This is a genomic window from Streptomyces sp. NPDC001922, from assembly GCF_042891165.1.
Taxonomy (GTDB): Bacteria; Actinomycetota; Actinomycetes; order Streptomycetales; family Streptomycetaceae; genus Streptomyces.
Genome location: NZ_JBIASV010000007.1, coordinates 185,254 through 297,740 on the forward strand (window position 1 = coordinate 185,254; position 112,487 = coordinate 297,740).

Genomic DNA, 112,487 nt, shown 5'->3' on the forward strand with positions numbered 1-112,487 from the left:
CCGTGCCTCTCCTTTGTTTTGGGCCCCCCCCCCCCCAAAAAAAAAACCCCCCCCCCCCCCCCCCCCCCCCCCCCCCCACCCCCGAAACCCACCACACACCCGCACCCAACAAAGCCGGCACCCGCACCAGGGCACCGGCCGGAAACCCACCCCCGAAACCCACCCCACACCCGATACTGGTCATGTGGACGTCTCCGTGCCCCGCGTCGGCGACCTGCGGCAACGGATCGGCAGCAGCCTCTTCGCCCGCGTGGCGGGCCCTGCCGGTCCGGAGAACCGTGCCCGCATCCACGGCAGCCCCGGGCCGCGCTGGTTCGCACCGGACCGGCCCATCCGCACCGTGCACAGCGACGCGTCGATGTTCATCGGTGGCCTGACCGCCCTCCTCCTGCAGTCCCTGCACCCGCTGGCCATGGCCGCCGTCGCGGCCCACTCGGGCTACCGCGGCGACCCCTGGGGACGGCTCCAGCGCACCAGCACCTTTCTCGCCGTCACGACCTTCGGCACGGCCGAGGACGCACAGCACGCGGTCGACCGGGTGCGGGCCGTGCACGACCGCGTGCGGGGCACGACAGCCGCCGGGGAGCCGTACCACGCGGCCGATCCGCATCTGCTGGGCTGGGTGCACGTCGCCGAGGTCGACAGCTTCCTGCGCGCCCATCAGCTCTACGGCGCGCACCCGCTGGACGCCGCGGGCTGCGACGGCTACGTCGCCGACACCGCACGCGTCGCGGAGGCCCTCGGCGTCCTCGATCCGCCGCGCAACCGGGCCGAACTGGCCCGGCGCCTCGACGCCTACCGTCCGGAGCTGCGCGCCACACGGGAGGCCCGGGAGGCCGCCCGCTTCATCCTGCTGCACCCGCCGCTGCCCCCGATCGCCCGTGCCCCCTACGCGCTGCTGGCCGCGACATCGGTGTCCGCCCTCCCGCGCTGGGCCCGCGGCCCGCTCCGGCTCCCGTATCTGCCCGGCATCGAGGAGACCTGCGTCCGGCTTACCGGGCACGCGCTCACCCGCACCATCCGCTGGGCCATGACGCCGCCCCCGGCGGGGACCGGCTGAGCGCACGGCCGCGCCTGCCGCGGCGCACCGGGAAGCCGGGGTCGAGGAACATCCATGCAGATGGTGCTCAGTGCTGCTGGGGCGGGTTGCCGCCCGGCGGCGGTGGCCGGTGCGGGCCGCCGTCGCACCCGGGCCGCAGCCATCGAGGAGACGCACGAACGGGAACGCGCCTGACGCCGCCGGCCGGTGAGCAGCATCGGACGGCGGCGGCTTCCTGCATCCCGCACAACGCGCCGCGTGGGCCGCAGCGACATGCGGCCCGGCCGGTGCCACCATCGGGGGATGTCCCCACCAAGAACGCGGGGGACCGCTCGATCGTCAACAGGCTGCTGCATCAAGAGACTTGAGACATGACACAACATCGGTTCATACGTCTCCTGTCGGTGCCGGCCCTGCTGGCCGCACTCGCCACAGCCGCACCTGCCACAGCCGCCCCCGCGGCGGCCCGGTCCCGGCCGGATGCGGCCTTACGCGCCCTGGACCGGGCCGCCGTCCCGCTCCGCTCCACCGGACCGTCCGGGGCCATGCACGATCTGCGCCCGCTCGGCCGGATGATCGGCGACGCGCGGATCGTGGGGCTGGGGGAGGCCACGCACAGCTCCCACGAGTTCTTCACCATGAAGCACCGCGTCTTCCGCTACCTGGTCCGGGAGAAGGGCTTCCGGACGTTCGCCCTGGAGGCCCCCTGGAGCACCGGACAGCGGCTCGACGCCTATGTGCTGCGCGGCGAGGGCGATCCGCGGCAGATCATGCGGGAGGAGTTCCAAGAGTCCTACCGCCTCTGGAACAACCGCGAATACCTCTCCCTGATCCATTGGATGCGCGACTACAACAAGGACCACCCCGGGGACCCCGTCCGGTTCATGGGCAACGACTTCGGCTACTCCGGCCCGGCCCTCTACGACACGGTGACCGACTGGCCGCGCGACCACGAGCCCGAACTGCTGCCCGAGTTGACCGCGTTGTACCGCGGGCTGCGCCCCACGACGGACGTGGAAACCTACATCAAGGACTATCTGGCCAAGCCGCTCGCCGAGCGGAAGGAGATGGCCTCCAGGACCGCGCGGGCCCGTCGGCTCCTGGCGAACCTGCGACCGGAATCCGGCGCGGAGCGGGACCGGTTCGACTGGATCCTCCAGGACGCGACCGCGATCGACCGGACCGCCGAGGGGTACGCGTTCGACTTCGACGACCCCGAGCAGCGCCGGGCGGCGATGAGCTACCGCGACCGCGTCATGGCCGAGAACACGGTGTGGTGGCAGCGGAAGACGGGGGACCGGACCCTGCTGTCCGCGCACAACGCCCATGTCGCCTATCGGACCTACGACCCGGAGCACTACCCCCGGATGCAGGGCGATGTCATCCGTGAACTCGTCGGACGGGACTACCTGAGCGTCGGATTCACCTTCGACCGCGGATCGTTCAACGCGGACGGCGGCGACGGGACGTACCGGCGGTTCACCGTGGGCCCTGCGGCCCCGGGCAGTAACGAGCACACCCTGGACCGGGTGCGCCACCGTGACTACCTGCTGGACCAGCGGACCGCCGCTCCGGCGGCCCGGGACTGGCTCGCCACCGCCCGCCCGACCCTGAGCATCGGCACCGTCTACCCGGAGCTGTCGAAGTTCGACATCCCGCTGCTGCCCAGCCACGACGTCCTGATCCATCTGCACCGGGTCACGGCCGCGGGGCTGCTCCCCGAGTGAACCGCGGGGATTCCCGCACGCGGCTTCACGCGGGCTCACGCGGCCTTGCGTGACCAGCGGATTCCCGTCCGTCACCCCAGGGTGTCCGCCAGTTTTCTCCTGCGCTCGCCGGGCAGTCGCACCGGTGGATGCCTGCCATCCTCATCAGCCACCGACCGCATCCCGGCTCCAGGACGGAGGACTGCCGTGCCGACAACAACCGCAGACGGGTTCCGCACCGCCGGTGGCGCCGTCGCCGCTCCTCGTCGTCCGCCGTGCCAGGTCGCGGCGCGCCGCGACGCCGTAGCCGCGGTCGCTGCCCACGGGCGGCGCCACGCCGGCCGCCTGTGACGCACCGTTGTCGGGTGACGCTCCACTGTCACTGAAAAGCTGCCCGGGTCCGGAGAGCGCCGGACCCGGGCGGACACCCCCGGACCAGGTGACCTGGCCCGGGCAGACATCCCCGGGACCAGGTGAGGAGACCGCATGACGCTGCAACATCCCGCTCATCGCGGCGGCAGTACACAGGGGCGGTTCGCCCGCCTCGCCGAGAAGGCGTCGAACTTCACCAGCTCACCGGTCTTCTTCGGGCTGTGCCTGGCCCTGGTGGCGGCCGTCGTCGGCGCTCACCTGGTGCATGTGCCGCTGAAGTGGCTGCTGCTGCTCGGGGACGCCATGACGGCGGTCACCCTGTTGCTGCTGGCTCTGCTGAAGAACTCCGAGCGGCGGGCCGAACACGCCATCCAGCGCAAGCTGGATGCCATCGCCACCGCGTTGCTCGACGCCCAGGAGGGCAGATCGGGGCAGTCCGCTCAGGACCTCCGGGACGCCATCCGCATGGAGGACGAGACCTGACGGCCCCGTCGCCTACCGCCCGTTGCCCTTCCTGACGACCTCGGCCCGCCGGGCGGGGCCGGCCGAGCGGATCCGCTCGTCAGCCCCGCCCGTCGGCGTGCCGGGGCGGAACCGGCGCGTGGAGGGCGCCGGGCCCGGCCGGGCCCCGAACCTCCAGGACGACCGCCGTCCCGGCCGGCGGCCGGCCCTCGTGCAGGGTGATCGCCCGGCCGGGCCGGAGGTGCTGCCACCGCGCGGGGGTGAACGGAGCGAGACGCGCCGTGGCGCGCCCGCCGGGCTCCAGGAAGGGAGTGACCTCCACCCAGAGCGCGGCGATGGCCAGGTCCGGTTCGCCGGCCGGCGTGCGATGGCCGATGTCCCACATCGGCCGCAGCGTGCCGGCGCCGGGAAGCGGTGTCCGACGTCGCGTCTCGGAGGCCGGCCGGAGGGTGAGATCGGCTCGGATGACGCCGTACCGGGTCTCGTGGCAGCGCCAGTGGCACCAGGCCGCGCTGCGCTTCATCCGTAGCTGTTCGGCGGCGTCGGCCATCCTCTCCCAGAAGCCGAGCGGCAGGTGCCGGGCGCCGCCGAGGTCCTCCAGCAGCCCGAAGGCCACCTCCCAGGCGTCCTCGGTGAGGTACTCCCAGACGTCGCCCACGGTGAGGTCGTTCTCGGTGGCGATCTCCTCGGGGACCAGGAGAGAGGCGGCTTCCAGCAGCTCGGGGACGTCCATCCGTCGATTCTGGACCAGGCGCGGGGGATGAGCGGCCGGCTCTGCCGGGACGGACGAGGATCACGGCGCGGGTGTGGCCGGTCGTGCCTCCGCCATCCGGTGGAGGCGGCCGGCGGTGTGTCCGACCCCAGGGCGATACGGGCGGACGGCCGGGACCGGCACCGTGGTGACAGGCCGGGAAGCCGTTCCCGGCCAACGGGGGTGAGGACACGGCGCGTCCGGTCGTACGCCCTCCCCATGGCCCTATACCAAGAGGAGTTGCCATGACCCGTGCCAAGAAGGCCTTCGCCCTGGTGGCCGTAGCGGCCGCCCTGGCGGGTGGCGCCGCCGCTCCGGCACTGGCCGGACCCGTGGTTCCGGAGGGTGTCCACGCGAAGACGTCCCGGCCGGCCGCGCACGCCGACGCCGAGCCCGGGAAGCAGGCCCTGCACCGCACCGATGCCGGGTCCTTCTCGCCCGCCCGGGTCTCGTACTGCAGGGACTTCGTCAACAGCGGAAAGCGCTGGAAGGCCAACTGCCGTGTGTCGTCCGGACGTTCGGGTGCCTACACGCTGTGCACGGACGGTACGTCGATCCGGGGTCCGCTGGTCGGCGTCGGCTACTGGAAGTTCGGCGGCGACTGCTCCGGCCACGGAAAGGTGAAGCGCTGGGCCGTCTACAACGGCTGAGCAGCAACGGGGCGGCGGGCGGTCGGCAGCAACGGGCCGGCCGCCGCCCCGGCGTTCGGCGGGCTGTCCAGGTGCGTCGGATGGGCGCTCAGCCCGCGTGCGCGACCCACTGCATCCACAGCGGGAGCAGCGCCAGGGCGACCGCCGAGCTCTTGACGACGAGGGCGGCGGACAGGTCCACGCTCACCTTGTAGCGCTGGGCGAAGACGAACAGGTTCTGCGGGGCGGGCATCGCGGCGATCACCACGAGGTGGTGCAGCCAGTCGCCGCCCACCCCGAAGCCGAAGCGGCAGACCGCGTAGGTCAGCAGCGGGAAGGCCACGCACTTGAAGGAGATGAGCCACATCTCCTCGCGCGTGGTGCCCCGTAGCGTCAGGCCCGCGCCGCCCAGGTGCAGACCGAGGGCGAACAGGGCCACGGGGGAGGCGCTGTCGCCGACGAAGGCGAAGCTGTCCAGCACCGTTCGCGGCAGGTGCAGGGACAGCAGATTGACCACGATTCCGGCGTTGCAGGCGACCACCACGGGGGTCAGCAGCGAGGCGACGAGCGCGGTGCGGAGCTTGCGCGCCGGGCTGCCGGAGCTGCCCGGGCGGCCCAGTTCCATGATCGAGACGATCACCAGGGACAGCACACAGACCTGGAAGAGCAGTACCGGGAAGACCGGGGCTGCGTTCCCGAACAGCATGATGAACACGGGCACCGCGAAGATGGCCGTGTTGACCTGGACGGCCGCCATGATGCGCAGCGCCACCTCGCGCGGCCCACGCACCCCCAGCATCCGGGCGAACACACCGATCAGGACGACGGCGAGGGCCGCCGCGGCGGCGTAGCCGGTGAGCGCGCGCCAGTCGAAGAGCCGGGAGAGGTCGCTGGTGGAGATGTTCCCGAACAAGTAGCAGGGCACCGCGAAGAGGAACGCGTAGTCCGCGAAGACCTTGGAGCTCTCGGCCGGCACCACCTTCCGGCGGGCGAGGACGATCCCGCCCCCGAAGGCCAGGAGGACCGGTACGAGTTTCTCCAGCGCTTCCATGAACCACCCTTTCGTGAACCACCCTTCGTGAAACACCCGTTGAGCCGCGACGTTCTCCCCAGGCGCGGCCGTCAGCAGGTGTTCCCGCCGTCGACTCCGAAGTGTTCATGATCCTGAGCGGCAGCGCCGGATGTCCGGGCCGTGGGACGCCGGGGCCCTCGCCCGGCCCCGAGCCGACTGCGGCCCCGGACAGCGAAGGACGACAGGGCGTCTATCCCGGGATACACGGCGGCTTCGTCCCGAGGGGGGACGTAAACCCTGGTCAGTGGCCCATAGTCTCGTCATGTCATGAAGAACTTCCCGGATCGGACGTTGCCGATCGTCCTGATGTGCGCTCAGGTGCTCGGCTGGCCCGGACTCGCGCTGCTGCGTGCGGAACGGGTACCGGGCCCGGCGCTGCTCACCGCTGCTCTGGTGATCGCACCGGTCGGCGCGGCGCTGGCGTGGCGGCGCCGGAGGCCGGTCCTGGCCCTCCTGGCGGTCGTGTCGGCCTGCGCGCTCGGCTCCACCGGCGTTCCCCCCGGCGGCTTCGCCGTGCTGGGAACCGCCGGTGCAGGCCTGGCGCTCCACGCCGTGGCCGCGCGCTGCGACGCCCGGACCACGGTGCTCGTCGCCGCCGCGCTGGTGGGCTGGCAGACGCTGTGGGGCATGTCCCTGCACGGGATCGGCCGCGCCCAGGGCCTGGACATCCTGCTCACCGTCGGCACGTACGCGCTCGCCCTCGGCATCGGCATGCCGGCCCGGCGCCGGTCCCGGGACCGGGCGGCCGCCGCACGCCGGCTGGCCCGCGCCGAAGAGGAGAGGCGGCGGCTGCCCGAGGTGGAACGCGGCCGGCTGGCGAGAGAGCTGCACGATGTCAGCGCCCATCACCTGACCGGGGTCGTCGTCACCGCCGAGGCCGCCCTCAGACTGGGGGACAGCAGGCCCGCGATGACCCGGGAGGCGCTGGATTTCGTCACCCGTACCGGCTACGAGGTGCTGGGCACGCTGGTGAAGGCCCGTTCCGGACTGGGCGGGCCCGTCGAGGAGTCGGGGAGCGTCGTCCGGCAGATCGAGGAGCTCGCGGCCGGCCTGCGGAGGCTCGGGCAGCCGATCCTCCTCGACCTGCCGTCCGACCTGCCGGGAACGCGGGGCGAGGCAGTGCACGGCATCGTGCGGGAGGCGCTGACCAATGCGCTGCGGCACGCTCCGGACGCCCAAGTGCGGGTCCGCTGCACCGCCGTGGGCGACGCCGTGGAGCTCGAGGTCCGGAACGCCGCGCCCGCCCGCGCGGCCGACGGCTCGTCCGAACTGGGCGGCGGCCGGGGCGTTGCGGGTATGCGCGAGCGGGCCCGCGCCGCCGGCGGGCGGCTCACCGCCGGCCCCGAGCGGGACGGCGGATGGTGTGTACGGGCCGAGCTGCCCGGCAGCCGCCCGGGCGCGGGCGGCCCGGCCCGGCGGGTGGACCGGTTCCGGCTCGCTCAAGGTGTGGCAGCCGTGGGCCTGGTGACGAATCCGCTGCTTCCTGCCCTCGCCTCACCGGCGACGTCCGACGCTCCCGGCTCCGGACTCGGGCCGGGCGCGCTGACCGCTCTGCTGGCGGGCACGCAGTGCCTGCCCCTGCTCGGGATACGGCGTGCGCCGTGGACGGTGTTCTGCGCGGTGCTGGTCCTGTCCGGCCTCTGGCCGTTGGCAGTGGCACTCGGCGCCCCGGACGGGCCGTACGCGGTTCCCCTCCTGGCCAGTGCGGCTGTGACGGCCGTGACGGTGTTCGGCGTCGCCGTGCACCGCCGCGGGACTCCGCCGCCCTGGGCGGCCGTGCCGCTCGCCGGCTGCGGGCAGCTGGCGACCGTCACGCTCCTGGCAGCGGGGCGGGGCGCCGCGGCCGACGGGGCCACCGTGGCCTGGGCGGGGGGAGCGGCCCTGGCGGCCACCGGGCTGTTCACCGGCGCCTGGTGGGCCGGGCGGGCCCGGCGCGCCCGACGGGACCGCACGCTGGCGTCCGAGGGCGACGCGTTCGCCGCCGCCGTGTCGGCGGCGGTCGCCGAAGCGAGCGCGGAGCGGCAGCGCATGGTCCGCGGACTGCGCGAGAGCGTGCTGAGCCGGACCGGACGCATGGTCGGCCGGGCGGAACGCGGCGAGCTGGCGGAGGCGGCAGCGGACGCCAGGGAGGCGTTGGCCGCCATGCGGGAGCTGCTGAGTCACCTCCACACCGCCCCGCCGGACGCGGAGCGCGCCCCGCAGCCCACCGTCGACGACCTCGATCTGCTCTGCCGTCAGTACCGGGCGCTGGGGCGGCAGGTGACGCTGCACGAGCCGGAGGCCGCGGCGGGGCCGCTGCCCACGAGCGTGGGCCTGGCCGCCTTCCGGATCGTGGAGCGGGCCCTGGGCGCGGGCGACGGTGACCCGGCGGACGTATTGCTGGTGCACGCAGCGGAGCGGCTGGACCTCGTCGTGTCCGGCGTGCCACGGGCCACCGCGGAGCCCGTCATGACCCTGCTGAGAGCACAGGCGGATGTGCTCGGTGGCGAGGTCACCGCGGATTCCCCGGGCACGCTGCGGGTGCGGCTGCCCGCCGGTTACGGACAGGTTCAGCAGAAGGAGGGATCACCATCGCCATCGACGTGATGGTCGTCGACGACCAGCTGGTCGTCCGGTCCGGGTTCGTCGCCGTCATCGGCGCCGAACCCGACATGGAGGTCGTCGGCGAGGCCGGTGACGGTGCTGCGGCCGTCGAGCTCGCCGAACGGCTCCGCCCCGACATCGTCGTGATGGACGTACGGATGCCCGGCGTCGACGGACTCACCGCGACCAGGCTGATCACGGCCCTCGACGACGCTCCGCGGATCCTGATCCTCACCACCTTCGACCTGGACGCCTATGTCTACGAAGCGCTGCGCTCGGGCGCCTCGGGGTTCCTCCTCAAGGACGCCCGCGCCGAGGACCTGCTCGGCGCGATCCGTGTGGTGGCGGCCGGGGACGGCATGCTCGCCCCGTCCGTCACCGGGAGGCTCATCCACTCCTTCGCGCAAGGGCCGCCCGCCGCCGCGGACACCTCCGGAGTCCTGAGCCGGATCACCCCGCGCGAACGGCAGATCCTCCGGCTCGTGGCATCGGGGATGACCAACGCCGAGATCTCCGACGACCTCGACGTCGCCGTGGGAACCGTGAAGACCCACGTCAACAGAATCCTGACCAAGCTGGAGCTCCGGGACCGGGTCCAGGCGACCATCCTCGCCTACGACATCGGCCTGGTACGGCCGAGCGACTTCCGGGCGCCATGACGGCCGCGCACTCCTGCCGGCAACCGTCACCGAGGAAATGAGAGAAGCGGACCATGAGCAACACCAGCCGGATACAGCGCGTCCTCGCGCTGGCCTTCGTCAACTGGTACGCCCGGGGATATCTCGCGGTGTGCTGCGCGCTGCTCATCTGGACCTGGGTGGACAGCACGTTCGTCGAGCACCCCGACGCCAGCCTGTTCGGCGTCATCCCGCTGCTCGTCACCGCCCCCGTCAGCATGGTCCTCGTCGCACTCCCGGGCCCGTCGGCCCTCCTGTACCCGGCCGTGATCGCCGGCGCGCTGATCAACGCCACTCTGATCGGCTGGTGCACCCGGACCCTCCAGCAGCGCGGCGCCGCACGCCACTGAGCCCGGGACCGGCTCCCACCCCGGCCCGGTGCCGTCCGGCGCGGTGGGCGGTCGAATCCGGGTGGCGGTCGATCCGGGCGTGCTCCGGTCGGCGGCCCGGCCGTGCCGCCCCCGGTCAGCGGCCGGCCGCGCCGAGAGCGTCCGCGACGAGGCGGCGCGCATAGGCGCCGTCCAGGCCGTGGGGGCGGAAGAGGACGCGGTACATCAACGGTGCGACGAGGCGGTCGATGACGGTCTCGGTGCCGGGCGCCCGCTCCCCGCGGTCGGCCGCGCGGCGGAGCATGATGTCGATCTGCTCCGCCGCGTAGTCCGAACACTGGCCGGCGTTCCCGCCGTCCGGGTCTCCCAGCAGCGCGTCGCGGACGTAGGCCCGGCCCGGGGGAGAGGCCATCTCGTCGAGGAACTGTTCGGCCCAGGCCGTCAGGTCGGACGCCAGATCGCCGAGGTCCTCCGGCGCCGCCTCGGGGCGCAGCCGCTCCACCGCCACATCCGACAGCAGCTCCTGGAGGTCACCCCAACGACGGTAGATCGTCGACGGGGTGACCCCGGCCCGCTGGGCGACCAGCGGAATCGTCAGAGAGCCCCGGCCCGCTTCCGACTCGAGGTCCCGCACCGCGGCGTGGACCGCGGCCTGGACCCGGGCGCTGCGCCCACCGGGACGCACCATCTGCCGTCCACTCATGGCTCCACTTTAAATCGCATGTGTCGCGGCCGGAGCCGGCCCGGAGCCCGCCCGCCGGGGAGGAGCCGGAGCCTGCTCCCGCCGCCCGCCCGCCCGGCCGGGCTCACAGAGGCGTTCGGCCCGCTCGTACGCGCAGCCGACCCGCAGGAGCACTGCCTCGGCCAGGGGACGCCCGAGCAGTTGCATCCCGATCGGCATCCCCTCCCGGTCGTGCCCGACCGGGAGAGTCAGCGAGGGGACCCCGGTGATGTTGGCGGGTGCGGAGAGGCGCACATAGGCGTCCGGGACGCTCTCGACGGTGCCGTCGGGCCAGGTGATCGTCTCCAGGCCGGCCGGCACCGCAGTCGTCGGGACCGTCGGGGCGGCGATCACGTCGACGTCCTCCAGCATGCGCGCCCATTCCCGGCGCATCAGCATCCGGGAGCGCTGGGCGCGCAGGTAGTCCCCGGCGGTCATGAGTTCGCCGGCCTCGAGCAGGGCGCGGACGTCGGCCCCGTACAGGTCGGGGACGGCCCGCAGGGTCCGTTCGTGGTAGGCCGTGGCCTCGGGGACCATCAGCCCCCACTGGGTGGCCCGGATGTAGCGCGCCATCGGGATGTCGACCTCGACGAGCCGTGCGCCGAGGGCCGCCAGCCGGTCGACGGCACGCCGGACCGCGGCCTCCACCTGTGGGTCGACGTGGTCGAAGTAGTAGGTGCGCGGCACGCCGACGCGCAGCCCCGTCAGATCCGTTCCGGTGTGCGGCCGGTAGCCGGCGACGGGGGCGGCGAGGGAGGCCGGATCGCGGGGATCGTGTCCGACGAGAGCGGTCAGGACCAGCGCCGCGTCCTCGACGGTCCGGGTGATGGGGCCGACGTGGTCCAGCGACCAGGACAGGCTCGTCACACCGTGACGGGGCACGAGTCCGTAGGTCGGCTTGAGGCCCACGACGCCGTTCAGTGCGGACGGGACGCGGATCGAGCCGCCGGTGTCGGTGCCCAGAGCGAACGTGGCGGTGCCCGCCGCGACGGCGACGGCCGATCCGCCGCTGGATCCGCCGGCGACCCGCCCCGCGTCCCGGGCGTTGTGCGTCCGGGGCGTGATCAGGCCGTACGCGAACTCGTGCGTATGGGTCTTGCCGACCAGCACCGCACCGGCAGCCGCCAGGCGTGCGGTGACCGTACTGTCGGTCTCCGCACGGTGCCCGGACCGGACCCGGGAGCCGGCCGCGGTGGCCATGCCCGCGACATCGATCAGGTCCTTGAGGCCCATGGGAATGCCGTGCAGCGGACCACGGAAGCGGCCCGCCACGGCTTCCTGCTCGGCCTCGCGCGCAGCGCGACGGGCCCGTTCGGCCGTCACGGCGCTGTAGGCGCTCAGGCGGGGTTCGACGTGCTCGATGCGGTCGAGCACCGAATCCACCAGTTCGACGGGGGACAGCCGCCGTTGCCGTATCGCCTCCGCGGCGTCGGCGAGCGACCGTTCATACGGCTGCATCGAGCTCCTCCTCTCCGGGCTCTCCGGCGCGGTACGCGAACGCGGGCGGGGTGTCGCCGAAGTCGAGCTCTCGCAGCACCGACACGACGGCATGGATGTGACGGGCCGTGGCCGCCACCCCGTCGTGGCGCGCTTCCTCCAGCGGCAGCCCGGCCCGGGCGGCCCAGCGGGCCGCCTCAGCGGCGGTGAGTTCGTCGGTGGACATGGGGGCGTCTCCTCGGGCGGGCGGGAATGGCCGGTCGGGCCCTCGCGTAAAGCTAAGTGTTTGCGTTTAGTGACCGTAGGCCCTACGGTCACTAAACGCAAACACTTAGCTTTAAAGGTGCCCGCCTGTCGCCGGGCGCACTTGCTCGCGCACCGAGGCCGTCCGGCCGGCACGATCGCCCCCGATGGCCCCTGGGGCGCGCTGCGAGCCGCGCCGGCGCCGCGGCGTGCGGCCGCACGGCGGACCGCCCGGCACCCGAGTCGCCACCGACTCCGGACCCGCTCTCACGAAAGGAACCGTCAGCACATGTACACGGCACCGGCCCACGACACCGACACTCCCGCCCCCTCCTGGGCCGTGGGCGACATCGCCGTCCACCGCATCGACGAGGTTCCCCTGCCGCCCGCGACCGGACGCTGGTTGCTGCCCGACGCCACCGAGGAGGTGGTTTCGCAACAGGCCTGGCTGCGACCGGACTTCGCGGACGGCGACGGCCTTCCGCGCATCGACAGTCACAGCTTCGCCTTCGAGGTGGACGGGCTCCGCGTCCTGGTCGACACCGGCATCGGCAACGGCAAGACACGGGCCGACCCGGCGTGGCACAACCTCGAAACCGGCTACCTCGACCGTCTCACCGCCGCCGGTTTCGCCCCGGCCTCCGTCGACCTGGTGCTCCTGACCCATCTGCACACCGATCACGTCGGCTGGAACACCCGTGAGGAGAACGGCGCGTGGGTGCCCACCTTCCCCAACGCCCGCTACGTCACCTCCCGTACGGAGTGGGAGTTCTGGGCCGGGTACGACATGGACGAACCGCGGCGGCAGATGTTCCGGGACTCCGTGTTCCCGGTCGAGAAGGCCGGACTGCTCGATGCGGTCGACGTGCCGGCCGAAGGCGCCCGACTCGCCCCCGGCCTGCGCCTGCTGCCCACCCCGGGCCATACACCGGGACACATCGCCGTCGAGCTCATCAGCGGTAACGCGTCAGCGCTGATCACCGGCGACTGCATCCACCACCCCGTCCAGCTCGCCCACCCGGCCATCGGCAGTTGCGTCGACATCGACCCGCAGCAGTCCGAGGCGACGCGCCGTGAGCTGCTCGCCTCGCTGGCCGGTACGGGCACCCTCCTCTTGGGCACCCACTTCCCGCCGCCCACCGCCGGCCACGTGACCGCACACGAGGACGCCTTCCGGCTGCTGCCCGTCCCGCCGACTCAAGGGACCGCGGCCGCGCTGCGCTGACCCGAGGCGGCGAAGCCCTGCCCGTCACAGGGCGGAAGGTGCTGCGGTGACAACCGCAGACGGGTACTGCGTGCTGTCAGGCCCGTCGGCCCTGAACGGTCCGCACGTCGGGAAGGGGCCGCCCTCCCGGGGCCGGGCCCGGAGCCGTCTGGGCTACAGTGGGCGGCGGTGGCGCCGTTCCGGTGCCGCCCCGGACGAGAGCGTTGCCGTACCCGGCCCAGCAAAGACGGCTCGCAGCGTACCCATGCATCGCATCGATCTCGTCGAAATCACCGGTTCCCTCCTCATCCTGGTCGCCTACGTCGCCGGCCGGACCGGCCACCTGCGCTGGGACTCCCGTACCGCCCTGTCGCTGAACCTCCTCGGCTCGGCGGCCCTCGCGGCGATCGCCTTCACCCAGGAGTCCTGGGGCTTCCTGTTGCTGGAGGGTTCCTGGGCCCTGGTGTCCGCCTTTTCCCTGGCCGCCGCGTGCCTGCGCACGCCGGCCCCTACCGACCGGCCCGATCCCTGAGGAGAACCCCCGTGGCAGGAGAGAAAGACCTCCGCAAGCTGCTCGCCGGAATGAGCCCGCAGCTCAACACGGGCGAGTACGTGTTCACCGTCGCCTCCGACGGCCGCGTTCCCGCCGGAGCCCGCCCCGTCGTCACCGTCGCCGAAGAGGAGGGCCTGACCCTCGTCCTGAGCAAGGAGGACGCCGACCGGGCGGGCCTCGCCTATGAGTACGTCGCCGGCTGGATCACCCTGCGCGTGCACTCCGCACTCGACGCGGTCGGCCTCACGGCGGCTGTGGCCGAGGCCCTGGCCGGGGCCGGCCTGAGCTGCAACGTGGTCGCCGGCTACCACCACGACCACCTCTTCGTCCCCCACGCCGACGCCGCCCGGGCCCTGGCCGCCCTGGAACGACTCGGCGACTGAGGGAGCCGGCCCCGTAGTCGGGTGCACCGGCCGCGGCAGCGCTCACCGAACGGGTGCCGCATGCCCGCCGGCGCTCCGGGCACCTTGCGGAACCCGGCGGAGGGGGCATCCCTCAGGAGCCCTCCTCCGCCGTCGGGACGCAGAGCACCGGGACGGTCGACAGGTGGAGGAGCTTGTGCGGGGTGGAGCCGAGGAGCGCGCCGCGCATGGGGCTCTCGCCCCAGCTGCCGACCACGATCACCCGCGCGCCGTGCCGGGACGCGGCGTCCATCAGCGCCTGTTCCGGCTTCTCGTCGATGATCTCGACGGTGCTCGGCACGCCCGCCTCGTCGGCGGCCCGGACGGCCCGGTCCAGTCCGGAACGGCCGGCCTGACGGACCGCGTCGTGGTGCGCCTGGTACTCCTCCCCGGTGATGCCCGGGGCGGCGGCGCCGTAGACGAGTACGAGGCGCTCGTCGAACGCGGCCGCGACCTCGATCGCGACGCGCAGGGCGCGTGCCGCGCCCGGCGACTGGTCGTATCCGAGGACAACGGACATCTCAGGCCTCCTTGGCGTGCACGAGGTCGGGGTCGGCGACGCCCGGGCGCTCCGACCAGAAGACGGGGGAGAGGAGCCGCCACACGACCATGATCACCACGCCGGCGACGGAGATCGCGATGCCGATGACCAGCGGCGGGCCGAGACCGAACCAGGAGACTCCGCTGTAGGAGTTCGCGGGATCGGCCATGTCGCCGACGGACTCCACCAGCAGCCATGCCAGCAGCCCGGCCCCGATGAGCGGGCCGGCGCCGATGAGGAGGAAGTTGTGGAGGCTCTCGGTGAGGTGGCGGCGGTAGTAGACCGCGCAGGCCAGCCCCGTGAGCGCGTAGTAGAAGGCGATGAGCAGGGACAGCGCGGTGAGGGAGTCGAAGAGCGCGTTCTCACTGATCTGGCGGACCACCAGGTACCAGGCGATGGCGATGCCCGCGACCCACCAGGTGCTCACGTCCGGGGTACGGAACCGGGGGTGGATGCGGCCGAACCAGCCGGGCAGCGCATGGCGCCGGGCCATGGACAGCGCGGTGCGCGAGGCCGGGATGATCGTGGTCTGGGTGGAGGCGAGCGCGGAGGTGGACACCGCCAGCAGGACGATCCAGTCCCAGCCGCCCATCACCTCGCCGGCGAGCAGCGCGAAGATGAACTCCTCCTCGTCGGCGTTGTCGGTCAGGAAGGTCGTGCCGGCGTAGGCCACGACGGCGAAGGCGACCGACAGATAGGTCACCAGCAGCACGATCGTCGACCAGACCGCGGCCTTGCCGGGCGCGCTGGCGGAGTTCTCGGTCTCCTCGTTCAGGTTGACCGCGGACTCCCAGCCCCAGTAGATGAACACGCCCAGCAGCAGCCCGCTGGTCAGCGAGGCGCCTCCGGCCCCGAAGGGGTTCAGCCAGCCGAACTTCGGTTCGATGGAATCGAAGGCACTCGTTCCGTTGTAGACCTTGTAGAGCGCCACCGCCACGAAGATCAGCAGGAAGACGACCTGAAGGAGGATCAGCACGTTCTGCACCCTGGCCGACAGCTCGGTGCCGATGACGCACATGGCGGTCATGACGAGGATCAGCGCCACGGTGAGAATCTGGCGTACGACCTCGTTGTCGACCCAGCTGTCGAGGCCGAAGGCGAGCAGCGCGAAGCTCACGGCGACATCGGCCAGCGATCCGACGACGAGCACCCCGGTCATGGCGATGGCCCAGCCGCCGAGCCACCCCGCCCACGGGCCCATGGCCCGGGTGACCCACGAGAACGTCGTGCCGCAGTCCTGGTCGACCCTGTTGAGGTAGTAGAACGCGGACGCGATGAGCAGCATCGGGACGAACGAAGCGAGCATCACCCCGGGGGCGTAGATCGCCACGAGTGCCACGACCGGACCGATGACCGCGGCCAGTGAGTATGCCGGGGAGGTGGCGTTGAGTCCGATGACGAGCGCGTCGAGAAAGCTGATCGCATCGGCTTTCAGCTCTTGGGGAGGTCTCGCGTCAACGGTGTCGTCGGCCATGTTCCCTCGCTTCGTCGTGCGTGGATCCAGAAAATCGCGCCATAGGGTGATTTGGTGTCATTGGATCACTCCTGCCGACGCATGTCAGGTAGGAGCGGGGGGAGGGGCCGTGGCGACCGGGCGGGGGTGCTGCTGCGCCGCAAGCCCGGCGGGCGATGTGCGGGCCGGGCTTCTCCCGGGGCTTCCCCGGCGCGCCCTTCCGCCGACGCCGTACACGCTCGGGGGCCGCAGGCGCGCAGGACCGGTTCGCTCGGTCGGACCAACGGGTGGAGCCGGAGGAGCCGGGCCCCGAGGGGGCGCCGTCCCCGGTGTCGGCAACCGCGACACGCCACGGCGGCGGGAGGCGGCCAACTGGTGTGTGGGGCCGGGCCTCCCCGGTCGGTGGTGTGCGGCCCCGATGCACGGCCCCCCGCCTCACGGCAGAGGGAGGCCGAAGGAACGGGAGCGGTCCGGGCGCCGTCAGGGCAGATCAGAGGGGTGTGACAACCGCTGCGAGCGTGTGGAACCGCCGGACGGCGAACAGGGATGGTCGGGGAGCAGCACACTCTGGCGCCTCGTCAGCGGTATGGCCGGAGCGGGGCCGCGAGGCCGGCATCCGGGAGCCCGTTCACACGTCACGGTTGTGTAATACGGCGAATCGGGCAGGAACGCGCCAAACGTCACCGGCATCTCACCCGGCAGCAACGACGTTAGGAGTCGAAGATGCTGCACAAGCACTCTCGTCTGATCGCCGCGCCGGTCGCGGCCGCTGCCCTGATCCTTACCGCTGCCGGGTACCAGGCCAACGCGGCAGAGGCGCACGCCTTACAGCGTTCCGGCAAGCCCGCCGCGACGACGGGCCCGTGCCTGGCCGACGCCACGACGCTGGTCGGCGATCTCGACGGTGACCGCCGCCCGGACAAGATCGTGAACCCTGGGCACACCGGCACCAGGATGACGGTCCAGTGGGGAACCGCGACCGGTACGTTCGGCGCGAAGCACGCCGTCAGCGAGCTTCTCGGCGCGAAGCGGGGGGAGATCGCCTCCGCCGCGGTCGCCGACTTCCAGAAGGACGGCACCCTGGACATGGTCGTCAACATCGTCAAGCCGGCCGGCGGGGACGACCCCGCGACGGCGCGCCTCGCGGAATACCGCCCGGGCCCGCTCAAGCGGTCGAACCTCAAGTCCGCCCACCCCCGGCACTCCGACATCGGCGACCACGGCGAGGCCAAGCAACTCCGGATCGCCAACTACGGCGACGATGCGTACCCGGACCTCGCGATCCTCAACAACGCCGGCGACGGAACGCTGGACCGGGATGTGCGCCTCACGAAGCCGGGCAGCGGCCCGGGGCAGTACAGCTACGAACTGCAGGTCAAGTACGGCGAGTTCGCGACCACGGGTGAGCCGCCGTCCATGCCCGGCGACGGCTGGAAGCACTTCTACAAGCCCTGCTCCTGACCACCCGCGGCGCCGCCGGTCCTCCTGCGGACCGGCGGCGCCCGCCGTCGCGAGGCGGGTCTCAGGTGCGGGCCGGGCCGAACCCGGCGATCTCGTCGGGGCCGGGTGCGGAGAGCAGGTGCTCGGCACCGCCGTCGAGCATCCGGGCCGCATCGGCCGAGCGCGGGAGCATCGACTGCTCGTAGCGCTGGACGGCGCGGCCGATGGTGGGGGAGTGGGCGAGTGCGAGCGCGAGTTCGCAGGCGTCGAGCATGGCGAGGTTGACGCCGACGCCGAGCGGCGGCATGAGGTGTGCGGCGTCTCCCAGGAGCGTCACACTGGGCGAGTGCTCCCAGGTGTGCGGTACCGGCAGGGCGAAGAGCGGACGGTCGACATAGGCGCCGTCGTTGTCGGTGATCATTCGGAGTGTCCGCGGTGACCAGGCCGCGTACTCGCGGAGCAGATGCGCACGGATGCCCCCGGTGTCCTCGGGGCGGAGCCCGTTCGCCGCGATCCAGTCCGCGGGGACCCGCTGCATGAGGTAGACGCGCATGTGGCCGCCGCTGTTGCGCTGTGCGAACAGCCCCCGCTCGCCGTCGGCGATGTGGGCACTGCCCTTCCCGACCAGTCGGGACAGCTCGGGGTGCGCCCGCTCCATGGCATCGAACCGTGCCTCGAGGAAGCTGACCCCGGTGTAGCGCGGAGTCGCGGGTGATACGGCGGCGCGGACGCGGGAGAAGGCGCCGTCCGCACCGATCACCAGGTCCGCCTCGACGGCCGTCCCGTCGGTGAATGTGAGGGTTCGCGGCCCGTTGGCCGGTCCGCTCACCGATGTGAGAGCGCGCCCCCACTGAACCGTTCCCGCAGCGAGTGAACGCAGCAGGAGATTGCGCAGTTGTCCGCGGTCGATCTCGGGGCTGCCGGTTTCGCCCTCGTCCGGCAGATGGTGGGCGAGGACGCGCCCCGCCGGGTCCATCCGGCGCATTTCCTGCCCTTCGAGCCGGGCGAGCCCGAAGAACTCCTCCAGCAGGCCCGCTTCGCGGAGGGCGAGCTGGCCGTCCTCCGGGTGCAGGTCGAGCGAGCCTCCCTGGTTGCGGGAGTTCACGTGCGGATCGCGGTCGTACACGGTCACCGTGATGCCGTGCCGCTGCAGGATGCGCGCGCACGTGAGGCCTCCCGGGCCGGCGCCGATGATGCTGATCCGCACGCCTGCGGGCGTCGGAGAGTCCACGGCGGACTCCTTTCGTCGGTGGGGTTCCCGATGGCGCCGTGGCGCGGCGACGATCGGTGCCGCGACCCCCACGGGGCGGCACCCCATGGCGACCAGAAAAACAGAAATCAGTCCGAAAGTGCAACGGTTCCAGTTTCTGTCTCGTTCCAGTCGTGGGGTACGGTGACGCCATGCCCGACTCTCCGACCGTTGGTCGTCGCGAGCGCAAGAAGGCCGCGACCAGGCAGGCCATCGCCGACGCCGCCCTGGAGCTCTTCCTGGAGCACGGTTTCGAGCGAGTGAGCGTCCGTGACGTCGCCGAACGGGCCGACGTGTCGACGACGACCCTCTTCGCGCACTTCCCGAGCAAGGAGGCGCTGGTCTTCGACCGCGAGGAAGAAGTCGAGGCAGGGCTGATCACCGCCGTCCGTGAGCGGCCCGAGGGCCGGAGTGTGGTCGAGGCGCTTCGTGCCCACGCACTGAAGTCCTGGGTGCCCGTCGCGTCGGACCCTCGTCTGCGTCGGTTCGCTGCGCTGGTGGACCGGACGCCTGCGCTCCGCGAGTACGCGGAGCGCATGTGGATGCGCCATGCGAGCGCCCTCGGTGCCGCCATCGCGGAGGAACTCGGCCGGGAGGCGGACGATCTCGCGTGCTCGGCGCTCGCGCGGTTCGTGCTGGAGGTCCCGACCCTGATCAAGGGCCGACACGACCCGAGCGCTGCTGTGGAGACGGCGTTCGACCTGTTGGTCCACGGCTGGCGGTCACAGCACGAATCCGAGGGTGCCGTGAAGGGCTCCGGCAAGGGCTGAGGTGTCGAGCCGGGCCGGCCGCGCGGCTCATAGGGGCGCTGCCCCTGGTGAGGTGATGAGGCGCCAGGGACGGATGGCGAGACGGCTGAGCCGTTCTCGGGCCGCCCTCCCCCTCACCTGCGCGGCGGCCGAGCGCCCTTCGTTCCTTCGGCCGCACCTGCGCCCGGTGGGGCGGAGGTGAGCGCGGCCACGCCGGAGGTGACCGCGACGTGGGCGCCTCCCCGGCAGCCTCCCCGGCCCACCAGGGGCCGACCGAGCCGGTCCGGCACACAGGAGGTCAGGTGGCGGGTGCGTGGTCCGGGCTGAGGCCGTCGAAGGCGACCAGCAGGTGTTCCGGACCGCGCAGAATGGCGTTCTCCCGGTACGGCGGCGGGTCGGTGACCAGGCGCGGTGCCCGGAGCCTGCGGGCGAGCGCGGTGAAGGCGATCTGTGCTTCCGCGCGGGCGAGGGTGGCGCCGATGCAGTAGTGGAGGCCGCCGCCGAAGCCGAGGTGCGCGTTGTCGGCGCGGTCGGGGACGAACCGGTCGGGGTCGTCGAAGCGCGTGGCGTCCCGGTTCCCCGCGGCCAGCATGAGGCGGATGCGGGAGCCCTGGGGAATGGTGGTGCCGCCGATGTCGATGTCGGCCAGGGCGCTGCGGGCGGACATCTGGACGGGCGGGTCGTAGCGCAGCACCTCTTCCACCAGCGGTGTGGCCAGGTCCGGATCGGTGCGCAGCCGGGCGAGGACGCCGGGGTAGCGCAGCAGGGCGAGGGTGCCGTTGGCGATGAGGTTGACCGTGGTCTCATGTCCGGCGATCAGTAGCAGGCCGAGGGTGACGCGCAGTTGTACCGGGTTCATCACCTCGTCCGGATCCGGGTGGAACATCAGGCCGGACAGCAGGTCGTCGCCGGGGCGGGTGCGGCGCTCGGCGATGAGTCCTTCCAGGTACCCGACCAACTCACCGCGGGCTTCGTCGAGTGCGCGGAGCTCGTCCTCGGTCTGGGTGTCGACGGGGTCCAGGCCCCGGGTGAGCCGCCGGGCGAGGCTGCCGAAGAGGGGCTCGTCCTCGGGAGGCACGCCCAGGAGCTCGCAGATCACCGTGACCGGCAGCGGGTAGGCCAGGTCGGCGACGACGTCGAGCCGGCCGGGGCCGTCGCTGATGTGGGCGTCGAGCAGCCGGGCGACCAGCTCGCCGAGGTGGTCGCGCATGCCCATGATCCGGGGGATGAACTCCTCGGTGACCACACGGCGCAGCTGGTCGTGCAGGGGCGGGTCCTGCATGAGCAGGCTCCTCGCCGCTTTGGGGATCTTGTTCTGCGGGTCGAGGCGGTCGGCGCTGCTGCGCGGGTCGTGCAGCAGTTGCCGGATCTCCCGGTAGCCGCTGACCAGCCAGGAGCCGTCGTCCAGCCGGGCGACCGGCTGCCGGCGCATCCGGGCGTAGGAGGGGTAGGGGTCGGCGCGCCGGTCCTGCCGCAGGACCTGCGCGAACAGGTCGCCGGCCGAGGGTGCCGTGGATGTGGTCATGGGAGCTCTCCGTTCACCGGTGGGAGGTCGGGGCGGGGACGGTGGCCGGCGGTGTGTGCATGTCGTGGTCCCGGGTGCGGTGGGCGTCACGGCCGGGAAACCCGGCGTCGACGGGGTCGAGGTGGTCCGGGCCATCGGTGGCGCCCAGCAGGGGCGGGAACGGTGCGCGGGCTTCGGTGAGCGCGGCGTAACCGTCCAGCACGCGGGGGGAGTCGACCGCCACGGCGCCCACCATCCTGCCCTTGAGGCCGTAGGCCGCGACGAACCGCCGCTGGTCGAGGGAGCCCTGGGTGACGACGACCTGATCAGCGAGGGCCGGCACGCCGACGGACTTGAGGTAGCGGCCGAACTGCTGGGACCAGAAGGCGGGCAGCGGTTGGTGGATGCGCTGGTCGCCCCGGTCGTGGGTGATGTTGTGGGCGACGGTGCGCGCCTGGGCGACGGCGTTGTCCCAGTGGTCCAGGCGCAGCAGTTGCCCGGGGTACAGGGGGTGCGGCCGACGGGCGACGTCACCGGAGACGAAGACATCCTCGACCGGCCGCCCGTCGGCGGCCACGGCCCGGCAGCCACCGTCGCTCACCACGCCGCGGCTGTCGGCGGCGAGCCCGGAGCCGGCCAGCCACTCGGTGTTGGCCAGGGGGCCGGTGGCGACCACCGCCACCTCGGCGTCCACCACCGTGCCGTCGGACAGCACGGCCCGGCGCAGCCGGCCGGACGGGTCGCCTTCCAGGGCGTGGACCGTGGTGTTCAGCCGCAGGTCCACGCCGGCCTCGCGGTACCAGCCGGCGGCGGCCCGGCCGATCGCCCCGCCCAGCGCCCCGGCCATCGGCGCCGCGCCGCGCTGGGTCACCGTCACCTCGAGCCCCGACTCGCGGCAGCCGGAGGCCACTTCGCCACCGGTGAAGCCGGCGCCGACGACCAGCACCCGGGACGGCCCGGCCGTCAGCGCGGCGCGCAGCCGCTCGGCGTCCTCACGGGTGCGCAGCACCTGCACACCCTCCAGGCCACCCCCGGCCTCGGCGGGCCAGCGGCGTGCCCGGGTGCCGGTGGCGATCAGCAGCCGGTCGTACTCCACCCGCCGGCCGTCGGCCAGTTCCACCCGGCGACCCGGCACATCCAGCCCGGCGGCGGGCGTGCCCAGCAGCCAGCGGGCGTCGATGTCGCGGACCCGGGGCAGCACGATGCGGTCGCAGCTCAGCCGCCCGGACAGCACCGCCTTCGACAGCGGCGGCCGGTCGTACGGCTCGTGGGGCTCGTCCCCGATCAAGGTGAGCTCCCCGGTGAACCCTTCGTCCCGCAGGGCTTCGGCCGCGCGCAGCCCGGCCAGCGAGGCGCCGACCACCACGACCCGACCGGTACGCGGCCCCGCCGCGCCCGACGCGTTCACCGGACGTCCCCGTTCGTGCTCGGTGCGGGCTCGGTGGCGCCGCCGATCGTGATCGCCTGGACCGGGCAGGCGGCAGCGGCCCGCGCCACCTCGCGGCGGACGCCGTCCCCGGGGGCGTAGTCGTACTCCAGCGATTCCTCGCCGTGGAACCGGAAGACCGTCGGGGCGGCGTAGACGCACTGTCCGTAGCTCTGGCAGCGGTTCAGGTCCACCACGAGCCGCAGGGGCTGCGGCGGGGACTGCGTGATCATCTCTCTTTCCCTTCCTCGCAGGTCGAGGGGCGACGCGGCGGTCGCGTGCGCCGTACGCGACGGGGCAGCGACCATCCACCGTGCGATAGCAATGGGTATTCGCATAGTGATCGCTATGCGGACTGTACACGCCATCCGAGCATTGACATAGCGATCACTATGTGAATAGCCTCCTCGATGTGAACACTGAGAGTGATGAACCTGTCCGTCGGCGACTGAGCCGGGCGGAGGCCAAAGCGCGTACCCGTGCGCTCCTGCTGGAGGCGGCGGCGCGGGTGTTCGCCCGCAAGGGCTTCACCGGCGCCTCCGTGGAGGAGATCGCCGAGGCGGCGGGCTTCTCCATCGGTGCGCTGTACTCCAACTTCAGTGGCAAGGAGGCGCTGTTCCTCGAGCTGCTCTCCCACCGCCAGACCGGTCGCATCGCCGAAGCCGCCCAGGCGCTGGAGCGGCATCCGGCGGGTACCGGGGAGGCCGCCGCCGAAGTCGGCCGACTCCTGATCGACGTTGCCGACAAGGACATGGACTTCGCCCCGCTACAGGCCGAGTTCTGGCTCTACGCCGTCCGCAATCCGCACGTCCTGGACACCATGGCAGCCAACCTGAGCGCACCTCGCCAGGCACTGCAACAAGTGATCAGTACGTCCCTCACCCAGCACGGCGCGCCCGCCGAGGTCTCCGCCGAGGCCGTGGCCACCGTGGTGACGGCCCTGTTCGACGGCCTGGTGCGCCAGCGGCGCATCGACCCGTCCGGCGTGCCCGAAGATCTCTTCCCCAACGCCCTGCAGTGGCTGTTCGCCGGTATCACCGCCGGTACGGCCACCGACGCCGACTGACCGGAACACCGGCGGCCCGCCACCCGGCCGAACCGAACCGCCCCGACAGCGGCCGCGGTCCGCTGCCGGGCCGTCGGCGGGGCATCGGCCCGCGTGCCGATGCCCCGCACCGTCCGATGCCGCGCACCGTCCGATGCCCCGCACCGTCCGATGCCGCGCACGTCCGACGCTCCGTACCGTCCGCGCCCCGCACCGTCCGGTGCTCACCTGATTCCTGCGAAGGAGCCACCTTCATGAAGGCTCACCGCACGACCGCCCGCACCCACGACACGGCAGCCCCCGGCGCCCTCGGACTGCGCCTCTCCTATGCGGGCATCGGCATCTTCATGGCGTTCACCTGGATCGGGGAAGGCGACGCACCGGCGTGGGATCACGCCCTGCGCACCCTCGCCATCCTGCTGCTCCTCCCGCCCGTGCTCCTGCGGACCAACCGCCGCCTCCTGCACAACCTCTACGAGGCCGCCCGCCCCGCACCGGTCATCGCCCAACTGATCACGGCCCGGCTCGTCATCATCACGGCCGCCTTCGGCGCCAGTAACCTGCTCGGCCACCTGCTGGACCCGCACGCCGCCCGGTCCCCGGTCATGCCGGCCGTCGGACTCCTGATCCTCCTCCTCAGCATCCCCGTACAGATCCGCCGGGCCCACCGACTGCGGGCCCGCGACATCCACCCCTCCGCGCGGCCCGACCTCTCCGCACCACGCGTGATGCTCGCGAAACTGGCCTTGGTCGCCGCCGCGCTCCTGACCCAACTGCTCCTGGGCGCGTACGTGGACGGCGCCACCTTCGTCGCCGCGGCGGCCATCGCGATCACAACAGCCGCCCTGGGCCCCAGGGTTCACCATCGCCTGCTGGTCAGCGGGAACCCCACGGTGACGCGGGAGCCGGTCGGGGACGGAGTCTGACCGCCTGCGGCTGCGGATCGTGCGTACCGCCGGCACCGGAAGCGGGCTCCTCGGGCCGCCGCCCCCGGCACCGGTGTTCCGGGTGGGCGGGGTCAGGGCCTGCGGTGCCGGATCGCGACCGCCGCGACGTCGTCGCCGATATGCCCCTCGACGTGACGTGTGAGGTCGTCGCGCAGCTGTCGCACCAGCGTTCGGGGCGATTGGGCGCTCCACCCGGCCGCCCGCTCGGCCAGCGGGTAGAAGCGGCCTGCCGGGTCACGCGCCTCCAGCACCCCATCGGTGTAGAGGAGCAGCAGGTCCCCGGGGCGGAAGGTGAAGGTCTCGATGCTGTACTCGGGTGCGCCGGGCAGGCCTCCCAGCCCCAGGGGCGGGGCGGGCCGGCTGACGGGGAGAGGGGTGGCGTGGCCGTCGCGGAGGATCATGGGCGCCGGGTGGCCGCAGCTGACGGTGTGGACCACGGGGTCGTCGTCGGGGATGTCGAGCAGGGTCGCCGTGGCGAAGGACTCCTCGGTGTCCGGTGCCGGATCGGTCCGCCATTGGCCGGAGTCCCAGCGCATGGCACCGTCGAGGTGGATGGCGAGGTTCGTCAGCGTTGCCTGCCGGTGGGCTGCGGCGCGGAAGGCGCCGAGCAGCAGAGCCGCGTGGCTGATCGCCGGCAGACCCTTGCCCCGGACGTCGCCGATCAGCAGGCGCGTACTGGTGGTGGTGCGGGCGGCTGCGAAGAGGTCGCCGCCGATGACGGCCTGGTCCTCAGCGGCGAGGTAGAGGGAGTCGATCTCCAGTGGCCCGCTGCGCTCGGGGAGCGGGCGGAGCAGCACATCCTGGGCCGTTCGGGCGATGGAGCGGCTCTGGTTCAGCTGGTCCGCGTGCCGGTCTCTGATCAGGCAGAACACCACGACCATGACCGATACGAGGCTCAGGGCGGCGATCTGGGCGTGCAGGTTCTCGGTCGTCAGCACGCCGCGGGCCGCACCGATCACGACCTGGGCCGTGATGGCCAGCAGCCCGATCAGCGCCGCCAGGCGGGGGCCGGCGAAGGCCGCCGTGATCGCGGGCGCCACCACCAGAAGGGGGCCCAGGTGGATGTCGGGGGGAGCGAGGATGTCGATCGTGCAGACCGCGATGATCAGCCCGAGCGGGATGAGCACCAGTGCACGCCCTGGTCTCCATGAACGCTGGATGTCCATCAGCTGCCGAAAAGACACCTTCCATGATCTCACCTCCGCCTGCCCCGGCACGTGCACGCGGCCCCTCGGTCACCCCTGGGGCCGGTCGGGGGTGTCACCGGCACTCGCTCGTCGGCTCCGGCCGTGGCAGCGGGGAACCTCCGGCCAGGCGGGACTTTCGACACACCCCCTAGGGTGGCCGCTATGAGCGATCACTCCGGGCTGCAGGCCTCGCCGTCCGCGCTGCTCGGCACAGGTGGCGACTGGCTGCCAGTCACCGCGGGCGAGTCGGGGGCCTCCGTCTTCCGCAGCGCCGACGCCACCCGGTACGCCAAGTGCGTACCCGCTGCTGATGCAGCCGACCTGGCGGGCGAGCGGGACCGGATCACCTGGCTGAGCGGTCAGGGCGTACCGGGCCCCCACGTACTCGACTGGCACTCCGATGACGCCGGGGCCTGCCTGGTCACCAGTGCCGTCTCCGGCACACCCGCAGATCAGGTGGCCGCTGAGGACCTGCGAGGCGCTTGGGAACGGATCGCGGACGCGGTCCGTCGGATGCACGAGGTGCCCGTGCCGGAGTGCCCGTTCGGCCGGGGCCTGGACACCATGGTCGCCGTGGCACACGACGTCGTGGCCCGTAACGCCGTGAACCCGGCCTTCCTCCCCGTGGCACAGCAGCACACGCCGCCCCCGGACCTGCTGACCCGCCTCACCCGGCAGGTTCCTCGGCGACGAGACCAGGAGGCCGTCGACACGGTCGTCTGCCACGGGGATCTGTGCCTGCCCAACATCATCCTCGATCCCGAGACCCTGGACGTGTCGGGCTTCATCGACCTGGGCCGCCTCGGGACGGCCGACCGCTACGCCGACTTGGCCCTGCTCTTCGCCAGTGCGCGAGAGACATGGGCGGACGAGGAGCAGGCACGGGCCGCGGACGGAGCGTTCGCCGAACGGTACGGCATCTCCCCGGACCGCGACCGCCTGCGCTTCTACCTCCATCTCGACCCGCTCACCTGGGGCTGAGCGTTCTGTACAGATCACCAGGACGTGGCTGCCAGGGCCCTGTCCGGCTCGTCCGGGACAGCCCACAGCCGCCCTGCCGACTGTCGAACTCCTCCGGCGAGTGCACCGGATCACAGCTCAGGGCAACGGCAGTGCCGTGGATATGTGCACTTCCTCCAAGATCCTCACTGCGCTGCCGTCGGTACCGGTGATCGCGCGGGTCCTCACCCGGACGTGAAGATCATTTGCGTGGCCCGGAGCGGGCTCACACGAGTTCAGGGGGAGGAGACCCAGGTGACCACCGGGTATTCGATATTTGCTGAAACGATGGCCGACCTCACGTATCCGGAAGTCGAGGCGGCGGTCGATCGAGGAGCACATGTGCTCCTGCCGACCGGTGTCATAGAGCAGCACGGTCCCCACCTGCCGCTGGGCACCGATGCCTACGGCGCTTATCAACTGTGCCGGCTCGTCAAGGCGGAGTTGGAGCGGCGCGGGGTGGAGACGCTGATCGCTCCGCCGGTTTTCTGGGGCATCAATCAGGTCTGTGCGAGCTTCGCCGGGACCTTCCGAACCCGCCCCGAGACAGCAGTCGCACTGCACACCGACATCCTGGACTCCCTGGCCACGGACGGCTTCGAGCGCATCTTCGTCATCAACCACCAGGGGGACATCGCCCACAACCAGATGCTGTTGGACGTCGTGCGGCGCCAACATGAGAAAGGGCATACCGGTGTCGTGCTGGTGGAACCCGACTTCATCGCCGACCGGCTCGGCGATGCCGCGCAGCCACCTGTCCTGGGTGTCTTTGCCATGCAGCCCTTGTTCGAAGGGCTGGAGCTGACCGGCGAATTGGGTGTGCACGCGGAAGAGATCGAAAGCGCACTGATGATGCGCTGGTTCCCCGAGATCGTCGACTACGACGCCATGGAACGACTGCAGCCGACCGGCCTGGGCCGGGAGGACCTGACGGAATGGCGGAAGGGCGGCGAGCACGCCCGACGGGTGACGCCGCAAGGCTTCTTCGGCGCGCCCAGCCCCAAGGACCCCTTCCTGTGGAAATTCCATCAGCGCATGGCTCGCGCCATGGCGGACGTCGTGATCGACGCGTCGCGGACTCCTGGCGGCTGAGCCGACGTGTGGTGACGTGAGCCTGGCTGACCGGACGGCGAGGCTCGTGGACGACGGGCCGGTGAGACCGGGTGAGCCGTACGGACGGGCTCCCGCCGTCGAGTGACTGCCCGGCGCATCCAGGAGTGAAGTGGGGGGGGGGGCGGCGGGGGGGGGGGCCCCCCCCCCCCCCCGGCGGGGGGCGGGCGGGGGCCGCCCCCCCCCCCCCGCCCGCCGCCCCGGGGGGCCCGGGGGGGGGGGGGCCCCCCCCCCGCCCCCCGCCCCCCCCACTCGCAGCTGACCGGGTGGCCCTCGGCTTCCATCCCACGAGCCCCGCATCGGGCCGACCGTCGAGCGACTGCCCTGGCCGGCCGGGACGTGATGGACGGCAGGCGCAGGAGAGCTGGACGTCATCGCCTACCCCACCAAACGGACCCGTTGGCGAGGGAAGCCGTCAAGAGGTCCTGCCCGTCCTATCGTTCAGTTCTGCGCGGTCCCGGTCAGGCCTTCGAGCTCCAGGACGTTGCCCTTATAGGCCAAGGCGTTGAAGTTGATGCGCCGGTTCTCCTTCAGCTCCCCGGAGAATTCGCAAGCCGTCCAGCCCACGCCGCTGCCCTTGAAATCCCTGCAGTCGAAGACGGTCTGCGGGTTGCCCGCGTACATGGCGCGCATGTAGATGCTCATTCCGTCGGCCCGCATGTCCTTGACGTAGAACTTGTCGCCGCTCGGATCGAAGCACACCTTGCCGTGGGTCTTCCTGCCGCCCTCCGAGTAGACGAAAGTGCAGCGAACCGTCCTGCTCGGATTCGGTACACCGGAGTCGGCGACGTTCCTGGCGTTCTTCACATGGGTGGCCCATCCAGGACTGTCGGCGTCTCCGGCGTGCACCGTGGCCGGAGAGGTGGAGACGGTGGGGGTGGCGAATGCCGGTGCGGCCAGCAGGCCGAGGGTGAGGCCGCCGGCAGCGACGAGGGCTGCCGCTGATGTGAGCGTACGCATGGATTCCTCCCATGGAAATCGCGAATCACCGTATGGCTGACCGTGTCAGGGCGGTTGCTGTCGCCACGGGCCCCGGTCCGTCGCCGGCGGAGAACTCCTGGTCTCTGCACCTGGGTTACTCGCCCGCCGGAACGCCGGTTCGCCCGAGGCTGTCAGCGCTGTACGGGCCGACCGCCCCGCGTCGGACTCGCTTCACGATGCAGGAGTGCGGCCAGTGGGGCGTGAGCACAGCGTGCACAACTGTGTTGGCACTGAGTTCACTCGTGGCCGCGGATCCTGAGGGTCCGGAACGGGCGACAACACCGTGCGACGGTTCGCCATGTCAACGTCGGTCAACGTCGCGTCAGAATGCGAGCCGGCGCATCAAGCATGTGTCATGACGGGGACCATGTCCCGTCCTCCGGGGATAGCGTCACTGCAGCGTCCGCGGCCCTCCGTGTGGCGGGGCGCAGTCGATGTCTTCGTGGAGGAATTCGTCACCGCTGCCGCGGCCGTCGTCTCGTGTATCGACCTGCTGATCGGCTGAAGGAAGAGCGTCATGACCATCTCACTCTCACCGGACCCGGTCGGCCCGGTCCCGCGGCGGGACGACGCCGAGGAGTTCGCCATCTGGCCGGCCTCCGCCCGGTCCGCTGCCGACGGCGATGTGACCGTCGGCGGGGTATCCCTGGCCGAAGCCGCCGACCGGTTCGGCACGCCGGTGTACCTCCTCGACGAGGACGAGGTCCGGGAACGCTGCCGCACATACCGCACGGCATTCCCCGACGCGGACATCGTCTACGCGGCCAAGGCGTTCCTGAGCCGCGCCGTCGCCCGCTGGGTCAGGGAGGAGGGCCTGGGCCTGGACGTCTGCTCGGCGGGGGAGCTCGGGCTCGCGGTGGCCACCGGATTCCCACCGGAGCGGATCGTGATGCACGGCAACGCCAAGAGCCCGGACGACCTCCGGGCCGCCGTACGCCTCGGCGTCGGGCGCATCGTCGTCGACAGCGCTTCGGAGATCGCACGGCTCGCGGCGATCGTCTCCCCGGGCAGCCGGCAGCAGATCATGGTGCGCGTGGTGCCGGGCATCGCGGCCGGCGGCCACGCTGCGGTACGCACCGGCACCGACGACCAGAAGTTCGGCCTGTCGATCGCCGACGGATCGGCCCAGCACGCCGTGGCCAGGATCCTGGGACAACCCCGCCTGGAACTGGTCGGCGTCCACTGCCACATCGGCTCCCAGATCACCACGGTCAAGCCGTACGTGGCGGCCGTACGGCGCATGGTCGGCCTGCTGGCCCGGGTGCGCGACCAGCACGGCGTCGAACTCCCCCAGTTGGACATCGGCGGCGGGCACGCCATCGCCTACCGGCCCGGCGAGCGCCCTCTCCCGGTGGCCGTCCTGGCCGCGCGTGTCCGGGCCGAACTCGAGGACGGCTGCACTCGGGCGCGATTGCCCGTGCCCCGGCTCACCCTGGAGCCGGGCCGCGCCGTGATCGGGCCCGCCGGGGTCGCCGTGTACCGGGTGCTCGCCGTCAAGCGCACGGGGGAGCGCACCTTCGTCGCCGTCGACGGCGGGATGAGCGACAACCCCAGGCCCGCGCTGTACGGGGTCCGGTACACCCCCCGGCTCATCGGCCGGCGATCCGCGGCGGCGCTCCGTCCCGTCACGGTGGTGGGCCGGCACTGCGAGGCGGGTGATGTGCTGGCGGACGGTGTGACGCTGCCCGGAGACGTCCGTCCCGGGGACCTGCTCGCGGTCCCTGCCGCCGGCGCCTATCACCTGTCCATGGCCTCCGGGTACAACCTGGTCGGCCGGCCGCCCGTGATCGCCGTGGCCCAGGGGAGGGCGCGCGTCCTCATCCGCCGTGAATCGCTGGACGACATGGGCCGGCGCGACATCGGCCTGTAGGGCTGAGCGGCCACGCGCTCCGAGCCTCCGCCCGCTTCTCCGGCGGAGGCTCTCCGCGCCGGGCCGCCGTCAAGGATGTGTCAAGATCCGCTCCCGCCCGGGTGTGCGGCTGGGATCTGCGTACGCTGACCCAGCCGTCCTTTTGACGGTTGACCTTTGCCGTATGACAGGAGAGCCGCGCAATGGCCACCCCCACCCGCTCCGGCCGCCTCCGGGAGTGGCTGCTGGAAGGGCTGACCGCCGACACCCGGAACCGCCCGGCACAGGAGGCCGAGCAGGAAGCCCACAGCGGGGCGCCGTGGTGGCGGGTCATGTGTCTGACCGGGCTGGACTACTTCTCGACACTCGGTTACCAGCCGGGGATCGCGGCCCTCGCGGCGGGACTGCTGTCGCCGCTGGCCACGATTGTGCTGGTGGTACTGACCCTGGTGGGGGCCCTGCCGGTCTACCGCAGGGTCGCCGAGGAGAGCCCGCACGGCGAGGGCTCCATCGCCATGCTGGAACGGCTGCTGTCGTTCTGGAAGGGCAAGCTGTTCGTCCTGACGCTGCTGGGCTTCGCCGCGACGGACTTCCTCATCACCATCACCTTGTCGGCGGCCGACGCCACGGCGCACCTGGTGGAGAACCCGAACTTCACCCACACGCTGGAGGGCCACGAGGTCCTCATCACGCTGCTGCTGGTCGCCCTGCTGGGTGCGGTGTTCCTCAAGGGCTTCGGGGAGGCCATCGGGCTGGCGGTGGTCCTCGTCGCTTCCTACCTGGCGCTGAACGCCGTGGTCGTGGTGGTCGGACTGTGGCAGGTGATCACGGCCCCGCAGGTGATCAGTGACTGGTCGCACGCGCTGACCGCGCAGCACGGCAGTCCGCTGCTGATGGTGGGCATCGCGCTGGTGGTGTTCCCGAAACTCGCGCTGGGACTGTCCGGTTTCGAGACGGGTGTCGCCGTCATGCCCCATGTCCAGGGCGCACCCGGGGACACCGAGGAGAAGCCCGCCGGGCGGATCCGCGGAACGAAGAAGCTGCTCACCACGGCCGCCGTGATCATGAGCGTTTTCCTGATCACCAGCAGTTTCATCACGACGCTGCTGATTCCGGAGAAGGAGTTCGACGCCGGCGGGGCAGCCAACGGGCGGGCCCTGGCCTACCTGGCCCACGAGTACCTGGGATCCGCGTTCGGCTCGGTCTACGATGCCTCGACCATCCTCATTCTCTGGTTCGCCGGAGCCTCCGCGATGGCCGGTCTGCTGAACCTGATGCCGCGTTACCTGCCCCGCTACGGCATGGCCCCCCACTGGGCCCGGGCCGTCCGCCCCATGGTCATCGTCTTCACCCTCGTCGCATTCCTGGTGACCTGGATCTTCGACGCCGATGTCGACGCGCAGGGCGGCGCCTACGCCACGGGTGTCCTGGTCCTGATCACCTCCGCGGCGGTCGCGGTGACCATCGCCGCGCGCCGGGCCCGGCAGCGTGGCTGGACCATCGGATTCGGCGTCATCTCGGCGGTCTTCCTCTACACGACGGCGGTGAACATCGTCGAGCGGCCCGACGGTGTGAAGATCGGCGCCTGCTTCATCGCGGGCATCATGGGCCTGTCGCTGCTGTCGCGCCTGGCCCGGGTCTTCGAACTGCGGGTGACCGACGTGGAGGTCGACGACATGGCGGCCCGGTTCGTCCGGGACACGGCCAGCAGGACCATCCGGTTCATCGCGAACGAGCCCGACAGCCGGGACGCGGCCGAGTACCGCGACAAGGTGGAACAGATCCGCTCGGACAACGACCTCCCGTCGGGGGAGGACCTCCTGTTCGTGGAGGTGACCGTCCTGGACGCCTCCGAGTTCGAGTCGAAACTGCGGGTGCGCGGAGAGGTCCTGCACGGCCGCTACCGCGTGCTGACCCTGGAGAGCTCCAGTGTCCCCAACGCGCTCGCCGCGCTGCTGCTCCACGTTCGGGACGAGACCGGCCAGCGCCCGCACATCTACTTCGAATGGACCGAGGGCAGCCCGTTCACCAACTTCCTGCGGTTCTTCCTCTTCGGCCAGGGCGAGGTCGCGCCGGTCACCCGTGAGGTGCTGCGCGAGGCCGAACCGGACCGTGCCCGGCGGCCCCGCGTCCATGTCGGCTGATCTCCCCTCCGACCGCGAGGTCCACAAGCAGCGCAACACCGCCGAACGGTGCCTCAGCCGCCTCGAGCAGTGGCGAGTCATCGCCACCCGCTACGGCAGAACGCGCGGCGCCCGGACATGGTGTCGCACCAACACCCAACCCGCGGCGGCCCTGATGACGTCACGTCCTTCTCCTGTCGGCTTGCATGGAAGGGTCGTTAATGTGATCGCATGATGTCCGACTCCACCTCACCGCACACAGACCTCACCTCGATGCCCAGAGCGGAGTTCGCTTTCCCCGGCCCACTGCGAGACCGGCTCGTCGCAGCGGTCCTCGACGGTTCCAAGACCGCCACGACAGGGCTCGTCATCGACTACGAGCATGCGGGGGAGTCCTTGCCGGAAGTCGGGAGCCGTTCGATGGTCATCGACTCGGACGACCGCCCGGTCGCGGTCATCGAGGTGACCGGCGTACGCGTTGTCCCGCTGGCGCAGGTGAGCCTTCCTCACGTCGTGGACGAGGGGGAGGGGCACACCAGCGTGGCCGAATGGCGGGCGGATCACGAGCGGTTCTGGCACAGCGAAGAGATGCGTGCGGCCTTGGAGGACCCCGAGTTCACCGTGGATGATGCGACGCCGGCAGTTCTGGAGCGCTTCCGCCTCATCACCACCCTTCGTCCCGCCGATTGACCGTCTCCTGCGCTCCCTGCGGCGCAAGGGTGTGAAGTCGGCGCAGGTCGGAGACGTGTGACAAGCTTCTGCGGCGCAGGCCCCCGTTGGTGCCGATGACGATGAAGCCTGGCAGCTCAGCGAACAGATAATCGGTTGCCTGTCGGCGATGGTGGTTGGTCCAATGGCCGGCATGATCACCCGGGTGCGCCTGCCGCGGCGAGACGTGACGAGTACGAACCGTCGGCCCCGGCCGGCGCGCGATCCGGGCGGACCGCGACCGCATCGTCCCGAGGGGCACGCCACCGGATGCACCCGATGAACACGCCGCCGGCATCGCCTTCCGGAGCGGAACGCACAGACGGGTCGTTCGTCCGCCTGGGCGCTCTCGTCCCGCTGACGCGGCCCGGCTGGGTCGAGGCGGGCCGACACCTGCTCGCCGGACTCGACCTGGCCGTTCGCGAGGTCAACGAAGCCGGCGGGATCGACGGCAGACCACTGGAGCTGGTGGTCCGGGACACCGCGGCCGATCCGGAGCGGGCCGTGGCGGCCGTGGACGAACTGGCCGGCCTGGGCGTGGCCGCCGTTGCGGGCGAGTACCACAGCGTCGTCGCCCGCGCCGCCGCCGCCCGGGCGGACGCCCTCGGCGTGCCGTTCCTCTGCTCGTCCGCGGTGCTCGACGCGCTCACCGAGGAGCCGACGGAGTGGGTCGCGCGCCTGGCCCCGGCCCAGTCCCATGGCTGGCGGATCTACGCGGACTTTCTCCTCGGCGCGGGCCGGCGTCGGATCGCCGTGGCGACCCAGCCGAGCGTCTACTGGGCGTCCGGGACCCGCGTCCTGCGGGACCACCTCGCTCCCCGCGGCGGCACCGTCGTCGAACTGGACACCAACGCGCTCACCCCCGAGGCCCTGTGCGACGCGCTCGTCGACCACGGCGCGACGGCGCTCCTCCTGCTGGTCGGCCATCCGGAGCCGGCGGTGCCGATCGTCAGGGCCGTCCGGGGCGACCGGCGGCTCGCTCAGATTCTGATCGGCGCTCCGGCCGGACAACCGGAGTGCGCCGAATGGGCCGCGGCGCTGGGCGAGGACGGCGCCGGGATCCCGTTCCTGCGCTACCTGCCCGAGCGCCTCGGCCCGCTCGGGGAACGCGTCGGGAAGGAGCTCCGCGAGCGGCTGGGTGAAGCGCCCTCCTTCGTCGCCTTCGAGGGCTGGGACACCGTCGCCGTCCTCGCCGCGGTGCTGCGTTCCCACGGCACGGACCGGGCTGCCATCGCCGAGTCATGGCCGCGCGTGGGGGTCGAGGGCACACGCGGGCCCATCCAGTTCTCCCGTACGCCGGGCATCAGTGTTTGGCAATGGGCTTGGCCACCAGTCCAAGTCGTCGATCGGGACCCGGTGGAACCCGATCGCGTTCGGATCCTCCACGCCGGCTCCAGTCGGTGATCGGCGTGTCCATGGCGTCCATGATGTCGGGCGGGCCGTGCAGGTGTCATAGCCATGCGTCGATTACGGCGACGAGGACAGGCGCCTCGCAGCGGACAGCGAGTCAGCCGTAGCGGGTGGCGACCGCCCGGTGCCGCTCGAGTCGATGGATCCCGCACTCGACCGCGTGCCGAGCTTCGTAGTCCTCGTGATCGAAACTTCGTGGCGGGCCGCCGGCGGGGCCTCGTCCTCACGAGCTGTGGCAGCACTGATGGCCGGCGCTCAGTCTCGGTACGCGGCTGTCGCGGTCTCGACGAAGGACCGGATCAACGGGTTGGTGTCACCGGTGTTCCACACCGCCACCACGCGGCTCGGCGCCATGTCGATCAGCGGCACCGTGGCCAGCTCCGCGTGCAGGTCGTGTCCGAGCGGGGCCAGGCCGACCGTGCCGTTCCACAGCACGGCCTGCAGGCATTCCTGGACGGCGCGCACCACGGGGCCCTCGCGCGATCTGCCGCCGTTCCAGTACGACTGCCACACGGGGTCGGTCCCCTGCGGGAACCGGAACCAGCGGCGGTCGTCCAGGTCGGCCAGCCGCAGTCGGTCGTGGTGGGCCAGCGGATCGTCGGCGCGCAGGACCACGCCGACCGGATCTGCCCGCAGCTCTTGCACGGTCAGGGCCGTCTCGTCGAACGGCGCCCGGGTCAGGGCGACATCGACCAGACCGGTGCGCAGCCCGCAGGTCGGGTCGGTCAGGTCGGTGTCGCGGATGCGGATGTCGATGCCGGGGTGGCGTCGGCGGTATGAGGCCGCCAGCCTGGCCGCTGCCGGGTCGGTGCCGTCGCTCAGGATGCCGACGGCGATGGTCGCGACGCCGGCCGCCGCGCCCACGCGGAGGCGGACGCGGTCCGCATGTTCGAGCAGTGCGCGCGCCTCGTCGAGCAGCACCGTACCGACCGGGGTGAGCGTGACGCCGGCGGCCGAGCGGGCGAACAGCAGGGCCCCGACGTCGGCCTCCAACTGCTTGATCGCCCGGCTCAGTGGCGGCTGACTCATGTGCAGTCGGGTGGCGGCCCGGCCGAAGTGGAGTTCCTCGGCGACGGCCACGAAGTAGCGCAGGGTCCGTAGCTCCACGCTGCAACGATACCCACGGGACATCGGCGTTGCGGAACAGGTCTTGGACAGCCGTGGGGCCTTGGCCGTGCACTGGTGGGCATGACCGAAGAAGCAGAGACCAGCGAGTCGCAGGCCGGCCCCGCCGTATCGGTGGTCGGTCCCGGCGACGGCGAGACCATCCTCCTGGGCCCCACGCGGATGCGCATCCTCGAGGACGGCAGCCGCACCGGGCACCGCCTCGCGATCGCCGAGTCCGTCCTCGCCCCGCACACCCAGGGGCCGCCGCAGCACCGCCATGCCGGACACGACGAGGGCTTCTACATCCTCTCCGGCACCGTGCGGTTCACCGTCGGGAGCGAGGACCACGACGCCACCGCGGGCACGTTCGTGCTGGTTCCGCCCGGCGCCCCGCACACCTTCGCCAACCCGACCGACCAACCCGCCGTCATGCTCAGCACCTTCACCCCCGATCTGTACGTGCAGTACTTCCGAGACCTCCGGGACGTGCTCGCCGCCGGCCGGCCGCTGACGCCACAGGCCGGCATCGACGCGATGAGCCGCTACGCGACCGAGCCCGCCGCCGACTCCACCTGAAGCCGGCGGGAAGGTCCGGCATGGTCGCCGTCCCTCTCCTGTGGAAGCTGCTGCCCGAGTCGCGTGTGTCTTCTACAGAGCGACAGGCAGAGATTTCAGGCCTCTCATCAACCTTGTCCGTCGCCACTCCAGCTCATCTGCGCTGATGGCGAGCCGCACGTCGGGGAAGCGAGTGATGAGAGCCCGCAAGGCTATGTGGCCTTCCGCCTTTGCCAGAGGTGCTCCCAGGCACCGGTGAATGCCGTGGCCGAACGCCAGATGGCCGCCGGCGTCGCGGTCGAGGTCGAGTTCGTCGGGGTCGGTGAAGCGGTGTGGGTCACGATTGGCCGCCCCGGGGGCGATGAGGACGGGGACTCCGGGGGGAATTGCGACTCCTCCGAGGCACATTGCTTCGGTGGTGTATCGGAATGTCGCAATTCCCACGGGGGAGTCGAAGCGAAGAAGCTCATCCAGAACCGCTTCCAGCAGATCTGGCTCGTGACGCAGCCGGGTGAGTGATTCCGGCGATTGCAGGAGAGCCAGGGCGGCGTTGCCGATGAAATTCGTCGTGGTCTCGTGGCCTGCAACGAGCAAGAGAACAGCCAGAGAGACGAGTTCGTCCTCGCTGAGCCTGTCCGCACCGTCCCGTGCCTGGATGAGGTCCTGCAGCACGCTTCCATCCGGGGAACGGCGCTTTGAGGCGATGAGCCCGGCCATGTAGTTCGCCACGGCGTGTGAGGCGGTGTCGACCCGGTCGGGCTCCCCGGCTGAGAAGAGGTCGTTCGACCACGTCCGTACCTCTGCTCGGTCCGCATCGGGCACACCGAGAAGCCGGCAGATGACGGCGACAGGCAGAGGGCCGGCGAGCCCCGCCACGAGGTCGGCGCGTTCTCCCGGCGCCCATTGGCCGAGGAGTTCGTCGGTCACCCCTTGGATGTACGGCCGTAGCCGGTCGACGGCTCCGGGGGTGAACGCCTTGGTGACAAGGCGCCGGAGCCGGGTGTGCTGAGGAGGGTCGCCGGCCAGCATGCTTTGAGACACGGCGGGATGGAGGGTACGGCGAGTCGGCTGATCGGCGAAGAACCGTGCTGTGTCCTTCGACAGCCGAGGGTCGGCGAAGGCCTCCCGCGCTTCGGCGTAGCCGGTGACGAGGTAGCTGTGGCGCCCCTCCGAACCGGCGGGGATCTTCTGCACCGGCGCGGTACTGCGAAGCCGCGCGTAGGTCTCGTAGGGGGCTCGGAAGAACCGAGGATCCTGTAGGGGGTTATCGCTCATACTTCTCGGATTGTGTCCGAGGGAGCCGGTATGCCGGTAGCGGCACGGACGATCTCGCTGCGACCGTATGCGCGCGCCACGAGGGGCAGCCAGTCGGTCTCGGCCCCGGGTTGCCCGCTATGAACTTGGCCTGTCCGGTACGCAGTGCGCCGTCATTCAACGCGGTGCGGGCCCCGGTGGGCGACCAGCAGGCGGACGTCGGAGGGGAGTTGCCGTTGGCCGGTGGACTGGCGTGCGTGTTCCAGGGGGCCTCGAGCGAGCGCATCCAGAACGGGGCCGGGGGCGCTGTCGGGAGCGAGTGTGAGCGTGATGAGGGCCTGGGGGTGATCGGACCGGCCGGCCAACCGGGCCCGGGCGCCGTGTACGTCGGGAAGTCGGCCGGCTTCGGCGGTGACGGCGTCGTTCAGCACCGTGTCACGGAGCTGCACGCCCTCGGTACCGGCGGGACCTCCCACCCGCATGCGGCCGGGGTGGCGTTGCCGCAGCTGGGAGACCAGCCACCACAGAGCGAGGAGAACGGTCACGGCCAGAACAGCGATCACGGTCGGCCACCACCACCCCTGCTCGGGCCACTGAGTGCGGTCGGCGCGGCTGAGCACGACGTCCTGCGGTCCGGTCAGCGGCCAGCCGCTCGGTGGTGTGAGACTCCAGCGCCGGTACAGGTCGAGGCCGGCGGCGAGTACGAGAAGGCCGCCGCCGAGGAGCACTGCGCCGGCCAGGGCCAGCAGCAATCGATTGACCGTGAGTTGTTTCCGCATGGTCTCGTCTTCCGTTCCGGCTGGGGTGTCGCCATGGGGGTCAGGTGTGGGGCCGTGCTCGGACCTTCAGCCGGGGCGGGCGGGCCAGAGAGAGGCGGTTCCGCTCGTCGTCCCGGGCGGATGCGATGAGGTCGTTCTCGACCTCGTGCGGGTCGCGGAAGCGCACGTCGGCGCGCATGGTGATCCGGCGCCGGCGCACCCGGACCCGGGCCCGGCCGACTCCTGGCACGCGCATGGCCGTGTCGCGCAGCAGCTGGGCCGCGCCGTCACGGTCGAGCGCGGCGCGCATACGGGCTCCGTCGTCGTGAGGGCGCAGGGGGAGGAGGTGCCGCAGGCCCGGAGTGAGTGCCAGCACGATGAGCCACAGGCCCAGGGCGGCGGCGACGGCGGCGCCGGTGAGCATCCAGACATCGTCCAGCGGCCGTGTCGCCAGTTCGTCGGCCGGGCCCCGGCTCCCTACGGCGCTGTGCCCCGTGCGGGCCCATACGACGTCGAACAGGAGGAATCCCGCGACGACCAGCACGACGGCCGCGGCCAGAGCAGCGGGGATCCGGCGGGTGGACCAGAGCCGTCGCGGTGTTTTCTGCTGCGCGACGTCCTCCGTATCGGCCCCGGGGGAGGGCGCTTCGTTCCGCGCAGGCTGTTCGCCGTCTGCGGAGCCCTTGTCCGGGGGCACCGGGCCGGGCTGTTCACGGCGTGCATGCAGGGGCCCGGGGCCCGGCCTGGCCTTGTCCTTTTCGTGGGTCATGGCCTCTCCTTCGTGCGGTCCCGACTTCGCGGGCAGCTCAGCGTGCTCGGAGCGACGCCGGGTCCTCTGCGAGGACCAACTGCTGGACGCTCAGGGTGACGCGGTCGATGGACATGCCGGTCAGCCGCACCACCTGCTCCGTGACATGGCGTTGTATCTCCGTCGAGGCGCGGGCGATGTCGATGGGGTAGGGCAGGTCGAGCGTGAGCACCAGACGGACCGAGCCGTGGTGCAGGGTGGCCGTGGACCGGGGAGCGGTGAGGCCGCGGTGTACGGGCGTGCTCCCCGCCTGGCGGGCCAGTTCCTCGTGTGCCGCTCGCGCTCCGATGCGGGCCACCACTCTGCTGGGGATCACTGTCGCCCCCCGCTCAGCCGGTGGTGGCGGGGGCGGGTGCGGGGTGGCCCCGGCCCCCGCGCTTCCGGTCGGCCCGGTCGGAAGCGCCGGAGGGGATGCCGTGGCGGTCATTGCACTCGGCTCCGGACGGGCCCGAAGTCATTCCGGGGCCGCTGGTAGGGGCTACGGGGGGCCGAGGTGCCGGCCCGGGATTCTCTCTCCTCCCGGCGGTGCACGAACTCCCCCAGGACCAGATCGCCCTGCATGAAGCTGCCGATGATCAGACCCAATGCGCCCAGTCCTGCGACCACCAGGAACGCGCCGAAGCCACCGAAGTAGCCGGCGAAGCCAAGGGCCATGCCTGCGAGCAGGCCTACTGTTGCTGTGCTCATGTGTACTCGCTCCTCTTCCGGCCGTCATGCCTCGTCACGTTGCGTCGAAGCATGACGGTGCCGGGTCTACGTCACCCGGTTCGGTGTCTCTTCCTGTTCGTCCTCCTCGTCCGGCAGGTGGACGTCATCGACGGCGATGTTCACCTCGACGACCTCCAGTCCGGTCATGCGTTCCACGGCCGAGATGACGTTGCTGCGGGCGTCGCCGGCGACGTCGATGATGGGCATGCCGTACTCGATGACGACATCGAGGTCCACGGCGGCCTGACGCTCGCCCACCTCGACCTTCACTCCGCGTGCGACGTCGGGACGCCCACCGGGCACCCGGTCGCGGACGGCTCCGAACGTGCGGGCCATTCCGGCACCGAGGCTGTGGATGCCCGGTACCTCCCGGGCCGCGATGGCGGCGATCTTCTCCACCACGCTGTCCGCGATGGTGGTCCTGCCTCTGCTCTCGGCCGCCGTGCCGGTGCCCCGGCGGTCCTGGGACGTCTTGCCGGCCCTCAGCGACTGGTCCTCGCCAGTTGTGGGGCGGACGGTGGTGTCCGTCATGGGGATCTCCTCGTGATCCGCGCGGACACCGGTGTGGTGCCCGTCAAAGGATTGGACACACCGCAGCCCCATTCCTCACGCGTTAGAGTGATGCAGGTCACATGTGTGTGTGGGTGGGCTGACCGGCGGTCGGGGGTGCAGGTACGGCGTCCGATCCATACGCCCCATGCGTCCCGGGCACGGGAAAGTCCCAGACCAGGAGCGAGCGCGCCGATGCAGAAGCAGGGCGGATTCTCCTTGCCTCGGCGGACGGCCGAGCCCCGGGAGCGCGGCTTCGCCGCCCCCGCCCCCGCCGCCGTCGGCCCCGGGGCCGCCCGGAGCGGCCTCACGGTTCTGGACGACCGGCTGCTGGCCGTGCGGGCCGGGGAAGGGGACGACGACGCATTCGCCGTCCTGGTCCGACGCCACAGCGGTCAGCTGCTGGCTCTGGCACACCAGCTGCTCGGCAACCGGACGGACGCCGAGGATGCCGTCCAGGAAGCCTTCCTCAGCGCCTGGCGCCGACTGCCGGAGTTCCGCGGCGACGCCGCCTTCCGCACCTGGATGTACCGCATCGTCACCAACCGCTGTCTCAACACTCTGCGTGGCGGCGCTCCCGCTCTTCCGCTGGAATCCGTACCCGAGCCCGCCACCCGTAACGGACACAACGCGCCGGAACGCGCCGCCGTGAGCCATGCTGCCACTGCGGCCCTGGCCGAGGCGCTCCACGCGCTGCCACCCGACCAGCGTGCATGCTGGGTACTACGGGAACTGCACGGCCTGCACTACGCAGAGATCGCGGAGGTCACGGGCACCACTGAACAGACCGTACGCGGCAGGCTCTTCCGGGCGCGCCGCTCGCTGACCGAGGAGATGGGCCCATGGCGCTAGACGAGCCCCCCAGTGGGCTGCCGGCTCAGCAGCACGCCGTGGTGACCGGTGGGCATCGGTTCGAGGACGCCGCCACGAGGATCGTCGGCGACCAGCGGCTTCCCTGCGGACGCCCGCTCAGTCACGTCTGGGAGCAGGCCCGTGACGGTATCCCTGTGGACCCCCACACGGCCGACTGCCCGCACTGCCGCGAGGCCGTCGCGGGCCTCGCGGCTCTGGACGAGGCCACCCACGCTCTGCGGGCCCAGGAGAGGCCCAGCGGGCAGACCCTCGCCGAGCGTGTGATGACCGCCGTCCGCGCCGAGACGCGGCTCGGACGGATGCTGCCCTTGGGCGCCCCCACCGAGGACCTGCACATTGCCGAGAGCGCAGCCGCGAGAGTCCTGCGCCGGGCGGCCGACAGCGTGCCCGGTGCACGGGCGGTCAGCTGTCGCCTGACCACCACGGATGACGGCACCCGTATCCGGGTGGCCCTGACGCTCGCCGTGGGGCTGGACCGGCCGCTGGACGAACGAGCCGCCCAGGTGCGCAGAGCCGTGGTTCGCACCGCCGACCGCGCTCTCGGACTGGCTCTCGCCGATGTGGATCTGAAGGTCGTCGACATACTGGAACCGCACCGGCTGAGCGCCCCCGGCGAGACCGGACATCGGGAAGGTGATGAGCGATGACGCCGGTCAGGACGGCGGACATGCACCACGTCGCCGCTCAGGCAGCCCTCGCGGTCCCCGGAGTGGCCGGGTTGCAGCCCACGCTGAAGCACCGGCTGGCCGGCGCCGCCACGCGCATCCAGCAGGCCCTGGGCATCGACACCCTGCCCTCCGAGGCCGGCATCCGCGCCGAAGAGCTCCCCGACGCCCCCGGGTGGCGGGTGGAAGTGCGGTGCATCCTGCACGACGACCGCCGTGCACTGGACACGGCACGAGAGGTCCACCGACAAGTCCGGTCCGCTGTCACCGGCCATCTCGCCCGGCAGGGCATGACCGGACCCGTGGCCGTCCAGGTGACGGTCACTCAGACCATCGGCCGCACATCGTAGGACGCGGGACCTGATCCGGCCAGGTCGAGGCGGTTGGTGAGTGGCACCGGTGATCCGGGAGCGAGGGGACGCTCGTGGCGGCGGCTACAGCCCGGCGGGCAGGACCTTCCGCCGGGCGGCCGGCGACCTCTCCGGCGATGTCCGCGCTTCGCGCTCGGCACCTCCCGGTGGGATCGGCGGGGACGGAGCCTCGGGACCCGGTTGTGGTGGCTGCGGTCCCGCCTCGGCTGTTCCCGCAGCGTTGAGCGAACGCACTCGGTGAGCGCTCGGTGGCACTCGGGACTGCGGTGAATTCGGGATTGTTCGGGGCGCCGGTGGCCCTGTCGACCGCTGCCGACGGGCTGAACAAGCCTCTGCTCAGGAGCGCTGTCCTCCTCGCGGCAGTGGCCACGAGGCCGTCCATGGCTGGCGCCCTGCCGGGCCGGGATGCGTCGTACCGACTCCCGGAGGATGGTGGAAGTGTGCCCCCGTTTCGCGGATGGGCAACGCCGAGCGAGGTGGGGGCTGCCCGCGAGGTCGTGATCGCGGCCCGCGGCGGTCTCCGGGTCCGTCCCGGACCGTGGCGCCTCATCCCGAAGGGAACGAAAACCCGGAGGCCTGCTCATGGACGACAGCACCAAGAAGACCCTCGCTGCAGCCGTTGCGGCCGGTTACGTTATCGGCCGGACGAAGAAGGGGAAGTTCGCTCTGGGCCTGGCAGCCCTGGCGGCAGGCAGCAAACTCAACCCCCAGGAGCTCGTGACGCAGGGGGTGCGCAAACTCGCCGAGAATCCTCAGTTCGAGCAGCTCGGCGAGCAGGTGCGCGGCGAGCTGCTCGGCTCGGGCCGCGCCGCGTTGTCGGCGGCGGCCAACCGCGGCCTCGGGTCCGTCACCGGTGCCCTGGGGCAGCGCACGCGTGCTCTGCAGGGTGGCGAGGAGGAGCCGGAGGAAGGCGAGGAGGAGGACGCCTTCGAGGACGAAGGAGAAGGCGAAGAGGAAGAGGAGGCGGAAGAGGCGGCCACCGGCGAGGAGGAAGAGGACGAAACCGAACCTGCGGAGGAGGAGCCCCGGAGGCGGCGTCGCCCGGCGAAGAAGAGCCGGGAGAGTAAACCCACGGACAAGAAGGCCGCCGCGAAGAAGGCGCCCCCGAAGAAGTCTCCCTCCAAGCCGGCCCCCAAGAAGGCGGCAGGCAAGAAGACTTCAGCGAAGAAGGCTCCCGCCAAAAAGGCGCCCACCAAAAAGGCGGCAAGTAAGAAGGCTCCCGCCCGTAGCGGTCGCCGGAGGTGATGCGCCATGGCAAAGGCGGACGACGACACCACGGAAACGGACGGCTCCGGCCTCGACGAGTTGCGCGAGGAACTGGGTAACTATCTGATGGCCCGCACCTCACGGTGGGTGGAGTCGGCCGGTGACAAACTGACCGGCCTCACCGATCAGCTCAACGGCGGTGACGGTGCCGGCGGGGGCATGCTCGCAATCGGCAAGCGTGTCCTGGGCGGCGAGAATCCCATGAAGGCCTTTCTCGGTGAGAAGGCCAAGGGCGTCAAGGACAAGGTACTCGGAGGCGTCAAGGACGCCTTCGGCGGGGGTGGCGGCGGCAAGGCCGGCAACACCAAGGTCACCAACATCATCGAGGTGCTCGACGTCGGCCTGCCGGTGCGCACCGTCTACGACTGCTGGACGCAGTTCGAGGACTTCAGCTCCTTCACCAAAGGCGTCACCAGCGTCAAGATGTCGGACGAGATCGAATCGGACTGGAAGCTCAAGGTTGCCTTCTCCAACCGCAGCTGGAAGGCGACCGTAGAGGAACAGGTGCCCGACGAGCGCATCGTCTGGAACTCCGAGGGATCCAAGGGCTCGACCCGAGGGGTCATCAGCTTCCACGAACTGACGCCGAATCTGACACGAATCGTCGCCGTCATCGAGTACTACCCCTCCGGCTTCTTCGAGAAGACCGGCAACCTCTGGCGGGCTCAAGGGCGCCGACTCCGGCTGGACATGAAGCACTTCCAGAGGTACGTCACGTTGGCCGCCGAGGAGGAGATCGAGGGCTGGCGCGGCGAGATTCGCGACGGGGAAGTCGTCCGCAGCCACGAAGAAGGCCTGGAAGACGACGAGGACCAGGACTCCGGCGAGCAGGAAGAAGACGAAGACGAGGCTGAGGACGAATACGCGGAGGGCGAGGGCGAAGAAGAGGCAGAGGCCGAAGAGGAGGCCGAGGAGCCGGAAGAGGATGAAGAGGAGTACGACGAGGAAGAGGAGTGACACGGTGGGGGAGGGGAGGCCGGACGCTCCCCTGGCGTGTTAAGCCGCCCGCCCCAAGAGACGCGCATGGAGATATGGTCGGATGGTGGCCGCTGATACATGGACGCAGGCTGTGCGGCAGCAGCTCGGTCTTGGCCGGTTGCTTCCGCTCGGCGGGCCCGAGGACGGCGCCTGGATCACCGAACAGGCTGCCGTACGGGTGCTCAGTCGTGCGGCCCTGGACGTGGGCGGCGTCAGCGTGGAGACCATGCGGATCGGGCCGGCCCGCACGGAGCCCCCTGTCGAACCTGCTGTGCCGCCGCCGGCCAGTGCCCTGCCGCCAGGGCCTCTCAGGATCGAGGTGGACTGCTCAGCGGCCATGACCCGGCCCCTGGCTGAGACCGCCGAGGATCTGCGGAGCGCGCTGCTCACCGCGGCCGAGGTACGCCTGGGCTTGCCTGCGGTGGAAGCCGACTTGCAGGTCACAGGCTTGTTGGAGAACCTGCCCGCGGCCGCCGCCCGGTTGCGGGAAGAGCTGCGGTTCATGGCCGGGGCCCAAGAGGCCACGACAGGTGGTCGGCGGGGCGGAGCTGCAGAGGCCGGGCACCCGTCGCCCGGACCGGTGCTCGTGCGGGACCCGGCTGTCGAGCTGGCGGGCGTTGCGGCGGACGTGCCCGGCGTCGCCCGCCTCGCCCCCGTCCTGGGAGGCTTTTCCCGCCCGGTCGGGGTGGCATACCGGGAGCCGACCGGCTGGCACGTGACCGTCCAGGCGGCAGTCGCTGCGGGCCACCGTTCCCTTGATGTCTCCCGCACGCTTCGAGCAACGCTGGCCGATGCCGCCGCCGGCGACGCACCCGGCCCGGTCACTGTCACGGTCCTCATCACCAGCGCCGAGCCATGGTAGAGGTTGTCCCGCGATTTCTGCGGGCATTGTCGGCGGATCACCTGCGTCCTGACGATCTGTTCTTTTCGTGTACGTCTCTCAACCGCCGGCAGTGCCTGCGGCGAGAAGTCGAGCACCGAAAGGCCGGTGAACCCGGCCAGTCGCCAGTGGACCGGCTCTGCCCGGCGAACAGGCCGAAGCCCTGTGACTCCCACTCGCTCTCCCACGCCTGGACCCCGGCGCGAGTCTGCTGTTCGTCACGGACGCTGCCGTCACGGATCCACCGCATGACCTCGGGGTCGGCATTGACGGCAGCCCTGGGCGCAACGTCTTCCTCGCGCCAGCGACGCAGGATCAAACGGCGAGCCTCCAGCATTCGATACGCCCCAGTGCGGTGCTCATATCCGCATCTCCCTGTATCCGGGAGGCTCGCGCCGCGGTGGGGGTGCGGGCGGCTGCCTCAGGTCACCCGGGCTTCCTGCTCCTCCTCGCCTTCTCCTTCGGGGAGGCGGACGTCATCGACGCGCCCCGGCCTCGAGGTCCTGGCGGCCTGGTGTTGTCGTGCCGGCTCGGCGGGGGGCCTGGTCGGTGGTGGGGTGGAGAGTCGCATCCGGCATGAGGAACTCCCGGTGTTCCTTGCGGGCCCTGGTGGCGCCCGTCAAAGAGCATGACCTCCATTCACCGCATTTCCTCACACAACAGATGGGCCCACGGCGCTAGAGAACACCTCCCCGGGCCGAGCAGTCTGCCTCCCGCCCGAAGCCCCCCCCGGAGGCCGGCTCTCAGGGCCTGAAGCCGGTGCCTCGCGCGTGGAGCTTGTTACCTGCGCGAGCGGAGCTTTTCATCCACGATGCGTCCCAGGAGGGTGCCGCCGAAGAGTACGAATCCGACGCCGACGAGCCAGGACTGGATAACGAGAACCGTGCCGACAGGGCCATAGGTGACGGTGCTGGAGACGATGCGCGGGGAGAAAACGAGTTTGGAGAAGGTTCTCAGTCCCACCATTCCGGCTGTCGTGAGGACTGCCCCCGGTAGCAGTGCCCACAGCCCGGCCCTACTCCCCAGGAGCAGCCAGGGAGACCACCAGAAGAAGACGAGTGTGGCCATAAGCGCCAGGAGGGTGCCGCCCGGGGTACCGATCACCGCGTCCCGGCGCAGGGGCGTGCTGGTGAAGACGGAGAGGTAACCGATGAGGAAGGCGAGCCAGACGGCGTGGCGCCACACCGCGTGCCATCGGGCCGGAGGAAGACTCCAGGTCTTCTCGTAGGCAGTCTGGACAGTCGAAGCGAAAGTCAGTCCGAAGACGGCCAGCGCCGCCAGGCCCAGGGCGGCAGTGGATTGCAGGGCACGTCGGGGCCGGCTGAACAGGTGCTGGATTTCTTCCTGGGAAGCGGCAGAGGCCCCCAGGGCATTTCCCACCCACCGGGCGAAGCCGGCGGCCTGCGTCGGGTCCGCCGCGGCTACGACAATCAGCAGCGGTACCAGGGTGAGGAATGCCAGAGCAGCAAACCCCAGCGATCGCTGCATCAGCTCCACGTCCCGGCTCCGCCGCCACGCCAGTTCAACGCACCTGCGGAAGGCCCGCCAGGATTGCCCGGGCAAGGACATCAACGCGATCCGCCTCCTTCGCACCGCAGGGCCCGGTGCGCGGCTTTGCGCCGGGCCCCTCACGGCAACAACCTGCTGCTACCGAATGGGTCACGGGTCCATCCCCGCGCACGCGGGGGCCGGCTGACGGTGTATCGCTCGATCGTGTCCGGGCTCTGTGGGCGCGTCGCGGCCGAGCTCACCACCGTCGTCGGCGAGGGCGAGGCCATTCATCTTCCTGGGCGACGGGCGCCCTCCCTCATGACGAGGACCGCTGACCGCAACGACGGACCGAATGCGTCGAGGCCGCCCGGGTGCTCCGGTGCCCGCCGGTGGCGCCCGCCACCGGATGCTGGACCTGCTCGACGGTGAGCTGACGGTCCACCGCGGCCTCGAGTCCGGAGCGTCGGAGGAGATGTGCAGGTGGGCGCCCGGTCGCTGGGGGAGGCAGGCGGAGCGCCGGTCGTGCAGGTTGAGGGTGACGCGGCGGCTCCTGGCCTGCGGCAGGATCTCGAAGCGCCCCAGGCGGACTGCGTGGATACCCGCCCCTCGGCGACCGCGACGAGCCCGGCGCGCTGTGGGTCACCGACGCCACCGCTGTTCGCAGCGATGATCCTGCGCTACGTCGAGTCCCTCCCCGTGCACTCCCGATCCCGTCCCCGCAGCAGGGCCGCCGACAGCAGCGCCGGGCCGACCGCGTTGACTGCCGAGTGCGGCCATGACCAGGCGAGACCCATGCAAGTCGCCCAGGTGAGCTGGACCCCCACATTGGCCATCGAACAGAGCAGGACCGACAGGGCCAGCGGACGGATCCCGAGTGCCCACAGACCGATCCAGAACCCCAGCAGGGTCAATAAGAGCCATGCCGCCATGCCCTCGAACGGGTAGAGCGTGAGGCAGAACTCGCCGGGAGCGCTGTCACATACGCGTCTGTTGGCCGCGTCGCCCCAACGATTGGCGGCAAGCCCGGCGGCAGCGACAACGGCACCGAGCGCAGCGCTTCCCAGAACCCTGAGGGAGTAATTAATACTGTGGCGAGTCACGGTAGTCGGCATCTCCGGTGAGAAAAGGAAGGCGAGATCGTGCGGGCGCCCTGGGCCACCCCCGGCCGCCCGTGCGATGAGACTGGCAGGGTGGCTCCTGCGTGCAGCGGCCCGGTGGCGGTCATGAAGTCGGCGTTCGCCACCAGTTGTCCGGTCAGATCCTGGAGTATGCGGGTTCGTCGAGCAAGGGGTGGGTGCAGGCCGCTGTGCGCGACGGGGCCAGGACGGTGCCGTCGTTGCTGAGCCGGTCGAGCCAGGCCCGGGAGATGCCCCCAGGTGACGATGATCCGGTGGCAGGGCCTTGGCCTGGGTGGTGGAAGTGCCGCTGGACGAGCGGCGGTCGCTGGCCTTCGGCGGCGCGGTGGGCAGCCCGTGGTCGGGTGACCTGCTGCTCGATCACCGCCAGGCGCTCGAAGACGACCTCCGTTCCGGGTGCGTCCACGGCGCGACGCGGTGACCTCCTTGGCCGGCGCGGAGAACATATGGATCCCGCTCTGGTTCCAGTCGGAGACGACAAGGATCCGCACCGTCCGGTGACCGTTCGTGGCTGAGCGCAGCGTTGCTCCATGTCTGACCGGCAGCCCGTTGAACCCGCTGCCCGAGTACACCGGCACGCCGTACGGGTCGGCGACGAGCTGATTGGCCATCCCGGTGTCTCGCAGACGACCTCCAACCGGTGGTCCAGGACCACCCGGCACGGAAGTGGTCGGACCCGGTGTCGGAGCTGACCTGGGCAAGGCTCACTGTGGCGACCTGCTTGGCTGGCAGCGCCGGACTTCTGCCAGAGCGGGGTGTCTGCCGCGGTGATCCGTTCGACGACGTGTAACACCTTCATGGACGGGTGCCACCCGCCGGATCAGCTCCCCTTGCACGCCGTAACATCTCTGCACGTTCAAACGTGCGAGGACTGCGGCCAAGAGCAGGCTGCCAGGTTGTGCGAAGCGTGCGGCTAACGGCGCCGGACCGAAGCCCCGATTGTGGGAAGCCGGACTGGTCGCCGCGACCTGGACCGCCGACCTGACCGACCCCCACGACGTTGCCGCCGTCACCCCCACGTGCGAGCGACGACGGAGGGCCGGGGCCTCGTTTCCACGTGCTCGCCGGAGGGCTCCAGGTAGGCGATGGCGACGCCGTAGCCGTAGCCCTCGTTGCGGGCGGGGAGCGGGTACAGCACGCATTCCTCCAGGAACACGTCGGCCCGCCAGAAGGGGCGCCCGGGTTGGCCTGGTCGAGGCGTGGGGGGTTGGGGTTCACCTTGCGGCGGGCGGCCATGCGACGAGGTCCAGCCGCTTCCTGGCTCGGCGTCGCCACCGAGCACTTTCGGCACACCGCCGCGTGGCGGTCAATCCTCCCTGAGGGCCCGCCGCACAACAAGTAGTCATCAAGGTGCGCCGTTCTCGTGAACCCCGAGCCTGACCCGAGGTTCTGAGCCTGGCTTTCGCTCTGGAAAGGATTGAATCGTCGGCATGACCAAGAGAGACGTCGCGGCCCTGTTCGGAAACCGATTCCTTACCGAGCCCGCTCCCTCGGAAGCCTTCCCTGAGGAGGGCATGACCGCGACGGACTCCATGAGGCTGCTGGGTGAGGAACTCGTCATGGAGGGGGACCCGCAACGTAACCTCGCCACGTTCGTCACCACCTGGATGGAGCCGGAGGCGCAACGGATCATCGCCGAGAACCTCCACCGCAACTTCATCGACCACGCGGAGTACCCCATCTCCGCCGAGATCGAGCAGCGCTGCGTGCGCATGCTCGCCGACCTCTTCCACGCACCGGGCAAGACCACTGGATGTCGGACCCAGGGCTCGTCCGAGGCGATCATGCTCGGCGGGCTGTCGCTGAAGTGGAAGTGGCGGGAGCGCCGCCAGGCGGCCAACCTGTCGGTCGACCGGCCCAACCTGGTCTTCGGCGGCGACGTCCACGTCGTGTGGGAGAAGTTCTGCCGCTACTTCGACGTCGAGCCGCGGATCGTGCCGCTTGCTGAGGACAAGTACACGATCGGCCCGGAGGACGTGGAGCCCCACCTCGACGAGAACACGATCGCCGTCGTCGCCGTCGTCGGCACCACGTTTACCGGCCACAAGGACGACGTCGTCGGGATCGACAAACTCCTGCGGGACGTCCACAAGGAGCGGGACCTCGACATCCCGATCCACGTTGACGGCGCCAGTGGCGGCTTCGTGTGGCCCTTCCTCTACCCGGACTCGGAATGGGACTTCCGGCTCGAGCGGGTGCGCTCGATCAACGTATCGGGACACAAGTATGGCCTCGTCTACCCCGGCATCGGCTGGCTGGTCTTCCGCGAGGAGTCCGACCTGGCCAAGGACCTCGTGTTCTACGAGAACTATCTGGGCAAGACCGACGCGACGTTCACGCTGAACTTCTCGACCGGCGCGTCGATGGTGCTCGCCCAGTACTACAACTTCGTGCGGCTGGGTCGTGAGGGCTACACCTACGTCATGGAGACGATGCAGAGGAACGCCCACGCGTTGGCGGACAATCTGCGTAGCAGCGGCCGCTTCGAAGTGATCGGCAGCGACCTCGAGCAGCTGCCGCTGGTCGCTTTCCGCCTCACCGGCAAGCATGCCTACGACGAGTCCGACATCGCCTGGCAGCTCTCAGCCGAGCGCGGCTGGATGGTGCCGGCGTACACCCTCCCGCCCAACGCGGAGCGGGTGAAGATCCTGCGTGCCTTGGTCAAGGAGACCCTGAGCCGCGAGCAGATCGAGCGTCTGACCCAGGACATCGCCGATGCATGCGACACCTTGGACCAAAAGGGTGCGACCAGCCAGGTCGAGCGGGCCCAGGTCAAGCGCGGCACCGGCTACTGAGAGGGAATCTGGTCAATGTTCATGCGGTTGTGCGCCGGATTTCTGTTTCGATTCGCCAGGTTGGTGCCGATTCCCTGGTGAGCTCGCGGTGCCACACCTCACCGCCGGCTGCTCACCCGGGAGGTCTACCCCGTTATCTTTTTCGTGGTCCTGCAAGAGGGCCGCTGGCCTCCGGGCCCGGCATGGCTGTTGCCGCCTGTCGAAGGGATGACCTGGGGGGTGGTGTCACCGGGTCCGAGGGGTGCCGTCGGAGACGCTGATCAGAGGCCCGACCACTGCCCGGCCGGGCGCAACGCCCGGCCGCATCCGGACGGCAGGTCTGCATATCGTGGATGCGCGAGAACGGCCCCGCTTTCGAGGCCGGCACGCATCGACGCATGTGGGGGCACGATGGTCGACATCGACGGGGTAGGCGTCTTCCTGGGCCTGGGCGTCGGCAAGCACGCACATCACGGCCACGGACTGACCCCGGCCGTGAAGAAGGTATTCGACAAGCCGCTGCCCAACAGCGAACCGAAGCTGAGGGCGGTCTTCGGCGTGGGGAGCCGCGCCCCCTGACGGGGCATCTTGGGGGGCCTGGCAGTCTCACCTGAGGAACCTCGGTTGTGAACACGTAGTCTGTGGCATGGAGGCATCTCAGGCGAACGCATTCCCTTCTGTCCTGTATGCCTTTTCTCTCATCCTTGCTGAAACAAGCGTCGCCCCTTGATGAAGGTGCAGCTCACGAAGACCGCTCCCCGCACCCGCGGGGATGAGCCAGCGAGTTAGTGGTTACTGGCATCAGTAACGCCCCGCTCCCCGCACCCGCGGGGATGAGCCCGCAGCCCGGCTCGACGCCGACCCCTACGCCCTCCGCTCCCCGCACCCGCGGGGATGAGCCCGGAGCGGACCTGGCCCAGAACACGCTCACGCTCCGCTCCCCGCACCCGCGAGGATGAGCCCCTTCCCTCAGGCCCTGCCTACTGGTCTTTCGCGGCACACCGGGACGAGCTGCGACGGGTACCCCTTCGCCTCCACCTGCCAGGGAGCAGCGACCCGCGACGGCCGCTTCAGGTGGTTGATCGCCCGTTCGACGGTGTTGCGCTTCTTGTAGCGGTCCTCGTCGAAGCCGGGTGGGCGTCCGCCGCGGGAGCCTTTGCGCACACGGGCGGCCTGGCTGTCGATCTTCTGCGGGTTCGTGTGCCGGATACCGCGTCGCGGCAGGTACTCGCGGCACGGCCGGTTGCTGTAAGGCTTGTCGGCCGCGAGGCTGTCCGGCATCTTGCGGGGTATGCCCCAGCCCAGCCTGCGGCATACGGATCTTCTCCAGGACGAGCTTGAACTGGTTGCAGTCAGCCCGCTGGCCCGCGGTGACGATCAGGGGCAGCGGGCGGCAGCATCCGTCCGCGCTCAGGTGGAGTTTGCTGGTGAACCCGCCGCGCGAGCGGCCCCGGCCCTCAGCTCCAACAACGAGCCCACCAGCCCGACAAGCACGTGATCTGCCGAACAGGCCCCAGCGTGCGGGCCTACTTCGCCGGGTTCGTCAGCTCCGTGCCGAAGCGGCCCTTCGTCGCCGGGGAACCAAGGTCACTCGGGTCGATGAGTGACGAGTCCTTGGCGCTCAGCCCGTCGGTGCCCGCGTACAGCAGGGCCGCCGCGCCGACGCCCTCGGTGCGGTTCGGGATGCCCACGGCCAGGTCCGCCTTGCCGTCACCGTTGTAATCGGCCGGCGAGACGGACGTACCGAACTTGTCGTTGCCCTCCATGGAGCCGGGGACGCCCTCGGTGTCGAGCGAGAAGGTCTGCGTCCCCTCGTCGGTCAGCCAGTTCTCGGTGCCCTTGAGCACGTTGATGGCACCGGCGTTGTTATAGCCTCCGGGCGCCTCGGCGCCGGTGTTGCTGACCACCAGGTCGTCGTGGCCGTCGCCGTCGAAGTCGGCGAGCCGGATGGCCTCGCCCTCCTGCGCCTTGCCTTTCCAGTCCACCGGCTTGTCGGAGTCGAGCCCGTCGGCCGTGCCGGGGTAGGTACGCAGCTTCTGCTCTTGCGGACCGTCCGAGAAGCCGGTGTCCGTGACGACGTCCTCCTTCCCGTCGCCGTTGATGTCGCCGACCACCGGGCGGTACTGCGCGAACGGCAGTGGGATGTCCTTGCCCAGCGGCGTCTTCTTCAGGCCCCCGGATGAGCCGGGCAGCACGCCGAGTGTGCCCTCGTCGGAGGGCGAGTCCTGGGAGGCGACGGTGACGAGATCGGCGTAGCCGTCCCCGTTGATGTCGCCGGAGGCCAGGTGCTCGACGCTGACGCCGCCGCCGGGCGGGGTGACGCTGGTCATCTTCGGGGCCGCGGTCTGCCGCAGGTTCTTCGCGCCCTTGACGAGCTGTACCTTCTCGCCGTCGGAGATGGCGATGTCGCTGAGGCCGTCCTTGTTGTGGTCGCCCACGGCTATCTGGTCGCCGAAGTGCGCGTTGGCGGTGACCTTTGGTGCGTGGAAGGCGATGGCGTCGCCGGACAGGCCGCTCCCGGAGCCGAAGACGATCGTGACGGAACCGGCCTGCGTAGTGCTGCCGATGGCCTCGTTGTTCGCGGCGACGACCAGGTCGGCGTAACCGTCCCCGTCCACGTCGCCACGCACCACGGTCGAGCCGAAGCCGTCCTTGGCCTCCGGGGTGCCGGGCACGCCCGCGCTGGCCTGCGTCAGCGTGCTGTGCCGCTTGGTGTCGACGCCGCCCTTGGCGCCGTAGGTCACGCCCACGTAGCCCGCCTTGGACTTCCCGGAGACAGTGCCCTCGGGCGCTCCCACGCCGAGGTCGGCGTGGCCGTCGCCGTCGAGGTCGCCCTGGGTGATCTTGCCCGGCTCGGCAGCACTCGTGGAGGGCTGGTCCTGGCCCCGCCCGTTCCCGTCCGTCACTGCTGCCGTGGCCCCGCCGGCCGCGACCGCGACTAAGGCGGCTCCCACAGCGCCTGCCACCATGCTCCTGGTTCGGTTGCGCATAAATCCTCCAACGGATAACACATCGGTCGCCCCTCGGATCCGTCCCCCTGGGTTGTGGGCCCGGTGGGACGGAAGGGGTTACAGAGATAGACGGAAACAAAAGCGGGACGGTTGCAGAGTGAACAGAAAATAACTCGGTCCAACACATTCGCGCGGCGCACGGCAACTCCGTTCCGGGGCAACGCACTTGGTGCCTACCGTCCGCCCCTCGATTTACTCATCCAGGCCGCGCAGCGATGGTCGACCAGCGTTCCGGTGATGCTCAACCGCCTGCCCCGGCGACCGGTCTTCGGTATATGCGGTACGAGTCGTGCCCACTCATCGTTCGTCAGACCGCCCCGCCCCGCCTCAGGTTCATACGGCCGCCGGTTGCGCCGATGACCGGTCGCTGGCTCCCTGGCTCACCTGTGGGCTCCTGGGCTGCCGGCGGGAGCCCACGGCTGACCAGCCGCAGCCGCCTCTCCGAGGACGGTACCCGCAGCTGAGTGCCGTCCTCGGTCAGGAAAACGGTGTCCTCGCCCTCGACCCGGCAGGGCAGAGGACCCTGCACTCGGAGCGCTGTACGCCTCTTCGAGGGCGGCGTCGATCAGCAATTGTTCCCAGCCGCCGGCCGCAGCCGCTTCCACCCGCGGCCAGTCCACATCAGGACCTCGATTCCCACACCCACTGCGCCAGCCCATGTCAGGGAGCCCCGCCGTCTGCCGGCTTCCGAGCTCTGGCCGGCGTAACGCTGGGGGCGGAGGGACCCGACGTGGGGCCACGGCGTCGGCCGCGGCCGGGCGGCATGGACGTCTACGTCTACGAGATCACTTACCCGGGACCGAGGTGCCGGCGAGCGTCCCGCGCAGGGCTCGCAGCCCAGCAACACGAGCGACAGTGCTCAGCCCGTTGTGACTGAGTGCCGTAGTTGGCGATTTGAGCACCGTAGTTGGCGGGCGAGGTTGCGCCGGGATCACGAGTGGATCCGATTGGGGAAACTCGACAGCCACGCACCATGCCGCTCTCAAGGAATATCGCGGTCAGCTCATGCCACAGCTCGACGTCTGACCATGGCCCCGCGCGTCGTCGATGCTCAGGAGCGGACCAAGGAGCACGGCCAGTATTGATGCGCGACGTGGATCCCCTGCCGGGCGCCGGGTAGTCCAGGTGACTGAACGCGGCAACTTTGAGCCGATGGATCCTATCGCGGTGGCGGGCGGGGGCGTGGGTACGGTGCCCTGGCAGGACGTCCCGAGGACGTCCAGTACCTGTTGTGGGGCATCCGTGATCCATTCGCGTTCGGATCCGCTTTTAATAAATATGACACCCAACAATCATTCAGCAGGCGAACCGTGGACCAATCGGCTGCACAACGCCCCTGTGTGGCGCGTGCGTCCCAGACGCGTCACCCGGGCTGAACGCACCCGACGGGACCGGATCCGACCATTACGTCGCTGTCGCACATACTTCCGATCACCATTCTCTGGGCGCTCGGGGGTCATCGCGGATCCCGATGGATTCCAGGGGCTCTACTGGTGACGGCGAGACTCCTGTGGATAAGATATCGCGCGCTGCTCGCGATAGCGGTCGGTGAGGTCGGCGGTGGGGGCAAGAGTACCGTGGTTGAGCTGCAAAAAGACGCAACCCGACGCGGTCCCGCTCAAGGCTCTGAACACGCGTTCGCTTTTCCTGGCCCACGGCAGTTACGGCTCGCCCGCAATATCCTCAAACGATCAGCACAAAGTTGTTCACGCAGCAGCGGTGGGCCCTTTTTCTTTTCCGTGGCGTTCGCGGCCGGCATCCGCGCGCCTGGGGCCACTGGACGTGCGGCGAGAAGCGGGTGCTTCGTTTTCACGACAAGAGAAGTGTGGAGTGTGATGCCATGAACCGAGTCGGCAGAGACTCACGCCGGTCGGCCCGCAGGCTTGCGGGGCCGCTGGCGCGCATAGGGTTATCTGTTCTCTTGCTGGCAGGCGGCGCCGTAGGAGCGACGGCTGGATCGGCCGCCGCTTCGACCGCAGATGGCACGCTGACGGTTGAGGTGCTGCGCGACTTCTTCGGCACCGGCGTGATCAACACCACGATGGACGTGCCCCAGCGGGGCATGAAGGTGGAGATCTCCGACCCTGCTGGGCACGTTGTCACGGGCGTCACCGATGCCACCGGAAAGGTCGTGGTGGCGCAGTCGACGGTGCTGAACGGCGGCCAGTACCGCGTCGACGTCAGTATCCCGGCACCGTACAGTGACTATCTGAGGGCGGCGCCCGCGTCGACGGCGGAGAACCACTTCAACAGCTTCACTTCGTTCGTGGATGTGTCGGACGGAAAGAACGCCTCGGTGGTGACGGGGGTGTGGGATCCGGCCGACTACGCACTGCCGGACTCACGGTATTTCGTACCGGTCCACAACGGCGCCAACGGGACGGACACCCGGGCGTTGGTGGCGTTCGGGACGAAGACCCGGGGCACGTGTCCCACCGATGTGGCGTGCCCGGACACGCTGGCCACGCAGGACCAGGTGGGCACGACGTTCGGGTTGGCGTACGACAAGGACCGGACCCAGCTGTTCCAGAGCGCGTTCGCCCGCCGGTACGCCCCGTACGGGCCGCAGGGCGGGGGCGCGATCTACACGGTGCCGGTCAACGGCTCGGGTGCGCCACAGCTGTTCGCGCGGGTGCCGGACGCCGCGGTGACGCAGCACGACACCGCCAACATGATCAAGGATGCCGGGTTCACCGACGCGCCGGGCAAGGAGAGTATCGGTGGCCTGGCCCTGTCGGAGGACGGCTCCACGCTGTACGCGGTGAACTTGCGGACCCGCAGCCTGGTGAGCTTCGACGCGACAGGGGCCACCGCCTCGGAGCCCGAGGCGACGGTCCCGATCCCGGACCCGGGGTGCGCGAGCCCCGGCGACTGGCGGCCGTTCGGTCTCCAGGTCCACAACAACACGCTGTACGTGGGCGGCGTGTGCAGCGCGGAGAGCACGCAGCAGCGCGCGGACCTGAAAGCCTTCGTCTCCACCTACGACGGCAAGCGGTTCACCACGGTGCTGAGCCACCCGCTCACGGACAAACGCGGCAGCGTCTTCGGTTCCGGCGACAAGGCCACCCACTGGAACCCGTGGAACACCAGCCTGGACACGTGGGACGACCGGAAGTCGGGCGGCGTCTTCATCGATCCGCAGCCGGAGCTGGCCTCCCTGGCCTTCGCCCGCGACGGCTCGCTGATCCTGGGTTTCCGCGACCGGTTCATGGACGTGCTCAGTTGGGGCGGGCTGGACCCCCGCCCGGGGAACGACACGGCGGAACACGCCATGTCCGGTGGTGACATCACCATGGTCTGCGCCACTCCCACCGGTGAATACCAGTGGGAAGGCACCGGCAGTTGTCCCAACCACGCCACCCCCGCCAACAATGGCGGCCAGGCCGCCGATGTCGCCGAATACTTCCCGGGCGACTTTTACGCCAACGCGCACCAGGAGACCGCGCTGGGGTCGGTGGCCTATATCCCGCAGCAGCAGTGGGTCGTCAGCACGGAGTTCGACCCGGTCGTCAACGTCGCGACCTCAGGGACCGGGTACCACGACATCACGACCGGTCAGGGTCCGGGCAACAACCCGGCCGCCAACGGGTTCCAGTTCGTCAGCGGGGTACAAGGCGGGTTCGGCAAGGCCGGCGGGCTCGGTGACATCGCGTACGCGGCGGCGAACGCGCCGATCCAGATCGGCAACGTCGTGTGGTTCGACGGCGACCACAACGGGATCCAGGACCCGGGGCACGTGCTGCTGCCGGGGGCGACGATCAACCTGCTGGACGCGGACGGCAAACAGGTCGCCACGACCAGGACCAATGCCGCCGGCGAGTACTACTTCGGTGGTGTCGGCGCCGAGTACGAGCTCACGCCGGGCGCGAAGTACACGGTGCAGTTCGACGTGTGCACCGCGGACACCGGCAAGGTGCCCGACCAGCCCCCGGCGAGCGAGCTGCGGTTCACACTCCCGCGAGCCGGTGCCAACCGTGCGCATGACTCCAATGTGACCCCGCCGACCACCGGGCCATTGTGCAACGGTTCCGTGCCTGTCACGGCGCCGGACAAGCCGGGCGGCGTCGATCACACGATCGACGCCGGGGTGTACATCCCGAAGGCAACGCCGACTCCGACTCCGACGGATACCGCGAACCCGACCCCATCCCCGACCGATACCGCGACCCCGACTCCGACCGATACCGCGACCCCGACCCCGACCCCGACCGATCCCGCGCCCCCGACCTCACCACCGACCCCGGCCCCGACCTCACCACCGGTCCCGGCCTCGCCGCCGTCAGGCGCGCCGCCTGCCAACCCGGCCCCGACCGGCGGGAGCAAGGGTCCGCTGGCGAACACCGGTATGACCGGGCTGCCACAGGTGATCGCCCTCGTCGGTCTGCTGGTGGGTGCGGGTCTGGCCATCGCGTTCGTGAGCCGGAAGCGTCGCGCCGAGAAACACTGAACGAAGCGAACAACAGTGATCTGCCTGCCCGCGATCCGTATGGCGCGGTCAGGCAGATCACGTCTCGGCCGGTCCACGAGGGCCGGCCTTCAAGTCGTCTGTCACCGGACTGCCGAGGGTCGCCGCGACCGCACGGCGGCCGAGCGGTGTGGTGATTGAGAGGGTGAATCAGCAGAGTGTCAGCGTCGAGTCGCGTGCGGAGCGTGACAAGCCGGCAAACTCGACCAGGCCGTGCGGCTGACCGGGGCCGAAGGTTGCGGCCCCGCTGGGCGGCAGCCGTCATCGGCGCAGCGGCCGTCGCGGTGGCCGCGTTCCTGGTCGCCGACGGCGGTTCTGGCCCCACCGGTCCGCGCGCCCTGACGTCGGATGAGGTGAACCGGCTGGCGATGACGCGGTTCCGTAACTACGAGGCGCACGGCCGCGCGTTGACGATCACCGTGCCGGGTACCGCCGGAGGACTGATCGTCACCGGGTCCGTCGACTACCAACGCAAGATCGGTTATGGCGTGGTGCACGGCACCGGGCGCGACACATCCAGCGACGGGCTGATCGAGTGGACGGCCACCGCGGTGTTCGTCCACCCGATGGCGAACGCCCCGGCGCACGCACCCGCGTCGCCGCCCCGCTCGGGCTGGTACAGCCGTCCGCTGCAGTCGTCCGGCAGCTCGCTCGACAGTTCGCTGGCCATCGCACTCAGCCTCGGTATCGACCGGCCGGACAACGCCGAACTGCTGCCGCAGAACGGCGCCGCCTGGCTGGGACGAGACCAGGTGGACGGGCATCGGGTGGACGTCATGACCGGGCCGTCCTCCCGCGACCGCTCCGGTACGGCGGACAGGGTGCGCTACTGGGTCGGCTCGGACGGCACCATGTACCGGGTCCGCATCAGCGTGGGTTCCGGGTCGCAGCCGGTGGTCATCGATTTCGACACCCACAAGTACGTTCCGGTCAAGCCGGTGCCCGGAGTCGCCCCGACGCGGTAGCCGCTGTTCAGGACGTCCGCACCCGCGCGTCCGTGGCGAGCAGGGACGCCGGCGGCAGCGGGATGCCGGCCACGTCCGGCAGGGCCGGAACGGCTGGGACGGCGGTGGCGCCCGTAGTGGTGGCGTGAGGGAACTGCGGCTGTCGATCAGGCGCCGCGACCTTGGTGAACGGGATGCCACCGGGTGCCGTCCGCATCGCCCACCTGCCGGCCGGCGAGGGCGACTTGGCGGGCAGCGGACAGGACGCGGCTGTCGCGAGCCGGGCGGGCACCGTGGTGCGCAGATCGTTGCCACGCAGGCAGTTGCCCCGTCCCCGCGTGGCGGTGGGGAACATCCAGCCGACGTCGACGCCGTTGCGGGTGAACGTGTTGTCCATGATCCGGTTGCCGACCGACGGAATGTCGGCGGTTGCGGTGATCACCAGCCCGGCGTTGCTGTTGTCGGCGATGCGGTTGCGGACGAACTGGTTGTCGCTGCCGCCGTCGATGCCGATGCCGGTGCCCCACCCGCCGTCGGCCTGCTGCGGGGTGGCCCGCTGCTGGTTGGCGGCGATCAGATTGCCCGCGATGACGGCGCCCCGCTGCGGGAGCAGCTTCTCCTGGTGGTCGGAGTTGGTGGTCAGGCCGACCCGGTTGCCGACAAGACGGTTGCGGACCACATACATGTCGCCGCCGGCGTTGGTGCCTTCGTAACCGACCGCGTTGAGTTCGGCGACGTTGTCCCGCACCACGACGCGACACGGCTTGCACTGCCCGACATAGATCCCCGAGTCGGCCCCGCCTGACGCGTACGAGTGCTCGATGACACCGTCCTGCGCGGAGAACGCGTAGATGCCGTACAGACCGTTGCGGGTCGCGGTCACATACGAGACCAGGAACGACTTCAGGAAGGTGACCGGCTCATCGCCGGTGTCGTAGCCGCCGCTCTGCCCCGGCAGACCCGCGGCCGCCGCCGCCGAACCGGTGACCAGCACTCCGTTCTGCGTGTTGTTCTCCACCGTCAGGTTCTCCACGGCCACTCCGGGCGCCGCGACGACGACACCGTTCGGCTGCCGCAACCGCCCGTCGATGACGACCCTGTCCCGGGACGCGCCGCGAAGAGTGATGCGAGCCGTGTCGATCTTCACCGACTCGTGGTACACGCCAGGAGCGACCAGCACCAGATCACCGGGCCGAGCCAAGGACACCGCATCCGAGATCGTCGGGGCATCGGCAGGCACTCGGATCGTCACATGTGCACCGGTCGGTCGACGGCCTTTGCCCGATCCGTCATCGCCACCGCCGCCGCAGCCGACCACAAGTGCCAGCGTGCCCAGTACCGCCGCCACCACGCGAAAAGCTAATCGAGGCATGATCGCAGTCTGGCAGAACGCCCAATTCCACGCCGTAATTGGTGAGATCGACCCGCGCACACGATGCGGATGTGGCACTCTGCACCCCATGCATCGAGCCGATCACCGTCCGTCGCGCCGCGCGTTCCTCGATGTCACCGGCACCATGGTGGCCGTCGGCCTGACCGCCGGGTGCGCATCGGACTCCGCCCGGCCAGGCCGGCACGCCCCCACCGCACCGGCCACGCCGACGTCGGTGGTGGCGACGGGCCGGCATCAGGCAGGCATCACGCTCCCCCAGCCGGCCCAGCGCAACCTGCTGGCCGTGGTGGCCGACCTCGGTGCCACCGTGGCTCCCGGCCCGTTACTGGACGACCTGGGCCAGGCCATCCGCTCACTCGTCGCGGGGAACGACCCGCGGCTGCTGGGCCTGCCACCGGGCGACCTCACCGTGACCGTCGGCGTGGGCCCCCGACTGGTGCGCACGGCCGGTGCCTCGCTGCCCGGCGCGGCCGGCCTCCCGCGATTCTCCCGCGAGCGGATCGCTCCGCGGGCACGCGGCGGTGACCTGCTGATGCAGATCTGCGCCAGCGACGCGCTGCTCCTGCCGGTCGTCGCCGCCGCGCTTGTGGACCAGGCCGGTGACCGCATCCACGAACGCTGGCGGCAGTCCGCACGCCGCGGTACGAACGTGCCCGTCGGCAACGGCCTCACCGCGCCACGAAACCCGCTCGGTTTCATCGACGGCATCGTGGGTCCACATACGACCGCCGAACAACAACGCGACCTGTGGCTGGCCGGGCCCCCTGCGGTCGCCGGCGGCACCCTTGCCGTACTGCGGCGCATGGAACTCGACCTGCCCCGGTTCGCCGCCCTGTCCGTAGCCGAGCAGGAAGCGGTCTTCGGGCGGCGCCGGGCCAGCGGCGTCCCCCTCTCCGGCGGCACCGTCGCCTCAGGCCCGCAACTCGGCGCCAAGACACCGGACGGACGCTATCTCGTCCCCGCAGACGCCCACGTACGCAGGGCGAACCCCTCCGTGGTCGGCGCCGGCCTCATGCTCCGCCGCTCCTACAGCACCGACGAGCCCGCCCCCGGCCTGCTCTTCATCAGCTTCCAGAACGACCTGCGGACCTTCACCGCCACCCTCACCCACATGGACACCTCCGACGCACTGCTGCAATTCACCACCACAACCGCCAGCGCGACCTTCCTGATCCTCCCCGGCTTCGACCGGCAACACCCACTCGGTTCCCAGCTGTTCGCCTGACCCCGTTATCTCTTTCGCGGTCCTGCAAGAGGGCCGCTGGCCTCCGGGTCCGGTATGACTGTTTGCAGCGGCCCCCGGGCAGCGGTTTCGGAAGGCACATGCAGGCCCTGACCGCATGCGGTGCGGCACCAAGCCTTATTTGGACTGGGGCGGTTCAGTGGGCAGACCTGTCCGCCGAGGCGGGAGCGCTTCCGGAGCGTCGCACCTCCGAGGACATCGCTTGTGCGGAGGGAGAACGGGTGCTCCGCCCGGCGCAGCGTTGACCCGGGTTCTGAAGCACGGTCTGGGATGCCCCCGCGGGCCCGGCCCACACCTGCCCGGGCCGAGCGGAGCGCCATCGTGGCCCGAGCCGCATCGCGTGGCAGATGCTCCCAATGTGGCATGGGTCTGCGGTGGGGGTCACGACGCTTGCTGCCCGCTGTCAGTCCGTCTGAGGCGGCCGACGCAGGAGGAACACGCCCACGCCGGCCGACAGCAGAATCACGCAAGCTGCGAAGACCAGACCCGCGTCGCGCAGCCCGAGAGCCAGGGCGAGCGCCCCGACCCCGACCACCGGCAGGGAGATTCCGACGTAGGCGACGACGAAGAAGGCTGAGATCGTCGCGCCACGGCGATCGTTCGGAGCCACCGCACTCACGCTGGTCATGGCCGCGCGGAATGCCAGGCCTTGGCCGAGGCCCCCGACCACTGCGCCTGCGACCAGCACCGGCAGGGACTCCATCAGGAGGGAGGACGCCACGATGGCCATGCCGGCCGTCAGGACGAGGCAACCGGTGGGCAGCGCGCGACGCACGCCCACCCGGCCCATCAAGGACTGGCCGACGGTGGACGAGCAGAACGCCGAGAAGACGACCACGCCGGTAACGGCGAGATTGTGCTCCCCCAGGACCTGGGAGATGAAGCCCGGCGCCACTGCAGTGAACAGTCCGAGCAGAGAGAAGCCGGCGAACGCGGCCAGCCCGGCCGGTACGAACGCTTCGCGCGTCTCAGGAGGTACGACCATGCCTTGAGGGCGCAGCGGCGGGCGGGGAGTGCGGCGCGCCACTGTCTCCGGCAGGGCGCGGGTGACGGCGAGGGCCGCCACGAGCAAGGCGATGTGTACGAGGAAGGGCAGTCGAAGCGGCCAGGGCGCATACTGCGCCAGGAACCCGGACAGCAGCGGGCCGCAGCCCAGGCCGCCCATGTTGGCGGCTGTGGCGGCGAATGCCGCCTGACCGTGCAGCTCCGGGGGTGCCAGCTCCAGCACGGCAGCCGTCGCGGCCCCGCTGAGGAGCCCCGCGGAGAATCCCGAAAGCAGCCGCCCCACGAACAGCAGCGGCAGCCCGCTTTCACCCAGGAAGCACACCGCGCTCAGGACCGACAGGCCCAGAGCGAAGAGCAGCACCGGGCGTCGGCCCAGAATGTCGGAGAAGTCACCGGCGACCAGCAGTGCGGCGATCACCCCGAGCGCGTAGACCGCGAAGACCACGGTCACGATCAGTTCGGAGAACCCGATCTGTTCCTCGTAGAGCCCGTACAGCGGGGTCGGGAGCGTGGTCCCTGCCATGCCGACCGCGAACACTCCTGCGGCCGCGAGGTACCAGCCTCGCGCACGACGTTCACCGGCCTCCCGAACGATCACGCCGTCAATCTAGCGGGACAGATGGCCCCTGACGTGTCAACTCGGCCTGGGACGACATCGCTGCCCGATGCCGGAAGTGTCGCCGAAGCGGACTCACCCCGCCGGGCGGCCACCCTGTGAACCCTTCCGGCCTCATAGCTGAAAGATGCCCTCCCGGAACTCGTGAACGGCCGCTAACCTGAGGATCGTGCCTTTCGGTGGCATGTGCTGAAACATCCGATTGTTGCGGGAATCCCGCCACCTCCACGCCCTGGGGACGGGCGCGGATGGCCCCTGTGGAGCTCGGGGACATGGGGAGGTGGGTGCGGTAGACGGCCGGAATGCGACTGAGCTCGTCGGGCGTCGGCAGGAAACTGAGCTGCTGGGTCGGGCATTGGACCGGGCCAAGTCCGGAGCGGGCGGGTGCGCCGTGCTGCTGCGTGGCGGGGCGGGCATCGGCAAGACCGCGCTGCTGGCGTGGGCTGAGGAGCGGGCGCGTGCGGCCGAGTTCATGGTGCTCCGAGCCATCGGCACCGAAGCGGAGACGGAGTTCGCCTTCGGTGTGCTGCACCAAATCCTGTGGCCGCTGCTGGAGCGCTCCGAAGGGCTCCCGCCGCACCAGCGGGAGGCGCTGGAGAGCGTCCTGGGCGTACGCGCCGGGATGCCGCCCAGCGGGTTCACCGTCGGGGCGTCGGCACTCGCCCTGCTCGCGGAGGCTGCACGCCGTCGGCCGCTGCTGCTTCTGCTGGACGATCTGCACTGGGCCGACTCCTCCAGCGCCACGGTGTTCGCCTTTCTGCAGCGGCGGTCCGCCGAGCTCCCGCTGGTGATCCTCACCGCGAGTCGCCCCGGCGGCATGGCGGTGGAGGCGTGGTCGGCCCGGCTCGTCGAGGTCGAATCCCTTGGCCATGCCGACTCGGGCGCGCTGTTGAAGCGATGTCATCCGGGACTGGCGCTCGGCACCGCCGACCGGGTGCTGGTGGAGGCGGGTGGCAACCCGCTGGCGCTTGTGGAGCTTCCACGGCAGTTGAACGAGGGGCAGCGCAAAGGGGTCGTACCGCTGCCGGAGCGGCTTCCGCTCGGAGAGCGGCTTGACCGGCTGTTCGCCGAACGGCTGCGCGCGTTGTCCCCGGCAGCCAGGCGGGTGCTGCTGCTGGTGGCGCTCGCCAGCGGTGCTGTGGCGGGTTCCGCCGGCGCCTGGCTGCGTGCAGCGGGGGAGGACGCGGAGGACGTCCTGGAGCACATCGAGGCCGGCGGCCTGGCGCACTTGGACGCAAGTGGGAGGCTGACGTTCCGCCACCCATTGGTGCGGAGCGCGGTGGTCTCCGCGGCCACGAGGTCCGAGCGGCGTGAGGCGCACCGGACGCTGGCCAAGGGTTTGGTGTCCGATGATCCGCGGCGCCTGGTGCACGAGGCCTCGGCCACGCTCCTCCCGGATGAGGACCTGGCCGCCCGGCTGCACGAGGCCGGCCTGCGGCTCTCACGACGCGGCGGCGACGCGGAGGGAGCGCTGCTCGTGGACCGGGCCGCGGCCCTGAGCACCGACCCGGCGGACCGGGCCAGGCGGCTCACGTGGGCCGCGGTGATGGCCGCCCGCAGCGGTCAACTCTCCTACACGGCACGGTTGGTGACGGAGCTCAAGAGCGGGCCGGTGCCGCCGGACATCGCGCCGCTGTTCGCCTACGCGGTGGTGTATGTGGACCAGAGCCACAGCGTTGACTTCGAGTCGTCCTTCACCCTGTTGCCCGGGGCCCTCGACGCCTTGGCCGAGCCGGGCGCGGAGGCCTTCGGCGGCTTGGCCGAGCAGGTGTACTTCAAGCTGCTGCTGGCCGCCACCTACACCGGTGACCCGGGGGCCTGGCGCGTGCTGGAGGAGCACCGGGAGAAGGTCTCCGACCTGGCGAGGCTGTGTCACCGGGCGTGGACCGACACGGCCCGTACCGCGCACGCGGTGCCCGCGGAGTTGGGCGCATTGGTCGAGCAGATGAGCGAGGAGCAGGAGGCGGGCGCCGCCTGGCTGCTGCTGTGGACCGCTTCCGCGGTCGACGTTGCCGATGGCCTCTTGTGGCGGCGCTTCACCGGACAGCACGGCTACGCCACCCAGGGCACGATCGCGAAGGCCAAGTGCTACCACGACTTCCTGCGTGGCCGCTGGGACGCGGCCCCTGACTGCCTGCGCGAGGCCGAGGCCGCGGACGAACTCGGGTATCACTGCAACGCGCTGTTGTTCCGGCACTACTACGCCCACTTCCTGGCCGGTCGGGGCGACGAGGCAGGGCTGGCAGAGATCGACCGGCGGATCAGGCCGGTGGCGGCGCGCGCCCGTATGCGGTTCGTCACCGACCACCTGGACCATCTGCGCGCTCTGGCCGCGCTGGCACACGGCCGGTACGAGGACGCGTACTGCCGGCTGGTGAAGATCACATCACCCGGCGTCCTGCCTCCGGGGCTGCCCTGGTTCCACCTGCCGTTCTTCGACCTCGTCGATGCCGCCGTCCATACCGGGCGACGACGTGAGGCCCAGGCGCACGTCGCGGCCGGGCGGGAGGCGCGGATCGGGGAGATCTCCGGGCACCATGCCTTCTTGCTGGCCGCGGCCACCGCCCTCGCGGCGGCTGATGACGAGGCGGATGACCTTTACCGGGCCGCGTACTCCGTTCCCGGCGCCGACCAGTGGATCTTCGAACTGGCCCGGCTGCGGCTGGCCCACGGCTCGTGGCTGCGCCGCCGCCATCGCGCGGAGGCCCGCGATGTCCTGAGTGAGGCACACCAGGTGTTCCGGGAGCTCCACGCCGGGCCGTGGGCGCAGCGCTGCGCGGAGGAACTTCGGGCCGCCGGGCACTCCGCGGGAGCGAGCGTCCCGAACGGGCAGGGAACGCCGCTGACCGCCCAGGAGATGCGCATCGCCCAGCTTGCGGCAACCGGTCTGAGCAACAAGGAGATCGGGAACGCGTTACGGCTGTCCCCGCGGACGGTGGGCGCCCATTTGTACAAGATCTTCCCCAAGCTCGGCATCTCCTCCCGGGCCGCACTCGCCCGGGCGCTGAAGGGTGACTGAGCCGGGCCCCTCGACTGACGACTGAGGTGCCGTCGGGCGCCGACAGTCAATTGACCTACCGCCCGTGCTCGGGCGGGGTCCAAGCTGAGTACGAGTCAGCGCGCTGGGCCATGGGAGGTGGGCGGCGAAATGGGTGATGACGCCCGCGTCCGCTGTCGACACGTCAAAGGCTCGTAGTGGCGGATCGCGGTGTGCTGGGTACTGGCCGCTGGTACCGGTGAAGGCGGTGCCGCGCACGAAGGACCGCTCTCGGGGCAGCTCGTGTCCGATGATCCGGGGCGCACGGGAGGCCCCCCCGAGACCCGCAAAGAGGAACTTTCCACTGTCCGGCCGGACCGACACAAGAGGCGTGGCTCGGGTGCTCGGCATGGGAGCCACCGCACCAGGGCGACACCCAGGTCCGGGGAGCGCCAGAGCAGGGGCCCGCGCTCGTGGGAGCGGGACCCTTGGGAGGAAGAGGAATGACGGGGACAACTCTGCCGGGGCAGCAGCGCGATGACGCTCCGCGCCGGATCCGCATGCCGGCTACCGGCGCTGTGCCTGCCGCGGTATCCGCGTTCGGCACCATGACCGTACGGCTGCCCGGGGGACCGTTGCAGCTGGGGCCGCCGCGCCGCCGCGCCGTGCTCGCGCTGTTGCTGATCAACGCCGGCAAGGTCGTGCCGGTCTCGTCGATGGCCCGGAGCATCTGGGAGTCCGGGCCGCCGGATCAGGCCGTCGCGACACTGCAGTCCTATGTGTCGCGGTTGCGCGGGTCGGTCGCCACCAAGCCGCTGTACGGCGGTGGGGTGCTCCGGCTGGAGTACCGCTCGCCGGGGTACGTGCTCCATACGGACCCGGACCATGTCGATGTCATGAGGTTCGAGCGAACGGTCGAACGCGGGCTGGCCGCCCAGCGGCACGGCGAGCCCCGGGAGTCGTTCGCGATGCTGTCCGAGGCGCTGCGTCTGTGGACTGCCCCGCCCTTCGAGGATCTCGCGGCGTACGAGTTCGTGGACCGCGAGGCGGAACGACTGGATCAACTGCGGCTGACCGCGGTGGAGGCGCGCGCTGACGCGGCCTTCGTCCTGGGGCGCAGCGAGGAGGTCCTGAGCGAGCTGGAAAGCGAAGCCGTTCGTCATCCGCTGCGTGAGCGGCTGGTGTTCCAACTGATGCGGGCTCAGTACCGCAACGGTCGACAGGCGGATGCCCTGCGCCAGTTCGAGTGCACACGGCAGTACCTCGCGGACGAACTCGGTGCGGACGTCGGCCCGGAGCTGAGACGGGTCCACGAAATGATTCTTCGTCACGATCCGTCGCTCGCTCCGTCCGCGTCCTGCCGGAGCGCATCCGGAGTGCCGCTGGTGAGTGGGCGGTCCGCCGAGCGGCGTGGGGAGTCCGATGAGCCGGTCGCTGCGACAGGGCCGTGCGGCCCGGGGGAGGGGCCGATGACCGCCGGTCCTTTTGCCGGGCGCCGGAGCGAGCTGCGGCGGTTGCTGACAGCCGCGGAGGCCGGGCACCGCGGGGACGGACGCACCGTGCTGCTCGTCGGGGAGGCCGGTGCGGGCAAGACCAGGCTCCTGCGGGAATTCTCCCGTCGGTGCCGGGAAGTCGGCACCGACGTGGTCACGGTCCACTGCCCGCGGCGCGACGACGTGCCCCCGTACTGGCCCTGGATCCAGGCGCTGCGCCGGGTAGCGGCACGCCGGCCGGACGCCGTGGAAGTTCTGCCGGACGGCGTCCGGCAGGTGCTCGCGTCCCTGGTCGCCGAGCCGGCCCCGGAGCTGGACGCGGGCAAGGGACCGCAGTGGTCGGGACCAGGGCGGTTCGCGTTCCACGACGCCATGAGCCAGGCGTGGCTGGGACTGAGTCACCGCCCCTTGGCGCTGGTGCTGGAGGACTTCCAATGGGCCGACTCCGCCTCGCTTTCCCTGCTGTCCTTCCTCGCGGGCCAGTCGGCCCACTCACGCTTCCTGCTCGTCGTCACCTCCCGGACCTTCGCCGTGGCCGACGCCCCGGCCCTTCGGGCGATGCGGGCGGCGGTACTGCAACTGCTTCATGCCGAGGAGATACGTCTGGGCGCGCTCGATCCGCACGACACCAGGAGGATCGTCACGGCTGTCCGGGAGGACGGTGTCGACTTGTGCCCCGCACTCCACGAGCGCTCCGGGGGCAATCCGTACTTCCTGATGAGTCTGCTGGAGTCGCTCCCCCTCGGGGCCACAGCCGAGGACGTGCGGGAACTGGTGCCGACGGTGGTACGGGAAGTGGTCACCGAGCGGCTTTCCGGGCTCCCGCCGGACGTCCTCGCCGTGCTGGACGCCTGCGCCGTAGCCGGCCCGGACGGCACACGGGGAACGGTGGACGACGGCCCAGCCCGCGGAGACGCCCTCCGCCGGGCCGTTCGCGGGGGCCTGCTGGCAGTGGACGGAACAGCCCCGGATCGTATCCACTTCGTGCATCCGCTCGTCCGGGACGTCGTGCGCCAGGAGCTGCTCCTCACGGAAGCCGACGACCACCCCGGCCCGTGCTCGGGGGCCGCCACCGTTCCGGCGCCTCCCGGGTTGCGCGAGGCGACGCACCCGCGGGCGCACCACGTCGCCCTGAGGGCGGTGCCGTCGGCCTAGGCCGGTGACCCGGCCTTGCGGGCCGCTTGACGTTCCGCTCGTGCTCCGCGTCAGCCGAGCACATCGCCCGGCTGCCAGACTCCCTGCAATCCGGCAGCCGTTCGCCGCCATCGTGTGCCACCTGGCCGAAGGAGCGTTCCCCATGACCATCTCCCGGAAGGCGTCGACGCCCGGACCGGAGCGGACCGCCCAGTGGATCCGGGCCGACCGTGACCGGCTGCTGCACCCCAACCTGGCGGGCAGCCGCACGGACCGCACCGTGATGGTCGAGGGCCGTGGGTGCTACGTCCGCGACAGCACGGGGCGGGAGTACTTGGACGCCGCGGCGGTTCTCGGCATGGTGCAGGTGGGGCATGCCCGGGCCGAGATCGTGGAGGCCGCCGCAGCCCAGATGGCTTCACTGGAGTGCTTCCACATCTGGGAGAGCATGAGCAACGACAAGGCGATCGAGCTGGCCGTCCGGTTGACCGAGCTCGCACCGCCCGGTCTGGAGCGGGTGTTCTTCACCAGCGGCGGAGCGGAGGGAAATGAGATCGCTCTGCGCATGGCCCGGTTCTTCCACTACCGCAGGGAACAGCCCGAGCGAACCTGGATTCTGTCGCGGAAGACGGCCTACCACGGCATCGCCTATGGCGCCGGCAGTGTCTCGGGACTTCCGGTCTACCACCAGGGGTTCGGCCCCACGCTGCCGGACGTGCACCATCTGACGCCTCCGGACCCTTACCACTCCGCCGAGTACGCCGGTGAGGATGTCACCGAACACTGCCTGCGGGAACTGCGGGAGACCATCGAACGGATCGGACCGGACCGGATCGCGGCGATGATCGGCGAACCGGTCATGAGCGTCGGGGGCGCTGTCGTGCCGCCGCCGGACTACTGGCCGCGCGTCGCGGAGCTGCTGCGGTCCCACGGCATCCTGCTGATCTTCGATGAAGTGGTGACGGCCTACGGCCGGACCGGGCACTGGTTCGCCGCCGAACACTTCGGGGTCACGCCGGACATCCTGGTGACCGCGAAGGGGATCACATCCGGCTACGTCCCGCACGGTGCCGTGCTCATCACCGAAGAGGTGGCGGCCGCCGTGAGTGGCTCCACGGGTTTCCCCATCGGATTCACGTACACCGGGCATCCCACCGCCTGCGCGGTCGCGCTCGCCAACCTGGACATCATCGAACGGGAGAATCTGCTGGACAACGCCACCAAGACCGGCGGTCACCTCGCCAACAGGCTGGCGTCGCTCCGGGATCTGCCCGTCGTGGGCGATGTCCGTCAGATCGGCATGATGCTCGGCGTCGAACTCGTCGCGGACAAGACGGCCCGGACCCCGCTGCCCACCGGGACGGCTCCGGTGGCACAGGCCCTCCGGGAGGACGAGGGCATCATTCTGCGCGGCAACCCGCGGTCCCTGTTGATCAACCCTCCCCTTGTGATGGACCGCGGCACAGCCGACGAGCTGGCCGACGGACTGTACGCCGTCCTGGAACGCGTCGGTCCCGACGGACGGATCCGGCGCTAGGGCGTGATTCGAAAGTCCCGAAACTCGCCCTAGCTCCACATCGGGACCGCACCGGACGGCACGTTGACGCCTGCAGCACCCGGCTACGCCCGCGCACAACGGACGAACGAAGGACGGCTCATGTCACTGCTGGAGCTCACACCGGACGAACTGCTGACGACCACACGTTCCGTGCGCAAGCGACTGGACCTGACCCGCCCGGTACCGCTGGAACTCGTCAAGGACTGCATCCGCGTCGCCCTGCAGGCTCCCTCCGGCAGCAACCGGCAGACCTGGCACTGGATCGTCGTGACGGACGCGGACCAGCGAGCCGAGATCGGCCGGTACTACCGGCGAGCCGTGCAGACCTATCTGGGGTCCGACGGTGCCTGCGGGTCCCTGTTCCCGGAAGACCCGGAACGCCACGCCGTGCAGCGGCGCGTGGGCAGCAGCGTCGCCCACCTGGGTGAGCGGATGGGCGAGGTGCCCGTCCACGTCATTCCTTGCCTCGACGCGAGCCGGGCACCGGAGTACAACGAGGCGGGCAAGTGGGGATCGATCATCCAGGCCGCGTGGAGCTACATGCTCGCCGCCCGCGCACGCCGGCTGGGCACTGCCTGGACCACCCTGCACCTCATGTACGAGAAGGAGATCGCCGAACTGCTCGGCATCCCCGACGGCGTTGTCCAGGCGGCGCTGATCCCGACGGCGTACTCCCTCGGGACGGAGTTCAAGCCCGCCGCACGGCAGCCCCTCGACGACGTGCTGCACATCGAGGCGTGGTGAGCCCCTGCATGCACGCACATGAGCGGTCACCGAGGAGGGCAGAGGGGTGAAGGACGGCCATTCACCCCTGCCCACTCGCAGACTCGGCGGGCTGGAGGTGCCGGCACAGGGACTGGGCTGCCTGAGCATGACGTCCTTCTACGGGCAGGCGGACCCCGCGGAGGCCGTCGCCACCGTACGCCGTGCCGTCGACCGGGGCGTCACCCTGCTGGACACGGCAGACGTCCAGGGGCTCGGCGACGGGGAGCGACTGCTCGGGAAGGCCGTCGCGGGCCTACGGGAACGTGTGCTGATCTCCACCAAGGTCGGCCTGGAGCGCGACCGTGACGGGGAGTTCCTGGGAGTCCGCGGCGACCGCGCCTACATCCGGGAACGCTGCCACGGCTCGCTGCGCCGCCTCGGCGTCGATCACCTCGACCTCTACATCAAGCACTGGGCGTCCCCCGGGGAACGGATCGAGGAGGCGATCGGTGCTCTCGCGGAGCTCGTCGCCGAAGGGAAGGTGCGCCACCTGTGCCTCTCCGAGGTCTCCGCCGACACCATCCGCCGCGCCCACGCGGTGCACCCGGTCACCGCCGTGCAGAGCGAGTGGTCCCTGTGGAGCCGGGGCATCGAGGCAGAGGTCGTGACGGCGTGCCGGGAGCTGGGCATCGGCATCATCGCCTCCTGCCCCCTCGGGAGAGGCTTCCTGACCGGCCGGATCACCTCGACCGCAGACCTCGGTCCCCCCGGGGACTTCCGCCGCACCCTGCCGCGGTTCGCCCAGCCCCACCTCGCACGCAATCTGACCGCTGTGGAGTCGTTGCGGCCGCTGGCCGCGGACCGCGGTCTCACCGTCGCACAGCTGGCCCTGGCCTGGCTTCACCACCAGGGCGAGGACGTGGTGCCCATCCCGGGCACCAGCCGCCGCAACCATCTGGACGAGAACCTCGGCGCCGTATGGGTCGAACTGACCGCCGATGAGCGGGCGGCCATGGAGGCCGTGGTGCCGGCGACGGCTGTCCACGGCGAGCGGTACCCGCCCTTCCTGATGCGGCTCGTCGACAACTGAAGCCGCCCCGGCACTCCTGGAGAGCGTGAGAGAGATGAAATTCCTGCAACGTGACCTCGATGCCTGCGAGACGCTTCTGCCGGGCCTCGCCGACCGCCTGGCCGACGTTCCCTTCGACCGGTTGGAGTCCCCCGGGAGCCCCGCCATCTCCCTGTTCCGGGAGTACGGGGGCACCAATCTCCTGGTGCCCCGCGCCTTCGGAGGGATCGGCGCCTCCGCCCTCGACGCCGTCAGGGTCATCCGGGCGCTGGCGTCGCTCGCACCGTCGCTGGCGGTGGCGACCGCGATGCACCACTTCTCGGTCGGCATGCTCTTCGCGGTCGGCCCCCTGTACGACAACACCACCAGCATCCGCACGTCCGTGCTCGACGTCGTCGCGAAGAACCGCTCCTTGATCGCCTCGGGCTTCGCCGAGGGGCGGTCCGGCCGCGGCATTCTCAGTCCGACGGTGGAAGCGCGGAAGACACCGGGTGGCTATCTCGTCACCGGCTCCAAGAAGCCGTGCAGCCTCTCACGGTCGATGGACCTCCTCACCGCCAGCGTCGCGCTGGCGGGGGACGACGGTGCTCCCGAGATGGGTCTGCTGGTGCTCCCCGCCGACCGGCCGGGCATCTCCGTCCATGACTTCTGGTCGACGTTTCCGCTGGTTGCCGCCGAGAGCGACGAGGTACGCCTCACGGATGTGTTCGTCGAGGAGGACCAGATTCTCCGCACGCCACCGAATGCCGCGGAGAAGCTGGACGAGCTCAACGAAGCCGGCGTCATCTGGTTCCAGATGATTGTCGCCGCCTCCTACACCGGCGTCGCCAGCTCACTGGTCGACCTGGTGTTGCGCGACCGGCGGGGCTCGGCCGCGGAGCGCGCGCAGCTGTGCCTTCTCGTCGAGACCGCGGTGTCCCTGGTGGAAGGAGTCGCCCGGAGGATCATGGACGACGACCTCGGCAACGACTGTGCCGCTGCCTCCCTGTTCACCCGTTTCTCCGTGCAGGACCTCCTCGTCAGGGCTGTCGGCCAGGCGGTGGAGATGCTGGGCGGCATCGCCTACATCACCTCACCGAAGGTGGCCTACCTGGCTTCCGCCGCACAGGCCATCGTCTTCCATCCGCCGTCGCGGATCAGCATGAGCGAGGCGGTCGTCGAGTACTACGCAGGCAAGCCGTTGTTCTTCTCCTAGCCCAGCGAGAGGGTGGTGTGCGTCATGGCGGGAATCGTCGATTTCGAGATCTCGCTGCCGTCGTCGCGGATCAGCGTCCGGCAGATGGCCGCGAAGTCCGGTCTACCGGAGGAGGAGGTGCGTGCGGTCACCACATGCGACAGCATCCCGGTGCTCGGAGCCACCGAGCGGGAATGGGAACTCGCCCTGCGAGCCGCCCGCACGGTGCTGGAACGCACCGGGGTCCCTCCGGAGGCCGTCCGGACCGTGATCTATGCCGGCTCCGGCGAATGGGAGATGCCCTACTGGACGCCGTCGGCCAAGGTCGCCCACGAACTCGGGATCGAGCAGGCGTACTGCTTCGAGCTCGCGAACTACTGCAACGCCATGACGGCAGCAGTGCAGATCGCGTGCGACCAGCTGGCGTCGCGGCGTGATGGGTACGCGCTCGTGCTGATCGGTGACCGGAACAGCACGATGCTGGACTACGGAGAAGCCGAGTTCAAAGAGCTGTTCAACAACGGAGACGCGGGAGGTGCCCTTCTGCTGTCGGCGTCCGCCCGGGTGGCGGAGGTCCTCGGGTCGGCGATGCGCACCGACCCGAGCTGGTCCGACTACTACACCGGCGTCCGCAGAGGCGACGGGATCGTCGTCCGCCGCAACGGATTCCGCGACGGGTTGGGTGACGCCTACATCGAGACCTTCGTGGCGCTCACTGCGGAGCTCCTCACCTCTGTTGGCAGAGACATCACCGATGTCGCCGCGATGCTGGTCACCCACGGCAACCGGCGGATCCACGAACGCCTGTTGCGGGAACTGGGTCTGCCCGACACCAAAACCGTCTTCAACTACCACCGGCTGGGGCACATGGGCAACGCGGACACCCTGATCGCGATGCAGGACCTGATCGCCGCGAACAGCCTCAGCCGCGGAGACCTGGTCCTGCACGCCACCAGCGCCTTGGGCTTCAGCTGGGGGGTCATGGCCATGGAGTACGTGGGGCCCTCACCCACGGAGCACGCCCCGGCGGCTGAAGTCATGTCGAGTAGTCCGCATTGAGCCGGACGTACCCCTCCGTCAGATCGCAGCCGTACACGGTGAAGGCGCCGTCCGAAATACCGAGATGAACGCCGATGACGACCTCGCTGCCCCGCATCCGCTCGGCGACGGCAGCGCGGACGTCGTCCTCGTCCCCCGAACCGGGCACGCCGGGCGGGTACACGGGCACATCGCCGAAGCGGATGACGACCTTGCCCTGGTCGATATCGGTGTCGGCGGAGCACTTGCCGATCGCCATGGCCACGCGGCCCCAGTTGGGGTCGCCGCCGTGCACCGCGGTTTTCACCAGGGGCGAGTTGACAACGGCTTTGCCGACGCGTTTGGCCTGCGCGCTGTCACGCGCCCCGGTCACGCGTACTTCGATGAGCTTGCCCGCGCCCTCGCCGTCACGGGCGATGTCCTTGACGAGCTTCAGTGCCACCTCGTGGAGGGCCTCTTCGAACTCCGCGAGGTCCACCGGGCCGGCCAGCCCGTTGGCGAACAGTGCCGCCGTGTCGCTGGTGGAGGTGTCGGTGTCGATGCTGACGGCGTTGAAGGTCCGGTCCATGACCCGGCGGAAGAGACGGTCCTGTGCGTCGGGGTCCAGCTGGGCATCGGTGGCGAAGAAGGCCAGCAGCGTGGCCATGTCGGGCTCCAGCATACCGACCCCCTTGGCGATACCGGTGATCACCGCTCGGCCGACACGTGCACAGGCCGTCTTGGGCCGAGTGTCCGTGGTCATGATGGCCCGGGCCGCCCGGTCGAAGCCGCCCTCGGGGAACGGCGGTGACAGGGCCTTGAGATGGTCCCGGATGCCCGGCATCGGGTACTGCCGGCCGATCACACCCGTGGAGGCGATGAGCAGTTCGTCCTCGGGCAGGCCCACCGCCTGCGCCACCGATGCGCGAACCTCATGTGCATTGTTCTCGCCCTCGGCGCCGGTGGCCACGTTGGCGTTGCGGGCCAGTACGACGACTCCCCGGGCCACGCCGTCGGCGGCTGCCGCGCGGCTCAGTGTCACGCTGGGACCGGCGAAGCGGGAGCGGGTGAACACCGCACTCACCACGGCCGGCACGGTGGAGACCAGAACGGTCAAGTCGTCCCGTCCGTCGTCTGCGAGACCCACCGGTGCGGTGTGCACCGCGAATCCCCGCGGTTCAGGCACTGCGCCTTCCGTCATACCTATTCACCCCTCCGTATAGAGATGCTGGAGTCCAGCTTGGCAGCCCGCGCGCGGGCGCGCCAGTGGGCCGCCACTGGCGGCCCACTGGCGTCCTGTGACTCAGTGGCGCGGTACGAAGTCCACGACGTCACCGGCCCGTTCCCCTCCGGACAGCTGCCCGTTGCGGTCGGTACGGATGTAGACCCGGTGCAGCCAGCGGTCCTTGCCGTCCCACCGCGGTGTGAAGGGGGTACGGGCGTGAGTGGTACGGAAGTTGTCCACGATCAGGACGTCACCCGGGACGAGGCGTACCGGCTCTCGCACCTCGTCGAGTGCCTTCGACAGCACGGCGAGGGCTTCCACGTCGGCGTGGTCCCGCGGGGCGAGCAGCTCGCGGTCGTACCCGAGGAAGGGGTCCCGCGGGTCGCCGTACAGAGGCTTGACGTCGGCGATGGCCCCCGGGTCCTCGACGCCGCCACGGAAGGCGACGTCCACACGGCAGGGGAGGGGCCGGCCGAAGAGATGCGTGCGGATGTCGTCGGGCACGAGGGGAAGTGCCCTGCGGATCGAGCCCACCAGAGTGATCGCCTTGCGCTCGTGATCCGCCCGGGAGCAGGCGAGCATCACGTAGTTCGGCTGGCGCACGTGGTAGGCCATCTCCGTGTGGAACTCCAGCAGGGTCTCCGAGGTCTCGGAGGACAGGTAGTGGGCTCCGGGCGACGGGTAGACGTCGTGGTACACGGAGGCGGAGCGCAGTTCCCGGTAGCCGGTGTGCAGGCCCAGGCGGCGGCCGACGATCGCGAGCATGGCCTCCAGGTGCAGCAGCGGCCGGTCCACCGGCGCGGGTGTGCGGTCGGGCGTGGTCGGCAGGGCGTCGTCGTCCTCCACCGGCAGCCCGCGCAGCAGTAGGTACCCGGCCTGGTTGCCGTCGGCGTTGAACGCGTCCAGCGCTGTTCCCATGAGCTCGGGGAGCGCCGTGGCGGCGGTGTGCGCCGCGTCGAAGAAGCCGTGCAGGTCGCGGCGGGGAACCCGGGGCAGCCCCGCCGCCAGCGCGAGCAGTTCGGCGGAGTGCGGGGAGCAGGGCAACACGGTCACGAGGACGTCCTTTCCGAGGTGTGTGCGCGGGCGTACTGGTACAGGAGCTCGGCGCCGATTTCGGTGGCGAGGACTGAGGTGATCCCGCCGTGGTCGTAGAGCGGCGAGACCTCCATGACGTCGAAGCCCACCGGATGCAGATCGCCGGTGGTGCGCAGCAGGGCGAGCACCTCGCGCGAGGTGGGACCGCCCGGGGCGGGCGTGCCGGTGCCAGGGGCGAACGCCGGGTCCACGACGTCGATGTCCACCGATACGTAGACCGGCGTGTCGCCGATCCGTTCCCGCACCAGTTCCCCGGTGGCCTCGGGGCCGAGAGCGCAGAATTCGTCCGAGGTGACGATCCGCACCCCGTGCCCTCGGGCGTAGTCCAGTGAGTCGGGCCGTGGATTGTGGCCCCTGATCCCTATCTGCAGCATGCGCTGCGGTTCGACGAGCTTCTCCTCGATGGCATGCCGGAATGGCGTGCCATGGTGGTACTCGCCGCCGTAGAAGGCGGGGTTGGTGTCGGAGTGCGCGTCCAGGTGCAGCACGGCGACCGGCCCGTGCTCGGCGGCGACGGCGCGCAGGGCGGCGAGGGTCAGTGAGTGGTCGCCACCGATCATGAGGAAGGCGGCGTTGTCGGCGAGCAGTTCGCCCAGTCGCTCCTGGGCGGCTCCCATCGCCATGTGCATGTTGAACGGCGTCAGATCGATGTCGCCGGCGTCGACGCAGTCGATCAGGTCGAAGGTGCCGGGCCCACGGTCGATGCCCACCCCATGGATGAGTCCGGATTCGTGGCGTACGGCTCGAGGTCCGAAGCGTGCGCCGGGCCGGTAACTGGTGCCGCCGTCGTAGGGGGCGCCGATGACCACGACGTCCTTGCCCCGCGGCGACGGGTTGTGCGGAAGGCGCATGAACGTGGGGATCTGGGCGTAGCGGGGTGAGACGGTGGTGTCGATGCGTTCCACGGTGTGGTCCCTCCGTGCGGCGCGACCGGCAGCCGGTCGCGGGACGGGTCCATGACGGTCGGGTGACGGGCTCATTGCGGGACCGGACGGACGCCGGAGAGCAGCCGGGCGGCGACGAGCTCCACCACGGCATCGGTCGCCATGTCGTCCGGGTGCCGGCCGCCGACGACGACGCGGTCGAACAGCTCCGCGACAACCAGGCTCTTGGCCTGGTGCACGCGGTCGTGAGGGACACCGGCGTCCGTCAGCAGCCGGGTGAACGACGAGGTGGTACCCGATCCCTCGTGCACACCGAGCTTGGGACGGACGACGACCTCCCGGGGCAGGATGTCGCCCATGGCGGCGCGCAGTACCCACTTGTCCTGTCCGTACCGGCGCTTCAGCCCCGCCTCCAGCGACACCAGGGCGTCCAGGACGTCGCGGTCCCAGTAGGGGTGGGTGGACCAGTGACCGGCGATGCCCGAGAGGACCGGTGTCATCTCGTTCAGCCCGTCGAACGTGTCCATGTCCCGGCAGACCGCGGTGTCCAGCTCCGGAAGCCGGTCCTCGCGGTGCATGCCCCCCAGCGGGATGTCGGCCCCGTAGCCGGTGAGGATGCGCCGGCCCGTGCCCGGAAGACGCAGGTACAGAGCGGTCAGCGGCAGCAGGTACTCGATGACGTCGGGGTCGAGACACTCCGCCGCCCAGACCGTGTGCGGGAGCCGGCGCAGCAGTTCGGCGGTCGGGATGACGATCTCTTGGTGCGCGGAGCCGAGGTGCCGGGCGACCACCCGGGCCTGCGGGAACTCGTCGGCCTCCTCGGTGCCCATCGAGACGGTGTCGATCGGCGTGGCCGACCGGCGGGTGGCCAGCGCCGCGACGCTGGAGGAGTCGATGCCGCCCGAGAGCACCACCAAGGGGGTGTCCCCGCTCGTACGGCTGCGCACCGCGAGCTCCAGGGCCCGGCGTACGGTCCCGGCCGCCTCCTCTTCCGGGACGATCCGGCGGGCTTGCGGTGGTGACCATGTGCGGTGCGTGCCGCAGTTCCCGGTGGCCACCTCGATGTCCAGTACCGTGCCGGCCGGGACCTGATGGACACCGGGCAGCCGGCGGACGGGCCGCGCGGCGAGAGACCGCCCCTCGGGGGCTGTGCGCAGCGCCTTGGCCTCCGTCGCCGTCAGCACACGGCCGGGAGCGGCGGACACATGGAGGGGCAACGAGCCCGCGTGGTCGGTTGCCAGTACCGCTCGTCCGGGAGCGGCCAGCAGTGCGGCGAACCGGCCGTTGAGCAGCCGGAACGCATGGACGTCATAGATGCCGAAGAGGGCCAGGACCAGAGCCGCGTCGCTGCTCGGCAGGGTGCGGCCGGGCAACAACCGGAGCAGATCCTCCTGGTTGTACAGCTCCCCGGCGAGCACCAGTGTGCTCCCCTGGGTGTGGGCGAGTGCCTCGTCCGGCGCCCCGGAGTGCAGGAGGACGCCGCACAGGCTCTGGTCGGCCGTGCGCTCCCTGAACGCTGCCCGGGCAGTGCGGGAGGCGAAGACCGGGTCGATCGGCCGGCCGTCGTCCTGGCGGATCTCGGCGAGGAAGCCGCTGGCGGAGGGAAGGTTCTGCGCCATGGTCAGATGCTCAGAGCGCCGAAACCGCCGGCCTGGAAGTCGTAGTTCACCGGCACTTCGACCAGGAACGGCCGCCCGAGGCCGGCGCCCTTGCGCAGAGCGGCCATCAACTCCTCACGGCTCGTGGCCCGGGCCGCCTCGACCCCGTTGGCGCGGGCGAGTGCGGTGAAGTCGACGCCGGTGAACTTCACTGCCGGATCGTGTGACCGGTGGTGGCCGAGGTTCTGGTACAGCTCGATGAGTCCATTGGTGTCGTTGTTGACGACGACGGTGACGATGGGCAGGTTGAGGCGGGCGATCGTCTCCAGGTCCGCGCTGTTGGAGTGGAACCCACCGTCCCCCGCGATGAGGAACGTGGGCTGACCGGGCCGGGCGAGCTGGGCTCCTATCGCTGCCGGAATGCCGTAGCCGAAACTGGAGCACCCGGCAGAGGTGAGAAAGCCGAACGGCTGGTCGGCGCGAGCGAAGAGCACCCCGTAGTGCCGGAAGAAACCGATGTCGGAGACGATGGTGCCCTCGCCCGCCCCGGCGGTCTCCGCCATGACGGTGTTCATGGCATCGATCACCTGGTGGACCCGCAAGCCGTCGTCGTAGTGGCGCGGGTCGGCCAGGAACTCGGCGATCCGTTCCCGCAGCGGCGCGATGTCGTGCGGAGTCTTCGCGGCGAGGGCGGCCGTGCGGCTGTCGAGATACTCCACGAAGTCCCGCACGTCGGTGACGATCTCGACGTCCGGGCGGTAGACCCGCGGAATCGGATTGGCCGTGGGGGAGACGCGGACCGTCATCTTCTCTCCGCCGCGCCGCCACATCGACGGGCGCAGGTCCTCGGCGTAGTCGTAGCCGAGGGTGAGGACGAGGTCCACGGGCCCGAACAGGGTCTCCAAGGCGGGGAAGGACAGGATGCCGTCCATGTAGCCCGTGACGGCACCGTAGTTCAGCTCGTGGCCCTGGGGGAGCACGCCCTTGGCGATGTAGGTGGTGATGACCGGGATGCTCAGGCGCTCGGCCAGCGCACGGATCGCCGGCACGGCCCCGGAGCGGATCGCGGCGGCGCCGACGACCAGAACCGGGTGCTGCGCCGCCCCGAGCAGCCCCGCGGCCCGCTGCGCGGCTTCCTGCCAGCCGTCCTCGACCGTGCCCAGGGGCTTGGCCGGAGTCCTGGCCTCGGGGTGCGACAGAGAGGTGTCGATCTCGCTGCCGAGGAGGTCGACGGGAAGGGAGATGAAGCTGGGGCCGACGGGCTCGGTCATCGCTGCCGCCACTGCCGAGTCCAGCAGATCGGTCACATCGTCGGGACGCTGGAGTTCAACCGCGTACTTGGTCATCGGTCGCATCACGGCGACCGAGTCCAGGCACTGGTGGGTGTCGTTGGGGAAGATGTCATGCGACTCGGACTGGGCGGCGAGCGCGATGACCGGCGATCGGTCCAGGATCGAGGTGGCGACACCGGTGGCCAGATTCGTCATGCCGGGCCCCAGCGTGGCCCAGCAGGCCTGCGGCCGGCCGCTGATCCGGGCGAGGACATCGGCGGCGACCCCGGCGGTGAACTCGTGCCGGGTGAGCACGAAGTCGATGCCCTCCACCTCGTCGAAGAGGATCGACGCGGCCTCCCGGCCGACCACTCCGAACACGGTGCGCACGCCGTGGTCGTGAAGACGGCGCAACAGAGCATGGGCGGTAGTCGGGTTGGCGCTCGGTCCGGTGGAGACGCGAGACATGGCAACTCCTCTGGGGGAAGGGGCGGACGCGCCGGACGCTCACCGGGCGCGCGGGTGTTCGCGAGCCGGTGGGCGGTTCGGCCGGTTCCGACGACTTTGCCGGAGGTGCCTTGCAGGGCCATGGACGGAATCCATGTGCGGTCTCTGCGGGGTTCGGGGGCGGTCATGGTGGAGAAGTCGACGGCCCCGACGATGCGCCGTGCTCGGCCATGGGCCCGTTGAGGATGTCGCCGCGCCTGCCGGGCGCGGCGAGCAGGACGCCCGCCGCGTTCGACCGGGCTCGGACCGGTTTCGGGCCGCCCCGACGTGCCTGGCCGGGCGAGCCGTCGATCACCGCCCGCGACCAGTTCGACCGCGGTCATCACGAAGGCGCGCGTCTGCTCTTCGGTGTTCGGTCCCCAGGTCTGGAAGCGGCAGACCTCGACGAGGAAAGCTCAGGAGTGGACAGCTCGCCAGTCTGCGAGCTCGATTCCGCTCGAGGTCACCGAGTGTCGAGCCACAAGCTGATCTTGCCAGATGCAGTCGCGCCTACGACGCCCGGCACGAGCGCGGGCCGCGGGGCTACCGGTTCACCATCGGGCACTCAGGATTCGGTGGCTGCGCACCCGCAGCTGCCCCGGATCACGAGGGGAGCCGACACGGTGGGCGGCGCTGCGGCCTCGCCGCTGAGGAGCAGGTCGACGGCGTGAGCCGCCATCGCCTCCAGGGGTTGCTGGGTGACGGTGAGGGCGGGGGCGGTGTAGGCGCTGTCGGGGGTGCCGTCGAGGCTGATGACGGCCAGACGGTCGGGGACGGCCAGTCCGTGAGCCCGGGTTCCGGCGAGGACGCCGATGGCTTGTTCGTCGGTGGCGGTGATGAGCGCGGCGGGCATGGTGCCCTCGCTGACGAGCTGCCCGGTCAGGGCCGCTGCCGCGGCACGGGAGTACGCGCAGCGCAGCAGGGGGGCGCCGGTGCCGGCGAGGGCCGTCTCCCAGGCGGCGTGGCGTCGGCCGACCGGTCCGGCGTCGCGTGGTCCGGCGAGGAAGGCGATGCGGGTGTGTCCGTGGCTGCGCAGGTGGGCGACGGCCTGCTGGACGGCGGCTTCGTTGTCGGCGGTCACTGCCGGGGCCTGCCCGTCCTCGGGCTGGTTGTGGACGTATACGGCGGGGACGCCGGCTCGCTTGACCTGGGTGGCGACGTCGGCGCCACCCTCGGCGGAGACGATGATGAGCCCGTCGACCTGGGCGGCGAGGAACTTGTCCGCGAGATGCTCCTGCCGGTCCGGGGAGTATCCGGCGTTCCCGGTCAGGGTGAGCTTTCCGCGCTTGTCCAGTGCCTGCTCGACGTGCCGGGCCAGCGCGCCGAAGTAGGGGTTGGAGGCGTCGGCCAGGATCAGGCCGACCACGCCGGTGGTCCGCGAGCGCAGGGCCCGGGCGATGCGGTTGGGCCGGTAGTCCAGCTCGGCCGCGGCGGCCAGGACCCGCTCGCGGGTCTCGGCCGCGACCGGCCGGGGGCCGTTGTTCATCACGTAGCTGACTACCGCTGTCGAGGTCCCGGCCGCGCGGGCCACGTCCATCAGGGTCGGGGCCTTGCCCGTTCGCTTCGCCATAACCCTTGCATCCTCCCATCTAAACGATTAGACATGCGGTATGAAGGGATCCTTGGCAGGCCGGGTGGTGGCCGTGGGCTCACCACCGGGCGGCGGTCACCGCCACCACCGCGCTCGGTGCCCAGTCCCGCGAGTGACCTCGTCCGTATGCGAGCCCACTGCCCCTCGCGCATCCCGCACGACTCGCACGAATGGAGCACGGCCATGTCTGCCCTTCCTCTGCTCATTGACACCGACACCGGGTCCGACGACGCGGTCGCGCTGCTGCTCGCCGCCGCCAGCGGGCTGGGCGACATCCGGGCGGTGACCACCGTGGCGGGCAACGTGCCCGTCGGGACCGGCACCCGCAACGCGCTGATCTCCCTCGAGACCGCGGGCCGCACCGACATCCCCGTCCACCCCGGCTGCGCCCGCCCGATGACGCGCACCCTTTCCAGCGCACAGCACGTCCACGGCGAGGACGGCATGGGAGACATCGGTCTGCCCGACCCGTCCACCGCCTGCCGGAGCACCCATGCCGTCGATGTCCTGCTGTCCTACCCCCGTGAGCACCCGGGGGAGCTGACCCTGGTCACGCTGGCCCCTCTCACCAACATCGCTGCCGCCCTGCTGCGCGATCCCGAGCTGTTCACCCGCTACCGGCACGTGTACTGCATGGCCGGCGCCGCCGACCTGCGCGGCAACGTCTCGCCCACCGCCGAGTTCAACCTCTGGGCCGACCCCGAGGCCGCCCGCATCGTCACCCAGGCCGCCACACCCGAGAAGGTCACCTGGATCGGCTGGGACGTCTCCCGCAAGGACGCCGTCATGACCCCGGCCGACCAGCAACGACTGGAACAACTCGGCACCCCGATGGCCACGTTCGCCCACCGCATCAACCGCACCGTGGCCGACTGGGCCCGGGAGGTCACCGGGCTGCCCGGCTACGACCTGCCCGACCCCGTTGCCATGGCCGTGGCGCTCGAGCCCGGCCTGATCACCGAACAGGAACGGGCCCACGTCGCCATCTCCGTCGCCGACGACACACGCGGCCAGATGATCATCGACCGGCGCCTGTCCGCTCCCGCCCCCAACATCACCCTGGTCCGCCGCGTCGACGAGACCGGCTTCAAGAAGCTGCTCTTCGACACCGTCACCACACCCCTCCCCGCCGGCTCGCCGCGCACCGACGCGGCTCCGTACGCCTCCTGAACGGGACCGAGCTCATGAGCACCCACGCCGCGCGGATCCCGCGCTACGAACTGCACTGCCACCTCGACGGCTCCGTCCGCCCGGGCACCGTCGCCGCCCTCGCCCGCCATCAGGGCATCGCCCTCGACAGGCCGGTCGAGGAGCTCGTCGTGGCCCCGGCGCACTGCGGCAGCCTGACCACCTTCCTGACCCACATCGACCTCCCCTTGCAGGTTCTGCAGACTCCCGACGCCCTCACCCGCACTGCCCGGGAGCTGGTCGAGGACTGGAAAGCCGACGGTGTCGTCTACGGAGAAGTACGCTTCGCCCCGCAACTGCACGTCCGCCACGGCATGACCCGCGACGAGGCCGTCCAAGCAGTGGCCGAAGGACTGGCCCAGGGCCGGGCCACCACCGGCGTGAGTACCGGGCTCCTGCTGTGCTGTCTGCGCCACCAGAGCCCGGACGAAAGCCTCGCCGTCGCCGAGACCGCCCTGCGGCACCGAGACGCCGTCGTGGGCCTCGACCTCGCCGGTGACGAGACTCTGTACACCGCCCAGCTCCACCGGGCCGCCTTCGATCTCGCCCACAGCGCCGGCCTGCCCTGCACCGTCCACGCCGGCGAAGCGGCAGGGCCGGAAAGCATGTGGGAGGCGATCGACGTCCTCGGTGCCCGCCGCATCGGCCACGGTGTGCGCTGCACCTCCGACACGGCACTGCTGAACCGGCTCCGGACCGACACCATCGCCCTGGAGATGTGCCCCACCAGCAACGTGCAGACCGGCGCCGTCCCCAGCCTCTCCGGCCATCCCGCCACCGCACTGCTGACGGACGGACTGCCCGTCACCATCAGCACCGACACCCGCACCACCTCCGCCACCACCCTGCAGCGCGAGTTCACGTCGTTGCGGCAGGCCACCGGGTGGACCAGCCAGCACGAAACCCTCGCGCAGGAGAACGCCGCCCAGGCGTCCTTCAGCCATCGAAGCGAGTAGTACAGGGGGCGGGCGCGACGGCCACGTGACGCGCTCTGCCGACTGATGTGTTGCCAAGGGGGCGTCGCGTGGTGCTGCCGGCCCAACCGGGAGCGGTTTGCGTGCCGACAGGGAAGCCGGCCTCTACGACGCACCCGACGACGCCACGTGGTTCCGCAAACGCTATGCCGCTGTGGGCCGCGAGCTTGCTGCCCTGGAAGAAGAGCCCCAACGCCCGGGACTGGCGAGACGGCGGCCGATCGCTGCGCATCGAGCCAAGAGGTCGCAGAAGTGGTCGGGGCGGCGACCTGCCCGACGCTCTCTCTGGGACGTGTTTCGAAAGTACGTCGTCCGCCCGAAGGGCGGGGCCGGAGGTGTCCGGTGCGTGCGATCGCAAGGCGGAGGGTGGGGGTACCTCCCGGGCCGCCAACGATAGCCCGTCAGGCTCCGGGTGGTGTGTAGTTGCACATGCCGTAGCGGCATGTGGTGTCTTCGAGGGCACCACAGCACGAAAGGCCCTGTCTGCGATGTACCCCTCCGCCACGCCTCCCCGCGAGGTCAAGATCGGCGATGCCGCCGCCTTCGCCGGAACCACCCCGCGCGCCATTCGTCACTACCATCAGATCGGTCTGCTGCCGGAGCCCGAGCGAGGCGGAGACGGACGCCGCCGCTACGGCTACGACGACATGATCCGCCTGCTGTGGATCCGCAAGATGTCCGAGGCCGGCATCAGCCTGGACGACATGCGGGTCGCCTTTGACGAAGCCCGGGACGTTGAGGACGTCCTGGGCCGGCTGGAGGAGACCCTGGCCGCCCAGGAGGCCGACATCAAGCGTCAGCGCGCGGCAGTCCGGCGCCTGCGGGTCGTGGGCAGCCCACTGGGCTTGCTCTCCCCGTTGGTCACGGACCGGCTCAGTCACCTGCCTTCTGGCGCACTGCGCCCCTCCGACCTGGACGCCCTGCTGGTCACAGAACGGATCTTCGGGCCGCTGGGAGCCGCAGTTCAGGCCAGCGTGTTCATCACCCTGGCCACCCACCCCGACCTACGGGCCGAGGCAGACCGCCTCGATGCGGCCGACGCCGCCCTCGATGACACCGTCGACCCCCACGACCCGCAGGTCGAGGAACTCGCCGCGCAGCACTGCGCCCACCACAAGGCCCTGCTCCAGGCCATTGAAGCGGCCGGACTGGACGCGGCCGAGGAGAAGCTCTTCGAGATCTACGACGCCGAGGCGAGCGGCGAGGAGGACGCCCGGATGAGCGCCTTCGAAGCGGTCACCAAGATGCCCTACGGCTTCTCCGCGGCCCGGACGCGGTGTGTGGAACTCACGGCACGGCTCCTTGACGGGGACCTCTCCGCAGGCAGCTGATCGCTGGTGTGGCCGTGCGTGAGGATCCCGGATTGGCCACCGACACGAAGCCGGCGTCTCGACGTCTCGACACGGCCCGCACACTCCACGAGCGGGAAACCCAAGCCGCCGACCCGGGCCACGCTCCTTGAAACTCCCCACTTCGTTGAACACCAGAGCGAGTGATGCGAGGAGCATCCCTGGCTTGCCCTTGGTGTCGTGCTCTAGCCGCTCCACGCGGGCCCTGGAAGCGGCTCGCCCCACTACGTCAGGAACTCGGGAGGGCACGCAGGCTCATCCCACCGACGGACCCGACTTGCCATGCCTATCGATATTCGATAGTTTTCCATCGTGATTCGATCAAGGGAGTGGCGTTGGGAAAGCTGACAGTGCTCGCGCTGCGCGCCGTGATGGTGGCTCTGCACGCCGGGGCGGTGTTCGCCCAGGCGGTGATGGTGGCGATGCTGACGGGCGCCATGGAGGAGAACATCCTTGTGGACCGCCGCACTCCGGTCCTCGTGATCATGGTCCTGGGTGTCGTGGCGGTTCAGGTGGTCCTGGTCTGCGTGTGGCGGCTGGTGACAATGGCGCAACGCGGAACCGTGTTCTCCCACGCCGCATTCCGCTACGTCCATCTCGTGATGGGCGCGTTCGTGGCGGCCTCGCTCCTGGTGCTCGCGCTCGGAGCGGTCCTGGCGCCCGGCGAGGTCGTGCCCCCGGGCGTTGAGGTCCTGCTGGGCGGGGTCAGCCTGGCGATCTTCGGGAACGCACTCATCGTGCTCGTGCTGCGGATGCTGCTCGCGCAAGCCGTCGCACGCGACGTCGAGGCGTCACAGCTGGGGGCCGAGTTGGCCGAGGTGATCTGATGCCGATCGCCGTCGACATCGATGTGATGCTGGCCAAGCGGAAGATGTCCGTGGGCGAACTGGCGGACCGTGTGGGGATCACACCCGCCAACCTGGCGGTGCTCAAGAACGGCCGCGCCAAGGCGGTGCGCTTCACCACGCTCGCCGCGCTGTGCGAGGTGCTTGAGTGCCAGCCCGGAGACCTGCTGCGCTGGGCGCCCGATGATCCCGGTGACAGGGACAGGGCTGCGCACGAATCCGGAGCATCCGTCCCGGCGGGCTCCCCGCCGCGGTGACCGCAGTCGCGGTAGCCGGTCGCCTGCACACGATCACGAGGCACGACGCCATCGACCATCCCTGCTGCGCGACCCGCTCCGCCTGATCTTCAGCAAACTCCCGAGCGACGACCTGACGACGACGTCCGCACACCTCATCCCGGCACGGACTTGGCCGTAGTGCCCGCCGCCGGTCGGCGCCTGCCTCGCGCCGCACGCACCGATGACGGACTCCACAACGAACAGAGCAGACATGACGACAGCACACCTCTCTTGCCGCCTCGGGGGCACAGACAGTGCCGACGTACTGGTGGTCGGGGCCGGCCTGGCCGGACTCAACACCGCCACACTCCTCGCCCGACAAGGCCACGACGTGCTCCTGGTCGAACGCCGAACGAACCTTGCCGGCGCGATCCGCACCACAGGAATCTTCGTACGGAAGACACTCGACGACTTCCCGCTGCCCCCCGACTGCCTCGGACCACCGATCCGACGCGTAGTCCTCTACCCCCCTGACCTGCGCCGCCCGGTCAGCCTCACCAGCCCCCGCGACGAATACCGGGTGGGCGACATGGCACCACTCTACGAAGCGACGGCCGCCACCGCGGTCGACGCCGGCGTACGCATCGCACTGGGCACGCGCTACACCGGCCGACAGGGCAACACCTTCCACCTGGCCGGTCGCGACGGACCGACCACGGTCCGGGCCCGCTTCATCGTCGGCGCCGACGGGGCCCGCTCACGAGTCGCCCGCGACCTCGCTCTCGACCGCAACCACCACCTGATCGTCGGCGCCGAAGAGGTCTTCGAACTACCCGGAAGCGACCAGCCACCGACATTCCACTGCGTACTCGACCCCTCACTCGCCCCCGGCTACCTGGCCTGGGTAATCAACGACGGGCAACACGCCCACGTCGGAGTCGCAGGCTACGCCGACCGCTATCCAGACGGCCTTCGCCGTGCGATGGAGCAGTTCAGCGCCTCGGCGCCCGGACTGACCGGCATCGAACGTCCCGAAACGGTGGAGCGGCGCGCAGGCCCCATACCCGTCGGCGGCCTGCTGCGCCGGATCAGCTGCGCCGGCGGGCTTCTCGTGGGGGATGCAGCAGGCGCGGTCTCCCCCCTCACTGCCGGTGGCCTGGACCCGTGCCTACGGCAGTCGCAACTCGCAGCCGAGGTTCTCGACGACGCACTGCGCGCCGGGAAACCGGACACGATGACCAACTACGACGGAGCCGCGCTCCGCCCCCACTTCCGCGGACGACTCATGCTGCGCCGGGCATTGGCCCACGTACGGACGCCTGCCACAGCAGCAGCGGGATTCACCCTGCTACGCACACCGTTCGGCCGGGCCGCGGCAAGCCGAGTCCTCTTCGGCGACAGATCCTTCCCCGACCCCACACCCAAGTGAACTCACTGAGAGGCCAAGTCATGCCCACACTCCCCATACCAGCAGCCACGAAGCTCATCACCACGATGGCGGGGCTGGCTGTTGCCTGCGGACTCCTGACGGCTTGCGGTGCCAAGAGCCCCGACGTGACGTACAAAGCCTGGACCGAAGGAGGCAACCTGCAATCCGTCCGGCACGACTACATCGATGGCCCCAACGGCGCGGTAAGCATGCCGGCCAAGGTGAGCGGAGCCACATGGAGCACCCAGGAGGACGGCGGCCACACTCCACGCCTCAAGGTCGTACCTACTGGCAAAGGCGTGGCGCACTGCCTCCTGCAGGAAGGCGACGACCGTGTTCTGGACCAAAAGAAGGGAGCAGCAGGTCAGCCGGTGACATGCTCCGCCCAGCGGTAGCGCACGACCTCCGCCACTTTCTACCGTTGCAGTATGAGCCGTCTGACCGTCGACTGCCCCTGCGAAGATTCGAGTCCGGCCTTCCGGTAGGTGTCCGCTACGCGTAGTCCTGCCCCAGCACTAGTTCGGGCATGAGTACCGTGGCGGCGCCGCAGTCGTGACAAGCCCCTCGCGCCCGGCAGCATCAGCGCGTCAAGCGCCCCGCCTCACTGTTGTGGGGGCGGGGCGTTCAGTTCCGACTCGGGGCAGGTAGGTCTTCTGCCAGTCGACCGCTGGCGGCGGCGCCGCACCCTTCCTCGGTCCGGCCTGGAACTGGGGGAAGGGAATCTTTGGGCGTGGGGGAGAACAGGCTGCAAAATACTCCGGACGGATGCCGTGGGAGCAGCCGAGAGTCCGAGGGCCGGGGGAAAGCGGGATGTAGCACTGGAAAGGTATCCCGCCCAGCCTGGCTGGAGTCATGCCAGTCAGTCGAGCCAGGCAGAGGCCATGCTGGAATCCTTCGCTCTGGCGAACTTTTCGAGCGCAACTCGAACCAGGACGTATGTCGGCGGTTACAACATTGAGACCGGAGAGATCGTTATCGCGTCTTCAGGGGGCAGGCGGCCAGGCCTGGCCTTTTGTGCGGAAGGTGACGTATGTAATGCCCTTGGCGGGGATCCAAGCAAGGTCGGATTCACTAACGCCTTTACCGTTGAGAAGCAGAACGGGCAAGCGGTAGTGAAGCCTAAGGAAGTCTGCGTGAAGTGTCAGCTGGACTGCCCGAGCCCGTTCTCGTTTCCGGTCAACGTAAAATGGGATGAAACCGGTACATGGGGAAAGGGGAATTACTAGTAATGGGTAGGCAGATCAATGCGGCGCTGCTTGAGATCTCACGACATGACTGGGCAGCCATGCGGTGCGGTTGCATGGAGTCGGCCGAGCATCTTCCAGGAGACTTCCTGCGCTCACTCAAGGCGAGGCCGCTTGCGTACGATGGACAGTCGTGGGCTGACGGTCATGCCTACGTCCAGTCCAACCTGATGCAGCCTGCTGTCGCGACCGCGTCAATGGTCATGGCTGCCCTCGCAGGCGGAGTTCCGCCCGAGCATCGACGGGAACTCATGATGGTGCTTGGGTCTCTGACAGCTGGAGAGCAGGACGATATCGCGGATCTCTGCCGCGATGTGGTTCGCGGGGGAACGTGGCTTCTGTATGAGGAGGTTACATCAGGCCGCGATATCGATGCAGCGACATACGCCTTCTGGATGCTGGAGGAAGTTGAGGAGGACGTGGAAAGGATTGGATTTCTCCGTAATTCGGCCCGCGAGAATCTTCCATCAGATCTGAATTAGTGGTCATCCGCTCGGGAATATTCGTCGCGCGTTGAGTGGATGAGGGGCGGTCCGGAGCGGCGGTGGCGGCCGGTGAGTCAGGCCATGGTGCGTTCGATGGCCCAGCGGTGGCGGCCCAGTCGTTGCGAGGTCTCGATTCCCTTGCGTGCGATGCGGCGGCGGGTGATACCGCGATCGGATCGGCGATCCACTTGATCACGGAGCGGATTGGCCTGCCCCTCTCCGTGGAATCTCGGCAGCGAACCTCCACGACAGTCAGCGCTTGGCCACCTCTGGTGAAGGGCCCGATTCGCTCCCGCCGCGGACGCCGACGACGGGAGCCGACCAAGCTCCATGCCGACAAAGGCTGCGACTAACCACCTGCGGCAATGGTTACGCGAGCGCGGCATCCCTCATCGCATCGTCCGGAACGGGATCGAGACTTCCGCCACCTCCCGCGGATGTCTCACGCATCAGCGGTTGTGTCCACTATGCGCAGGGCCGTTACGGCCGGGGTCGGCGGCGCCCCGTGCGTGGCCATTGGGCACGGCCGCGGTGCGGTGGAAGAAGTCGACGAGTTCGGCGGTGATGACCTCGCCGGGCAGGACGTTGGGGATACCGGGTGGGTAGGCGGCGAGTGTGTCGGCGGGTACCTGTCCGATGGCCTCGTGGGCCGGGATGCTGCGGCTGGGCGCGAGGAATGCCTTGCGGGTGGTGAGCGCGACCGGTCCGGGGGCTGGTAGCCGCAGGCTCGCCGGAGCTTGTTCGCCGAGCGGGGCCGGGAGAGCGTGCAGGGCCCGGAGGAAGCGGTGGGTGTCCGGCTCCGCCCCTGTGCCGACCACGGCGACGATGGCCGAGTCGGTGGCGACCTCCACCATGATGTGGTGGTCGTCCATCAGACGGAGCCGGGCCTCGTGACCGGAGATCCCGCCGCTCCGGGTGTCGATGGGAACGCGCAGCGGATCGGCGTTCACGATGTCGGGGAAGCCGCGAAGTCGTCGCTGACCACGGGGAACCGGCTGGCGGAGCGGACCCGGGAGCGTATCTCGGCTGCTGCGTCCAGCGAGGCGCTGATCCGGTCCTTGCCGGTCACGAGCATCTGGCGGCCGTGTCGAGGGACATGAAGTCCTGGAAGATCCGGACGACGACGTCGGTCTCGTCCGGGACAAGCTGCCCCTTGTGCTCGCCTTTGCGGACCCAGCCGTAGGCGATGCGGCCCTGGGCGATTCCGTTCTGGGCGGCGGAGAGGTGCTGACGGGCGACGCGTCGTGCGGTGTCCTCGGAGGACTTGAGCGCCATCACGCACATCATGCGGGCCATGTGACGGTCGCTGTCGTTGATGAGGTTCATGCGGCCGCCGGTTGCGCCGGTGACCGGCCGCTTCACGTACTCGACGATGTCGATGAGATCTTCAAGGTCCCGGGGTTGACGGACGAGCCGGTCGAGGTCGTAGAAGATGACTCCGTCGATGACGCCATGGGCGAGGTCGGCGAGCAGCTGGCGGAATTCGGGACGCAGGACCATCCAGTCGATGGCGCCGTCGGGCTTGACGACCTTCCGCTTCTTGAAGGCCGAGGTGTCGTTCTCCCGGTAGATCTTCGCAAACGGGCCCCAGCGCAGGCGGTTCCTGGAGTCCTCGGCGTCTTCGAGCTGGCGGTCGACGCCGGCTTCGAGGCCGAAGCGGTCGGAGGAGATGCGCAGATAGGCTCCCGGCCGTTTGGGGGCGTAGGCAGCCAGGTGGTCGTAGAGGTTGAGGGTGACCTGGCCCCCACGGGCGTGCGCGGGGACGTCGAAGTCCTCCCAGACAGTCACGGCTGTCGTCATGGCGTCGGCTCCTGGTGCTCGTCGGCTCCGGTACCGGGCACTTTCCGCCGAACTCAGGGGTTTGGTGGTGCCGTGGATCCGCTATAAGATCCGCGGCCGCCTCCTGGATACTGATCACCATGCGTACCGACTTTGACCCCGTCGCCATGTCCCGCAACGAGTTCTACAAGCTCCTGACCGCGGTGGTTGTCCCGCGCCCGATCGCCTGGGTGTCGACCTATGACCCATATCGTGATTCAGCGAACCTAGCCCCGCACTCCTTCTTCACGATCTCCAGCGTCGAGCCGCCCGTCGTGCAGTTCACCTCGGTCGGCCGGAAGGACTCCCTGCGCAACATCGAGGACACCGGCGAGTTCGTGGTCAACTTCGCACCCGAGCACCTCTTCGAGCAGATCAACGCGACCGCCACGGACTTTCCGCGCGGTGTCAGCGAGTTCGACGCCGTCGGTGTGGAGCCGGAGCCTGGGCTGCGGGTCAAGCCGCCGCGGGTCGCCGACTCGCCGGTCGCCCTCGAATGCGAGCTGCACAGCACCCTGCGCCTCGGCGACTCCACCGTCGTCTTCGGCCGGGTCGTGCACGCGGCGGTCTCCGAGGACGTGATCGTCGACGGTCACCCCGAGGTGACGAGGCTGCGCCCGCTCACCCGGCTCGGCAAGGACGAGTGGGGCACGCTCGGCGAGGTCCGGGAGATCTCCCGGATCCGCTACGCGGACTGGGAGGGCGGCGGCGCCGCCGGGTCAAGCCGACACTCCGGCTAACCCTGTCGGCCCATCCGGACGGCCCTCCGGCTGCGGCCCTCCCGGCCTCGGTACAGGCTGCGAAGAGGTGTACCGAGGTGAGGGAGGCGGAGATGCGCTTCGCGCGGCGGACGAAGCTCGCGGTCTGGGGTGCGGCGCTGGGCGCGGTCGCGGCCTGCTCGGTCCAGGGGGTGCACCCCGCGGGTTCGTCGCCCCCGCCGTCAGGATCCGGGCCCGTCGCCCGGGCCGGCGCCGGGCGTGCCGCGTTCACCGTCGTGGCCACCGGTGATGTGATCCCGTACCCGTCGATCATCCGGCAGGCCTGGGACGACGCGGGCGGCAGCGGGTGCGATTTCCGTCGCATCCTCGCCGGGATCGAGCCGGTCGTCGCCTCCGCCGACCTGGCGATCTGCCATATGGAGACGCCGTACGGGCCGCCGGAGGGCCCGTTCACCGGCTATCCGATGTTCCAGTCGCCGCCGGACGTCGCCCGGGGCCTGCGGGCCACCGGCTACGACAGTTGCTCGACCGCCTCGAACCACACCCTCGACGCCGGAGCGGCGGGACTCGGGCGCACCCTCGACGCGCTCGATGCGGCGGGGGTGCGGCACGCGGGCTCGGCGCGCACCGCCCGGGAGACGGGCCCGGCCCGGCTGCGTGCCGGGGGCGCCGAGGTCGCCCACCTCGCGTACACCTACGGCACCAACGGGGTGCCGCTGCCCGACGGCCGCCCGTGGGCGGTGAACCTGCTCGACCCCGACCGGATCATCGCCGACGCGCGGGCCGCCCGCCGGGCCGGCGCCGACGTGGTGCTGGTCAGCCTGCACTGGGGCACCGAGTGGCAGCAGGCCCCCGACCGGCAGCAACAGGAGGCCGCCCGTAGGCTGACCGCCGCCCGCACCGGCGGGAAACCCGACATCGACCTGCTGATCGGCACCCACAACCACGTGCCGCAGCCCTACGAGAAGGTCAACGGCGTCTGGGTGGTGTACGGGCTCGGCGACCAGGTCGCGAGCTTCGTGCCCGGGCTCTACCGCGGCAACGACGGCTCGATGGCGCGCTTCACCTTCGCCCCCGAACCCCGGGGGGACCGCTGGACGGTGTCCGGGGCCGAGTTCCTGGCCGCCCACTCGGACACCGGGCCGCCGTTCCGGGTGGTCCGGGCCACCGGGCAGCAGTTTCCCGAGGTGCGGGACCGGGTGCGCAAGGCCGTCCTGAGCCGGGGCGCGGCGCAGGACGGCCTGACGGAGGGGAAGTGAAGGGGCCGGGAGACGGGCCGCAGGGCGGTCCGACCCGCACGGGACGGGACCGCCCCGGCGTGCCTCAGGGGGCCGGGATCAGCCCGCGGACTCGGCGGCGTGCGGGCTCAGCACACCCGCGGCGATGAGCACGAACAGCACGATGCCCAGCACCACCCGGTAGATCACGAACGGCATGAAGCTCTTGGTGGTGATGAACTTCATGAACCACGCGATGACGGCATATCCCACCACGAAAGCGATGACGGTCGCGAAGATGGTGGGGCCCCAGGAGATGTGCCCGCTGGAGCCCGCGTCCTTGAGTTCGAACACGCCGGACGCCAGCACCGCCGGGATGGCCAGCAGGAACGAGTACCGCGCGGCCGCCTCGCGGGTGTAGCCCATGAGCAGGCCGCCGCTGATCGTCGCACCCGACCGGGACACACCCGGGACGAGCGCCATGGCCTGGCAGACGCCGAAGATCAGGCCGTCCCGGACGCCCAGCTCGGAGAGCGTCTTGCGCTCCCGGACCGAACGGTGCTTGCCGCCGATCTCGTCCCGGGCGGCCAGCCGGTCGGCCACACCGAGCACGATGCCCATCACGATCAGGGTGGTGGCGGTCAGCCGCAGATCCCGGAACGGGCCCTCGATCTGGTCCTTGAGCGTGACGCCGAGCACCCCGATCGGGATCGAGCCGACGATCACCAGCCAGCCCATCTGGGCGTCGTGGTCGCCGCGCAGCTCCTTGTTCACCAGCGACCGGGACCAGGCGGTGATGATCCGGGCGATGTCCTTGCGGAAGTAGATCAGCACCGCGGCCTCGGTGCCGATCTGGGTGATCGCCGTGAAGGCCGCACCGGGGTCGTGCCAGTCCGCGAACGCCGCGGTCAGCCGCAGGTGCGCACTGGAGGAAATCGGGAGGAACTCGGTGAGTCCCTGGACGAGCCCGAGGATGAATGATTCGAACCAGGTCATGACGGGGTCAGCTCGTCCTTGTGATCGTCGGGGGAGTTCGCGTCAGATGCTATGGCCTCCCGGGTGCACGGGTTGCGCTCGGGGTCGCTCTCGGCCGCTTCCCCGGCGCCCGCAGGGTCACGAACCGGCAGGCCGCCCGCGCCTGCGCCAGGCGACGACCAGCCCGGCGACGCCCGTCACCGCGATGAAGCCCATCGCGATGAGGAAGGCCGGCGAAGTCGGCGTCGAGGCCCGGCTTCCGGCGATGACGTACGCCGCGGTGTTCGGCACACACCCCAGTCCGGTGCCCAGCAGGAACGGCAGCCAGCCCATCCGGGACACCGCCGCAAGGTAGTTGGCCGCGGCGAACGGCACCCCCGGGAACAGCCGCACCGCGAGCGTCGACCGGAAACCGTGCCGGGAGAGCTGCCGGTCGGCCGCCGTCAGCCACCGCCCGCGCACCAACGGGCGCAAGCCGTCCCGGCCGAGGGCGCGCCCCAGGCCGAACGCGATGCCCGCGCCCAGCACGGTGCCCGACACCGCCGCGGCCAGCCCGAACGGGGCACCGAAGAGTGCACCGGCGCCGAGATTCAGCAGCGGGCGCGGCACCAGCGCGGCCGTGCACAGGCCGTACGCCACAGCGAACAGCACCACGGCCGCCCCGCCGGAGAGCCGCGGGTGCCAGCCGTCGACGAGCAGCCGCTGCGGCTCCAGCAGCGCCACGGCCGTCGCGGCACCGGCGAGCAGCACGATGAGCAACGCCAGCCGGGACCGCGGGGACAGCAGGATCCGGACGCAGCGCCCGGCGAAGCCCGGGGACCGGGACGTCGGCTGTGCGGCGGAGGCGGACATCCGGGGAGACTAGCCGAGAGGGGCGCGTGATCGCCGCACTTCGCGGGCGACTGCGACGCATCGCACGGAAGGCGTCCGCGCGGTGTCCCGCGGCGGCCATGTGCAGGACACCCGCAGGGCCGTCCGCCCCCGGACCATGGCAGCGAACGACAACGGCCCAGGGATGTGCAGTGAACAGCTGTTCCCTGATTAATCGTTGGACGAACCATCGTGTCACCCCTCACGATGAGTACATGCTCCGGTACGCCTTCCTCGCACTCGGGTCCGCAGGCGCGGACGCGACGGAGGCTGCCCTCGTTTCCTCGGTACCGGCCGCAGCCGGCAGCGCCGCGCCCACGACGTCCGGCGGTACGCCGGTCACGCCTGCCGTCGCGGTGACAACGCCCGTCGACGGCGCCCGAATCTGACTCTTCCCGGATCATCCGGCGGACCCCGCAGGGGGAGAGTCGGCCGGCCCCCGGGGTCCCCGTCCCCCTCCGCCGTGGTGCGACACCCGGCGGTCTCCCGAGGAAGAGAACCATGTCCGAGCAGGCATTCGTGCGGACCAAGCCGCACCTCACCATCGGCACCATGGGCCACGCCGGCCACGGCAAGACCACGCTGACCGCCGCCATCACCCGGGTACTGAGCACGCAGGTACGGAGCACGCAGGTAGGGAGCACGCAACTACTGGGCACGAGCGGTTCCGGAGCCCCCGTACCCCTGGACCGGGGCGACCGGGGCGACCGGGGCGAGCAGGGCGACCGGATCGACCGCGCGCCCGATGCCGCGGCGCACTGCGCCACCAGCGGCATCGGGCACGTCGGGCACGTCGAGTACGAGACCGATACCCGGCACTACGCCCATGTGGACCCGCCCGGTCACGCCGACTTCGTGAAGAGCATGGTGACCGGTGCGGCGCGGCTCGACGGCGCCGTCCTCGTGGTGTCCGCACCGGACGGCGTCATGCCGCAGACCGCCGACCAGGTCCTGCTGGCCCGTCAGGTCGGTGTCGAGCACATCGTCGTCGCCCTCACCAAGGCCGACGCGGGCGACGCCGACCTGACCGAGCTGGTCGAACTCCAGGTGCGGGAGCTGCTGTCCAGGCACGGCTACGCGGGGGACACCCTGCCGGTGGTACGGGTCTCGGGGCTGCGGGCCCTGGCCGGCGACCCCCGCTGGGTCGGTGCCGTCGAGGCGTTGCTCGACGCCGTCGACACCTACGTGCCGCTGCCGGAGCGCTGGGCCGACGCACCGTTCCTGCTGCCGGTGGAGCACGTCCGCACCGTCGCCGGAAGCGGAACCGTCGTCACCGGAGCCGTGGAACGCGGAACGGTACGGGCCGGCGACCCGGTGGAGGTGCCCGGTACGGGCGTCCGGACCCTGGTCACCGGGCTGGAGATCTCCGGCGTACCGAGGGAGTCCGCGGAGCCGGGCGACAGCGTCGCCGTGCTGCTGCGGGGGGTGCCGCGCGAGGCCGTGCGGCGCGGACATGTCCTGGCGGAGCCCGGCAGCGTGAGGCCGCGACGGCGCTTCACGGCGCGGATGTATCTGCTGTCGGCGGCCGAGGGCGGGCGCGGCACCCCGGTGGTCACCGGCCACCGGCCGTGGTTCCACCTCCGCACCGCGGAGGTGGCGGGCGGTATCGACGTGGGTGCCGCCGCGGTCGCCCGGCCCGGTGAGACCGCCACGGTGACCGTCGGGCTCGACCGGGAGGTTCCGCTCGAAGCGGGGCTCCGCTTCACCGTCCGGGAGGGCGGCCGCACGGTCGGCGCCGGAACCGTCATCGAGGCCCCCGACCGGCCCTTCGCCGACTGAACCGCCCGGGAAGAGGCAGCCGGGAAGAGGCAGCCGGGGAGGGGCGCTCGGGAAGGAGCGGCCGGGAGGGGCAGGGACTGTTACGCCCGGCCCCCTGCCCCTGGTACGCCCGGCACCCCTGGCCTCCGGCTCCCAGCGCGCCCGTGACAATGGAGGCGTGGAGAACGAGCCGATTCCCGTGACCCGGGCCGTGGACTTCGGGACCGCGAAGCTGATGCCCGATGTGGACCGGCCGCGGGCCTGGCTGCTCACCGTGGACGGCGCTCCACAGTCGTATGTGGACCTCGACGATCCGACCGACCTGGAATTCGAGTACCTGCGGCGGCTCGCCCATGTCGTGGACATCGCCGCCGACCCGGGCGCACCGGTCGACATCCTGCACCTCGGCGGGGGCGCGCTGACCCTGCCGCGCTATGCCGCCGTCACCCGGCCGGCGTCCCGGCAGACGGTGATCGAGGCCGACTCCGGTCTGATCGCGCTGGTCGAGGAGTGTCTGCCGCTGCCGCCCGGTGCGGACATCGGCGTGCACGCCGCGGACGCGCGCCACTGGCTGGAGCGAACGGAGCCCGCGTCGGTGGATCTCCTGATCGCGGACGTCTTCACCGGCTCCCGGGTGCCCGCCCAGCTCACCTCCGTGGAGTACGCGTGCGCCGCCGCCCGGACCCTGCGCCCCGGCGGCGTCTACGCGGCGAACCTCGCGGACACCGCCCCCTTCCCGTTCCTCCGCTCCCAGCTGGCCGCCGCGTCCGAGGCGTTCCGGCACGTGTGCCTCATCGCCGAGCCCTCCGTGCTGCGCGGCCGTCGCTTCGGCAACACGGTGCTCGTGGCCTCCGACGCCGAACTGCCGGTCGCCGCGCTGGCCCGCCGGACCGCGGCCGACACCTTCCCGGCGCGGGTGGAGCACGGGGCGTCCCTCAGCCGGCTGGCGGCAGGTGCGCGGCCCGTTCACGACGGTGAGGCCGAGGACTCGCCGGAGCCGCCGGACGGGGCCTTCAGCGTCGGCTGACCCGGCTCACCGGTCCTGCGAATCCGGTGAGCCGGGCCGAGGCCGGGCAGCGGGCGGAGGAGCCCGGCGGGGAGCGGAGGTTCAGGAGGACGGGAGCGGCCGCAGGGTGCTCATGATCTTCCTGATGGTGGCGTCCGGGATCTCGTCCTCGACACCCTTGGCCGCGTACAGCACCCAGGTCGCCAGGTCGCCGGTCTCCGCGCGGTAGGTGACGGCGAACGCCTTGCCGTCGGTGGCGCACTTGTCGGCCTTCTTCACCCCCGTCACCGTCGCGGACGACAGGGAGCCGCTGATGCCGTGGTCGCTCTTGAACGGCTTGGCCCGGGTGCCCCGGAACGTGCCCGTCTTCTTCTGGTCATAGGCGGCGAAGACCCAGCTGAGGGCTTCGTTCTGGGCCGCCTCCGCGGTGCTCTTCGCCCCCTGCGCGCCCTTGGTGCCGGCGGTCCCCAGCGACGTGGTGTCCTCCCGCCCGCTCTCGGTCTTCGAGGTGCACCACTTCTCCTGGGCATACGCGGGGGACGTCATCGTCACCAGCGACTTCGGGAAGTCGGAGGTGTCCTTCTGGTCGGTGAACCCGATGGCGGTGCCCGGCCGCTCGACGGCCCAGTCCGGCGGGACGTCGAACGCGCTGTGCCGCTTGGCGTTGGTCACGGTCTTCCAGCCGGGGACGACCGGCTTCACCTCGCTGTCGGCACGCGGGTTGGCGAGCTCGCCCCCGCCGGAGTCGCCCGCGCCGGACGACGAGGGCGCGGCGGAGGCGGACTGCTTGCTGTCGCCCGCCCCTGCCTGGGGGCTCTCGTCCTCGCCGCCCAGGACGATCACGCCGGTGACCGCGGCGGCGACCACCACGGCGGCGGCCGTCACGACGGCGATCGTGGCCTTGCTGCGGTTGTTCCGCGGCGGCTGCGGGCCGCCGGACGCCGCCGTGTTCCACTGCGGCGGCGGCTGCTGATACGGGTTCGGCTGCTGGTAACCCGGCTGCTGATAGCCCTGTTGCTGGTAGGGAGGGGGCTGTTGATGCCCCGGTTGCGGGTACCCCGGCTGCTGGTACGGGTTCGCGTTCTGCGGGTTCTGCTCGCCCCCGGGCGGCTGCTGTCCTGGCCACATGGCCGCTAACGATAGAGGTGTCCCGTGGAAGGCGGGGCTCCGCCCTGTCGCCGAGGGCTACTCGTTGGTAACATCCCCGCCATGTCCGAGACCCTGCCGTCGATCGGCGAAATGCTCACGGCCACCGTTCCGATGGCCCGCACCCTGAACCTCGAATTCCTCGAGACCACCGCGGAGCGCGCGGTGCTCCGGCTGCCCGACCAGCCCGACTACCACAATCACGTCGGTGGGCCGCACGCCGGCGCGATGTTCACGCTCGCCGAGTCGGCCAGCGGTGCCATCGTGATCGCCGCCTTCGGCGACCAGCTCTCCCGGGCCGTCCCCCTCGCCGTACGCGCCGAGATCGGCTACAAGAAGCTGGCCATGGGTCCGGTCACGGCCACCGCGCAGCTCGGCCGCCCGATCGCCGACGTCGTCGCCGAGCTCGACGCCGGCGGGCGCCCCGAGTTCCCCGTCGAGGTCTCGATCACGCGTGAGGACGGCGCCGTCACCGGCGAGATGTCCATCCTCTGGACGCTGCGCCCGAACAGCTGACCGCCCTCTTTGCCCGGGATCCAGTAGGCTGCCCGGCGTGCGCCCCATGGCGCGCCGGGCAGCAGGACAGATCACGGGAGGAACCGGCATTGCACGTCCAGGAGTGGCTCGAGACGGTGCCGGCGCTCAGTGTCTACATCCTGGTGGGGGTGGTCATCGGGCTGGAGAGCCTGGGTATCCCCCTGCCGGGCGAGATCGTTCTCATCAGTTCGGCCCTGCTCGCCTCACAGCACGGCGAGATCGACCCGGTGGTCCTCGGCACCTGTGCCACCGCGGGCGCGATCATCGGTGACTCCATCGGCTATCTGATCGGCCGCCGGGGCGGCAAGCCGCTCCTGACCTGGCTCGGCGGGAAGTTCCCCAAGCACTTCGGCCCGCAGCACATCGCGGCCGCCGAGCGCTCCTTCGAGAAGTGGGGCATGTGGGCCGTCTTCTTCGGCCGCTTCGTCGCCCTGCTGCGGATCTTCGCCGGGCCCCTCGCCGGTGTGCTGCACATGCCGTACTGGAAGTTCCTCATCGCCAACGTGCTCGGCGGCATCGTCTGGGCCGGCGGTACCACCGCGGTGATCTACTCCGTCGGCATCGTGGCCGAGGAGTGGCTGAAGCGGTTCTCCTACTTCGGTCTGCTCATCGCCGTCGCCATCGGCCTGGCCTCGTTCCTGGTGGTCCGGAGCCGGACCAAGAAGGCCGCCGCGGCGCTGGAGCGGAGCGAACCGGCCCCCGAAAGCGTCGCGGCCGTCGACTGAGCTGCGGATCCCTTGCCTCCGCCGTCCCCGCGGCGGCAAGATCGTCGCCGACGGCCCCGGCGGCGGGGCGGAGCGGCGAGGAGACGGCGATGACGGAGCGGGCACTGATCGCGGGCGTGGGCGGCCGGGAGCCGAAGATCGACCCGGACGCGTTCACCGCACCGACAGCGGTGGTGCTCGGGGACGTCACCCTGGCCCCCGGATCGAGCGTCTGGTACCACGCCGTCCTCCGGGCCGACGCGGGGCCCATAGTCATCGGCCGCGGCAGCAACATCCAGGACAACTGCACCCTCCATGTCGACGTCGGCTTCCCGCTCACCGTCGGGGAGCGCGTCTCGGTCGGTCACAACGCCGTTCTGCACGGCTGCACCGTCGAGGACGACGTCCTGGTCGGCATGGGCGCCACCGTCCTCAACGGCGCGCACATCGGGGCGGGTTCCCTCGTCGCGGCCCAGGCGCTGGTGCCCCAGGGCATGCGGGTCCCGCCCGGGTCGCTGGTCGCGGGCGTCCCCGCGCGGGTCCGGCGGGAGCTCACCGCGGAGGAGCGCGAGCTCGTCACCGTGAACGCCGTGATGTACGGCGAGCTGGCGCAGCAGCACCGGGAGGCGGTCGGCGGGGCCGCGGACTGAGGCGGCGCGGGCCGCCCCTGCCGCCGGACGGAATCGAGCGGGCCGACGACGCGGCGGTGGCTGCGGTGCTCCGCGAGGACACCCGGTTCGTCACCAGGCGGGCGTGGACGGCCACTTCGGTACGGAGCGGGTACTGCGGCGGGGTGCGGGAGGCCGGTGTCCGCCCCGGATGTCCTCCCCGCCTTCGGGCCGCCCCGCGTCCTTCAAGGCGCGGAACGGTGCGTCAACCGGTGTGCCGGAGCGGTGAGTTCCAGCTCCGTCGAGCGGTGGTCCGGGCACGCACGGGGCCTGTGCCGGTACGCCGGAACCGCAACTGCCCGCCCGGCAACCGCGGGTGGCACCGATGTCCGCGGCACTCGGTACGCTGCGGGTCCCAACGCAGCAGAGAATTGAGGAACAGCCGCATGGCCATGCGCAAGGCGACGATGAAGGAACAGGTCTCGGCGGCCATATCCCAGGCCGCGCCCGGTGACCGGGCCCTGGTGACCGTCGCGTCGCTCACCGGGCCCACGCCCTGGCTCACCGGAGCACTGGGCCTGATCGGACAACTGCTGGTGAAGTACTACTTCATCACCCTGACCGACCAGGCGGTGGTGTTCCACCGGATGCACCGGTTCAGCCAGCGGCCCAAGGAGGTCGCGTACGCCATCCCGCGGGCCGAGGCCCCGATGCTCATCAGCGAGGTGGCGCTCAATCCGCTGTGGAGCTGCTTCCATCTGATGCTGCCCGGCGAGCCGAAGCCGACCCGGCTCAACGTCCACCGTCTGTGGCGTGCGGAGTTGGAGCAGTTCCTCTCCGCCGTCGGCGGCCCGCAGGGCGCTCCGCAGCAGGGGTACCCGCAGCAGGCCATGCCGCCTCAGGGCTACCCGCAGCAGGGCATGCCGCCCCAGGCCATGCCGCCTCAGGGCGCGCCGCAGTACGGCTACCCGCAGAGCCCCCAGCAGCAGCACGGCCAGCCGGTCCCGCAGCAGCCCGGTCCGTACGGTCAGCCCGCACAGGCCCCGCCCCCGCCCGCCCCCTACGGGCAGCAGGGCCCCCCGGTTCCGCAGGAGCCCTGGGGCGTGCCCGAGGAGTACCGGACCCACACGCCGCAGCAGCAGCCCGCCCCCCACGGGCAGCAGGGCCCCCCGGTTCCGCAGGAGCCCTGGGGCGTGCCCGAGGAGTACCGGACCCACACGCCGCAGCAGCAGCAGCCCGGCCCCTACGGTGCGCCGGGTGCGCAGCCCGGCCCATACGGTGCCCCGCAGCAGCCGGGTCCGTACGGTGCCCCGCAGCAGGGCAATCCGTACGGCGGCTGACTCCGTGTCGCCCCGGCCGGCGGGCGGACCGCCCGCCAGCCGGGTGGGGTGAAGATCACAGCCCACGGCGTGCGGAGGCCGGTGCACCGCTGAGTACCGTGTGCGGGTGCCGAAAAACCGGAACACGTTCTCATCGCTCGGAGCCTGGCGGCGCCGGGCCGTCACCCGCGCGGTGCACCGCGGCTGGCGCTGGATGCAGGACGCCGGAGCTGTCACCGCCGAGCGTCCGGGCCGGCACCGGTTCGGCCGGATAGGCCCGGGGACCCGGCTGGCGTTCCCTCAGGGCACCGTCTTCGGGGAGCCGTGGATCCACCTCGGCGACCACTGCATCATCGGTGAACAGGTCACGCTCACGGCCGGGATGATGCCCGGCCTCGACCTGGGGCCGGAGCCGGTGCTGCGGCTGGGCGACGGCGTCGTCCTCGGCCGCGGCAGCCATGTCGTCGCCTCCCGGCCGGTGGTCTTCGGCAACGACGTCTTCTGCGGCCCGTACGTCTATGTCACCAGCGACAACCACTCCTACGACGACCCCGACCAGCCGATCGGCCGGCAGTGGCCGCGTACCGCGCCCGTCGAGATCGGGCCGGGCAGCTGGCTGGGGGCCGGAGCGGTGATACTCCCCGGCGCGCGCCTCGGCCGGAACGTGGTGGTCGCCGCCGGAGCGGTGGTACGGGGCGAGGTGCCCGACCACGCGGTGGTCGCGGGCGCGCCCGCCCGGGTCGTGCGCCGCTGGGATCCCGGGACCGGGTGGCAGCCCCCGCTGCGCACCCCGCCGCCGGTGCCGATCCCGGAGGACGTCACACCGGAACAGCTGCGGGCCCTGGCGGAACTGGACCCGGACGGACCGTGAGCCCAGGGCTCACGGTCCGTCCGGTGAACGGTGGGCCTCAGCCCGCCGCCAGCAGCACCGTGCCGAACAGGGCCAGCGCCGCGCCCGCCGCCTGCACCGCCCGCAGCCGTTCGTCGAGGAAGCCGCGCGCCGCCAGCGCGGTGATCACCGGGTAGAGCGAGGCCAGGACGGCGGCGACCGTCACCGGCCCCTGCTGGGCGGCGAGCGCGTAGCTGCCGTTGGCCGCCACATCGGCCAGACCCACGAACGCCAGGGCCGGCAGCGACGCCCGGATGACCCCCATGCCGCCCTCCTCGGGCAGCGCGGGCGCGCCGCGCCGCACCGAGGCGTAGAGGGCCGCACCGCCGACCACGACATTGGTCACCCGCTGGACGAACAGCGCGAGGAACAGCCCGGTGAGCGTGGTGGACGACTCGGCGATGAGGGCCATGACGGCGCCGAAGCCGAAGGCCGCCACCAGCGTCAGCAGGATTGCCTGCCGCTGCACCGGCGCGCCGCGCAGCTGCGGACCGCCCGCCAGCACCACGCCCGCGACGGCCACCAGGATCCCGGCGATCTGCAGCAGGCCGGGACGCTCGCCGATCATCAGGCCGACGCCCACCGGCACGGCCACGCCGAGTGAGCCCAGGGGCGAGACGACGCCCATCGGGCCGAGCGCGAGCGCCCGGTAGAAGCAGAGCATCGCCACCGGGCCGACGACACCCGCCGCGACCGCGAACCACAGCTGGGCACCGGCCTCGCTCCAGCCGCCGGTGGCGATCACGATCGCGCCGAGCACGACGGCCGCGATCGTCTGCGAGACGACGACCACGGTGAGGGCCGGGATGCGTCGCGTCAGCAGTCCGCCGCCGAAGTCGGCCAGCCCCCACAGGAGACTGGTGGCCAGAGCGAAGACGGCCGTCATACGAAACCTCGCAGTACAGTGTGGTGAACGCTGGAGTCCAGCACAGCATAGTTGAAGAAACTAAACTGCTGCATCGAAAATATTGGACGGTACGTGACGGACCTCGACCACCTCACCCAGTCACTCGCCCGCAACCTCAAGCGCTGGCGGAATGAGCGGGGCTTCACCCTGGACGGGCTCGCGGCCCGGGCGGGCGTCAGCCGAGGCATGATCATCCAGATCGAACAGGCGCGGACGAACCCCAGTGTCGGCACCACGGTGAAGCTCGCCGACGCCCTCGGGGTCAGCCTCACCACCCTGCTCGACTTCGACCAGGAGCCCCGCGTCCAGGTCGTCCCCGCCGACCGGGCCGTACGCATGTGGTCCACCGAGGAGGGCAGCTCCAGCACCCTCCTCGCCGGCACCCAGACCCCCGGGCCGCTGGAGCTGTGGTCCTGGCACCTGGAGCCCGGCGACGGCAGCTCCTCCGACCCGCACCCGTCGGGCACCTTCGAACTCGTCCATGTCCGGTCCGGCGAGCTGACCCTCGTCGTCGAGGGCGAGGAGCACCTGCTCGGCGCCGGGACCTCGGCCAGCTTCGAGGCCAGCGGCACCCACGCCTACCGCAACGACGGCACCGAGCCGGTCGAGGTGATGATGGTCGTCTCCGTGCCGCCGGTGCGCTGAGCGGCGCCGCGACGGCGGACATCGGCCGCGCGCCCATTTGTTAGCGTGCCCGCATGCGCGCCCCCATCGGTCACTTCGACGCGGTCCGCCCTGCCGCCGACTGCCTGGACGACCTGGTGCCGCCCGTCGCGGACGCCGTCCGGGCGTGGAGCGGTCCGGTGCCCGTGGAGCAGCTGCTCTACGTCGACTCCGACCCCGGGAAGGCGGACACCGCGGTCTTCGCCGAGACCTACGGACCCGGGCTCCTGGAGGCCTCCGCGAACTGCGTGGTCGTCGCCGGACGCCGCGGCGGGGAGACGACCCTGGCCGCCTGCATGGTGCCGGCGACCGCCCGGCTGGACGTCAACGGCACCGTCCGGCGCCACCTCGGCGCCCGCAAGGCGTCCTTCGCCCCGCTGGACCGGGCCGTGGCGGAGACCGGCATGGAGTACGGCGGCATCACCCCGCTCGGGCTGCCGGCGGGCTGGCCGCTGCTGGTGGACGCTGCGCTCGTCCCGGCGCCCTGCCTGGTCATCGGCAGCGGCAGCCGCCGCGGGAAGCTCCTCGTCCCCGGCGCGGCGCTCGCCGCGCTCCCCGGGGCCGTCGTCCTGGACGGCCTCGGCGGCTGACCCCTGCCCTGCCGCCCGGCCGGTTCAGCCCAGCCGGGGGAGCTCGATCGCCGGACAGCGGTCCATGACCATGTCCAGACCGGCGGCCCGCGTCCGCTCCCAGGCCGACTCGTCCACCAGGCCCAGCTGGAACCAGACCGCCTTCGCGCCGATCGCCACCGCCTGGTCGGCGACCTGCCCGGCGAGATGGCTGTTGACGAACACGTCGACCACGTCCACCGGGAACGGGATCTCGTCCAGCGAGGCGTACCCCGGCTCGCCGTGCACGGTCTCCGCCTTCGGGTGCACCGGCACGATCCGCTTGCCGTACCGCTGGAGCACCTCGGCCACCCCGTGCGCCGCCCGGCTCTCGTTGGTCGACAGACCGACCACCGCCCAGGTGTCACCGGTGCCGGTGAGGATCCTGCGGACCGTCTCTGCGTCTCCGTACATGTCCTGGACAACGACGGACCCGCCGGGACCATTCCCGGAGCCCCGCATAGGCTGGCGTGATGCAGGACCAGTACCGGACGGTCGCGCGCGAGGGCGTGCACGAGATCGAGATCAACAAGTCGCGCTTCCGCTGCGCCCTCGCACCCGCGGCGACCGAGGAGGAGGCGCAGGAGTTCGTCCGGCGCATCCGCAGGGAGCACCCCACCGCCTCCCACAACTGCTTCGCGTACGTCATCGGCGCCGACGGCGGGGTGCAGAAGGCGAGCGACGACGGCGAGCCCGGCGGCACCGCCGGCGTCCCGATGCTCCAGATGCTGCTGCGCCGCGAGGTCCGCTTCGTCGTCGCCGTCGTCACCCGGTACTACGGCGGGGTCAAACTCGGCGCGGGCGGGCTCATCCGCGCCTACGGCGGCGCGGTCGGCGAAGCACTCGACGCCCTCGGCACCCTCACCCGGCAGCGCTTCCGGCTGGCCACCGTCACCGTCGACCACCAGCGGGCCGGGAAGCTGGAGAACGACCTGCGGGCGACCGGCCGCGAGGTCCGGGACGTGCGCTACGCGGCCGAGGTGACCCTGGAGGTCGGGCTCCCCGAGGCGGACGTCGACGCCTTCCGCGCCTGGATCGCCGACACCACAGCGGGCACCGCCCGGCTCGAACTCGGCGGCGAAGCATACGGAACCGTCTGACACCAGACCGAACCGCCCGTCTCCGCCCGGGGTGTCGTACCCCACCGTTACAGTCGAGGATCATGCGACTCCTGCACACGTCCGACTGGCATCTCGGCCGGTCCTTCCACCGGGTGAGCCTGCTGCCCGCCCAAGCGGCGTTCCTCGACCACCTCGTGGAGACGGTGCGGGAGCAGCGGGTCGACGCCGTCCTCGTCGCGGGCGACGTGTACGACCGGGCCGTGCCCCCGCTCGCCGCCGTCGAACTCTTCGACACCGCGCTGCACCGGCTCGCCGACGCCGGGGTGCCCACCGTCATGATCTCCGGCAACCACGACTCCGCCCGCCGGCTCGGCGTCGGCTCCCGGCTGATGGACCGGGCGGGCATCCACCTGCGCACCGACCCGGCGGGCTGCGCGGACCCGGTGGTCCTCACCGACGCCCACGGCGAGGTCGCCCTGTACGGGCTGCCGTATCTCGAACCGGCCCTGGTCCGCGAGGAGCTGGCTGCCGAACGGACCAGTCACACCGCGGTGCTGGACGCCGCCATGGACCGGGTCCGCGCCGACCTCGCCGACCGCCCGTCCGGCACCCGCTCGGTGGTGCTGGCCCACGCCTTCGTCTCCGGCGCCGCCACCTCCGACAGCGAGCGGGACATCACGGTCGGCGGCGTCGCCGCGGTGCCCGCCACGGTCTTCGACGGCGTCGACTACGCGGCCCTCGGCCATCTGCACGGCTGTCAGACCGTCAGCGAACGCATCCGCTACTCCGGATCGCCGCTCGCCTACTCCTTCTCGGAGGTCCACCACCGCAAGAGCATGTGGCTGGTCGACCTGGGGCCGGACGGCGCGTTCGACGCCGAGCGCATCGACTGCCCGGTGCCCCGCCCGCTCGCCCGCATCCGCGGCCCGCTGGAGGACCTGCTGAAGGACCCGGAACTCACCCGGCACGAGGACGCCTGGGTGGAGGCCACCCTCACCGACGCCGTGCGCCCGGACGACCCGATGGCCCGGCTCGCCGAGCGCTTCCCGCACGTCCTCAACCTCGCCTTCGACCCGGAACGGGACGCCGAGGACCCGCTCGCCTCCTACGCCGAGCGGCTCAAGGGCCGCACCGACCGGCAGATCGCCGAGGACTTCGTGGCCCATGTGCGCGGCGGCGCCGGACCGGACGCCGGCGAACGGGCCGTCCTCGGCGGCGCCCTCGACGACGTCCGGGCCCGCGCGGCCGCCGCGGAGAGCCGGAGCGAGGGGGTCCGGTGAGGCTGCACCGACTGCGGATCACCGCGTTCGGTCCGTTCGGCGGCACCGCCGAGGTGGACTTCGACGACCTCTCCGCCGCCGGGCTGTTCCTGCTCCACGGCCCGACGGGGGCGGGCAAGACCTCCGTCCTCGACGCCGTCTGCTTCGCCCTGTACGGCGGTGTGCCCGGCGCCCGGCAGAGCGGACACTCCCTCCGCAGCGACCACGCCGACCCGCTCACCCCCACCGAGGTCCTGCTCGACCTCACCGTCGGCGGACGCCGTTTGGAGATCACCCGCCGCCCCGAGCAGCCGCGGCCGAAGAAGCGCGGCAGCGGCTTCACCCGGGACAAGGCGCAGACCTGGCTGCGCGAACGCACCGAGGGGGAGTGGCGGCCGCTCAGCCGCTCCCACCAGGAGGCCGGCGAGGAGATCGGGCAGCTCCTCGGCATGAGCAAGGAGCAGTTCTGTCAGGTGGTCCTGCTCCCGCAGGGCGACTTCGCCCGCTTCCTCCGCGCCGACGCCGAGGCCCGCGGCAGGCTGCTCGGCCGGCTCTTCGACACCCGGCGGTTCGCCGCCGTCGAGGAGCGGCTCGCCGAACTGCGCGCCGCCGCCCAGCAGCAGGTCCGCAGCGGGGACGAACGGCTGCTGGCGCTGGCGCACCGGATGCAGCAGGCGGCCCTCCGGGGCCCGGAGCCGCCCTTCCCCGCGCTCGGCGGGCCGGACGGGACGGCGCCCGCCGTTCCGGCACAGCGCTCCGCCGCCCGCACCCGGCAGCGTGCGGAGGAGGCGCCGCCGGTTCCCGGCGAGCCGGGACTCGCCGGCACGGTGCTGAGCGGCGCGGCGGTGGCCCGGACCAGTGCCCGGGAGTGGCGGACGGTCTGCGCCGCGGCCGTGCGCGCCGCCGAAGCGGCCCACGCCGCGGCCGTCGCGGAGCTGGAGACCGTACGGGAGCAGGACCGGCTCCGGCAGCGGTACGACGCGGCCGTGCGACGCCGGACCGCCCGGGACGCCCTGCGCGAGGAGCGGGAGAGCGCCCGCACCCGGCTGGACCGGGCCCGCAGCGCCGACACCGTGGTCCCCGCCCTGCGGCTGCGCGACACGGCGGCGGCCGGGCACCGGGAGGCCGCGGCAGCCGCCGGGCGGGCCCGTGCCGCGCTGCCCGACGGCCTCCGGGAGGCGCCCCGCGAGACCCTCGCCGAGCTGGAGCGCGAGGCCCGCCAGGAGCTCGGTTCGCTGGCCGCCGCCCGCCGCACCGAGGAGCGCGGCACCGCGCTGGCCGCCGAACTCGCCGATCTGGAGCGGCAGTCCCGCGCGGACGACGAGGTGCTGACCGAGGCGGCGCACTGGCTCGACCGGTGGGACACCGTCCGCCGCGACCACCAGCAGCGGGTCGAGCGGGCGGCGGAGGCCGCCACCCGCGCCGAACACCTCGCCGGCCGGCTCGACCCGGCCCGGCGCAGGCTGGACGCCGCCCGTCGGCGCGACACCCTCACCGGCCAGGTGCGGGCCGGGGAGGAGCGGCTGCTGGAGGCCCGTGGCGCCTCCGCCGCGGCCCAGGAGGCCTGGCTCGACCTCAAGGAGCGCCGGCTGCTCGGCATCGCCGCCGAACTCGCCGCCTCCCTGCGGGAGGGCGAGCCGTGCGTCGTCTGCGGCGCGCCCGACCACCCGGACCCGGCCCCTCTGGAGGCGGATCACGTCGGCCGGACGGACGAGGAGGCGGCACTCGCCGCCTACCGGCGGGCCGACACCCGGCGGGAGGAGGCCGACCAGCGGCTCCGCTCCGTACGGGAGGCGCTGGCGGCCGCGGACACCGAGGCGGACGGCGCCGCGACCGACCGGCTGGCCGGAGAGGTCGCCGAACACGAACAGGCCCTGTCCGCAGCCCGGGCGGAGGCCGCCGACGCACACGCCGCCCGGGAGGCGCTCGACCGCATCGAGCGAGAACACGCCGAACGCCGCGACGAACACCAGGCCGCCGAGCGGCGAATGGCCGCGCGCACCTCGCGACGGGAGACCCTGTTGCGCGAACAGGCCGCGGTGGTGGAGGAGTTGACCCGCGCTCGCGGCACCGCCCGGAGCGTCGCCGAACGCGTCACCGAACTGGAGCGGCGCGCCGCACTGCTGGAGACGGCGGAGGAGGCGGCCCACGCGCTGGAGCGGGCGGAGTCCCGGCTCGGGGAGGCCGGGACCGGTCTGGCGGACGCCGCCGGCGCGGCCGGGTTCCCCACGGCGGAGGACGCCGCCGGCGCCGTCCTCGCCCCCGAGGCCCGGCGCGCGCTGGAACACCGGCTCGCGGCCTGGGAGGCGGAGGACGCCGCCCTGACGGCCGAATTCGCCGACCCGCAGCTCGTCGCGGCCGGACAGCGGCCCCCGGCCGACCCCGCCGCGGCCCAGACGGCGCTCGACGCCGCCACCCGGCGGCTCCGGGACGCCTCCGCCGCGGACGAGGCCGCCCGCACCCGCTGTGCCGAACTGGACCGGCTGGGAACGCAGGCCACCCTGGACGCCCGCCGACTGGCCCCGCAGCGGGCCGAGTACGAGCGGGTGGCCCGGATGGCGGCCCTCACCGCGGGCACCTCCGCGCAGAACGAGCGGAAGATGCGCCTGGAGTCCTATGTCCTGGCCGCCCGGCTGGAACAGGTGGCGGCCGCCGCCAGCAGCCGGCTGCACCGGATGTCCGCCGGGCGCTACACCCTGGTGCACTCCGACGCCCGGAACGGGGGCCGCGGCCGGTCCGGCCTCGGACTCCACGTCATCGACTCCTGGACGGGCCACGAGCGGGACACCGCCACCCTCTCCGGCGGCGAGACCTTCTTCGCCTCGCTCGCCCTCGCCCTCGGCCTGGCCGACGTGGTGAGCGAGGAGGCCGGTGGCACCCGGCTCGACACGCTCTTCATCGACGAGGGCTTCGGCAGCCTGGACGAGCAGACCCTCGACGAGGTGCTCGAGGTGCTGGACTCCCTGCGCGAGCGCGACCGCACGGTCGGCATCGTCAGCCATGTCGCGGACCTGCGGCAGCGGATCCCGGCCCGGCTGGAGGTGGCCAAGGCCCGCTCCGGCTCGGCGGTGCGCCACCGGGCGCCCGAGGCCACTGGCTGAGCCCCGCCCGGCGCGGGCCGAACGACCGCCCGCCGGGGCTGAGTGCCGCCCGCCACCGGCCGACGACCGCCCGCCGGGGCTGAGTGCCGCCCGCCGCCGGCCGACGACCGCCCGCCGGGGCTGAGTGCCGCCCGCCACCGGCCGACGACCGCCCGGGGCTGAGCGCTGCCCGCCCGGGGCCGGCCGGCACCCGTCGGCGTGAGCGCTGCCGGTCACCGGGTCACCGCTGCCCGCGGGCGGCTGAGCGCTGCCTGCCGCCCGCGCCTGCCGCCTGCTGCGCGCTGTCGCGCGACGGCCTTCCCGTGCCTCGGCCCGGGCGGTTCAAATCCGCCAGGACCGGATCCGCCCCGCCGCGTCGTAGACCGTCGACTCACCGGACTGCAGGTCCTTGACCAGCTCGATGAGCGCTCCGTACGGAGGGTCGATGCCCTCGTGCGAGGCGTGCATGTAGGCCACGGCGACACCGCAGGCGAACAGGGCGTTGCGGGAGGGCAGCGGGCGCAGCTGCACCAGCGTGTGCAGCAGCGACGCCGCCCGCCAGGCGGCGTCGGCCTCCTCCCCTA

General features: G+C 71.0%; 103 protein-coding genes, 3 pseudogenes, 1 CRISPR repeat array and 1 riboswitch (1 of these 108 running past the window's edge). Of the genes and pseudogenes, 62 read left to right on the top strand and 44 right to left on the bottom strand.

All coding sequences use genetic code 11. The annotated features are described in order from the left end of the window. Positions 1–184 precede the first annotated feature (184 nt). From ACFYYR_RS14675 to ACFYYR_RS14685, 3 genes are all read left to right on the top strand, one after another. Positions 185–1,060, top strand: a complete 876-nt coding sequence (locus tag ACFYYR_RS14675; RefSeq protein ID WP_388851868.1) for an oxygenase MpaB family protein — start codon at positions 185–187, stop codon at positions 1,058–1,060. A gap of 350 nt (positions 1,061–1,410) precedes the next feature. After that, positions 1,411–2,766, top strand: a complete 1,356-nt coding sequence (locus ACFYYR_RS14680; RefSeq protein ID WP_388851871.1) for an erythromycin esterase family protein — start codon at positions 1,411–1,413, stop codon at positions 2,764–2,766. A gap of 465 nt (positions 2,767–3,231) precedes the next feature. Further along, on the top strand, positions 3,232–3,600 hold the full coding sequence (locus ACFYYR_RS14685; RefSeq protein WP_388851874.1) for a low affinity iron permease family protein: 369 nt from the start codon (positions 3,232–3,234) through the stop codon (positions 3,598–3,600). Between the two features lie 79 nt (positions 3,601–3,679). Here ACFYYR_RS14685 and ACFYYR_RS14690 read toward each other — a convergent pair whose 3' ends face one another. Beyond that, positions 3,680–4,312: a hypothetical protein gene (locus ACFYYR_RS14690; protein WP_388851877.1), complete on the bottom strand. Its 633-nt coding sequence runs from the start codon at positions 4,310–4,312 to the stop codon at positions 3,680–3,682. Positions 4,313–4,575: 263 nt separating this feature from the next. Here ACFYYR_RS14690 and ACFYYR_RS14695 point away from each other — a divergent pair, with 263 nt between their 5' ends. After that, positions 4,576–4,980 carry a hypothetical protein gene (locus ACFYYR_RS14695; protein ID WP_388851880.1) on the top strand — a complete coding sequence of 135 codons (405 nt, stop codon included), beginning with the start codon at positions 4,576–4,578 and terminating at the stop codon, positions 4,978–4,980. Between the two features lie 88 nt (positions 4,981–5,068). On the opposite strand, the gene ACFYYR_RS14700 is transcribed toward ACFYYR_RS14695, so the two are convergent. After that, positions 5,069–6,010, bottom strand: coding sequence for an AEC family transporter (locus tag ACFYYR_RS14700; RefSeq protein WP_388851883.1), 942 nt, complete (start codon positions 6,008–6,010; stop codon positions 5,069–5,071). 288 nt (positions 6,011–6,298) lie between these two features. Between ACFYYR_RS14700 and ACFYYR_RS14705 the strand changes: the two genes are divergently transcribed. The 3 genes from ACFYYR_RS14705 to ACFYYR_RS14715 are packed head-to-tail and all read left to right on the top strand — an operon-like array spanning position 6,299 to position 9,641. Continuing rightward, positions 6,299–8,617: a sensor histidine kinase gene (locus tag ACFYYR_RS14705; protein WP_388851886.1), complete on the top strand. Its 2,319-nt coding sequence runs from the start codon at positions 6,299–6,301 to the stop codon at positions 8,615–8,617. Then, on the top strand, positions 8,617–9,273 hold the full coding sequence (locus tag ACFYYR_RS14710) for a response regulator (RefSeq protein WP_388852527.1): 657 nt from the start codon (positions 8,617–8,619) through the stop codon (positions 9,271–9,273). The genes ACFYYR_RS14705 and ACFYYR_RS14710 overlap by 1 nt, the downstream gene beginning before the upstream one ends. 53 nt (positions 9,274–9,326) lie before the next feature. Continuing rightward, positions 9,327–9,641: an SCO4225 family membrane protein gene (locus ACFYYR_RS14715; RefSeq protein ID WP_388851889.1), complete on the top strand. Its 315-nt coding sequence runs from the start codon at positions 9,327–9,329 to the stop codon at positions 9,639–9,641. A gap of 115 nt (positions 9,642–9,756) precedes the next feature. On the opposite strand, the gene ACFYYR_RS14720 is transcribed toward ACFYYR_RS14715, so the two are convergent. The 3 genes from ACFYYR_RS14720 to ACFYYR_RS14730 are packed head-to-tail and all read right to left on the bottom strand — an operon-like array spanning position 9,757 to position 12,004. Then, entirely contained in the window at positions 9,757–10,323 is a 567-nt protein-coding gene (locus tag ACFYYR_RS14720; protein ID WP_388851892.1) for a TetR/AcrR family transcriptional regulator, read from the bottom strand. A gap of 9 nt (positions 10,324–10,332) precedes the next feature. After that, positions 10,333–11,799, bottom strand: a complete 1,467-nt coding sequence (locus ACFYYR_RS14725; protein WP_388851895.1) for an amidase — start codon at positions 11,797–11,799, stop codon at positions 10,333–10,335. Continuing rightward, complete coding sequence (locus tag ACFYYR_RS14730; protein WP_388851898.1) at positions 11,786–12,004, bottom strand: hypothetical protein; 219 nt, start codon at positions 12,002–12,004, stop codon at positions 11,786–11,788. The genes ACFYYR_RS14725 and ACFYYR_RS14730 overlap by 14 nt, the downstream gene beginning before the upstream one ends. 306 nt (positions 12,005–12,310) lie before the next feature. Between ACFYYR_RS14730 and ACFYYR_RS14735 the strand changes: the two genes are divergently transcribed. From ACFYYR_RS14735 to ACFYYR_RS14745, 3 genes are all read left to right on the top strand, one after another. After that, complete coding sequence (locus ACFYYR_RS14735; protein ID WP_388851901.1) at positions 12,311–13,246, top strand: MBL fold metallo-hydrolase; 936 nt, start codon at positions 12,311–12,313, stop codon at positions 13,244–13,246. Between the two features lie 166 nt (positions 13,247–13,412). Beyond that, positions 13,413–13,482, top strand: a riboswitch (guanidine-III (ykkC-III) riboswitch). An 8-nt stretch (positions 13,483–13,490) separates the two neighbouring features. Further along, positions 13,491–13,757: a hypothetical protein gene (locus tag ACFYYR_RS14740; RefSeq protein WP_388851904.1), complete on the top strand. Its 267-nt coding sequence runs from the start codon at positions 13,491–13,493 to the stop codon at positions 13,755–13,757. An 11-nt stretch (positions 13,758–13,768) separates the two neighbouring features. Beyond that, on the top strand, positions 13,769–14,161 hold the full coding sequence (locus tag ACFYYR_RS14745; protein WP_388851907.1) for an ACT domain-containing protein: 393 nt from the start codon (positions 13,769–13,771) through the stop codon (positions 14,159–14,161). A gap of 112 nt (positions 14,162–14,273) precedes the next feature. Here the strand turns inward: ACFYYR_RS14745 and ACFYYR_RS14750 are convergent, their stop codons facing one another. Next, entirely contained in the window at positions 14,274–14,699 is a 426-nt protein-coding gene (locus ACFYYR_RS14750; RefSeq protein ID WP_388851910.1) for a universal stress protein, read from the bottom strand. Between the two features lies 1 nt (position 14,700). Next, entirely contained in the window at positions 14,701–16,194 is a 1,494-nt protein-coding gene (locus ACFYYR_RS14755; RefSeq protein WP_388851913.1) for an APC family permease, read from the bottom strand. Positions 16,195–16,896: 702 nt separating this feature from the next. Between ACFYYR_RS14755 and ACFYYR_RS14760 the strand changes: the two genes are divergently transcribed. After that, positions 16,897–17,634 (top strand): FG-GAP repeat domain-containing protein, encoded by a 738-nt coding sequence (locus ACFYYR_RS14760; protein WP_388851916.1) that lies wholly within the window; start codon positions 16,897–16,899, stop codon positions 17,632–17,634. A 61-nt stretch (positions 17,635–17,695) separates the two neighbouring features. Here ACFYYR_RS14760 and ACFYYR_RS14765 read toward each other — a convergent pair whose 3' ends face one another. After that, on the bottom strand, positions 17,696–18,844 hold the full coding sequence (locus ACFYYR_RS14765; protein ID WP_388851919.1) for an FAD-dependent oxidoreductase: 1,149 nt from the start codon (positions 18,842–18,844) through the stop codon (positions 17,696–17,698). 170 nt (positions 18,845–19,014) lie between these two features. Here ACFYYR_RS14765 and ACFYYR_RS14770 point away from each other — a divergent pair, with 170 nt between their 5' ends. Next, positions 19,015–19,632: a TetR/AcrR family transcriptional regulator gene (locus tag ACFYYR_RS14770; RefSeq protein ID WP_388851922.1), complete on the top strand. Its 618-nt coding sequence runs from the start codon at positions 19,015–19,017 to the stop codon at positions 19,630–19,632. A 277-nt stretch (positions 19,633–19,909) separates the two neighbouring features. On the opposite strand, the gene ACFYYR_RS14775 is transcribed toward ACFYYR_RS14770, so the two are convergent. From ACFYYR_RS14775 to ACFYYR_RS14785, 3 genes are read right to left on the bottom strand one after another with little or no spacing between them, the layout of a single operon-like run. Then, on the bottom strand, positions 19,910–21,136 hold the full coding sequence (locus ACFYYR_RS14775; RefSeq protein WP_388851925.1) for a cytochrome P450: 1,227 nt from the start codon (positions 21,134–21,136) through the stop codon (positions 19,910–19,912). Positions 21,137–21,149: 13 nt separating this feature from the next. Then, positions 21,150–22,481, bottom strand: a complete 1,332-nt coding sequence (locus ACFYYR_RS14780) for an NAD(P)/FAD-dependent oxidoreductase (protein ID WP_388851928.1) — start codon at positions 22,479–22,481, stop codon at positions 21,150–21,152. 38 nt (positions 22,482–22,519) lie between these two features. After that, positions 22,520–22,747 carry a ferredoxin gene (locus tag ACFYYR_RS14785; RefSeq protein WP_388852530.1) on the bottom strand — a complete coding sequence of 76 codons (228 nt, stop codon included), beginning with the start codon at positions 22,745–22,747 and terminating at the stop codon, positions 22,520–22,522. Positions 22,748–22,953: 206 nt separating this feature from the next. On the opposite strand from ACFYYR_RS14785, the gene ACFYYR_RS14790 reads away from it, so the two are divergent. Together ACFYYR_RS14790 and ACFYYR_RS14795 are read left to right on the top strand one after the other, a co-directional pair. Further along, positions 22,954–23,607, top strand: a complete 654-nt coding sequence (locus ACFYYR_RS14790) for a TetR/AcrR family transcriptional regulator (RefSeq protein ID WP_388851931.1) — start codon at positions 22,954–22,956, stop codon at positions 23,605–23,607. Positions 23,608–23,840: 233 nt separating this feature from the next. Continuing rightward, positions 23,841–24,512, top strand: a complete 672-nt coding sequence (locus ACFYYR_RS14795) for a hypothetical protein (protein ID WP_388851933.1) — start codon at positions 23,841–23,843, stop codon at positions 24,510–24,512. Positions 24,513–24,604: 92 nt separating this feature from the next. Here the strand turns inward: ACFYYR_RS14795 and ACFYYR_RS14800 are convergent, their stop codons facing one another. Next, positions 24,605–25,660: a PP2C family protein-serine/threonine phosphatase gene (locus ACFYYR_RS14800; RefSeq protein WP_388851936.1), complete on the bottom strand. Its 1,056-nt coding sequence runs from the start codon at positions 25,658–25,660 to the stop codon at positions 24,605–24,607. Positions 25,661–25,882: 222 nt separating this feature from the next. Between ACFYYR_RS14800 and ACFYYR_RS14805 the strand changes: the two genes are divergently transcribed. Together ACFYYR_RS14805 and ACFYYR_RS14810 are read left to right on the top strand one after the other, a co-directional pair. Next, positions 25,883–26,701 carry an APH(3'') family aminoglycoside O-phosphotransferase gene (locus ACFYYR_RS14805; RefSeq protein WP_388851939.1) on the top strand — a complete coding sequence of 273 codons (819 nt, stop codon included), beginning with the start codon at positions 25,883–25,885 and terminating at the stop codon, positions 26,699–26,701. 273 nt (positions 26,702–26,974) lie between these two features. Next, positions 26,975–27,811 carry a creatininase family protein gene (locus ACFYYR_RS14810; RefSeq protein ID WP_388851942.1) on the top strand — a complete coding sequence of 279 codons (837 nt, stop codon included), beginning with the start codon at positions 26,975–26,977 and terminating at the stop codon, positions 27,809–27,811. Positions 27,812–28,270: 459 nt separating this feature from the next. On the opposite strand, the gene ACFYYR_RS14815 is transcribed toward ACFYYR_RS14810, so the two are convergent. Beyond that, entirely contained in the window at positions 28,271–28,789 is a 519-nt protein-coding gene (locus ACFYYR_RS14815) for a hypothetical protein (protein ID WP_388851945.1), read from the bottom strand. 538 nt (positions 28,790–29,327) lie between these two features. On the opposite strand from ACFYYR_RS14815, the gene lysA reads away from it, so the two are divergent. From lysA to ACFYYR_RS14835, 4 genes are all read left to right on the top strand, one after another. Then, positions 29,328–30,680, top strand: coding sequence for a diaminopimelate decarboxylase (lysA, locus tag ACFYYR_RS14820; RefSeq protein ID WP_388851948.1), 1,353 nt, complete (start codon positions 29,328–29,330; stop codon positions 30,678–30,680). A 182-nt stretch (positions 30,681–30,862) separates the two neighbouring features. After that, on the top strand, positions 30,863–32,803 hold the full coding sequence (locus tag ACFYYR_RS14825) for an amino acid transporter (RefSeq protein ID WP_388851951.1): 1,941 nt from the start codon (positions 30,863–30,865) through the stop codon (positions 32,801–32,803). Between the two features lie 210 nt (positions 32,804–33,013). After that, positions 33,014–33,472: an ASCH domain-containing protein gene (locus ACFYYR_RS14830; RefSeq protein WP_388851954.1), complete on the top strand. Its 459-nt coding sequence runs from the start codon at positions 33,014–33,016 to the stop codon at positions 33,470–33,472. Between the two features lie 297 nt (positions 33,473–33,769). Further along, positions 33,770–34,894, top strand: a complete 1,125-nt coding sequence (locus ACFYYR_RS14835) for an ABC transporter substrate-binding protein (protein WP_388851957.1) — start codon at positions 33,770–33,772, stop codon at positions 34,892–34,894. Between the two features lie 261 nt (positions 34,895–35,155). Here ACFYYR_RS14835 and ACFYYR_RS14840 read toward each other — a convergent pair whose 3' ends face one another. Further along, positions 35,156–36,031, bottom strand: a complete 876-nt coding sequence (locus tag ACFYYR_RS14840) for a LysR family transcriptional regulator (protein ID WP_388851960.1) — start codon at positions 36,029–36,031, stop codon at positions 35,156–35,158. Positions 36,032–36,088: 57 nt separating this feature from the next. Between ACFYYR_RS14840 and ACFYYR_RS14845 the strand changes: the two genes are divergently transcribed. Then, positions 36,089–36,583, top strand: coding sequence for a cupin domain-containing protein (locus tag ACFYYR_RS14845; RefSeq protein WP_388851963.1), 495 nt, complete (start codon positions 36,089–36,091; stop codon positions 36,581–36,583). A 72-nt stretch (positions 36,584–36,655) separates the two neighbouring features. Here the strand turns inward: ACFYYR_RS14845 and ACFYYR_RS14850 are convergent, their stop codons facing one another. The 6 genes from ACFYYR_RS14850 to ACFYYR_RS14875 form a co-directional block, all read right to left on the bottom strand. Beyond that, positions 36,656–37,837, bottom strand: coding sequence for a cytochrome P450 (locus ACFYYR_RS14850; RefSeq protein WP_388851966.1), 1,182 nt, complete (start codon positions 37,835–37,837; stop codon positions 36,656–36,658). A gap of 152 nt (positions 37,838–37,989) precedes the next feature. Continuing rightward, entirely contained in the window at positions 37,990–38,595 is a 606-nt protein-coding gene (locus ACFYYR_RS14855; RefSeq protein WP_388851969.1) for an alkaline shock response membrane anchor protein AmaP, read from the bottom strand. A gap of 40 nt (positions 38,596–38,635) precedes the next feature. Beyond that, positions 38,636–39,343, bottom strand: a complete 708-nt coding sequence (locus ACFYYR_RS14860; RefSeq protein ID WP_388851972.1) for a DUF6286 domain-containing protein — start codon at positions 39,341–39,343, stop codon at positions 38,636–38,638. A 37-nt stretch (positions 39,344–39,380) separates the two neighbouring features. Next, complete coding sequence (locus ACFYYR_RS14865) at positions 39,381–39,698, bottom strand: hypothetical protein (protein ID WP_388851975.1); 318 nt, start codon at positions 39,696–39,698, stop codon at positions 39,381–39,383. Positions 39,699–39,805: 107 nt separating this feature from the next. Then, positions 39,806–40,069: a hypothetical protein gene (locus ACFYYR_RS14870; RefSeq protein ID WP_388852571.1), complete on the bottom strand. Its 264-nt coding sequence runs from the start codon at positions 40,067–40,069 to the stop codon at positions 39,806–39,808. 66 nt (positions 40,070–40,135) lie between these two features. Further along, complete coding sequence (locus tag ACFYYR_RS14875) at positions 40,136–40,621, bottom strand: Asp23/Gls24 family envelope stress response protein (RefSeq protein ID WP_388851978.1); 486 nt, start codon at positions 40,619–40,621, stop codon at positions 40,136–40,138. 213 nt (positions 40,622–40,834) lie between these two features. Here ACFYYR_RS14875 and ACFYYR_RS14880 point away from each other — a divergent pair, with 213 nt between their 5' ends. The 6 genes from ACFYYR_RS14880 to ACFYYR_RS14905 all read left to right on the top strand — a co-directional run bounded on the left by ACFYYR_RS14880 (position 40,835) and on the right by ACFYYR_RS14905 (position 45,654). Further along, positions 40,835–41,491, top strand: coding sequence for an RNA polymerase sigma factor (locus ACFYYR_RS14880; protein ID WP_388851981.1), 657 nt, complete (start codon positions 40,835–40,837; stop codon positions 41,489–41,491). After that, a complete protein-coding gene (locus tag ACFYYR_RS14885; RefSeq protein ID WP_388851984.1) occupies positions 41,482–42,159 on the top strand; it encodes a hypothetical protein in 678 nt (225 codons plus the stop codon). The genes ACFYYR_RS14880 and ACFYYR_RS14885 overlap by 10 nt, the downstream gene beginning before the upstream one ends. Then, positions 42,156–42,527: a hypothetical protein gene (locus ACFYYR_RS14890; RefSeq protein ID WP_388851987.1), complete on the top strand. Its 372-nt coding sequence runs from the start codon at positions 42,156–42,158 to the stop codon at positions 42,525–42,527. The genes ACFYYR_RS14885 and ACFYYR_RS14890 overlap by 4 nt, the downstream gene beginning before the upstream one ends. A gap of 603 nt (positions 42,528–43,130) precedes the next feature. Then, positions 43,131–43,793, top strand: coding sequence for a hypothetical protein (locus ACFYYR_RS14895; RefSeq protein WP_388851990.1), 663 nt, complete (start codon positions 43,131–43,133; stop codon positions 43,791–43,793). 6 nt (positions 43,794–43,799) lie between these two features. Beyond that, the gene (locus ACFYYR_RS14900; protein WP_388851993.1) at positions 43,800–44,771 is read left to right on the top strand and encodes an SRPBCC family protein; all 972 of its coding nucleotides are present in this window, start codon (positions 43,800–43,802) and stop codon (positions 44,769–44,771) included. Between the two features lie 82 nt (positions 44,772–44,853). Then, positions 44,854–45,654, top strand: a complete 801-nt coding sequence (locus tag ACFYYR_RS14905; RefSeq protein WP_388851996.1) for a hypothetical protein — start codon at positions 44,854–44,856, stop codon at positions 45,652–45,654. A gap of 37 nt (positions 45,655–45,691) precedes the next feature. On the opposite strand, the gene ACFYYR_RS14910 is transcribed toward ACFYYR_RS14905, so the two are convergent. From ACFYYR_RS14910 to ACFYYR_RS14920, 3 genes are all read right to left on the bottom strand, one after another. Then, positions 45,692–46,009, bottom strand: a complete 318-nt coding sequence (locus ACFYYR_RS14910) for a GNAT family N-acetyltransferase (protein WP_388851999.1) — start codon at positions 46,007–46,009, stop codon at positions 45,692–45,694. Positions 46,010–46,452: 443 nt separating this feature from the next. Next, the gene (locus ACFYYR_RS14915; protein ID WP_388852533.1) at positions 46,453–47,160 is read right to left on the bottom strand and encodes a ribonuclease BN; all 708 of its coding nucleotides are present in this window, start codon (positions 47,158–47,160) and stop codon (positions 46,453–46,455) included. Between the two features lie 680 nt (positions 47,161–47,840). Next, the gene (locus ACFYYR_RS14920) at positions 47,841–48,263 is read right to left on the bottom strand and encodes a hypothetical protein (protein ID WP_388852002.1); all 423 of its coding nucleotides are present in this window, start codon (positions 48,261–48,263) and stop codon (positions 47,841–47,843) included. A 301-nt stretch (positions 48,264–48,564) separates the two neighbouring features. Between ACFYYR_RS14920 and ACFYYR_RS14925 the strand changes: the two genes are divergently transcribed. Beyond that, positions 48,565–48,720 carry a hypothetical protein gene (locus tag ACFYYR_RS14925; protein WP_388852005.1) on the top strand — a complete coding sequence of 52 codons (156 nt, stop codon included), beginning with the start codon at positions 48,565–48,567 and terminating at the stop codon, positions 48,718–48,720. 588 nt (positions 48,721–49,308) lie between these two features. Here the strand turns inward: ACFYYR_RS14925 and ACFYYR_RS14930 are convergent. Continuing rightward, positions 49,309–49,437: a hypothetical protein gene (locus tag ACFYYR_RS14930; RefSeq protein WP_388852008.1), complete on the bottom strand. Its 129-nt coding sequence runs from the start codon at positions 49,435–49,437 to the stop codon at positions 49,309–49,311. A gap of 292 nt (positions 49,438–49,729) precedes the next feature. Here ACFYYR_RS14930 and ACFYYR_RS14935 point away from each other — a divergent pair, with 292 nt between their 5' ends. Further along, entirely contained in the window at positions 49,730–51,094 is a 1,365-nt protein-coding gene (locus tag ACFYYR_RS14935; RefSeq protein ID WP_388852011.1) for a glutamate decarboxylase, read from the top strand. Positions 51,095–51,484: 390 nt separating this feature from the next. After that, a pseudogene (locus ACFYYR_RS14940) lies at positions 51,485–51,628 on the top strand (IS110 family transposase); the annotation flags it as partial. A gap of 196 nt (positions 51,629–51,824) precedes the next feature. Beyond that, positions 51,825–52,037: a CRISPR direct-repeat array (repeat unit 30 nt; unit sequence CCGCTCCCCGCACCCGCGGGGATGAGCCCG). Between the two features lie 5 nt (positions 52,038–52,042). On the opposite strand, the gene ACFYYR_RS14945 reads toward ACFYYR_RS14940, so the two are convergent. Both ACFYYR_RS14945 and ACFYYR_RS14950 read right to left on the bottom strand, forming a co-directional pair. After that, a complete protein-coding gene (locus tag ACFYYR_RS14945) occupies positions 52,043–52,354 on the bottom strand; it encodes a hypothetical protein (RefSeq protein ID WP_388852014.1) in 312 nt (103 codons plus the stop codon). Positions 52,355–52,599: 245 nt separating this feature from the next. Then, positions 52,600–54,027, bottom strand: a complete 1,428-nt coding sequence (locus tag ACFYYR_RS14950) for an FG-GAP-like repeat-containing protein (protein ID WP_388852017.1) — start codon at positions 54,025–54,027, stop codon at positions 52,600–52,602. Between the two features lie 1,897 nt (positions 54,028–55,924). Here ACFYYR_RS14950 and ACFYYR_RS14955 point away from each other — a divergent pair. Together ACFYYR_RS14955 and ACFYYR_RS14960 are read left to right on the top strand one after the other, a co-directional pair. Further along, positions 55,925–58,531 carry an SdrD B-like domain-containing protein gene (locus ACFYYR_RS14955; protein ID WP_388852536.1) on the top strand — a complete coding sequence of 869 codons (2,607 nt, stop codon included), beginning with the start codon at positions 55,925–55,927 and terminating at the stop codon, positions 58,529–58,531. Between the two features lie 302 nt (positions 58,532–58,833). Then, on the top strand, positions 58,834–59,514 hold the full coding sequence (locus tag ACFYYR_RS14960; protein ID WP_388852539.1) for a hypothetical protein: 681 nt from the start codon (positions 58,834–58,836) through the stop codon (positions 59,512–59,514). A gap of 7 nt (positions 59,515–59,521) precedes the next feature. Here the strand turns inward: ACFYYR_RS14960 and ACFYYR_RS14965 are convergent, their stop codons facing one another. Then, positions 59,522–60,865, bottom strand: a complete 1,344-nt coding sequence (locus ACFYYR_RS14965; RefSeq protein ID WP_388852020.1) for a right-handed parallel beta-helix repeat-containing protein — start codon at positions 60,863–60,865, stop codon at positions 59,522–59,524. Between the two features lie 88 nt (positions 60,866–60,953). On the opposite strand from ACFYYR_RS14965, the gene ACFYYR_RS14970 reads away from it, so the two are divergent. Continuing rightward, positions 60,954–62,111, top strand: a complete 1,158-nt coding sequence (locus tag ACFYYR_RS14970) for a Dyp-type peroxidase (protein WP_388852023.1) — start codon at positions 60,954–60,956, stop codon at positions 62,109–62,111. Positions 62,112–62,532: 421 nt separating this feature from the next. Here ACFYYR_RS14970 and ACFYYR_RS14975 read toward each other — a convergent pair whose 3' ends face one another. Then, positions 62,533–63,657, bottom strand: a complete 1,125-nt coding sequence (locus ACFYYR_RS14975; protein ID WP_388852025.1) for an MFS transporter — start codon at positions 63,655–63,657, stop codon at positions 62,533–62,535. Between the two features lie 373 nt (positions 63,658–64,030). Here ACFYYR_RS14975 and ACFYYR_RS14980 point away from each other — a divergent pair, with 373 nt between their 5' ends. The 7 genes from ACFYYR_RS14980 (at position 64,031) to ACFYYR_RS15010 (ending at position 74,919) form a co-directional block, all read left to right on the top strand. Then, a complete protein-coding gene (locus tag ACFYYR_RS14980; protein ID WP_388852028.1) occupies positions 64,031–66,769 on the top strand; it encodes an AAA family ATPase in 2,739 nt (912 codons plus the stop codon). Positions 66,770–67,230: 461 nt separating this feature from the next. Continuing rightward, positions 67,231–69,375, top strand: a complete 2,145-nt coding sequence (locus ACFYYR_RS14985) for a BTAD domain-containing putative transcriptional regulator (protein WP_388852031.1) — start codon at positions 67,231–67,233, stop codon at positions 69,373–69,375. Positions 69,376–69,517: 142 nt separating this feature from the next. Beyond that, positions 69,518–70,891, top strand: coding sequence for an aspartate aminotransferase family protein (locus ACFYYR_RS14990; protein WP_388852034.1), 1,374 nt, complete (start codon positions 69,518–69,520; stop codon positions 70,889–70,891). Positions 70,892–71,011: 120 nt separating this feature from the next. Next, positions 71,012–71,656 (top strand): nitroreductase family protein, encoded by a 645-nt coding sequence (locus ACFYYR_RS14995; protein ID WP_388852037.1) that lies wholly within the window; start codon positions 71,012–71,014, stop codon positions 71,654–71,656. Between the two features lie 46 nt (positions 71,657–71,702). After that, positions 71,703–72,707, top strand: coding sequence for an aldo/keto reductase (locus ACFYYR_RS15000; RefSeq protein ID WP_388852040.1), 1,005 nt, complete (start codon positions 71,703–71,705; stop codon positions 72,705–72,707). Positions 72,708–72,741: 34 nt separating this feature from the next. Further along, on the top strand, positions 72,742–73,881 hold the full coding sequence (locus ACFYYR_RS15005; protein ID WP_388852043.1) for an acyl-CoA dehydrogenase: 1,140 nt from the start codon (positions 72,742–72,744) through the stop codon (positions 73,879–73,881). Between the two features lie 24 nt (positions 73,882–73,905). After that, on the top strand, positions 73,906–74,919 hold the full coding sequence (locus tag ACFYYR_RS15010; protein WP_388852046.1) for a 3-oxoacyl-ACP synthase III family protein: 1,014 nt from the start codon (positions 73,906–73,908) through the stop codon (positions 74,917–74,919). Here the strand turns inward: ACFYYR_RS15010 and argJ are convergent. From argJ to ACFYYR_RS15040, 6 genes are all read right to left on the bottom strand, one after another. Then, positions 74,897–76,063, bottom strand: coding sequence for a bifunctional glutamate N-acetyltransferase/amino-acid acetyltransferase ArgJ (argJ, locus tag ACFYYR_RS15015; protein WP_388852049.1), 1,167 nt, complete (start codon positions 76,061–76,063; stop codon positions 74,897–74,899). The two genes, ACFYYR_RS15010 and argJ, sit on opposite strands and share 23 nt — an antisense overlap. Before the next feature lie 117 nt (positions 76,064–76,180). Continuing rightward, positions 76,181–77,155, bottom strand: a complete 975-nt coding sequence (gene cs1, locus ACFYYR_RS15020; RefSeq protein ID WP_388852052.1) for a clavaminate synthase Cs1 — start codon at positions 77,153–77,155, stop codon at positions 76,181–76,183. After that, positions 77,152–78,102, bottom strand: a complete 951-nt coding sequence (speB, locus tag ACFYYR_RS15025) for an agmatinase (RefSeq protein ID WP_388852055.1) — start codon at positions 78,100–78,102, stop codon at positions 77,152–77,154. The genes cs1 and speB overlap by 4 nt, the downstream gene beginning before the upstream one ends. A gap of 71 nt (positions 78,103–78,173) precedes the next feature. Further along, on the bottom strand, positions 78,174–79,700 hold the full coding sequence (locus ACFYYR_RS15030; RefSeq protein ID WP_388852058.1) for an asparagine synthase-related protein: 1,527 nt from the start codon (positions 79,698–79,700) through the stop codon (positions 78,174–78,176). 2 nt (positions 79,701–79,702) lie between these two features. Further along, positions 79,703–81,418: a thiamine pyrophosphate-binding protein gene (locus ACFYYR_RS15035; protein WP_388852061.1), complete on the bottom strand. Its 1,716-nt coding sequence runs from the start codon at positions 81,416–81,418 to the stop codon at positions 79,703–79,705. Between the two features lie 583 nt (positions 81,419–82,001). Further along, on the bottom strand, positions 82,002–83,006 hold the full coding sequence (locus tag ACFYYR_RS15040) for a LacI family DNA-binding transcriptional regulator (RefSeq protein WP_388852064.1): 1,005 nt from the start codon (positions 83,004–83,006) through the stop codon (positions 82,002–82,004). 204 nt (positions 83,007–83,210) lie between these two features. On the opposite strand from ACFYYR_RS15040, the gene ACFYYR_RS15045 reads away from it, so the two are divergent. The 7 genes from ACFYYR_RS15045 to ACFYYR_RS15075 all read left to right on the top strand — a co-directional run bounded on the left by ACFYYR_RS15045 (position 83,211) and on the right by ACFYYR_RS15075 (position 90,756). Next, entirely contained in the window at positions 83,211–84,197 is a 987-nt protein-coding gene (locus ACFYYR_RS15045; protein ID WP_388852067.1) for a nucleoside hydrolase, read from the top strand. Between the two features lie 14 nt (positions 84,198–84,211). After that, complete coding sequence (gene add / locus ACFYYR_RS15050) at positions 84,212–85,171, top strand: adenosine deaminase (protein WP_388852070.1); 960 nt, start codon at positions 84,212–84,214, stop codon at positions 85,169–85,171. A 506-nt stretch (positions 85,172–85,677) separates the two neighbouring features. After that, the gene (locus ACFYYR_RS15055; RefSeq protein ID WP_388852073.1) at positions 85,678–86,520 is read left to right on the top strand and encodes a MerR family transcriptional regulator; all 843 of its coding nucleotides are present in this window, start codon (positions 85,678–85,680) and stop codon (positions 86,518–86,520) included. A 353-nt stretch (positions 86,521–86,873) separates the two neighbouring features. Next, the gene (locus tag ACFYYR_RS15060; RefSeq protein WP_388852076.1) at positions 86,874–87,365 is read left to right on the top strand and encodes a DUF2975 domain-containing protein; all 492 of its coding nucleotides are present in this window, start codon (positions 86,874–86,876) and stop codon (positions 87,363–87,365) included. Then, positions 87,365–87,640 carry a helix-turn-helix transcriptional regulator gene (locus ACFYYR_RS15065; protein ID WP_129244946.1) on the top strand — a complete coding sequence of 92 codons (276 nt, stop codon included), beginning with the start codon at positions 87,365–87,367 and terminating at the stop codon, positions 87,638–87,640. The genes ACFYYR_RS15060 and ACFYYR_RS15065 overlap by 1 nt, the downstream gene beginning before the upstream one ends. A 232-nt stretch (positions 87,641–87,872) precedes the next feature. Beyond that, positions 87,873–89,030: an FAD-dependent oxidoreductase gene (locus ACFYYR_RS15070; protein WP_388852081.1), complete on the top strand. Its 1,158-nt coding sequence runs from the start codon at positions 87,873–87,875 to the stop codon at positions 89,028–89,030. A gap of 1,300 nt (positions 89,031–90,330) precedes the next feature. Further along, positions 90,331–90,756 carry a hypothetical protein gene (locus tag ACFYYR_RS15075; protein WP_388852084.1) on the top strand — a complete coding sequence of 142 codons (426 nt, stop codon included), beginning with the start codon at positions 90,331–90,333 and terminating at the stop codon, positions 90,754–90,756. A gap of 80 nt (positions 90,757–90,836) precedes the next feature. Here ACFYYR_RS15075 and ACFYYR_RS15080 read toward each other — a convergent pair. Then, positions 90,837–90,929: pseudogene (locus tag ACFYYR_RS15080) on the bottom strand (IS5/IS1182 family transposase); the annotation flags it as partial. A 3-nt stretch (positions 90,930–90,932) separates the two neighbouring features. Between ACFYYR_RS15080 and ACFYYR_RS15085 the strand changes: the two are divergent. Beyond that, positions 90,933–91,182 (top strand): annotated as a pseudogene (locus tag ACFYYR_RS15085) (IS5/IS1182 family transposase); the annotation flags it as partial. A gap of 26 nt (positions 91,183–91,208) precedes the next feature. On the opposite strand, the gene ACFYYR_RS15090 reads toward ACFYYR_RS15085, so the two are convergent. The 3 genes from ACFYYR_RS15090 to ACFYYR_RS15100 are packed head-to-tail and all read right to left on the bottom strand — an operon-like array spanning position 91,209 to position 92,559. Beyond that, on the bottom strand, positions 91,209–91,709 hold the full coding sequence (locus tag ACFYYR_RS15090; protein WP_388852087.1) for a hypothetical protein: 501 nt from the start codon (positions 91,707–91,709) through the stop codon (positions 91,209–91,211). Further along, a complete protein-coding gene (locus ACFYYR_RS15095) occupies positions 91,706–91,834 on the bottom strand; it encodes a hypothetical protein (RefSeq protein ID WP_388852090.1) in 129 nt (42 codons plus the stop codon). Before ACFYYR_RS15095 ends, ACFYYR_RS15090 begins: the two co-directional genes overlap by 4 nt. After that, a complete protein-coding gene (locus tag ACFYYR_RS15100; protein WP_388852093.1) occupies positions 91,825–92,559 on the bottom strand; it encodes a recombinase family protein in 735 nt (244 codons plus the stop codon). Before ACFYYR_RS15100 ends, ACFYYR_RS15095 begins: the two co-directional genes overlap by 10 nt. Positions 92,560–92,678: 119 nt before the next feature. Here ACFYYR_RS15100 and ACFYYR_RS15105 point away from each other — a divergent pair, with 119 nt between their 5' ends. Both ACFYYR_RS15105 and ACFYYR_RS15110 read left to right on the top strand, forming a co-directional pair. Then, positions 92,679–93,317, top strand: coding sequence for a flavin reductase family protein (locus ACFYYR_RS15105; RefSeq protein ID WP_388852096.1), 639 nt, complete (start codon positions 92,679–92,681; stop codon positions 93,315–93,317). Between the two features lie 92 nt (positions 93,318–93,409). After that, positions 93,410–94,555: a CapA family protein gene (locus tag ACFYYR_RS15110; RefSeq protein ID WP_388852099.1), complete on the top strand. Its 1,146-nt coding sequence runs from the start codon at positions 93,410–93,412 to the stop codon at positions 94,553–94,555. A gap of 78 nt (positions 94,556–94,633) precedes the next feature. Here the strand turns inward: ACFYYR_RS15110 and ACFYYR_RS15115 are convergent, their stop codons facing one another. Then, positions 94,634–95,509, bottom strand: a complete 876-nt coding sequence (locus ACFYYR_RS15115; RefSeq protein ID WP_388852102.1) for an undecaprenyl-diphosphate phosphatase — start codon at positions 95,507–95,509, stop codon at positions 94,634–94,636. A gap of 117 nt (positions 95,510–95,626) precedes the next feature. Next, entirely contained in the window at positions 95,627–96,340 is a 714-nt protein-coding gene (locus tag ACFYYR_RS15120) for a TVP38/TMEM64 family protein (protein ID WP_388852105.1), read from the bottom strand. A gap of 519 nt (positions 96,341–96,859) precedes the next feature. Between ACFYYR_RS15120 and ACFYYR_RS15125 the strand changes: the two genes are divergently transcribed. Both ACFYYR_RS15125 and ACFYYR_RS15130 read left to right on the top strand, forming a co-directional pair. Then, complete coding sequence (locus ACFYYR_RS15125) at positions 96,860–98,137, top strand: GTP-binding protein (protein WP_388852108.1); 1,278 nt, start codon at positions 96,860–96,862, stop codon at positions 98,135–98,137. A gap of 214 nt (positions 98,138–98,351) precedes the next feature. Further along, positions 98,352–99,143, top strand: a complete 792-nt coding sequence (locus ACFYYR_RS15130) for a spermidine synthase (protein ID WP_388852542.1) — start codon at positions 98,352–98,354, stop codon at positions 99,141–99,143. Between the two features lie 81 nt (positions 99,144–99,224). Here the strand turns inward: ACFYYR_RS15130 and ACFYYR_RS15135 are convergent, their stop codons facing one another. Next, complete coding sequence (locus ACFYYR_RS15135; RefSeq protein WP_388852111.1) at positions 99,225–100,250, bottom strand: hypothetical protein; 1,026 nt, start codon at positions 100,248–100,250, stop codon at positions 99,225–99,227. 81 nt (positions 100,251–100,331) lie between these two features. Here ACFYYR_RS15135 and ACFYYR_RS15140 point away from each other — a divergent pair, with 81 nt between their 5' ends. From ACFYYR_RS15140 to ACFYYR_RS15160, 5 genes are all read left to right on the top strand, one after another. Next, a complete protein-coding gene (locus tag ACFYYR_RS15140) occupies positions 100,332–100,784 on the top strand; it encodes a DUF4442 domain-containing protein (protein ID WP_388852114.1) in 453 nt (150 codons plus the stop codon). Positions 100,785–100,873: 89 nt separating this feature from the next. Then, on the top strand, positions 100,874–101,530 hold the full coding sequence (locus tag ACFYYR_RS15145) for a DedA family protein (RefSeq protein WP_388852117.1): 657 nt from the start codon (positions 100,874–100,876) through the stop codon (positions 101,528–101,530). An 89-nt stretch (positions 101,531–101,619) separates the two neighbouring features. Continuing rightward, complete coding sequence (locus ACFYYR_RS15150; RefSeq protein WP_388852120.1) at positions 101,620–102,159, top strand: gamma carbonic anhydrase family protein; 540 nt, start codon at positions 101,620–101,622, stop codon at positions 102,157–102,159. A gap of 404 nt (positions 102,160–102,563) precedes the next feature. Next, positions 102,564–103,457 carry a hypothetical protein gene (locus ACFYYR_RS15155; protein WP_388852123.1) on the top strand — a complete coding sequence of 298 codons (894 nt, stop codon included), beginning with the start codon at positions 102,564–102,566 and terminating at the stop codon, positions 103,455–103,457. A 106-nt stretch (positions 103,458–103,563) separates the two neighbouring features. Then, positions 103,564–104,307, top strand: a complete 744-nt coding sequence (locus ACFYYR_RS15160; protein ID WP_388852126.1) for an acyltransferase — start codon at positions 103,564–103,566, stop codon at positions 104,305–104,307. Positions 104,308–104,344: 37 nt separating this feature from the next. Here ACFYYR_RS15160 and ACFYYR_RS15165 read toward each other — a convergent pair whose 3' ends face one another. Further along, positions 104,345–105,211 (bottom strand): EamA family transporter, encoded by an 867-nt coding sequence (locus tag ACFYYR_RS15165; RefSeq protein WP_388852129.1) that lies wholly within the window; start codon positions 105,209–105,211, stop codon positions 104,345–104,347. A gap of 93 nt (positions 105,212–105,304) precedes the next feature. Here ACFYYR_RS15165 and ACFYYR_RS15170 point away from each other — a divergent pair, with 93 nt between their 5' ends. After that, complete coding sequence (locus ACFYYR_RS15170) at positions 105,305–105,877, top strand: helix-turn-helix domain-containing protein (protein WP_388852132.1); 573 nt, start codon at positions 105,305–105,307, stop codon at positions 105,875–105,877. 53 nt (positions 105,878–105,930) lie between these two features. Further along, positions 105,931–106,485 (top strand): YbaK/EbsC family protein, encoded by a 555-nt coding sequence (locus tag ACFYYR_RS15175; RefSeq protein WP_388852135.1) that lies wholly within the window; start codon positions 105,931–105,933, stop codon positions 106,483–106,485. A 24-nt stretch (positions 106,486–106,509) separates the two neighbouring features. Here the strand turns inward: ACFYYR_RS15175 and ACFYYR_RS15180 are convergent, their stop codons facing one another. Further along, complete coding sequence (locus ACFYYR_RS15180; RefSeq protein ID WP_388852138.1) at positions 106,510–106,917, bottom strand: CoA-binding protein; 408 nt, start codon at positions 106,915–106,917, stop codon at positions 106,510–106,512. A gap of 59 nt (positions 106,918–106,976) precedes the next feature. On the opposite strand from ACFYYR_RS15180, the gene ACFYYR_RS15185 reads away from it, so the two are divergent. From ACFYYR_RS15185 to ACFYYR_RS15195, 3 genes are all read left to right on the top strand, one after another. Beyond that, positions 106,977–107,603 carry a YigZ family protein gene (locus ACFYYR_RS15185; RefSeq protein ID WP_388852141.1) on the top strand — a complete coding sequence of 209 codons (627 nt, stop codon included), beginning with the start codon at positions 106,977–106,979 and terminating at the stop codon, positions 107,601–107,603. 62 nt (positions 107,604–107,665) lie between these two features. After that, positions 107,666–108,844 (top strand): exonuclease SbcCD subunit D, encoded by a 1,179-nt coding sequence (locus tag ACFYYR_RS15190; RefSeq protein WP_388852144.1) that lies wholly within the window; start codon positions 107,666–107,668, stop codon positions 108,842–108,844. Continuing rightward, entirely contained in the window at positions 108,841–111,924 is a 3,084-nt protein-coding gene (locus ACFYYR_RS15195; RefSeq protein WP_388852147.1) for an AAA family ATPase, read from the top strand. Before ACFYYR_RS15190 ends, ACFYYR_RS15195 begins: the two co-directional genes overlap by 4 nt. A gap of 321 nt (positions 111,925–112,245) precedes the next feature. Here the strand turns inward: ACFYYR_RS15195 and ACFYYR_RS15200 are convergent, their stop codons facing one another. Then, positions 112,246–112,487: the 3' portion of a toxin Doc gene (locus ACFYYR_RS15200; RefSeq protein WP_388852150.1), read on the bottom strand. Its footprint extends 130 nt past the window's final position; the window shows 242 of its 372 coding nt (coding positions 131–372); its start codon lies beyond the right edge, outside the window; it ends in the stop codon at positions 112,246–112,248.

Bases quoted from the DNA above. Each gene is read 5' to 3' on its own strand.
- ACFYYR_RS14895 (WP_388851990.1), top strand. From the start codon at position 43,131: ATGGACGACAGCACCAAGAAGACCCTCGCTGCAGCCGTTGCGGCCGGT.
- ACFYYR_RS14875 (WP_388851978.1), bottom strand. From the start codon at position 40,621: ATGACGGACACCACCGTCCGCCCCACAACTGGCGAGGACCAGTCGCTG.
- ACFYYR_RS14910 (WP_388851999.1), bottom strand. From the start codon at position 46,009: ATGCTGGAGGCTCGCCGTTTGATCCTGCGTCGCTGGCGCGAGGAAGAC.
- ACFYYR_RS14900 (WP_388851993.1), top strand. From the start codon at position 43,800: ATGGCAAAGGCGGACGACGACACCACGGAAACGGACGGCTCCGGCCTC.
- ACFYYR_RS14685 (WP_388851874.1), top strand. From the start codon at position 3,232: ATGACGCTGCAACATCCCGCTCATCGCGGCGGCAGTACACAGGGGCGG.
- add (WP_388852070.1), top strand. From the start codon at position 84,212: ATGAGCACCCACGCCGCGCGGATCCCGCGCTACGAACTGCACTGCCAC.
- ACFYYR_RS14690 (WP_388851877.1), bottom strand. From the start codon at position 4,312: ATGGACGTCCCCGAGCTGCTGGAAGCCGCCTCTCTCCTGGTCCCCGAG.
- ACFYYR_RS14905 (WP_388851996.1), top strand. From the start codon at position 44,854: ATGGTGGCCGCTGATACATGGACGCAGGCTGTGCGGCAGCAGCTCGGT.
- ACFYYR_RS14700 (WP_388851883.1), bottom strand. From the start codon at position 6,010: ATGGAAGCGCTGGAGAAACTCGTACCGGTCCTCCTGGCCTTCGGGGGC.
- ACFYYR_RS14805 (WP_388851939.1), top strand. From the start codon at position 25,883: ATGAGCGATCACTCCGGGCTGCAGGCCTCGCCGTCCGCGCTGCTCGGC.
- ACFYYR_RS14840 (WP_388851960.1), bottom strand. From the start codon at position 36,031: ATGTCCCGTGGGTATCGTTGCAGCGTGGAGCTACGGACCCTGCGCTAC.
- ACFYYR_RS15075 (WP_388852084.1), top strand. From the start codon at position 90,331: ATGGAGTCGGCCGAGCATCTTCCAGGAGACTTCCTGCGCTCACTCAAG.
- ACFYYR_RS15095 (WP_388852090.1), bottom strand. From the start codon at position 91,834: ATGCTCGTGACCGGCAAGGACCGGATCAGCGCCTCGCTGGACGCAGCA.
- ACFYYR_RS14695 (WP_388851880.1), top strand. From the start codon at position 4,576: ATGACCCGTGCCAAGAAGGCCTTCGCCCTGGTGGCCGTAGCGGCCGCC.
- ACFYYR_RS15185 (WP_388852141.1), top strand. From the start codon at position 106,977: ATGCAGGACCAGTACCGGACGGTCGCGCGCGAGGGCGTGCACGAGATC.
- ACFYYR_RS15055 (WP_388852073.1), top strand. From the start codon at position 85,678: ATGTACCCCTCCGCCACGCCTCCCCGCGAGGTCAAGATCGGCGATGCC.
- ACFYYR_RS14870 (WP_388852571.1), bottom strand. From the start codon at position 40,069: ATGAGCACAGCAACAGTAGGCCTGCTCGCAGGCATGGCCCTTGGCTTC.
- ACFYYR_RS15125 (WP_388852108.1), top strand. From the start codon at position 96,860: ATGTCCGAGCAGGCATTCGTGCGGACCAAGCCGCACCTCACCATCGGC.
- ACFYYR_RS15135 (WP_388852111.1), bottom strand. From the start codon at position 100,250: ATGTGGCCAGGACAGCAGCCGCCCGGGGGCGAGCAGAACCCGCAGAAC.
- ACFYYR_RS14885 (WP_388851984.1), top strand. From the start codon at position 41,482: ATGGCGCTAGACGAGCCCCCCAGTGGGCTGCCGGCTCAGCAGCACGCC.
- ACFYYR_RS14845 (WP_388851963.1), top strand. From the start codon at position 36,089: ATGACCGAAGAAGCAGAGACCAGCGAGTCGCAGGCCGGCCCCGCCGTA.
- ACFYYR_RS15140 (WP_388852114.1), top strand. From the start codon at position 100,332: ATGTCCGAGACCCTGCCGTCGATCGGCGAAATGCTCACGGCCACCGTT.
- ACFYYR_RS14720 (WP_388851892.1), bottom strand. From the start codon at position 10,323: ATGAGTGGACGGCAGATGGTGCGTCCCGGTGGGCGCAGCGCCCGGGTC.
- ACFYYR_RS15100 (WP_388852093.1), bottom strand. From the start codon at position 92,559: ATGACGACAGCCGTGACTGTCTGGGAGGACTTCGACGTCCCCGCGCAC.
- ACFYYR_RS14755 (WP_388851913.1), bottom strand. From the start codon at position 16,194: ATGGCCGACGACACCGTTGACGCGAGACCTCCCCAAGAGCTGAAAGCC.
- ACFYYR_RS14975 (WP_388852025.1), bottom strand. From the start codon at position 63,657: ATGGCAGGGACCACGCTCCCGACCCCGCTGTACGGGCTCTACGAGGAA.
- ACFYYR_RS14735 (WP_388851901.1), top strand. From the start codon at position 12,311: ATGTACACGGCACCGGCCCACGACACCGACACTCCCGCCCCCTCCTGG.
- ACFYYR_RS15070 (WP_388852081.1), top strand. From the start codon at position 87,873: ATGACGACAGCACACCTCTCTTGCCGCCTCGGGGGCACAGACAGTGCC.
- ACFYYR_RS14945 (WP_388852014.1), bottom strand. From the start codon at position 52,354: ATGCCGGACAGCCTCGCGGCCGACAAGCCTTACAGCAACCGGCCGTGC.
- ACFYYR_RS14860 (WP_388851972.1), bottom strand. From the start codon at position 39,343: ATGACCCACGAAAAGGACAAGGCCAGGCCGGGCCCCGGGCCCCTGCAT.
- ACFYYR_RS14715 (WP_388851889.1), top strand. From the start codon at position 9,327: ATGAGCAACACCAGCCGGATACAGCGCGTCCTCGCGCTGGCCTTCGTC.
- ACFYYR_RS14990 (WP_388852034.1), top strand. From the start codon at position 69,518: ATGACCATCTCCCGGAAGGCGTCGACGCCCGGACCGGAGCGGACCGCC.
- ACFYYR_RS14750 (WP_388851910.1), bottom strand. From the start codon at position 14,699: ATGTCCGTTGTCCTCGGATACGACCAGTCGCCGGGCGCGGCACGCGCC.
- ACFYYR_RS14795 (WP_388851933.1), top strand. From the start codon at position 23,841: ATGAAGGCTCACCGCACGACCGCCCGCACCCACGACACGGCAGCCCCC.
- ACFYYR_RS14880 (WP_388851981.1), top strand. From the start codon at position 40,835: ATGCAGAAGCAGGGCGGATTCTCCTTGCCTCGGCGGACGGCCGAGCCC.
- ACFYYR_RS14740 (WP_388851904.1), top strand. From the start codon at position 13,491: ATGCATCGCATCGATCTCGTCGAAATCACCGGTTCCCTCCTCATCCTG.
- ACFYYR_RS14835 (WP_388851957.1), top strand. From the start codon at position 33,770: ATGAACACGCCGCCGGCATCGCCTTCCGGAGCGGAACGCACAGACGGG.
- ACFYYR_RS14815 (WP_388851945.1), bottom strand. From the start codon at position 28,789: ATGCGTACGCTCACATCAGCGGCAGCCCTCGTCGCTGCCGGCGGCCTC.
- ACFYYR_RS14965 (WP_388852020.1), bottom strand. From the start codon at position 60,865: ATGCCTCGATTAGCTTTTCGCGTGGTGGCGGCGGTACTGGGCACGCTG.
- lysA (WP_388851948.1), top strand. From the start codon at position 29,328: ATGACCATCTCACTCTCACCGGACCCGGTCGGCCCGGTCCCGCGGCGG.
- ACFYYR_RS15115 (WP_388852102.1), bottom strand. From the start codon at position 95,509: ATGACCTGGTTCGAATCATTCATCCTCGGGCTCGTCCAGGGACTCACC.
- ACFYYR_RS15130 (WP_388852542.1), top strand. From the start codon at position 98,352: ATGCCCGATGTGGACCGGCCGCGGGCCTGGCTGCTCACCGTGGACGGC.
- ACFYYR_RS14680 (WP_388851871.1), top strand. From the start codon at position 1,411: ATGACACAACATCGGTTCATACGTCTCCTGTCGGTGCCGGCCCTGCTG.
- ACFYYR_RS15175 (WP_388852135.1), top strand. From the start codon at position 105,931: ATGCGCGCCCCCATCGGTCACTTCGACGCGGTCCGCCCTGCCGCCGAC.
- ACFYYR_RS15040 (WP_388852064.1), bottom strand. From the start codon at position 83,006: ATGGCGAAGCGAACGGGCAAGGCCCCGACCCTGATGGACGTGGCCCGC.
- ACFYYR_RS14775 (WP_388851925.1), bottom strand. From the start codon at position 21,136: ATGACCACATCCACGGCACCCTCGGCCGGCGACCTGTTCGCGCAGGTC.
- ACFYYR_RS14850 (WP_388851966.1), bottom strand. From the start codon at position 37,837: ATGAGCGATAACCCCCTACAGGATCCTCGGTTCTTCCGAGCCCCCTAC.
- ACFYYR_RS15110 (WP_388852099.1), top strand. From the start codon at position 93,410: ATGCGCTTCGCGCGGCGGACGAAGCTCGCGGTCTGGGGTGCGGCGCTG.
- ACFYYR_RS15010 (WP_388852046.1), top strand. From the start codon at position 73,906: ATGGCGGGAATCGTCGATTTCGAGATCTCGCTGCCGTCGTCGCGGATC.
- ACFYYR_RS14705 (WP_388851886.1), top strand. From the start codon at position 6,299: ATGAAGAACTTCCCGGATCGGACGTTGCCGATCGTCCTGATGTGCGCT.
- ACFYYR_RS14710 (WP_388852527.1), top strand. From the start codon at position 8,617: ATGGTCGTCGACGACCAGCTGGTCGTCCGGTCCGGGTTCGTCGCCGTC.
- ACFYYR_RS14855 (WP_388851969.1), bottom strand. From the start codon at position 38,595: ATGCGGAAACAACTCACGGTCAATCGATTGCTGCTGGCCCTGGCCGGC.
- ACFYYR_RS15190 (WP_388852144.1), top strand. From the start codon at position 107,666: ATGCGACTCCTGCACACGTCCGACTGGCATCTCGGCCGGTCCTTCCAC.
- ACFYYR_RS15165 (WP_388852129.1), bottom strand. From the start codon at position 105,211: ATGACGGCCGTCTTCGCTCTGGCCACCAGTCTCCTGTGGGGGCTGGCC.
- ACFYYR_RS14970 (WP_388852023.1), top strand. From the start codon at position 60,954: ATGCATCGAGCCGATCACCGTCCGTCGCGCCGCGCGTTCCTCGATGTC.
- ACFYYR_RS14730 (WP_388851898.1), bottom strand. From the start codon at position 12,004: ATGTCCACCGACGAACTCACCGCCGCTGAGGCGGCCCGCTGGGCCGCC.
- ACFYYR_RS15005 (WP_388852043.1), top strand. From the start codon at position 72,742: ATGAAATTCCTGCAACGTGACCTCGATGCCTGCGAGACGCTTCTGCCG.
- ACFYYR_RS14985 (WP_388852031.1), top strand. From the start codon at position 67,231: ATGACGGGGACAACTCTGCCGGGGCAGCAGCGCGATGACGCTCCGCGC.
- ACFYYR_RS15030 (WP_388852058.1), bottom strand. From the start codon at position 79,700: ATGGCGCAGAACCTTCCCTCCGCCAGCGGCTTCCTCGCCGAGATCCGC.
- ACFYYR_RS15035 (WP_388852061.1), bottom strand. From the start codon at position 81,418: ATGTCTCGCGTCTCCACCGGACCGAGCGCCAACCCGACTACCGCCCAT.
- ACFYYR_RS15065 (WP_129244946.1), top strand. From the start codon at position 87,365: ATGCCGATCGCCGTCGACATCGATGTGATGCTGGCCAAGCGGAAGATG.
- ACFYYR_RS15045 (WP_388852067.1), top strand. From the start codon at position 83,211: ATGTCTGCCCTTCCTCTGCTCATTGACACCGACACCGGGTCCGACGAC.
- ACFYYR_RS14915 (WP_388852533.1), bottom strand. From the start codon at position 47,160: ATGCAGCGATCGCTGGGGTTTGCTGCTCTGGCATTCCTCACCCTGGTA.
- ACFYYR_RS15120 (WP_388852105.1), bottom strand. From the start codon at position 96,340: ATGTCCGCCTCCGCCGCACAGCCGACGTCCCGGTCCCCGGGCTTCGCC.
- ACFYYR_RS14830 (WP_388851954.1), top strand. From the start codon at position 33,014: ATGATGTCCGACTCCACCTCACCGCACACAGACCTCACCTCGATGCCC.
- ACFYYR_RS14825 (WP_388851951.1), top strand. From the start codon at position 30,863: ATGGCCACCCCCACCCGCTCCGGCCGCCTCCGGGAGTGGCTGCTGGAA.
- ACFYYR_RS15180 (WP_388852138.1), bottom strand. From the start codon at position 106,917: ATGTACGGAGACGCAGAGACGGTCCGCAGGATCCTCACCGGCACCGGT.
- ACFYYR_RS15105 (WP_388852096.1), top strand. From the start codon at position 92,679: ATGCGTACCGACTTTGACCCCGTCGCCATGTCCCGCAACGAGTTCTAC.
- ACFYYR_RS14955 (WP_388852536.1), top strand. From the start codon at position 55,925: ATGAACCGAGTCGGCAGAGACTCACGCCGGTCGGCCCGCAGGCTTGCG.
- ACFYYR_RS15150 (WP_388852120.1), top strand. From the start codon at position 101,620: ATGACGGAGCGGGCACTGATCGCGGGCGTGGGCGGCCGGGAGCCGAAG.
- ACFYYR_RS14760 (WP_388851916.1), top strand. From the start codon at position 16,897: ATGCTGCACAAGCACTCTCGTCTGATCGCCGCGCCGGTCGCGGCCGCT.
- ACFYYR_RS14890 (WP_388851987.1), top strand. From the start codon at position 42,156: ATGACGCCGGTCAGGACGGCGGACATGCACCACGTCGCCGCTCAGGCA.
- ACFYYR_RS14935 (WP_388852011.1), top strand. From the start codon at position 49,730: ATGACCAAGAGAGACGTCGCGGCCCTGTTCGGAAACCGATTCCTTACC.
- ACFYYR_RS14770 (WP_388851922.1), top strand. From the start codon at position 19,015: ATGCCCGACTCTCCGACCGTTGGTCGTCGCGAGCGCAAGAAGGCCGCG.
- ACFYYR_RS14725 (WP_388851895.1), bottom strand. From the start codon at position 11,799: ATGCAGCCGTATGAACGGTCGCTCGCCGACGCCGCGGAGGCGATACGG.
- ACFYYR_RS14995 (WP_388852037.1), top strand. From the start codon at position 71,012: ATGTCACTGCTGGAGCTCACACCGGACGAACTGCTGACGACCACACGT.
- ACFYYR_RS15155 (WP_388852123.1), top strand. From the start codon at position 102,564: ATGGCCATGCGCAAGGCGACGATGAAGGAACAGGTCTCGGCGGCCATA.